Origin of the sequence: Modestobacter sp. VKM Ac-2985, from assembly GCF_026967925.1 — a bacterium.
In the GTDB taxonomy this organism is placed as follows: domain Bacteria; phylum Actinomycetota; class Actinomycetes; order Mycobacteriales; family Geodermatophilaceae; genus Modestobacter.
This window is the reverse complement of the sequence record NZ_JAPVBI010000001.1, coordinates 798027-912592: the sequence shown is the minus strand read 5'-3', so window position 1 is coordinate 912592 and position 114566 is coordinate 798027. Positions and strand designations below refer to the sequence as shown.

The 114566-nt window shown below is 73.7% G+C and carries 110 protein-coding genes and 3 pseudogenes (1 of these 113 only partly in view); 42 read left to right on the top strand and 71 right to left on the bottom strand.

The window, feature by feature from the left end; genetic code table 11:
- The 6 genes from O2V61_RS04240 to O2V61_RS04215 form a co-directional block, all read right to left on the bottom strand.
- Positions 1–537, bottom strand: partial view of an ABC transporter ATP-binding protein gene (locus O2V61_RS04240; RefSeq protein ID WP_269182078.1) — the 5' portion only. 390 nt of this gene lie to the left of the window's left edge; 537 of the gene's 927 nt are visible here — the first part of the coding sequence; the start codon lies at positions 535–537; its stop codon lies beyond the left edge, outside the window.
- A gap of 191 nt (positions 538–728) precedes the next feature.
- Positions 729–2177, bottom strand: a complete 1449-nt coding sequence (locus tag O2V61_RS04235) for a hypothetical protein (protein ID WP_269182077.1) — start codon at positions 2175–2177, stop codon at positions 729–731.
- 67 nt (positions 2178–2244) lie between these two features.
- Positions 2245–3717 (bottom strand): leucyl aminopeptidase family protein, encoded by a 1473-nt coding sequence (locus tag O2V61_RS04230; protein ID WP_269182076.1) that lies wholly within the window; start codon positions 3715–3717, stop codon positions 2245–2247.
- A 149-nt stretch (positions 3718–3866) separates the two neighbouring features.
- Positions 3867–4034 (bottom strand): DUF3117 domain-containing protein, encoded by a 168-nt coding sequence (locus O2V61_RS04225; RefSeq protein ID WP_064972432.1) that lies wholly within the window; start codon positions 4032–4034, stop codon positions 3867–3869.
- 116 nt (positions 4035–4150) lie between these two features.
- Entirely contained in the window at positions 4151–4744 is a 594-nt protein-coding gene (locus O2V61_RS04220; RefSeq protein WP_269182075.1) for a DNA-3-methyladenine glycosylase I, read from the bottom strand.
- A complete protein-coding gene (locus O2V61_RS04215) occupies positions 4741–5649 on the bottom strand; it encodes a DMT family transporter (protein WP_269182074.1) in 909 nt (302 codons plus the stop codon). Before O2V61_RS04215 ends, O2V61_RS04220 begins: the two co-directional genes overlap by 4 nt.
- Before the next feature lie 132 nt (positions 5650–5781).
- On the opposite strand from O2V61_RS04215, the gene O2V61_RS04210 reads away from it, so the two are divergent.
- Both O2V61_RS04210 and O2V61_RS04205 read left to right on the top strand, forming a co-directional pair.
- Positions 5782–6240, top strand: coding sequence for a DUF2243 domain-containing protein (locus O2V61_RS04210; protein WP_269182073.1), 459 nt, complete (start codon positions 5782–5784; stop codon positions 6238–6240).
- The gene (locus O2V61_RS04205) at positions 6237–6983 is read left to right on the top strand and encodes a cytochrome c oxidase assembly protein (protein ID WP_269182072.1); all 747 of its coding nucleotides are present in this window, start codon (positions 6237–6239) and stop codon (positions 6981–6983) included. The genes O2V61_RS04210 and O2V61_RS04205 overlap by 4 nt, the downstream gene beginning before the upstream one ends.
- Before the next feature lie 104 nt (positions 6984–7087).
- Here the strand turns inward: O2V61_RS04205 and O2V61_RS04200 are convergent, their stop codons facing one another.
- Genes O2V61_RS04200 through dapE form a run of 4 tightly spaced genes read right to left on the bottom strand, consistent with a single transcriptional unit; the run spans position 7088 to position 9894 of the window.
- Complete coding sequence (locus O2V61_RS04200) at positions 7088–7552, bottom strand: SRPBCC family protein (protein ID WP_269182071.1); 465 nt, start codon at positions 7550–7552, stop codon at positions 7088–7090.
- Positions 7545–7934 carry a DivIVA domain-containing protein gene (locus O2V61_RS04195; protein WP_269182070.1) on the bottom strand — a complete coding sequence of 130 codons (390 nt, stop codon included), beginning with the start codon at positions 7932–7934 and terminating at the stop codon, positions 7545–7547. Before O2V61_RS04195 ends, O2V61_RS04200 begins: the two co-directional genes overlap by 8 nt.
- Positions 7935–7936: 2 nt before the next feature.
- Positions 7937–8767: a TIGR00730 family Rossman fold protein gene (locus O2V61_RS04190; protein ID WP_269182069.1), complete on the bottom strand. Its 831-nt coding sequence runs from the start codon at positions 8765–8767 to the stop codon at positions 7937–7939.
- Positions 8764–9894, bottom strand: coding sequence for a succinyl-diaminopimelate desuccinylase (dapE, locus tag O2V61_RS04185; protein ID WP_269182068.1), 1131 nt, complete (start codon positions 9892–9894; stop codon positions 8764–8766). The genes O2V61_RS04190 and dapE overlap by 4 nt, the downstream gene beginning before the upstream one ends.
- A 111-nt stretch (positions 9895–10005) precedes the next feature.
- On the opposite strand from dapE, the gene dapD reads away from it, so the two are divergent.
- The gene (gene dapD / locus O2V61_RS04180) at positions 10006–10989 is read left to right on the top strand and encodes a 2,3,4,5-tetrahydropyridine-2,6-dicarboxylate N-succinyltransferase (protein ID WP_269182067.1); all 984 of its coding nucleotides are present in this window, start codon (positions 10006–10008) and stop codon (positions 10987–10989) included.
- Positions 10990–11258: 269 nt separating this feature from the next.
- Positions 11259–12035, top strand: a complete 777-nt coding sequence (locus O2V61_RS04175) for a hypothetical protein (protein WP_269182066.1) — start codon at positions 11259–11261, stop codon at positions 12033–12035.
- Positions 12036–12037: 2 nt separating this feature from the next.
- On the opposite strand, the gene O2V61_RS04170 is transcribed toward O2V61_RS04175, so the two are convergent.
- Both O2V61_RS04170 and O2V61_RS04165 read right to left on the bottom strand, forming a co-directional pair.
- Positions 12038–12508 carry an anthrone oxygenase family protein gene (locus O2V61_RS04170; protein WP_269182065.1) on the bottom strand — a complete coding sequence of 157 codons (471 nt, stop codon included), beginning with the start codon at positions 12506–12508 and terminating at the stop codon, positions 12038–12040.
- Positions 12505–13338: an NAD(P)H-binding protein gene (locus O2V61_RS04165; RefSeq protein ID WP_269182064.1), complete on the bottom strand. Its 834-nt coding sequence runs from the start codon at positions 13336–13338 to the stop codon at positions 12505–12507. The genes O2V61_RS04170 and O2V61_RS04165 overlap by 4 nt, the downstream gene beginning before the upstream one ends.
- An 81-nt stretch (positions 13339–13419) precedes the next feature.
- On the opposite strand from O2V61_RS04165, the gene O2V61_RS04160 reads away from it, so the two are divergent.
- Complete coding sequence (locus O2V61_RS04160; RefSeq protein WP_269182063.1) at positions 13420–14349, top strand: AraC family transcriptional regulator; 930 nt, start codon at positions 13420–13422, stop codon at positions 14347–14349.
- On the opposite strand, the gene dapC is transcribed toward O2V61_RS04160, so the two are convergent.
- Together dapC and fdxA are read right to left on the bottom strand one after the other, a co-directional pair.
- Positions 14346–15449 (bottom strand): succinyldiaminopimelate transaminase, encoded by a 1104-nt coding sequence (dapC, locus tag O2V61_RS04155; RefSeq protein ID WP_269182062.1) that lies wholly within the window; start codon positions 15447–15449, stop codon positions 14346–14348. The genes O2V61_RS04160 and dapC overlap by 4 nt on opposite strands.
- Positions 15446–15766, bottom strand: a complete 321-nt coding sequence (gene fdxA, locus O2V61_RS04150; RefSeq protein ID WP_014739194.1) for a ferredoxin — start codon at positions 15764–15766, stop codon at positions 15446–15448. Before fdxA ends, dapC begins: the two co-directional genes overlap by 4 nt.
- A 199-nt stretch (positions 15767–15965) precedes the next feature.
- Here fdxA and O2V61_RS04145 point away from each other — a divergent pair, with 199 nt between their 5' ends.
- Positions 15966–18815 (top strand): bifunctional diguanylate cyclase/phosphodiesterase, encoded by a 2850-nt coding sequence (locus O2V61_RS04145; RefSeq protein ID WP_269182061.1) that lies wholly within the window; start codon positions 15966–15968, stop codon positions 18813–18815.
- Positions 18816–18832: 17 nt separating this feature from the next.
- Positions 18833–19585, top strand: a complete 753-nt coding sequence (locus O2V61_RS04140) for a GNAT family N-acetyltransferase (protein WP_269182060.1) — start codon at positions 18833–18835, stop codon at positions 19583–19585.
- Here the strand turns inward: O2V61_RS04140 and O2V61_RS04135 are convergent.
- From O2V61_RS04135 to O2V61_RS04100, 8 genes are all read right to left on the bottom strand, one after another.
- On the bottom strand, positions 19542–19958 hold the full coding sequence (locus tag O2V61_RS04135) for a DUF6113 family protein (protein WP_269182059.1): 417 nt from the start codon (positions 19956–19958) through the stop codon (positions 19542–19544). The two genes, O2V61_RS04140 and O2V61_RS04135, sit on opposite strands and share 44 nt — an antisense overlap.
- Positions 19955–20860 carry an N-acetyl-1-D-myo-inositol-2-amino-2-deoxy-alpha-D-glucopyranoside deacetylase gene (mshB, locus tag O2V61_RS04130; protein ID WP_269182058.1) on the bottom strand — a complete coding sequence of 302 codons (906 nt, stop codon included), beginning with the start codon at positions 20858–20860 and terminating at the stop codon, positions 19955–19957. Before mshB ends, O2V61_RS04135 begins: the two co-directional genes overlap by 4 nt.
- Before the next feature lie 159 nt (positions 20861–21019).
- Positions 21020–22084 carry an ABC transporter ATP-binding protein gene (locus O2V61_RS04125; RefSeq protein ID WP_269182057.1) on the bottom strand — a complete coding sequence of 355 codons (1065 nt, stop codon included), beginning with the start codon at positions 22082–22084 and terminating at the stop codon, positions 21020–21022.
- On the bottom strand, positions 22081–23379 hold the full coding sequence (locus tag O2V61_RS04120) for an ABC transporter ATP-binding protein (protein WP_269182056.1): 1299 nt from the start codon (positions 23377–23379) through the stop codon (positions 22081–22083). Before O2V61_RS04120 ends, O2V61_RS04125 begins: the two co-directional genes overlap by 4 nt.
- Positions 23380–23387: 8 nt before the next feature.
- On the bottom strand, positions 23388–24344 hold the full coding sequence (locus tag O2V61_RS04115; RefSeq protein ID WP_269182055.1) for an ABC transporter permease: 957 nt from the start codon (positions 24342–24344) through the stop codon (positions 23388–23390).
- Between the two features lie 27 nt (positions 24345–24371).
- Positions 24372–25361, bottom strand: a complete 990-nt coding sequence (locus O2V61_RS04110; RefSeq protein ID WP_269182054.1) for an ABC transporter permease — start codon at positions 25359–25361, stop codon at positions 24372–24374.
- Positions 25362–25581: 220 nt separating this feature from the next.
- Positions 25582–27276 (bottom strand): ABC transporter family substrate-binding protein, encoded by a 1695-nt coding sequence (locus tag O2V61_RS04105; RefSeq protein WP_269182053.1) that lies wholly within the window; start codon positions 27274–27276, stop codon positions 25582–25584.
- A gap of 408 nt (positions 27277–27684) precedes the next feature.
- Positions 27685–28449 carry an NUDIX domain-containing protein gene (locus tag O2V61_RS04100; protein ID WP_269182052.1) on the bottom strand — a complete coding sequence of 255 codons (765 nt, stop codon included), beginning with the start codon at positions 28447–28449 and terminating at the stop codon, positions 27685–27687.
- Between the two features lie 26 nt (positions 28450–28475).
- On the opposite strand from O2V61_RS04100, the gene O2V61_RS04095 reads away from it, so the two are divergent.
- The 5 genes from O2V61_RS04095 (at position 28476) to O2V61_RS04080 (ending at position 32063) form a co-directional block, all read left to right on the top strand.
- Positions 28476–28958 carry an RrF2 family transcriptional regulator gene (locus O2V61_RS04095; RefSeq protein WP_442929162.1) on the top strand — a complete coding sequence of 161 codons (483 nt, stop codon included), beginning with the start codon at positions 28476–28478 and terminating at the stop codon, positions 28956–28958.
- Between the two features lie 34 nt (positions 28959–28992).
- Positions 28993–29097, top strand: coding sequence for a putative leader peptide (locus tag O2V61_RS22405; RefSeq protein WP_442928922.1), 105 nt, complete (start codon positions 28993–28995; stop codon positions 29095–29097).
- Between the two features lie 93 nt (positions 29098–29190).
- Entirely contained in the window at positions 29191–30870 is a 1680-nt protein-coding gene (locus O2V61_RS04090; protein ID WP_269182050.1) for a nitrite/sulfite reductase, read from the top strand.
- Positions 30871–31033: 163 nt separating this feature from the next.
- Entirely contained in the window at positions 31034–31747 is a 714-nt protein-coding gene (locus tag O2V61_RS04085) for a phosphoadenylyl-sulfate reductase (RefSeq protein ID WP_269182049.1), read from the top strand.
- Between the two features lie 22 nt (positions 31748–31769).
- Positions 31770–32063: a 4a-hydroxytetrahydrobiopterin dehydratase gene (locus O2V61_RS04080; RefSeq protein WP_269182048.1), complete on the top strand. Its 294-nt coding sequence runs from the start codon at positions 31770–31772 to the stop codon at positions 32061–32063.
- A gap of 48 nt (positions 32064–32111) precedes the next feature.
- Here the strand turns inward: O2V61_RS04080 and O2V61_RS04075 are convergent, their stop codons facing one another.
- From O2V61_RS04075 to O2V61_RS04060, 4 genes are all read right to left on the bottom strand, one after another.
- Entirely contained in the window at positions 32112–34343 is a 2232-nt protein-coding gene (locus O2V61_RS04075) for a PhoX family protein (protein WP_269182047.1), read from the bottom strand.
- 298 nt (positions 34344–34641) lie between these two features.
- Entirely contained in the window at positions 34642–36750 is a 2109-nt protein-coding gene (locus O2V61_RS04070) for a PhoX family protein (protein WP_269182046.1), read from the bottom strand.
- Between the two features lie 351 nt (positions 36751–37101).
- On the bottom strand, positions 37102–37497 hold the full coding sequence (locus tag O2V61_RS04065; protein WP_269182045.1) for a DUF3037 domain-containing protein: 396 nt from the start codon (positions 37495–37497) through the stop codon (positions 37102–37104).
- Positions 37494–38351, bottom strand: coding sequence for a HipA family kinase (locus O2V61_RS04060; RefSeq protein WP_269182044.1), 858 nt, complete (start codon positions 38349–38351; stop codon positions 37494–37496). The genes O2V61_RS04065 and O2V61_RS04060 overlap by 4 nt, the downstream gene beginning before the upstream one ends.
- A 52-nt stretch (positions 38352–38403) precedes the next feature.
- On the opposite strand from O2V61_RS04060, the gene O2V61_RS04055 reads away from it, so the two are divergent.
- Positions 38404–38952 (top strand): DUF1990 family protein, encoded by a 549-nt coding sequence (locus O2V61_RS04055; RefSeq protein ID WP_269182043.1) that lies wholly within the window; start codon positions 38404–38406, stop codon positions 38950–38952.
- A gap of 2 nt (positions 38953–38954) precedes the next feature.
- Here the strand turns inward: O2V61_RS04055 and O2V61_RS04050 are convergent, their stop codons facing one another.
- Positions 38955–39824: a formate/nitrite transporter family protein gene (locus tag O2V61_RS04050; protein WP_269182042.1), complete on the bottom strand. Its 870-nt coding sequence runs from the start codon at positions 39822–39824 to the stop codon at positions 38955–38957.
- A gap of 179 nt (positions 39825–40003) precedes the next feature.
- Between O2V61_RS04050 and O2V61_RS04045 the strand changes: the two genes are divergently transcribed.
- Positions 40004–42115: a catalase gene (locus tag O2V61_RS04045; RefSeq protein WP_269182041.1), complete on the top strand. Its 2112-nt coding sequence runs from the start codon at positions 40004–40006 to the stop codon at positions 42113–42115.
- Positions 42116–42184: 69 nt separating this feature from the next.
- Here the strand turns inward: O2V61_RS04045 and O2V61_RS04040 are convergent, their stop codons facing one another.
- From O2V61_RS04040 to O2V61_RS04030, 3 genes are all read right to left on the bottom strand, one after another.
- Entirely contained in the window at positions 42185–43201 is a 1017-nt protein-coding gene (locus O2V61_RS04040; protein ID WP_269182040.1) for an iron-siderophore ABC transporter substrate-binding protein, read from the bottom strand.
- A gap of 63 nt (positions 43202–43264) precedes the next feature.
- Positions 43265–44050 carry an FAD-binding oxidoreductase gene (locus tag O2V61_RS04035; protein WP_269182039.1) on the bottom strand — a complete coding sequence of 262 codons (786 nt, stop codon included), beginning with the start codon at positions 44048–44050 and terminating at the stop codon, positions 43265–43267.
- 4 nt (positions 44051–44054) lie between these two features.
- Positions 44055–44666 (bottom strand): sulfite oxidase-like oxidoreductase, encoded by a 612-nt coding sequence (locus tag O2V61_RS04030; protein ID WP_269182038.1) that lies wholly within the window; start codon positions 44664–44666, stop codon positions 44055–44057.
- Between the two features lie 217 nt (positions 44667–44883).
- Between O2V61_RS04030 and O2V61_RS04025 the strand changes: the two genes are divergently transcribed.
- The 3 genes from O2V61_RS04025 to O2V61_RS04015 are packed head-to-tail and all read left to right on the top strand — an operon-like array spanning position 44884 to position 48356.
- Positions 44884–45594: a succinate dehydrogenase cytochrome b subunit gene (locus tag O2V61_RS04025; RefSeq protein WP_269182037.1), complete on the top strand. Its 711-nt coding sequence runs from the start codon at positions 44884–44886 to the stop codon at positions 45592–45594.
- A gap of 19 nt (positions 45595–45613) precedes the next feature.
- Positions 45614–47560, top strand: coding sequence for a fumarate reductase/succinate dehydrogenase flavoprotein subunit (locus O2V61_RS04020; RefSeq protein ID WP_269182036.1), 1947 nt, complete (start codon positions 45614–45616; stop codon positions 47558–47560).
- Positions 47561–47576: 16 nt separating this feature from the next.
- Positions 47577–48356 (top strand): succinate dehydrogenase/fumarate reductase iron-sulfur subunit, encoded by a 780-nt coding sequence (locus tag O2V61_RS04015; RefSeq protein WP_269182035.1) that lies wholly within the window; start codon positions 47577–47579, stop codon positions 48354–48356.
- 256 nt (positions 48357–48612) lie between these two features.
- On the opposite strand, the gene O2V61_RS04010 is transcribed toward O2V61_RS04015, so the two are convergent.
- Both O2V61_RS04010 and O2V61_RS04005 read right to left on the bottom strand, forming a co-directional pair.
- Complete coding sequence (locus tag O2V61_RS04010) at positions 48613–49221, bottom strand: GDSL-type esterase/lipase family protein (RefSeq protein ID WP_269182034.1); 609 nt, start codon at positions 49219–49221, stop codon at positions 48613–48615.
- A 61-nt stretch (positions 49222–49282) separates the two neighbouring features.
- Positions 49283–49480: a hypothetical protein gene (locus tag O2V61_RS04005; protein ID WP_269182033.1), complete on the bottom strand. Its 198-nt coding sequence runs from the start codon at positions 49478–49480 to the stop codon at positions 49283–49285.
- A gap of 160 nt (positions 49481–49640) precedes the next feature.
- Here O2V61_RS04005 and O2V61_RS04000 point away from each other — a divergent pair, with 160 nt between their 5' ends.
- Positions 49641–50972, top strand: a complete 1332-nt coding sequence (locus O2V61_RS04000; protein WP_269182032.1) for a C40 family peptidase — start codon at positions 49641–49643, stop codon at positions 50970–50972.
- 5 nt (positions 50973–50977) lie between these two features.
- Here the strand turns inward: O2V61_RS04000 and O2V61_RS03995 are convergent, their stop codons facing one another.
- On the bottom strand, positions 50978–51967 hold the full coding sequence (locus O2V61_RS03995) for an LLM class flavin-dependent oxidoreductase (RefSeq protein ID WP_269182031.1): 990 nt from the start codon (positions 51965–51967) through the stop codon (positions 50978–50980).
- 123 nt (positions 51968–52090) lie between these two features.
- Between O2V61_RS03995 and O2V61_RS03990 the strand changes: the two genes are divergently transcribed.
- Together O2V61_RS03990 and O2V61_RS03985 are read left to right on the top strand one after the other, a co-directional pair.
- Complete coding sequence (locus tag O2V61_RS03990) at positions 52091–52429, top strand: hypothetical protein (RefSeq protein ID WP_269182030.1); 339 nt, start codon at positions 52091–52093, stop codon at positions 52427–52429.
- 101 nt (positions 52430–52530) lie between these two features.
- The gene (locus O2V61_RS03985; protein WP_269182029.1) at positions 52531–52935 is read left to right on the top strand and encodes a hypothetical protein; all 405 of its coding nucleotides are present in this window, start codon (positions 52531–52533) and stop codon (positions 52933–52935) included.
- A gap of 12 nt (positions 52936–52947) precedes the next feature.
- Here O2V61_RS03985 and O2V61_RS03980 read toward each other — a convergent pair whose 3' ends face one another.
- The 4 genes from O2V61_RS03980 to O2V61_RS03965 all read right to left on the bottom strand — a co-directional run bounded on the left by O2V61_RS03980 (position 52948) and on the right by O2V61_RS03965 (position 56935).
- Positions 52948–53565, bottom strand: a complete 618-nt coding sequence (locus O2V61_RS03980) for a hypothetical protein (protein ID WP_269182989.1) — start codon at positions 53563–53565, stop codon at positions 52948–52950.
- Between the two features lie 93 nt (positions 53566–53658).
- A complete protein-coding gene (locus tag O2V61_RS03975; protein WP_269182028.1) occupies positions 53659–55527 on the bottom strand; it encodes a carbohydrate-binding domain-containing protein in 1869 nt (622 codons plus the stop codon).
- Entirely contained in the window at positions 55524–56327 is an 804-nt protein-coding gene (locus O2V61_RS03970; protein WP_269182027.1) for a polyphosphate polymerase domain-containing protein, read from the bottom strand. The genes O2V61_RS03975 and O2V61_RS03970 overlap by 4 nt, the downstream gene beginning before the upstream one ends.
- A complete protein-coding gene (locus O2V61_RS03965) occupies positions 56324–56935 on the bottom strand; it encodes a DUF4956 domain-containing protein (protein WP_269182026.1) in 612 nt (203 codons plus the stop codon). Before O2V61_RS03965 ends, O2V61_RS03970 begins: the two co-directional genes overlap by 4 nt.
- A gap of 312 nt (positions 56936–57247) precedes the next feature.
- On the opposite strand from O2V61_RS03965, the gene O2V61_RS03960 reads away from it, so the two are divergent.
- Genes O2V61_RS03960 through O2V61_RS03950 form a run of 3 tightly spaced genes read left to right on the top strand, consistent with a single transcriptional unit; the run spans position 57248 to position 59354 of the window.
- Positions 57248–57994 carry a hypothetical protein gene (locus O2V61_RS03960; RefSeq protein ID WP_269182025.1) on the top strand — a complete coding sequence of 249 codons (747 nt, stop codon included), beginning with the start codon at positions 57248–57250 and terminating at the stop codon, positions 57992–57994.
- Positions 57925–58596 carry a reverse transcriptase domain-containing protein gene (locus tag O2V61_RS03955; RefSeq protein ID WP_269182024.1) on the top strand — a complete coding sequence of 224 codons (672 nt, stop codon included), beginning with the start codon at positions 57925–57927 and terminating at the stop codon, positions 58594–58596. Before O2V61_RS03960 ends, O2V61_RS03955 begins: the two co-directional genes overlap by 70 nt.
- A 26-nt stretch (positions 58597–58622) precedes the next feature.
- Positions 58623–59354: a spermidine synthase gene (locus tag O2V61_RS03950; RefSeq protein WP_269182023.1), complete on the top strand. Its 732-nt coding sequence runs from the start codon at positions 58623–58625 to the stop codon at positions 59352–59354.
- A gap of 9 nt (positions 59355–59363) precedes the next feature.
- On the opposite strand, the gene O2V61_RS03945 is transcribed toward O2V61_RS03950, so the two are convergent.
- The 3 genes from O2V61_RS03945 to O2V61_RS03935 form a co-directional block, all read right to left on the bottom strand.
- Positions 59364–60449, bottom strand: a complete 1086-nt coding sequence (locus O2V61_RS03945; RefSeq protein WP_269182022.1) for a glycosyltransferase family protein — start codon at positions 60447–60449, stop codon at positions 59364–59366.
- A 139-nt stretch (positions 60450–60588) separates the two neighbouring features.
- Entirely contained in the window at positions 60589–60822 is a 234-nt protein-coding gene (locus O2V61_RS03940; protein WP_269182021.1) for a hypothetical protein, read from the bottom strand.
- Positions 60823–60995: 173 nt separating this feature from the next.
- Complete coding sequence (locus O2V61_RS03935) at positions 60996–61550, bottom strand: hypothetical protein (protein WP_269182020.1); 555 nt, start codon at positions 61548–61550, stop codon at positions 60996–60998.
- A gap of 93 nt (positions 61551–61643) precedes the next feature.
- Here O2V61_RS03935 and O2V61_RS03930 point away from each other — a divergent pair, with 93 nt between their 5' ends.
- Positions 61644–64064 (top strand): MMPL family transporter, encoded by a 2421-nt coding sequence (locus O2V61_RS03930; RefSeq protein WP_269182019.1) that lies wholly within the window; start codon positions 61644–61646, stop codon positions 64062–64064.
- A gap of 119 nt (positions 64065–64183) precedes the next feature.
- Positions 64184–64861 carry an LmeA family phospholipid-binding protein gene (locus O2V61_RS03925; RefSeq protein ID WP_269182018.1) on the top strand — a complete coding sequence of 226 codons (678 nt, stop codon included), beginning with the start codon at positions 64184–64186 and terminating at the stop codon, positions 64859–64861.
- Positions 64862–64874: 13 nt separating this feature from the next.
- Here the strand turns inward: O2V61_RS03925 and O2V61_RS03920 are convergent, their stop codons facing one another.
- Positions 64875–65720 (bottom strand): mechanosensitive ion channel family protein, encoded by an 846-nt coding sequence (locus O2V61_RS03920; protein ID WP_269182017.1) that lies wholly within the window; start codon positions 65718–65720, stop codon positions 64875–64877.
- Positions 65721–65869: 149 nt separating this feature from the next.
- Here O2V61_RS03920 and O2V61_RS03915 point away from each other — a divergent pair, with 149 nt between their 5' ends.
- A complete protein-coding gene (locus tag O2V61_RS03915) occupies positions 65870–66343 on the top strand; it encodes a hypothetical protein (protein WP_269182016.1) in 474 nt (157 codons plus the stop codon).
- A gap of 56 nt (positions 66344–66399) precedes the next feature.
- Here O2V61_RS03915 and O2V61_RS03910 read toward each other — a convergent pair whose 3' ends face one another.
- The 9 genes and pseudogenes from O2V61_RS03910 to O2V61_RS03870 form a co-directional block, all read right to left on the bottom strand.
- Positions 66400–67359, bottom strand: a complete 960-nt coding sequence (locus O2V61_RS03910) for an NADP-dependent oxidoreductase (protein ID WP_269182015.1) — start codon at positions 67357–67359, stop codon at positions 66400–66402.
- A 113-nt stretch (positions 67360–67472) separates the two neighbouring features.
- A pseudogene (locus O2V61_RS03905) lies at positions 67473–67679 on the bottom strand (TOBE domain-containing protein); the annotation flags it as partial.
- Positions 67680–67869: 190 nt separating this feature from the next.
- Positions 67870–68067, bottom strand: a complete 198-nt coding sequence (locus O2V61_RS03900) for a hypothetical protein (RefSeq protein WP_269182014.1) — start codon at positions 68065–68067, stop codon at positions 67870–67872.
- A 284-nt stretch (positions 68068–68351) separates the two neighbouring features.
- A pseudogene (ychF, locus tag O2V61_RS03895) lies at positions 68352–69407 on the bottom strand (redox-regulated ATPase YchF); the annotation flags it as partial.
- A gap of 95 nt (positions 69408–69502) precedes the next feature.
- Positions 69503–70700, bottom strand: a pseudogene (locus O2V61_RS03890) (DUF222 domain-containing protein).
- 134 nt (positions 70701–70834) lie between these two features.
- Entirely contained in the window at positions 70835–71473 is a 639-nt protein-coding gene (locus O2V61_RS03885) for a response regulator (protein WP_269182012.1), read from the bottom strand.
- Complete coding sequence (locus O2V61_RS03880) at positions 71470–72720, bottom strand: sensor histidine kinase (protein WP_269182011.1); 1251 nt, start codon at positions 72718–72720, stop codon at positions 71470–71472. The genes O2V61_RS03885 and O2V61_RS03880 overlap by 4 nt, the downstream gene beginning before the upstream one ends.
- Positions 72717–73541: an ABC transporter permease gene (locus O2V61_RS03875; RefSeq protein ID WP_269182010.1), complete on the bottom strand. Its 825-nt coding sequence runs from the start codon at positions 73539–73541 to the stop codon at positions 72717–72719. Before O2V61_RS03875 ends, O2V61_RS03880 begins: the two co-directional genes overlap by 4 nt.
- Positions 73538–74443 (bottom strand): ABC transporter ATP-binding protein, encoded by a 906-nt coding sequence (locus tag O2V61_RS03870; protein ID WP_269182009.1) that lies wholly within the window; start codon positions 74441–74443, stop codon positions 73538–73540. The genes O2V61_RS03875 and O2V61_RS03870 overlap by 4 nt, the downstream gene beginning before the upstream one ends.
- A gap of 158 nt (positions 74444–74601) precedes the next feature.
- Between O2V61_RS03870 and O2V61_RS03865 the strand changes: the two genes are divergently transcribed.
- Positions 74602–75177, top strand: coding sequence for a hypothetical protein (locus tag O2V61_RS03865; RefSeq protein WP_269182008.1), 576 nt, complete (start codon positions 74602–74604; stop codon positions 75175–75177).
- 121 nt (positions 75178–75298) lie between these two features.
- Here O2V61_RS03865 and O2V61_RS03860 read toward each other — a convergent pair whose 3' ends face one another.
- The 6 genes from O2V61_RS03860 to O2V61_RS03835 all read right to left on the bottom strand — a co-directional run bounded on the left by O2V61_RS03860 (position 75299) and on the right by O2V61_RS03835 (position 83006).
- Positions 75299–76213, bottom strand: coding sequence for a sugar-transfer associated ATP-grasp domain-containing protein (locus O2V61_RS03860; protein WP_269182007.1), 915 nt, complete (start codon positions 76211–76213; stop codon positions 75299–75301).
- Complete coding sequence (locus tag O2V61_RS03855; protein ID WP_269182006.1) at positions 76210–77385, bottom strand: 7TM domain-containing protein; 1176 nt, start codon at positions 77383–77385, stop codon at positions 76210–76212. The genes O2V61_RS03860 and O2V61_RS03855 overlap by 4 nt, the downstream gene beginning before the upstream one ends.
- 137 nt (positions 77386–77522) lie before the next feature.
- Entirely contained in the window at positions 77523–78911 is a 1389-nt protein-coding gene (locus O2V61_RS03850) for a S8 family serine peptidase (RefSeq protein ID WP_269182005.1), read from the bottom strand.
- 61 nt (positions 78912–78972) lie between these two features.
- The gene (locus O2V61_RS03845; protein WP_269182004.1) at positions 78973–81714 is read right to left on the bottom strand and encodes a CHAT domain-containing protein; all 2742 of its coding nucleotides are present in this window, start codon (positions 81712–81714) and stop codon (positions 78973–78975) included.
- Positions 81715–81734: 20 nt separating this feature from the next.
- Complete coding sequence (locus tag O2V61_RS03840) at positions 81735–82328, bottom strand: hypothetical protein (protein ID WP_269182003.1); 594 nt, start codon at positions 82326–82328, stop codon at positions 81735–81737.
- A gap of 96 nt (positions 82329–82424) precedes the next feature.
- Positions 82425–83006, bottom strand: a complete 582-nt coding sequence (locus tag O2V61_RS03835; RefSeq protein ID WP_269182002.1) for an RNA polymerase sigma factor — start codon at positions 83004–83006, stop codon at positions 82425–82427.
- A gap of 229 nt (positions 83007–83235) precedes the next feature.
- On the opposite strand from O2V61_RS03835, the gene O2V61_RS03830 reads away from it, so the two are divergent.
- The 3 genes from O2V61_RS03830 to O2V61_RS03820 all read left to right on the top strand — a co-directional run bounded on the left by O2V61_RS03830 (position 83236) and on the right by O2V61_RS03820 (position 86453).
- Complete coding sequence (locus tag O2V61_RS03830; RefSeq protein ID WP_269182001.1) at positions 83236–84738, top strand: Ada metal-binding domain-containing protein; 1503 nt, start codon at positions 83236–83238, stop codon at positions 84736–84738.
- Complete coding sequence (locus tag O2V61_RS03825) at positions 84735–85274, top strand: methylated-DNA--[protein]-cysteine S-methyltransferase (RefSeq protein WP_269182000.1); 540 nt, start codon at positions 84735–84737, stop codon at positions 85272–85274. Before O2V61_RS03830 ends, O2V61_RS03825 begins: the two co-directional genes overlap by 4 nt.
- A 108-nt stretch (positions 85275–85382) precedes the next feature.
- A complete protein-coding gene (locus tag O2V61_RS03820; protein ID WP_269181999.1) occupies positions 85383–86453 on the top strand; it encodes a DNA recombination protein RmuC in 1071 nt (356 codons plus the stop codon).
- 19 nt (positions 86454–86472) lie between these two features.
- On the opposite strand, the gene O2V61_RS03815 is transcribed toward O2V61_RS03820, so the two are convergent.
- Positions 86473–87468: a YihY/virulence factor BrkB family protein gene (locus tag O2V61_RS03815; RefSeq protein ID WP_269181998.1), complete on the bottom strand. Its 996-nt coding sequence runs from the start codon at positions 87466–87468 to the stop codon at positions 86473–86475.
- 394 nt (positions 87469–87862) lie between these two features.
- On the opposite strand from O2V61_RS03815, the gene O2V61_RS03810 reads away from it, so the two are divergent.
- A complete protein-coding gene (locus tag O2V61_RS03810; protein ID WP_269181997.1) occupies positions 87863–88432 on the top strand; it encodes a DUF6542 domain-containing protein in 570 nt (189 codons plus the stop codon).
- Between the two features lie 87 nt (positions 88433–88519).
- Here O2V61_RS03810 and O2V61_RS03805 read toward each other — a convergent pair whose 3' ends face one another.
- Complete coding sequence (locus O2V61_RS03805; protein ID WP_269181996.1) at positions 88520–89491, bottom strand: 4-hydroxy-3-methylbut-2-enyl diphosphate reductase; 972 nt, start codon at positions 89489–89491, stop codon at positions 88520–88522.
- A 156-nt stretch (positions 89492–89647) separates the two neighbouring features.
- Here O2V61_RS03805 and O2V61_RS03800 point away from each other — a divergent pair, with 156 nt between their 5' ends.
- The 4 genes from O2V61_RS03800 to O2V61_RS03785 all read left to right on the top strand — a co-directional run bounded on the left by O2V61_RS03800 (position 89648) and on the right by O2V61_RS03785 (position 93228).
- Positions 89648–90805 (top strand): lipid droplet-associated protein, encoded by a 1158-nt coding sequence (locus O2V61_RS03800; RefSeq protein ID WP_269181995.1) that lies wholly within the window; start codon positions 89648–89650, stop codon positions 90803–90805.
- A 62-nt stretch (positions 90806–90867) separates the two neighbouring features.
- Positions 90868–91698 carry a M15 family metallopeptidase gene (locus O2V61_RS03795; RefSeq protein WP_269181994.1) on the top strand — a complete coding sequence of 277 codons (831 nt, stop codon included), beginning with the start codon at positions 90868–90870 and terminating at the stop codon, positions 91696–91698.
- A gap of 67 nt (positions 91699–91765) precedes the next feature.
- Positions 91766–93001, top strand: a complete 1236-nt coding sequence (gene xseA, locus O2V61_RS03790; RefSeq protein ID WP_269171935.1) for an exodeoxyribonuclease VII large subunit — start codon at positions 91766–91768, stop codon at positions 92999–93001.
- Positions 92998–93228, top strand: coding sequence for an exodeoxyribonuclease VII small subunit (locus tag O2V61_RS03785; protein WP_269171936.1), 231 nt, complete (start codon positions 92998–93000; stop codon positions 93226–93228). The genes xseA and O2V61_RS03785 overlap by 4 nt, the downstream gene beginning before the upstream one ends.
- Here the strand turns inward: O2V61_RS03785 and O2V61_RS03780 are convergent.
- Positions 93210–93878: a DUF4245 domain-containing protein gene (locus tag O2V61_RS03780; protein ID WP_269181993.1), complete on the bottom strand. Its 669-nt coding sequence runs from the start codon at positions 93876–93878 to the stop codon at positions 93210–93212. The genes O2V61_RS03785 and O2V61_RS03780 overlap by 19 nt on opposite strands.
- A 70-nt stretch (positions 93879–93948) precedes the next feature.
- Here O2V61_RS03780 and glpX point away from each other — a divergent pair, with 70 nt between their 5' ends.
- Positions 93949–95004 carry a class II fructose-bisphosphatase gene (gene glpX, locus O2V61_RS03775; RefSeq protein ID WP_269181992.1) on the top strand — a complete coding sequence of 352 codons (1056 nt, stop codon included), beginning with the start codon at positions 93949–93951 and terminating at the stop codon, positions 95002–95004.
- A gap of 23 nt (positions 95005–95027) precedes the next feature.
- Here the strand turns inward: glpX and O2V61_RS03770 are convergent, their stop codons facing one another.
- Entirely contained in the window at positions 95028–95687 is a 660-nt protein-coding gene (locus O2V61_RS03770) for a DUF1707 SHOCT-like domain-containing protein (protein WP_269181991.1), read from the bottom strand.
- Between the two features lie 10 nt (positions 95688–95697).
- Positions 95698–96837 carry a CatB-related O-acetyltransferase gene (locus O2V61_RS03765; RefSeq protein ID WP_269181990.1) on the bottom strand — a complete coding sequence of 380 codons (1140 nt, stop codon included), beginning with the start codon at positions 96835–96837 and terminating at the stop codon, positions 95698–95700.
- Between the two features lie 148 nt (positions 96838–96985).
- On the opposite strand from O2V61_RS03765, the gene O2V61_RS03760 reads away from it, so the two are divergent.
- Positions 96986–98389, top strand: a complete 1404-nt coding sequence (locus O2V61_RS03760; protein ID WP_269181989.1) for a class II fumarate hydratase — start codon at positions 96986–96988, stop codon at positions 98387–98389.
- Positions 98390–98419: 30 nt separating this feature from the next.
- Here O2V61_RS03760 and O2V61_RS03755 read toward each other — a convergent pair whose 3' ends face one another.
- Genes O2V61_RS03755 through O2V61_RS03710 form a run of 10 tightly spaced genes read right to left on the bottom strand, consistent with a single transcriptional unit; the run spans position 98420 to position 107268 of the window.
- On the bottom strand, positions 98420–99760 hold the full coding sequence (locus O2V61_RS03755) for a class I adenylate-forming enzyme family protein (protein WP_269181988.1): 1341 nt from the start codon (positions 99758–99760) through the stop codon (positions 98420–98422).
- A gap of 7 nt (positions 99761–99767) precedes the next feature.
- Positions 99768–100007, bottom strand: coding sequence for an acyl carrier protein (locus O2V61_RS03750; protein WP_331254203.1), 240 nt, complete (start codon positions 100005–100007; stop codon positions 99768–99770).
- Positions 100000–101793, bottom strand: coding sequence for an HAD-IIIC family phosphatase (locus O2V61_RS03745; RefSeq protein ID WP_269181987.1), 1794 nt, complete (start codon positions 101791–101793; stop codon positions 100000–100002). Before O2V61_RS03745 ends, O2V61_RS03750 begins: the two co-directional genes overlap by 8 nt.
- Entirely contained in the window at positions 101790–102983 is a 1194-nt protein-coding gene (locus O2V61_RS03740; RefSeq protein WP_269181986.1) for an SDR family oxidoreductase, read from the bottom strand. The genes O2V61_RS03745 and O2V61_RS03740 overlap by 4 nt, the downstream gene beginning before the upstream one ends.
- Positions 102984–102985: 2 nt before the next feature.
- Positions 102986–103999 (bottom strand): 3-oxoacyl-ACP synthase III family protein, encoded by a 1014-nt coding sequence (locus O2V61_RS03735; protein ID WP_269181985.1) that lies wholly within the window; start codon positions 103997–103999, stop codon positions 102986–102988.
- Entirely contained in the window at positions 103996–104670 is a 675-nt protein-coding gene (locus O2V61_RS03730) for an MBL fold metallo-hydrolase (RefSeq protein WP_269181984.1), read from the bottom strand. The genes O2V61_RS03735 and O2V61_RS03730 overlap by 4 nt, the downstream gene beginning before the upstream one ends.
- Position 104671: 1 nt before the next feature.
- Positions 104672–105388 (bottom strand): SDR family NAD(P)-dependent oxidoreductase, encoded by a 717-nt coding sequence (locus O2V61_RS03725; RefSeq protein WP_269181983.1) that lies wholly within the window; start codon positions 105386–105388, stop codon positions 104672–104674.
- Positions 105385–105726 (bottom strand): hypothetical protein, encoded by a 342-nt coding sequence (locus O2V61_RS03720; protein WP_269181982.1) that lies wholly within the window; start codon positions 105724–105726, stop codon positions 105385–105387. Before O2V61_RS03720 ends, O2V61_RS03725 begins: the two co-directional genes overlap by 4 nt.
- Positions 105723–106304 (bottom strand): GNAT family N-acetyltransferase, encoded by a 582-nt coding sequence (locus O2V61_RS03715; protein ID WP_269181981.1) that lies wholly within the window; start codon positions 106302–106304, stop codon positions 105723–105725. The genes O2V61_RS03720 and O2V61_RS03715 overlap by 4 nt, the downstream gene beginning before the upstream one ends.
- A 16-nt stretch (positions 106305–106320) precedes the next feature.
- Positions 106321–107268, bottom strand: coding sequence for a class I SAM-dependent methyltransferase (locus O2V61_RS03710; RefSeq protein ID WP_269181980.1), 948 nt, complete (start codon positions 107266–107268; stop codon positions 106321–106323).
- 204 nt (positions 107269–107472) lie between these two features.
- On the opposite strand from O2V61_RS03710, the gene O2V61_RS03705 reads away from it, so the two are divergent.
- The 5 genes from O2V61_RS03705 to O2V61_RS03685 all read left to right on the top strand — a co-directional run bounded on the left by O2V61_RS03705 (position 107473) and on the right by O2V61_RS03685 (position 114556).
- The gene (locus O2V61_RS03705; RefSeq protein WP_269181979.1) at positions 107473–107925 is read left to right on the top strand and encodes a sugar 3,4-ketoisomerase; all 453 of its coding nucleotides are present in this window, start codon (positions 107473–107475) and stop codon (positions 107923–107925) included.
- 11 nt (positions 107926–107936) lie between these two features.
- A complete protein-coding gene (locus tag O2V61_RS03700; protein ID WP_269181978.1) occupies positions 107937–109043 on the top strand; it encodes a DegT/DnrJ/EryC1/StrS family aminotransferase in 1107 nt (368 codons plus the stop codon).
- A 92-nt stretch (positions 109044–109135) separates the two neighbouring features.
- Positions 109136–111025 (top strand): hypothetical protein, encoded by a 1890-nt coding sequence (locus O2V61_RS03695; protein ID WP_269181977.1) that lies wholly within the window; start codon positions 109136–109138, stop codon positions 111023–111025.
- Positions 111026–111111: 86 nt separating this feature from the next.
- Entirely contained in the window at positions 111112–112413 is a 1302-nt protein-coding gene (locus O2V61_RS03690; RefSeq protein ID WP_269181976.1) for a citrate synthase, read from the top strand.
- Between the two features lie 271 nt (positions 112414–112684).
- A complete protein-coding gene (locus O2V61_RS03685; protein ID WP_269181975.1) occupies positions 112685–114556 on the top strand; it encodes an NlpC/P60 family protein in 1872 nt (623 codons plus the stop codon).
- Positions 114557–114566 lie beyond the last annotated feature (10 nt).

Genomic DNA, 114566 nt, shown 5'->3' with positions numbered 1-114566 from the left:
CGTGCGCCCCTGCGCGGCGAGCTCCCGGGCGAGGGAGCGCACCCAGCGGATGCCCTCCGGGTCCAGGCCGTTGACCGGCTCGTCCAGGACGACGACCGGCGGCTCGCCCAGCAGCGCCACGGCGATGCCCAGCCGCTGGCCCATGCCGAGGGAGAAGCGACCGACCCGTTGGTCGGCGACGGCCTCCAGGCCGACCAGGTCGAGCACCGCGTCGATCCGGGTGCGCGGGATGCCGTTGCTGGCGGCCAGCCAGCGCAGGTGGTCGCGGGCGCTGCGACCCGGGTGCAGGGCCCGCGCCTCCAGCAGCGCCCCGACCTCGCGCAGCGGCGCCGGCGAGGCGGCGTAGGACCGGCCGTTCACGGTGACGCTGCCGGACGTGGGGCGGTCCAGGCCCAGGATCATCCGCATCGTCGTGGACTTGCCGGCCCCGTTCGGGCCGAGGAAGCCGGTGACCCGGCCGGGCTCGACGGTGAAGCTGAGGTGGTCGACGGCGGTCTTGGGTCCGTAGGTCTTGGTGAGTCCCCGGGCGACGATCACAGCGTCCCTCCGAGGTGGGCGGAAGAGGTGGTGTCCATGCCGATGAGCCTGTCGGCGGAGCCGTCCCAGGAACATCGGGGAGCGCCCTGAACCGACCCTGACGCGCCCCTGACCTGCGTCCCTGAGCAGCCCCTGAGCGGAACCGCTGCGGACGCCGGGACCCACGGGCCGAGTTCACCCCACCGCGGGGGTCAGCTGCGCGCTGCGCCCAGGCCCAGCACCGCCGCCAGGCCCAGCGCGCTGCGCGGGGCGTACGGGGTGCGCCACAGGCCGCCGTGTGCCGCGGCGTGCGCCTCGTCCTGCCAGGGGTGTGGCTGCGCGGGGCCCCCGCCGGTGTGCAGGTCGTGCACCAGCAGCGCCGCCATCAGCACGTTCGACGTCGCCGGCTCGAACACCTCCACCCCGAAGCGGTGCGCACCGGCGTAGGCGGCGGCCAGCGCCCGGTTCTTGACCACCGAGCGGGTGCGGGTGGGCGGGGCCACGTTCATCGACACGGTGCTGCCCGCCTCCCGGGCCACCGCGGCGCGCCAGCGCTGCAGCCGCTTGGCCAGGGCGTAGTTCGGCCCCTGCTGCGGTACGAGGCTGTCGGCGATGCCCGGGTCGGTGCCCGGCACGTACGCCCGGCGCAGCAACCGTCCGGCCGACAGCGTGCGCAGCGGCCGGCCCACCAGCTTCGCCGTCCGTGGCCGGGAGGCGTAGGCGGCGACGGAGAAGTCGACGGCCTCGCCGGGCACCGCGAAGACGTCGGTCGGGGTGGCGAGGAAGGCGAGCGCCAGGTCGGGGCGGGCGCCGATCAGCCGCCGGGTGAGCGCGTCGACGGCCGTCGAGACGCGGACGTTGGTCGCGCCGTCGGCGTAGACGTAGTTGCCCAGCACCGGGGAACCCGGGAGGGCGGCGAGCCAGTCGGCGACCGCGGGCACCTCGGTGATCAGGTCGGCGCCCGGTGCGTCGTCCTCCCCGACCGGGGTGAGCAGCGTGCCCGCGCCGCGCCGGGCGGTCTCGTGAACCCGCTCCCACAGCGGCGGCCGCGGCAGGTCGACGGCGGCGACCCGGGCGCCCCAGCGCAGCAGCGCGGTCAGCGGCCCCATCTCCGCGCCGGCGCCCAGCACCGCGACCGTGTGGTCGGGCAGCGCCAGCCACTCGGGGTGGTCGGCGACGGTGCGCACCGCGTCGGCGCAGCTCGGCTCGATCACCCCGGCGTCGACCCAGGCGACCAGCCGGCGGTGCAGGTCGTCCCCGCGCAGCCGGCCACCGCGGTAGGGCAGCGACAGCTCGCGCTCGGGCTCGGCCTCCCCGGCCAGCTCCACGGTGCGCAGCGGGCGGGCCGGTGGCGCGGTCTGCAGCGCGCCGAGGTCGGTCTCGCCGTCCGGGCCGACCACCCGCATCCGGGCGTGCAGCGAGTCCAGTCCGGCACCGGCGATCTGCAGGGCTGCGGCCCGTGAGCTCAGCCCGGCCTCCACCGTGCGGCGCAGGTGCGTCAGGTAGCCGGCCCGCCAGTTGGTCTCCTGCTCAGCGGCCCGCGCCCCCGTCGGGTCGACCGGCCGCAGGGCGTCGGCGACGACCGCCCGGCCGAGCGTGGCGGTGCTGCGCCGGCCGTCGGGCCCGGCCGGGAAGACGACTCCGCGCTGGTCCTCGGTCACGGACCGATCCTGCCCGACCCGGCCCGCCGACGGCGGCTGAGGTCCGCAGCCCGGCGACCGCAACCGCTCAGTCGCGCACCACCGGTTCCGGCAGGTCGGCCGGTGCGCCCGCCTCCAGCCAGCGCAGCAGCGTGCGGACGGCGAACCCCGAGCCACCCTTGACCACCTCGGCGTCGTCGCTGCCGGCGCGGGCCGGGCCGGCGATGTCCAGGTGCGCCCACGGCAGGCCCCCGGCGAAGGGCTGCAGGAACAGCGCCGCGGTGGTCGAGCCCGGGTTGCCCGGGGCGTTGTTCGCATCGGCCACCTCGGACTCCAGCTGTACGCGCAGGTGCCCGACGTGCTCCTCGGTCAGCGGCATCCGCCAGAACGCCTCGCCGGCGTGGCCACCCGCGGTGAGCAGCGCGTCGGCCAGCCCGTCGGCGGTCGCGTACAGCCCGGCCGTGCGGGCACCCAGCGCCGTCTTCATCGCACCCGTCAGGGTCGCGACGTCGACCAGCACGGTGGCCCCCAGCACCAGCCGGGCGTGCGCCAGCGCATCGGCGAGCACCAGCCGGCCCTCGGCGTCGGTGTTGCGCACCTCGGTGGTCCGCCCGTCGACGTGCCGCACGACGTCGGCCGGCCGGTAGGCGGCACCGGAGACGGCGTTCTCGCACAGCGCGACGACGGCGCTGACGGCCCCGGGCAGCTCCAGCCGCGCCGCCGCATCGACGGCACCGAGGACCGCGGCGGCGCCGGCCATGTCGGTCTTCATCTCCCGCATGCCCGCGTTGGTCTTGATCGAGATGCCGCCGGTGTCGAAGGTGATGCCCTTGCCGACCAGCACCGGGTGGGCCGGGCCCGCCCCGTGCGGCCGGTAGGTGGCGACCACGACCTGGGGCGGGGAGGCCGATCCCCCGCCGACGGCGAGCACGCCACCGAAGCGCCCCGCCCGCAGCTCGTCGGGCCCCAACACGGTCACGGTCACCCCGGGGAGGGCACCCAACCGCCGCTGGGCCTGCTCGGCCAGCCAGGTCGGGTCCTTGGTGCTGCTGGGGGTGTTGACCAGGTCGCGGGCCCAGGCCACCGACTCCGCGGCGACCCGGCCGGCGAGCTCACCGGCGGCCACCGCCGGGTCGTCGGCGTCGGCGGCCACGACGAGCACCTCCGCGAGCCGGGGCGGGTGCGGGGCCGAGGTGTCCCGGAAGCGGTAGCCGGCCAGCAGCGCCGCCTCGACGGCGGTGCGCACCTCGTCGGCACCGGCCGGGGCGACCCCGGTGTCCAGCGGCAGCACGAGCCGGCGAGCGCCGGACTCGGCGAGCGTCTGCGCCCGCCGGACGGCGACCGACACGTAGGAGCGCAGGTGCGGCAGGGTGTCGTCGCCCACCCCGACGGCGACCACGCTGCGCGGGTGCCGGCCGGCCAGCGGCACGTTGGTGATCCCGCCGGGCTTGCCGCCGTTGCCGGTGTCGGCCAGCGCCGCGGCGAGGAACCCCGGGTCGACCGGCGGATGGTCCGCCGCGGTGAGCCAGTCCGGCAGGGCACCCTGGGCACCCACCGGCACGGCCAGGACGTCGTCGGGACCCAGGTCCGGCAGCGCCGGGACGACCTCGACCCGCGGGAACGGCGCGGCCCCGGTCGCCGGCGTGGTGCCGGCGGCCGGGGCCGCGTCGTCGGTCGCGGGGCTGCCCGGGGGCAGACTCGCGTCGGTGTTCAGCTGATCGCGCCCTTCAGGGCCTCGGAGAGGGCGCTCGCCTCGTCGGGGGACAGCTCGACGACCAGCCGGCCACCACCCTCCAGCGGGACGCGCATGACCAGGCCGCGGCCCTCCTTGGTGACCTCGAGGGGACCTTCACCCGTACGCGGCTTCATGGCCGCCATGCGTGCCTCCTTCACCGGCCACCCACGGCCCGGCTGGACCGTGGTGTGGCAACTGTTCCTGCAGAGCTGTGCGGTCCATGATCCCGTATCTGCGGCCATCGACCAACCCGGACCCCTCAGTCCGGGTACGTGACCCCCGCCCGGAAGCACGTAGCGACGTGGTCGTCGACCATCCCGGTGGCCTGCATCAGGGCGTAGGAGGTGGTCGGTCCGACGAAGGTGAACCCCCGCCGCTTCAGCTCCTTGGCCAGTGCAACCGACTCCGGGCTGGTGGCCGGGACGTCGGCGAGGGTCTCCGGCCGGGGACGCCCCGGGGGCGGTGCGAACGACCACAGCAGGGCCGACAGACCCTCCGGCAGGTCGAGTGCAGCCCGGGCGTTTCGCAGCGCGGCGGTCACCTTGGCGCGGTTGCGGACGATCGCCGCATCGGCCATCAGCCGCTCGACGTCGTCGTCGGTGAAGGCGGCCACCGCCGGGATCGAGAAGCCGGCGAACGCGGCCCGGAAGGCGGGGCGCTTGCGCAGGATCGTGATCCAGGACAGGCCCGACTGGAAGGCCTCCAGGGTGAGCCGCTCGAACAACGCGTCGTCGCCGTGCAGCGGAACCCCCCACTCCTCGTCGTGGTACCGGACGTACTCGGGCGCGCTCGTCGCCCAGCCACATCTGCCGACCACGGAGCGCTCCACCGGCGCCGGCGTCTGCGCGCTCACGGGACGGCCGTGTCGAGGTCGTCGAACTCCGACCGCGCGGTGCGGACGGGGCTGCGCCGGGTGGCCAGCACGCAGCCGGCCAGCACCAGCGGGAGCCCGAGCGTCAGCCCCAGGGTGAACGGCTCGTCGAGCACCAGGACCCCCAGCAGCACGGCGACCGCCGGGTTGACGAAGGTGATCACCAGCGCCCGCTGCGGCCCGGCCTCCCGGATGAGCGCGAAGAACAGCGCCAGGGCCAGCGCGGTGCAGACCGTGCCGAGCGCGAGGAGCGCGAGCCAGGCCCGGGTCGGTGCGTCGACGGCGGCACCGAGCTGGGGCACCGCGAACGGGGCGTAGACCAGCGCGGTGAACAGCAGCGCGAAGGACGCCGCCGTCACGCCCGGCACGTCGGGCAGCTTGTGGCTGATCACGATCGGGGCCACCGCGTAGCCCACCACCACGAGGGCGACCGCACCGATCGCGCTGAGCTGGGCCCCGCCGACGTCCAGCCCCAGCAGCGCGGCGATGCCCACCACCCCGATCACCATCCCGAGGACCCGCACCGGGGACAGCCGGTCCTCGTCGCCGGCGAGCAGAGCCGCCACCGCGGCCACGAACGGCACCGCCGCGACGAGCAGCCCGGTCAGCGAGCTGGACAGCGACTGCTCGGCGTACGGCAGCAGCAGCCAGGGGCCGGTCATCTCCAGCACGGTGAACAGCAGGAGTGCCCGCCAGTGCCGGCGCAGCGCGGTGCCCAGGTGCCCCCGGGCCAGGGTCCACGGCACGAGCAGCGCCGCACCGATCGCGCAGCGCAGGAAGACCACGACGACCGGGGAGAACTCCTCGACCGCCACCTTGATCAGCAGGTACGGCAGGCCCCAGATCAGCGACATCGCCACGAAGAGCGCCCAGCCCCGCCGGCTCACCCTCGCCTCCCTGCCGTCGTCACCGGCTCATCATGGCGGCCCGGTCCGACGGTCCTCCCTCGGTGGGCGTTTCTCCCGGTCGGCGGCCGGGCAGCGACCGGGCACCACCCGCAGCCGGACGACGGAGGCCCCGTGACCGCAGCCGCTCCCCCGCGGTCCGACCGGCGGCTGCTGGTCTCCGGGTTGCTGTTCGGCGTCGGTGCCGCCGGCGCGATCGACGAGATCGTGTTCCACCTGCTGCTGCGCTGGCACCACTTCTACGACCGGGCCGGTGGGGCCGCGGCCCTGGTCTCCGACGGGATCCTGCACGCCGCGACCTGGTCGGCGACCGTGGCCGGGCTGGCGCTGCTGGCCGACGTGCACCGGCGGCGCGCGTTCGCACCGAGCACCTGGTGGGGCGCGGTGCTGGTGGGCGCCGGGGCGTTCCAGGTGTGGGACGGCGTCGTCCACCACAAGCTGCTGCGGCTGCACCAGGTCCGCTACGGCGTCGACCTGCTGGGCTACGACCTGGCCTGGAACGCCGCCGGGGTGCTCCTGCTGCTCGCCGGTGCGGTGCTCCTCCGGCGCGCGCGACGCCGCACCGCGCCGTGAACCAGGCCGTCGGGACCCTCGTGCTGGTGCCGGTTGCGCTGTACCTGGCCGGGGTCGCCCGCACCCGCTCGCCGTGGCCACCGGGCCGGACGGCGGCCTGGCTGGCCGGGCTGGGCTGCCTGGCCGCAGCGCTCACCGGGCCGCTCGCCGCGGCGCACGGCGACCTGCGCGCGCACATGGCCGCGCACCTGCTGGTGGGGATGGTCGCCCCGGTGCTGCTGGTGCTCGCCCGCCCCACGACCCTGCTGCTGCGCGCCCTGCCGGTGCGCGCCGCCCGGCAGGTCAGCCGGGTGCTGCGCACAGCACCGGTGCGGGTGCTCACCGACCCGTTCGTCGCCACCGGGCTGAACGCCGCCGGGCTCTGGTTCCTCTACGGCACCGGCCTGCTGACGGCGATGGTGCACGCACCGGGGCTGCACCTGCTGGTCTCGGTGCACGTGCTGCTCACCGGCTGGCTGGCCACGGCCGCCGTCCTGGCCCTGGAGCCGATCGGGCACCGCCGCGGCGTGGTCGCCCGCGCCGTGGCGCTGGCCGCCGGGGCGGCCGCCCACGACGTGCTGGCCAAGGCGCTGTACGCGGCCCCGCCGGCCGGGGTCACCGAGGCGCAGGCCGGTGCCCAGCTGATGTACCACGGCGGCACCGTCGTGCACGTGCTGGTGGCCGCCCTGCTGTGGCGGCAGTGGTACCGCTCGCGCGCAACGGTCCGCGACGCCGACCGCGCCGCGCTGACCGCAGCGGCCTGACGGCCCGCCCCGTCCCCTGTGCACGCGTTCTGTCCGCTCTGCACGTGCTGCAGCACGTGCAGAGCGGACGAAGGGCGTGCAAAGCGGCTGCCGGAGCAGCCCGGTCAGGCGGGGTGGGCCTGCGCGTAGGCGGCGAAGCGGCGAAGTGACAGCCGCACGCCGGCGGCCATCACCGGGCGCACCAGCGGCCACCCGGCCCGGCCCAGAGCCCCCAGCGGCAGGTCCAGGCCCTCGGTCCAGACGAACGTCGACCCGCCGCCGTCCCGGGGCCGCACCTCGAAGGTGCCGGTGCCGCGCACCACCCGGCCGGTGTGCCGCACGTCGACCCGGCTCGGCGGCTCCCAGCCGGTGATCAGCATGGTGTCCAGCACGCCCACCCTGCGTCCGACCCCCGGCAGCCGGATGCCGGTGGTGGCCGCCAGTTCCCCGCCCACCCCCTGCCCGTCGCGGGCGCCGGCCCGCACGTCGGTGAGCAGCATCCACTCGCCCTGCCGGTCCCAGTCGACCAGCGCCGCCCAGACCTGCTCGGGTGGTGCGTCCACCTCGATCTGCTCCACCAGTTCAGGCACCGGTCCGCCTCTCGTCGTCAGGTCCAGCGTCCGCGGGGACGGGCACGCCCCCGGGATCAGTGTCGCGCTGGTCGTCCTCCCGGTGCACCGCCGGCAGCTGCGCACGCAGCGCCGCGATCTCGGCGTCCCGGTCGTCCAGCACCGAGGCCAGCTGGTCCAGCAGCCAGTCGACCTCGGTCATCCGGTACCCGCGCACGGACACCGAGATCCGCAGTGCCCGGACGTCGTCGGCGACCACCGCCCGGCCCTCGGGCAGCTGCACCGGGGACCGCTCGGGCTCCGCGGGCGGCTGCGTCTCGCCCCGGCCGAGCAGCAGCGAGGCGCCGAGGAACAGCAGCCCGCCGACCAGCAGCAGACCGATGACGAAGACGAGACCGGCCATGCTCAGTCGTCGACCGGGGCCGGGTCGGGCACCGCGTCCCCGGCCGGCGGCTCCGACTCCCGCTCGGCCCGGGTGGCGTCCGCGGCCTGGATGATCGCGACCGCCTCGGCCACGTCGTCGGTGACGTGCAGCAGCTCCAGGTCCGCCGGTCCGACCGTGCCCTGCGCGACCATCGTCTGCCGGATCCAGTCGACCAGCCCGGCCCAGTACTCGCTGCCGAACAGGATCACCGGGAAGCGGGTCACCTTGCCGGTCTGCACCAGGGTGAGCGCCTCGAACAGCTCGTCGAGGGTGCCGAAGCCGCCGGGCAGGATCACGAACGCCTGGGCGTACTTGACGAACATCGTCTTGCGCACGAAGAAGTAGCGGAACAGCACGCCGACGTCGACCCACTCGTTGAGCTCCTGCTCGAACGGCAGCTCGATGCCCAGCCCGACCGACGTGCCGCCCGCGTCGCAGGCGCCCTTGTTCGCCGCCTCCATCGCGCCCGGCCCGCCGCCGGTGATCACCGCGTAGCCGGCGTCGGCCAGCGCCGCGCCCAGCTGCTCCCCGGTGGCGTAGTACGCGGAGCCCCGCGGCGTGCGGGCACTGCCGAAGACGCTCACCGCCCGCGGCAGCTCGGCCAGCAACCCGAAGCCCTCGACGAACTCGGCCTGGATCCGCAGCACCCGCCACGGGTCGGTGTGCACCCAGTCGCTGTTGCCGCGCCGGTCCAGCAGACGCTGGTCGGTCGTCGTCCCGGCCATCTGCGGGTCGGGCTCGCCGCCGCGCAGCGTGATCGGCCCGCGGTGCCGGATCGGCCGCCGCCGCGCGCCGTCGTCGGTCTGGCTCATGCGTCACTCCCGCTCAGGTAGGCGATCAGGGCGTCCTCGGCCGGCTGCAACCGGTCGATCCGGACGTGCTCGTCGACCGTGTGGGCCAGGTTCGGGTCACCCGGGCCGTAGTTCACCGCCGGGATGCCGAAGGCGGCGAAGCGGGCCACGTCGGTCCAGCCCAGCTTCGCCCGGGCCGGCTGTCCGACCGCGGTGACGAACGCGGCCGCGGCCGGCTCCGACAGACCCGGCAGCGCGCCGCCGGAGCTGTCGGTGAGCTCGAGGGTGACCCCGGCAGCCAGCGCGTCGGCGAACACCTCACGCACGTGCGCCAGGGCCTGGTCCTCGTCCCGGTCGGGGGCGAACCGGAAGTTGACGGTCACCCGGCACTCGTCGGGGACGACGTTGCCGGCCACCCCGCCCTCGATCCGCACGGCGTTCAGCCCCTCGCGGTACAGCAGCCCGTCGATCTCCACCTCGCGGGACCGGTGGGCGGCCAGGGTGGCGAGGATGCCCGCGGCGCCGTGCACGGCGTTGACGCCCAGCCAGGAGCGGGCGCTGTGCGCGCGGGTGCCCGGCACGGTCAGGACGACGCGCAGCGTGCCCTGGCAGCCGCCCTCGACCACCCCGTCGGTGGGCTCCAGCAGCACCGCCAGGTCGCCGTACAGCCAGCCGCGGCGCTCGCGGGCCACCCGGCCCAGCCCGTTGCGGACCGCCTCGACCTCCTCGTTGTCGTAGAAGACGAACGTGAGGTCGCGGGCCGGCTGGGCCCCGGGAACGCCGAACATACCGGCGAGCCGGAGCATCACCGCGTCACCGGCCTTCATGTCGCTCGAGCCGCAGCCGTAGAGCCGCTCCTCACCGTCGACGACCTCGAGCCGGCTGGGCACGTTGTCCGCGATCGGCACGGTGTCCAGGTGCCCGGCGAGCACGATCCGGGTGTCCCGGTCCAGGTTGGTCCGGGCCAGCACCGAGTCGCCGATCCGCTCGACCTCCAGGCCGCCCAGCCCGCGCAGCGCCGCCTCGACGGCGTCGGCCAGCGCCCCCTCGCTGCCGGACACCGAGGGGGCATCGACCAGGGCCCGGGTCAGGGTGAGGACGTCGGCGCTCAGGTCGAGCGGGGGCAGCGGCTGCTCGGCGGGGCTCACGACCACCGAGCCTAGTGAGGGAGGACCCGGCTCCCCCCGCCCCTCGCCGACGCCCGCACCGGACCCCGGCAGCCACGCCTGGCCGCAGCGCCGTGGGTAGCCTGACTGCCCGTGACGACCGCTGCAGAGACCACCGGCGCGAACGGCGTCGGCATCGCCACCCTCACCACCGACGGGACGGTGCTGGACACCTGGTTCCCCTCGCCGGCGCTCAGCGGTGCCGACCAGGGCGAGAGCGGCACCCAGCAGATCGGGGTGCTGGAGCTGGAGGGGCTGCTCGGCCCGGACTTCTCCGGGCTGGTGCGCACCCACGAGGCCCGCGGTGTGCAGTCGGTCGCCGTCTCCACGACCATCGCCGACCTCTCCGCCCCGCCCGTCGACGCCCACGACGTCTACCTGCGCCTGCACCTGCTGTCCGCCCGGCTCGTGCGGCCGCACGAGGTCAACGTGGACGGCGTCTTCGGGCTGCTGGCCAACGTGGCCTGGACCAGCGCCGGCCCGGTGCTCGCCACCGAGCTCAACGCGGCGCGCGCCCGGCTGCGGTCGGAGGCCGGGCACCTGACCGTCTTCGGGGTCGACAAGTTCCCGCGGATGGTCGACTACGTCGTCCCCTCCGGTGTGCGGATCGCCGACGCCGACCGAGTCCGGCTGGGGGCCCACCTCGCCGAGGGCACCACGGTCATGCACGAGGGCTTCGTCAACTTCAACGCCGGCACGCTCGGCCCCTCGATGGTGGAGGGCCGGATCAGCGCCGGGGTCGTCGTGGACGCCGACTCCGACATCGGCGGCGGCGCCTCGATCATGGGCACGCTCTCCGGTGGCGGCAAGCAGGTCATCTCGATCGGCAAGGGCTGCCTGCTCGGCGCCAACGCCGGCATCGGCATCTCCCTCGGCGACGGCTGCGTGGTCGAGGCCGGCTGCTACGTGACCGCCGGGTCGAAGGTGCTGCTCCCCGACGGGACGTCGATCAAGGGCGGCGAGCTCTCCGGGCGCAGCGGCCTGCTGTTCCGCCGCAACTCCCTCAGCGGCGCGCTCGAGGCCCTGCCCCGCGACGGCGACTGGGGCGCGCTCAACGCCGCCCTGCACGCCAACTGACGCGGACGCGACCGGCTCATCGGGCTCGCCCTCCCCACCGGACACGACCGCCGCGCAGGCCACCGACGTCCAGCTGACTCCCAGCGCGGCGACCTACCATCGGCGCGATGGTCAGCAGCCCGGTCGCGAGCCGACGGCCCCCGGCCCGGGCGCCTCGCCCGGCGGGTCGTCCGTCGAGCCGGCCGCCGGCCCGAGCGGGCCGCCCGGCGGCTCGCCCCCCGGCCCGCAGGACCGCACGCAGGTCCCGTGCGGGAGGCCTGTGGCCGCTGGTGGTCGTCGCCGTCCTGATCGCCGCCATCGCCCTGGTCTGGCGCGAGGAGGAGGGCACGCCGTCGGGGGTCGCCGGGTGCACCGTGCCCGGTTCGGACGTCACCGTCACCACCGAGCAGGCCGCCAACGCCGCGACGATCGCCGCAGTGGCCCGTTCCCGTGGGCTGCCGCCGCGGGCCACCGTGATCGCGCTGGCGACCGCGCAGCAGGAGTCGCGGCTGCGCAACCTCGACTACGGCGACCGCGACTCCCTCGGCCTCTTCCAGCAGCGGCCCTCCCAGGGCTGGGGCAGCGAGGCCCAGGTGCAGGACCCGGTCTACTCGGCCGGCAAGTTCTTCGACGGCCTGGTGAAGGTGCCCGGCTGGGAGACCGGCCGGCTCACCGAGGTGGCTCAGGAAGTCCAGCGCAGCGGCTTCCCGGAGGCGTACCAGCAGTGGGAGCCGATGGCGACCGCGCTGACCGGCGCCCTGCTCGCGACCTCACCCTCCGCCCTGACCTGTGGCGCCGTGCCGGGCGTCGCGCCGGCCCCGGTCGCCGAGCGGACGGCGCTGGTCGCCGAGGCCGCCCGGCGGGAGGCCGGCGCGCCCACCGTCGAGACCGACGGCACCGTGACGATCGCCGGCGCCGGCTGGCCGGAGGCCACCTGGGCGGTGACGCACGCCGAGCGGTTCGGGCTCACCGAGGTGACGATGGACGGCTGGCGCTGGACCCCCGAGGTGGGCTGGGAGAGCACCCCGAGCACCTTCGAGCTGCCGCTCCAGCTGCAGCTGAGCTGAGCTCAGTCGGCCGGCACGAGGACGAACGCGGTCGCCGCACCCGTCGCGGCGAGCGCGCGGACGGTGTTCCACCGGCCCCAGCGGCCCGCGTTCTCCCGCCACGTCTCCGCTGCGCCCGGCGCGGTGGCGTCCAGCCGGGCCAGCGCGTCGTTGAGCGGCACGTTGGCCAGCACGGTCACCCCGACGACGCCGAACAGGTAGAGCGCGGCACCGGTGAGCACCGCGGGCCGGCGCTGCCCGGCCAGCTCGGCGCCGCCCAGCACCAGGCAGGCCAGCGCGGTGCCGAAGAGCAGCGTCATGAAGCCGGGTCGGACGGCGGCGCGGTTGACCGACTGCATCGCCGTGGCACCGGCGGCGCCGGGCAGGGCGGTCAGCGCCGGCAGCACCATCAGGCTGAAGACGGCGAAGGCCCCGGCGACCAGCCCCGACCCGACGGTCGCGACCACCAGCACGGGTGGACGCTCCCCGCTCACGCCCGGCTCCCGGCGAGCGCGCTGCGCCGCACCGCGTCGGTGAGGTCGGTGGCCGGGCGGCCCAGTGCCTGCTGCACCCCGGCGGCGGGGGCGGCGTTGCGGCCGTCCAGGACCTCGGTGAACAGGTGGACCATCAGCTCCACCACCTCCGGCGGCGCGCCCTCCTCGGCCAGGCCCGCGGTGAACTCCGCCAGCGGCACCGGCCGGAAGGCCACCGGACGGCCCGTCGCCGCAGCGATCTCGGCCACGGCCGCACCGAAGCCGAGCGCCCGCGGGCCGGTCAGCTCGTAGGTCCGCCCGGCGTGCCCGTCGTCCAGCAGTGCGGCGACGGCCACCTCGGCGATGTCGTCGGCGTCCACGAACGGCTCGACCACGTCGTCCACGGGCAGCGCGAGCTCACCGGCGCGCACCGCGCCGGCGAACTGGCCCTCGGTGAAGTTCTGCACGAACCAGCTGCACCGCACCACCGTCCACGCAAGCCCGGCGGTGGTGGCCGTCCGCTGCACCGCCTGCTCGGCCCGCTGCGCGGCGGGCTCACCCCGCCCGGACAGCAGCACCACCCGGCCGACCCCGGCGCGGGCGGCCTGCTCGGTGAACGCGGTCAGGACGTCGTCCGACCCGGGGACGGCGAGGTCCGGCGCGTACGCCAGGTACACCGCCGATGCCCCGGCCAGCGCGGCGTTCCAGGTGGTGCGGTCGGCCCAGTCGAGCCGGCAGGCGGAGCTCCGGGAGGCGACCCGGACGGGCACGTCCCGCGCACGCAGTCGGTGGGCGATGCGGCTGCCGGTCATCCCGGTGCCGCCGGTCACGAGGATCAGCTGTTCGGTCATGCCGTCAGTACAGCGCCGAGAGGCGAGACGATCCATGGTCCAGAGCCGCAGGAGCATGCTCCAGCGTCTACGCTCTCCCGCATGGACGCCGTTTCCGGCCTGCTCGACGGTCCGCACGCCCGCGGTGCGTTCCTGCTGCGCTCCCTGCTCAGCCCGCCCTGGTCGATGCGGATCGCCGACGAGGCGCCGTTGACCCTGGTCGCCGTCCTGCACGGCTCGGCGTGGGTGGTGCTCGCCGACGGCTGCACCGAGCGCATCGGCGCTGGCGACGTCGCCCTGGTCCGCGGCCCGCAGCACTACACGGTGGCCGACCAGCCGTCGACGGCGCCACAGGTGACCGTCGGCCCCGGGCAGCTGTGCACCCCGATCGGGCCGGTGGCGATGACCGAGCTGGGCACCCGCGCCTGGGGCAACGACGCCGGCGGGGGCACCGTCCTGCTCACCGGCACCTACCCCCAGCCGGGCGCGGTCGGTGAGCGGCTGGTGCGGGCGCTCCCGCCCCTGGTGGTCGTCCCCGCCGACCAGGGCACCGCCGCGGTGACCCGGCTGCTCGCCGCGGAGGTGGCCCGGGAGGCGCCCGGCCAGGAGGCCGTCCTCGACCGGCTGCTGGACGTCGCCCTCGTCTCCGCGCTGCGGGTCTGGGCCGCCCGGCCCGAGGCGCGCGCCCCCGGCTGGTACGTCGCCGCCGGCGACCCGGTCGTCGGGCCCGCGCTGACCCTGATCCACGACCGCCCGGCGGAGCCGTGGACCGTCGCCTCGCTCGCCGACGCGGTCGGGGTCGCCCGGGCCACGCTGGCGCGCCGGTTCACCGAGCTGGTCGGCGAGCCACCGATGGGCTACCTGACCAGCTGGCGGATCGCGCTCGCCACCGACCTGCTGCGCGACCGCACACTGACCCTGTCCGGCATCGCCCGCCGGGTCGGCTACGCCAGCCCCTTCGCGCTGAGCGCCGCCTTCAAGCGGGCCACCGGGGTCAGCCCGGCGGCCCACCGCGCCACGCTCGCGGGCTAGCCGGTGAGGCGCTCGACCGCGGCGTCGACCCGCTCGTCGGTGGCGGTGAGCGCCATCCGCACGTGCCGGTTCCCGGCCGGGCCGTAGAAGCTGCCGGGGGCGGCCACGATGCCGAGTCCGGCGAGCCAGTCGATCGTCACCCAGCAGTCCTCGTCCCGGGTCACCCAGAGGTACAGGCCGGCCGCGGAGTGGTCGATCCGGGCACCGGCGGCCTGCACGGCCGGAGCCAGCCGGTCGCGGCGGGACCGGTAGCGCGCCCGCTGGGCGTCCACGTGCCCGTCGTCGGCCAGCGCCGCGGCCATCGCCGCCTGCACCGGTGTCGGCACCAGCAGGCCGAGGTGCCGCCGCACCTCCCACACCCGGCGGACCAGCGCCGGGTCGCCGGACAGCAGCCCGGCGCGGTAGCCCGCCGCCGTCGACTGCTTGGACAGCGAGTGGACGGCCAGCAGCCCGGTGTGGTCCGGTCCGGCGACGTCGGGGTGCAGCAGGGACCGCGGGTGGACGTCGCCCCAGCCCAGCTCGATGTAGCACTCGTCGGCGACGACGGGCACGCCGTGCGCCCGGCCCCAGCTCACCCACGTGCGCAGCTCGTCGTCGGTGAGCACCCGGCCGTGCGGGTTGCCCGGCGAGTTCAGCCAGACCAGGGCGGCGTCGCCACGGACCGCCGGCGGGGTGTCGGTGCGCTGCACGGCGAGCCCGGCCACGACGGCGCCCACCTCGTAGGTCGGGTAGGCGACCTCCGGGATCAGCACCGTCCCGGCCCCGGACAGCCCCAGCAGCGTCGGCAGCAGCGCGACGAGCTCCTTCGAGCCGACCGTCGGGATCACCGACGGATCGGTCCCGAGGGGATCGGCGAGCTCGACGCCGAGCCGGCGGCCGAGCCAGCCGGCGGCGGCCCGCCGCACGTCCGCGGTGCCCAGCGCCGTCGGGTACCCGGGCGCGTTGCCGGCTGCGGCCAGCGCCTCCCCCAGCACGGGCGGGGTCGGGTCGACCGGCGTGCCGATCGACAGGTCGACCGCACCGCCGGGGTGCTCAGCGGCGCGAGCGCGCGCAGGACCCAGCGAGTCCCAGGGGAAGTCCGGCAGCCGAACCGTGCTCACTCGCCCTGGGGCGGGAGCGCGGCCACCAGCGGGTGGTCCTTGTTGATCTTGCCGGTCTTGGCGGCGCCACCAGGGCTGCCCAGGTCGGAGAAGAACTCCACGTTGGCGTTGTAGAAGTCCTTCCACTTGTCCGGGACGTCGTCCTCGTAGTAGATGGCCTCCACCGGGCAGACCGGCTCGCAGGCACCGCAGTCCACGCACTCGTCGGGGTGGATGTAGAGCATCCGGTCGCCCTCGTAGATGCAGTCCACCGGACACTCGTCGATGCACGCCTTGTCGAGGACGTCGACACAGGCCTGGGTGATGACGTAGGTCACGGGGTTCCTCCGGGACGTGCGGGGCGGTGAGCTCCCTGGCGGGCCAGGGACTGCGGATCGATCATCCCCAGTATCACCCGAAGCCCCCTCGCTCAGCGCGACGGGTGGGCCGCCGACACGACATCGGACCACGCCCCCCGATCGGGGGGTGACCTGCTGCACATCCTCAAGCGCCCTCCCGTTCCGCCGATGGAGCGGTGTGTCAGAGGTGTGGACGTCCGGTGCAGGTGCCCAGGCAGACCAGCGCCCACCCTCGCCCTACGACGCCGTCGCCGCCCTGGAGCAGCTGATGCTCCGGCTGCAGCGCAGCTCCGGGGCCAGCCGGGTGGCGGTCTGGGTGCACGAGGCGAGCACCGGCGTCGTGGTGCCCTTCCGGCAGGTCCGTGCCGGCGAGCCGGTCGGCGAGGTGCCGGCCTCCGACCGGGTGCCGCTGTCCGTGGACCGCTCCCCGGTGATGTCGGCCGTGATCGTCGAGCGCCGCACCCTGAACATGCACCAGGACGACGCCCCGCAGTCCCTCGCCGACGAGGCGGGCCGGTACGGCGTCCGCTCGGCCCACGGCGAGCCGCTGCTGGTGGGCGACGACGTCGTCGGTGCCCTCATCATCGAGCCGGCCGCGGCAGCCTCCGCGTCGCAGCTCCGGCACGCCAACCCGCGGCTGGCGCTCGCCCTGCGGGAGGCCTGGACCCGCCGGTCGGAGCAGCGCGGGCTCGCCCAGTCCGACGTGCTGCTCGGGCTGATCGAGAGCGCGGCCCTCGCCCGGTCGATGGACCAGCTGCTCGGCTCGGCGTGCGAGCAGCTGGCCGCCCTGGGCGAGGTGCACCGCGCCTGCGTGTTCCTGTTGGAGGACGGCGTCCTGGTGCCGCGGATGGCCAGCTACGCCGACGGCCGGCGCGACCCGGACTCCTGGACGCAGTTCCGCCATGCGCCGGAGCCGCTCCGGCTGGCCGACGAGGTGCTCCGCACCGGTCGGCCGCTCACCGCCGATCGCGACTCCGACCTGCTGACCGGCTGGTGGGTCGATGCGTTCGGCATCGCCTCCGGCCTCGCCGTCCCCCTGGGCCGCAGCCCGCAGCTGTCCGGCGTCCTGACCCTGGACAGCTCCTCGATCCAGCCCTTTCCCGAGGACGTCCGCAGGCTCGCCTCGGCCGCCGGGGCCCACCTGGGCGGGGTCATCGAACAGGCCCGTGCCACCGAGGCCCGTGCCGCATCGCTCAGCACCGCCCGCGCCGTCCGCCAGCTGCTCGTGGACGGGGCGTCGGCGACCGGGGTGGCCGAGGCCGCCGAGGTGCTGGCCACCGTCGTCCGGGGGCTGACCGGCGCCGAGCGCAGCGCCGCCTTCCTGGTCGACGACGTCGGCCGGCTGGCCGAGGTGCGCCACGTCGGCTGGTCCCCGGAGAACATCGAGGTGGTCCGCGACCGGCTGGTCGGCCGGGACGTCGGCGACGTCCGGCTGTGGCAGCTGACCGCCCGCGACCGGCGCCCGGTCTTCGTCCCCGACGCCGTCGCCAGCGACCTGCTGGACGCCGACCTGGTCCGGGCGCTGGACCTCACCGCCTACCTCACCGTGCCGCTGCTGTCCGGTGACCGGCTGCTCGGCATGGTCGTCACAGGCTCCTCCAACGGAACCGCCGAGTGGTCACCGGCGCTGCGCCAGGCGGTCCAGCAGGTGGCGCTCGAGGGCGCCCTGATCGTGCAGAACGCCGAGCTGCGGGCGGTGGAGCAGCTGCGCGTCCAGCAGCTGGCCCGCGAGGCGCACAACGACCCGCTCACCGGGCTGGCCAACCGGCGGCGGTTCACCGAGGAGCTGGAGCGGACCGTCTACGCGACGCCGGCCCGGTCCTGTGCGGTGCTGATGATCGACCTGGACCGCTTCAAGGAGGTCAACGACAGCTTCGGGCACAGCGTCGGCGACGAGCTGCTGCGCCTGGTCGGCCCCCGCCTCCAGCAGCCGCTGGCGCCGACGGACCTGCTGGCCCGGATGGGGGGTGACGAGTTCGCCGTCCTGCTGCCCGACGCCGACGCGGCCCGGGCACAGGAGGTCGCCGACCGGATCGGCGCTGCCCTGCGCGAGGCGTTCGTGCTCGACGGCATGTCGCTGCACGTCGACGCCAGCGTCGGGATCGCCGTGTGCCCCGACCACGGCCGGGACCGTTCGCTGCTGCTCGCCCGGGCCGACACCGCGATGTACTCGGCCAAGCGGGCCCGGGACGGCGCCCAGGTCTGGACCCCGGACGGCGAGGCGGACCCCCGGGACCGGCTGCAGACACTGGAGGAGCTGCGCGGTGCGCTCGACTCCGACCAGCTCGTCCCGTACTACCAGCCGCAGCTGGACCTGCACACCGGCCGAGTGTCCGGCGTGGAGGCGCTGGTGCGGTGGGTGCACCCCGAACGCGGCCTGCTCGCCCCGGACGCCTTCCTCGGCCTCGCCGAGCAGGCCGGTCTGATGCGCCGGCTGGCCTTGCGGGTGCTGGAGCGCTCGCTCCGCGACCTGCAGGGCTGGCGCGCCGCCGGCCACGACCTGTCGGTCGCGGTGAACCTGTCGGTGTCCAACCTCGCCGACGTCGCCCTGCCCGACCAGGTGGCGATGCTCCTGGAGGCGACCGGCGTGCCCGCCGCGGCGCTCACCCTGGAGATCACCGAGGACGTGCTGATGGCCGATGCGGCGCGCAGCTCCCAGGTGCTCGCCTGCCTGCGGGCGCTCGGCGTCCGGCTCTCCATCGACGACTACGGCACCGGCTACTCGTCCCTGACGTACCTGCGCGCGCTGCCGGTCCACGAGCTCAAGCTGGACCGCAGCTTCGTCGGCCAGCTCACCACCGACGTCCGGGCCGCGGCCATCGTGCGCAGCACGCTGCAGCTGGGCCGGGACCTCGGGATGACGATCGTGGTGGAGGGCGTCGAGGACGCCGCCGCGCTGGCGACCCTGCGGGAGTGGCGCTGCGACGTCGCCCAGGGCTACCACGTGGCCCGGCCGATGCCGGCCGAGCACGTCCTCGACTGGCTCGTCCAGCAGCTGCCGACCCCGGCGACGCCGCTGTCCGGCTGAGACCGCAGGATCGAGCCATGGGACAGAGGCGCTCACCCCTGGGGGTACCGGAGCTGGAACTGCTCGCTGCGCGTGGCTGGCAGGCCCTGGAGGAGGAGCGGCTGGGCGACTGGCTGCTGCGTGCCGGCGGCGGGTTCACCGGGCGGGCCAACTCGGCCCTGGTCGTCGGTGACCCCGGGGTGCCGCTGCCCGAGGCGCTCGCCGCCGTCGCCCGCTGGTACGACGACCGGGGGCTCCGGCCGGCCGCCCAGCTGCCCGGCGTCCAGTCCCGGCGCGCCGACGCCGCCTTCGACGCGGCCGGCTGGGCCCGGGACGAGGACGTGCTGGTGCTCACCGCACCGGTCGGCCGACCGGCCGAGCCCGCCGTCCCGGTCGACCTCTCCCCCACGCCGGACGACGCCTGGCTGGCCGGGTACCGGCACCGCGGGGCAGCGCTGCCGCCGGTCGCCCGCCAGGTGCTGACCTCCGCCGCGGACGTCGTCTTCGCGTCGGTGCGGCTGGAGCCGGCGCCGGCTCCGCTGGCGGCGGTCGGCCGCGGTGCGCTGACCGACGGCTGGCTGGGCGTCACCGCGGTGACCGTCACCGAGGGGCACCGACGCCGCGGGCTGGCGACCGCCGTGATGGCGGCGCTGGGCCGCTGGGGTGCCGAGCGCGGCGCGCACTCCACCTACCTGCAGGTCACCGCGGGGAACGCCGCAGCGCGGGCGCTCTACCGGCAGGCGGGGTTCATCGAGCACCACCGCTACCACTACCGGCACCGGCCGGCCTGACCGGCGGGGCGCCCAGCGCCCGGCCGACGGCGAACGCCGCGGCGACCACCCCGACCAGCAGGAACCCGAGGGTGGTCGCCTGGGTGACGGCGTTGCCGCCGGCCAGCAGGAGGTCGCCCTCCGGCCGCCGCGTCGCGCCGGCCAGCACGATGACCAGCCACACCACGGCCGGGAGGACGGCCACCAGCCGGGAGCCCGACAGCCGGCGGGCCGCGTCGACCAGCAGCAGGTTGCCGACCACGGCCACGAGCAGGGAGATCGGCACCGGGACCCCGCCGACCCGCCAGGGCAGCCAGAACACCTGGACCAGCGCGAGCCAGGCGGACACGACCACCGCCACGACCGACCAGCCCAGCAGCCGGAGCAGCCTCACCCGGGCAGCCCGGCGAACAGGTCGTCCTCCCAGCCCTGCGGGCCCGACCCGGCCGGGCCCCGCTCCCCGCGCACCAGCCGGTAGTGCTCGGTGGCCAGCACCTCCTGGCCCAGGTTGTTCGACAGCGCGAAGAACGGGCCGTCCACCGTCATCTGGGTCGGGTGGGCGCGCATCGCCGCCTCCTTGGCCCCGGCGTGGGCGCGGGCGTCGACCTCCGTGGTGACGACGTCGTCGGCGACGGCGAACGGCACCTCGTCCAGGTCGCCCAGCGCGGCGAACGGCGACTCCTCCCCCAGGGCGGCCATCGCGTCGATCCCCCGCTGCACGACCGAGCGGGGCACGGCGTTCCAGTAGACCTTCTCGACCTGCCAGGCCGGCCCGAGGTCGGCCCGGTGACCGGGGTCGGCGGCCGCCGCGACGGCGGCCATCGCGACCCGGTGTGCCTGGATGTGGTCCGGGTGGCCGTAGCCGCCGTCCTGGTCGTAGGTGACCAGCACCTGCGGGCGCACCTCACGGACGACGGCGACCGCGTGCGCGACCGCTTCGTCCAGGTCGGCCTGCCAGAAGGCGCGCGGGTGCTCGTTCGCTGTCGTCCCCACCATCCCGGAGTCGCGGTACCGGCCCGCCCCGCCGAGGAACCGCCAGTCGGTGACGCCGAGCGCCGCCATGGCCGCGGCCAGCTCACCGATCCGGTACCCACCGAGCTGGTCGGCCTGGTCGGCGGCGAGCTGGGCGAGCTCGGGCACCAGCACCTCGCCCTCCTCCCCCAGCGTGCAGGTGAGCAGGGTGACCTGCACCCCCTCCGCGACGTACCGGGCCATCGTGGCCCCGTTGTTGATCGTCTCGTCGTCGGGATGGGCGTGCACGAAGAGCACGCGGCGCGCGGCAGTCACAGGACCCATCTTCCTGGAGTCAGGAAGGCGGCCATCGCGCACCCACCGAGCCCGGAGGGCTGTCGGATCCGAGCACGGGCCCGGAGGGTCCTGCTCGGATCCGACGAAACGGCTCAGCGAGAGCGGGGACGGCACCTGGCCGCGCTGCGATCCGTCAGGATCGCCATGTCACAGCACCGACTTGACCTCGGCGTAGTGGCAGGCGTTGAGGTGGCCGGCGCCGCGGTCCTCGAGCTTGGGGTCGACGGTCAGGCACAGCTCGCGCCGGCCGTCGGTCAGCTCGTTGGCGAACTTCTGGCAGCGGGTGCGGAACCGGCAGCCCGAGGGCGGGTTGGCCGGGCTCGGGACGTCGCCGCTGATGATGATCCGCTGGCGGGCGCGCTCGCGGCGCGGGTCGGGCAGCGGGATCGCCGACAGCAGGGCCTGCGTGTAGGGGTGTGCCGGCCGGCTGAACAGCTCCTCCTGGTCGGCGATCTCGATGATCCGCCCCAGGTACATGACCGCGACCCGGTCGGAGATGTGCCGGACCACCGACAGGTCGTGGGCGATGAACAGGTAGCTGAGCCCGAGGTCGTTCTTCAGGTCCTCGAGCAGGTTGATGACGCCGGCCTGGATCGAGACGTCCAGCGCCGACACCGGCTCGTCGAGGACGAGCACCTTGGGCTGCAGGGCGAGCGCCCGGGCGATGCCGATGCGCTGCCGCTGCCCACCGGAGAACTCGGCCGGGTACCGGTTGGTGTGCTCGGGGTTCAGCCCGACGGTCTCCACCAGCTCCCGCACCCGTGCGCGCAGCTCGCCCTGGTCCTTGGTGAGCCCGTGGATGACCATCGGCTCGGCGACGATGTCGAAGACGGGCAGCCGCGGGTTCAGCGAGGCGTAGGGGTCCTGGAAGATCAGCTGGATGTCCCGGCGCAGCGGGCGCATCTGCTTGCGGTTGAGCCCGACGAGCTCCCGCCCCTGGAAGACCACCGAGCCGGCGGTGGCCGGCTGGAGGTTGAGGATGGCGCGCCCGGTCGTGGACTTGCCGCAGCCGGACTCCCCGACCAGACCGAGCACCTCACCGGGGTAGAGGTCGAGGTCGACGCCGTCGACCGCCTGCACGGCGCCGACGGTCCGCTTGACCAGGCCACCGCCCTTGATCGGGAAGTGCTTCTCCAGGCCACGCACCGACAGGATCGGCTCCCCGCGGTCGGGTGCGCCGCCGGCAGGCCGCTGGGTGGTGGGGGCGGTCATGCCCGGTCTCCGTTCGTGGGGCGTGGCGGGGAGCTCACGACGCTCTGCGTGCCGGCGTCAGCGAGCCCGGCCCGGGGCGAGGTCTGGTCGCCGGGCGGGACGGCGGGACCGTCGTCGTCCAGGTCGTCCTGGGCGAGGGCGACGCCCGCCGGGGTGCGGTCCGCCGACAGGTCTGCGTCGTCCGCGGACTCGCTGAAGATGTCGGCGGCCCGCCCGTGGGCGGCGGCGACCTGTTCGGTGCGGATGCAGGCGGCCGTGTGACCGGGCCCGACCTGGAACCGCTCGGGCTCCGCCTCGTCGCACTCGGCGATGTGCAGCGGGCAGCGCGGGGCGAAGGGGCAGCCGGGCGGCATGTTGACCACCGAGGGCGGCGCGCCCTTGATCGGGGTGAGCCGCTCGCGGCTGGTGGAGTCCAGCCGGGGCAGCGAGCCCAGCAGCCCCAGCGTGTAGGGCATCCGGGGCTCGTAGTAGATGTCCTCGACGCTGCCGATCTCCACCGGCCGGCCGGCGTACATGACCAGGACCCGGTCGGCGATCCCGGCGACGACGCCCAGGTCGTGGGTGATCATGACCATCGCGGCGCCGGTCTCCTGGAGGGCGGTCTGCAGCACCTCCAGGATCTGCGCCTGGACGGTGACGTCCAGGGCCGTCGTCGGCTCGTCGGCGATGATGACCTCGGGCTGGTTCGCCATCGCGATCGCGATGACCACCCGCTGGCGCATGCCGCCGGAGAACTCGTGCGGGTAGGCGTCCACGCGGTCGCCGGCGTTCGGGATGCCGACCAGCTCCAGCAGCTCGACGGCGCGCGCCCCCGCCGCCTTGGACGAGAGCGCCTTGTCGTGGATGCGCAGCGTCTCCTCGATCTGCGCCCCGACCTTGTAGACCGGGTCCAGCGACGTCATCGGGTCCTGGAAGATCATCGAGACGCCCTTGCCGCGGATCCGCGACATGCTCCGGTCGCTCTGCCCCAGCAGCTCCTGGCCGCGGTACCTGATCGATCCGGTGACCCGCGCCGAACCGGGCAGCAGGCCCATCACCGCCAGCGACGTCACCGACTTGCCGGAGCCGGACTCGCCGACGATGCCCAGCACCTCACCGGAGCGCAGGCTGTAGTCCACGCCGCGGACGGCGTGCACCAGGCCGTCCTCGGTGGGGAAGCGGACGTTGAGGTCGGTGACCTCCAGCAGCGGCGCACTGGGGTCGAAGCCGGGGAGGCTGGTGGTCCGGCCCTGGCTCATGGCCCCCGTGGAGGTGGCACCGGACATGGCGGGGCCCGTGGTCCCGATCGTGGACATGGAGCTCCTCAGGCCCGCACGCGGCGGTTGCTCGGGTCGAAGGCATCCCGGATCCCGTCGCCGATCAGGTTGATCGACAGCACGATGATCAGCAGGGTGATGCCGGGGAAGTAGAAGAGCCAGGGGCGGGTGCTCGCCGCCTGCACACCGTCGGACACCAGCCGCCCCAGCGAGGTCTGGTTGGCACCGTTGACGCCGAAGCCCAGGTAGGTCAGGGAGGCCTCGAGGATGATCGCGGTGGCGGCGGCCAGCGTCGTCCAGACGATCAGCGACCCCAGCGCGTTGGGGATCAGGTGCTTGAAGATGATCCGCCCGTTGGAGGCGCCCATCGCGTGCGCGGCCTCCACGTACTCCTTCTCCCGCAGGGAGAGGAACTGGCTGCGCACGATCCGCGCGAGGTCCAGCCAGCCGAAGAGGCCGAGGATGATGCCGACGCCCAGCGGGGTGCGCGAGCCCGGGAAGTTGCTGGCCACGACGATCAGCACGACCAGCAGCGGCACGGTGAGGATCAGGTCGACCAGCCGCATCAGGACGCTGTCGACCCACTTGCCGAAGTACCCGGCCAGCGCCCCGACCAGCAGGCCGAGCGGGAGCGCGATGGCGACGAAGAGCAGCACGATGAACAGCGAGCGCTGGACGCCGGTCATGATCCCGGCCATCAGGTCACGGCCGATCGCATCGCTGCCCAGCAGATAGCCCGCGGTGCCCGGGGGGACCGACTGGAAGCCGCTGTCCTGGTCGGCGTAGTCGACCCCGGTGACCAGCGGGCCCAGGAACCCGAACACCAACAGCAGCAGGAAGATGACCAGCCCGGTCATGCCCACCGGGTTGCGCAGGAAGCGGCCGAAGATCTGCTGGCGCTGGCTGCGCGCCTTGACGGTGAACTCGCGTTCGACGCCGCCGCCCTCGGGGGTGCCGGGTGTCGCGGGGACCACGGGTCCGGTGGTGGTCTGAGTGGTGGCCATGGGCTCGTTCCTTCTCGCGGGGCCGGGTCAGGACAGCCGGATGCGCGGGTCGAGCACCGCGTACAGGAGGTCGGCGACCAGGTTGAAGACGACGATGAACACGGCGCTGACCAGCAGCCAGCCCAGCACCACGTTGATGTCCTCCTGGCGGATGCCGTTGCTGATCAGGTACTCGCCCATGCCGTGCCAGACGAAGACCGTCTCGGTGATGACCGCGCCGCCGAACAGCGTGCCGATGCCCAGCGCGACCACCGTGGTCAGCGGGATCAGCGCGTTGCGCAGCCCGTGCTTGACCACGGTGCGGCGGTAGGTGAGCCCCTTGGCCCGGGCCAGTCGGATGTAGTCCGACCCCAGCACGTCCAGCATGGCCGCGCGCTGGAACCGGCTCCAGGCGGCGAAGGACAGCGCAGCCAGGCTGATCGTGGGCAGCACCAGGTGCCCGAGCCGGTCGGACCAGAGTTCCCAGCCGGAGGCGTACAGCGACAACCCCGGTGTCTCCTCACCCAGCGTGTAGAGCACCTGTTGCCCGAACAGGTCGTTGACCCCCCCGGCGACGTACTCCTTCAGCAGCGCGGCGAACCAGAAGGTCGGCAGGGCGATCAGGATGTAGGCGATGAACGTGAAGGTGTAGTCCGACGCCTTGTACTGCCGCACGGCACCGATGACCCCCACGATGATCGCCAGCAGGACGGCGATCACGATCGCGCCGATGATCATCCGCCCGGTGACCAGCATCCGGGGGAAGAGCTGGTCGACGACCGGCGTGCCGTTGATCGTCTCGCCGAAGTCGCCGGTGAGGACCCCGGAGAGCCAGCGCCAGTACCGGACGAAGAAGTTGTCGTTCAGGCCCAGCGTCTCGCGGAGGTTGTTGAAGAACGACTCCGGCGGCCGGGGGTTCTGCGTGTAGTACCGCTCCAGCGGGTCGAAGCTCGCCGCACACAACGCGAACACCAGGAACGAGCTGACCAGCAACACGAGGACCGACGCGAGCAGACGCCGGATCGTGAAGAAGAACATGTGGTGACCTTACGCCGAGAGCGGAAGCCGTCCGGTCGAACGACCAGTTCAGCGTGCCTTCGCCGGACCCGTGCAGGTCGTGCTGGGCCCGGACGCACCGCGACCCCCGGGAACGGTCTCCCGGGGGCCGCGGCAGCCGGTGGCCGGCGCCGCCGAGGGCGGCGCCGGTCCGGGTGGTGCGGTCGTGCTCAGGTGGTGCGGTCGAGCTCAGAGCTGGACGTCACTCGATCGTCCAGGTCTCCGAGTTCCACAGCGGACCGGCCTCGGTCGGGTTGTCCTGCACACCCTCGACGTTCGCCTGGTGCGCGATGAAGGTCGGCTTCTGGTAGAGCGGGATGGTGGCCATCTGCTCCCAGAGCAGGCCGTCGATCTGGTTGCCCAGCTCGGCCTGCCGCTCGCGGTCCGGCTCGGTGGCCAGCTCGGCGAAGAGCGCGTCGATCTCGGGGTTGCCGATCCGGCTGTAGTTCTGCTGGATGTTGTCACCCTGCGGCGTCTGGTAGATCGACTGCGAGGAGGTGATGAACGGGTTGCCCACCCAGGCGAAGAGCGCCGCCTGGAAGCCGCCACCCTCCAGCGAGGTCGGCGCCTCGGCACCGGCGAAGATGTCCGGGTTGGCGTTGAACGACGCGTTGATCCCGGCCTCGGCCAGCTGCGGGATCATCACCTCGATCGTGGTCTGCCGCAGCGGGTTGTTCTCCGTGGTGTCGATCTGGATGTCCAGCGGCCCACGCTCGGGGTGGGTGTAGAGGCCGTCCGGACCGGCGGTGTAGCCGGCCTGCTCCAGCAGCGCGCGGGCCTCCTCGACGTTCTGGCTCTTGACCTGCTCCGGCGCGGTGTCCTCGTACTCCGGCTGGGTGTTCAGCCAGATCCGGTTGTTCAGCACCTGGGCGTCGGAGGAGAACTGCCCGACGGTCTGGTCCACGATCTCCTGGCGGTCCAGGGCGTAGGCGAGGGCCTGGCGCACCAGCGGGTCCGCGAGGTGCGGGTCCTGGGTGTTGAGGTCGAGGTGCTCGAAGGTGAGACCGAAGTTGATCTCGCTCTCGACGTTCGGCTCCAGGGCCTGGATCTGCTCGACCAGGTCGAGCTGCGGCTGCGGGTAGATCACGTCCAGCTCACCGCTCTGCAGACCCTGCACGGCGGTCGTCGGGTCGTTGCCGATGTTCTGGATGATCAGCTGCTCGAGCTCCGGCCCGTCGCCCCACCACTCGGGGTTCGGCTCGAGCACGATGACCTGCGCGCCGGCGTCGATGTTGGACACCTGCCACGGGCCACCGGAGATGCCCTCCGGCAGCCCCTCCGCGATCGGCCACCCCTCGGTGATCGTCTCGCAGACCGCGGCCGGGTCGTCGGCGTCCATGAGGTGAGCCGGGAGCAGGTTCTCGAAGCTGCCCTGCCAGTCGGCGAAGGGCGTCTCGTAGGTCACGACGACGGTCTTCTCGTCCTCGCCGGGCTCCACCGAGGCGATCAGCTCGTAGCCGGTGGTCGACAGCACCGCGGGGCAGCCACCGTCGGCCGGGTCACCGCTGCGGTTGGCCCGCCAGGTGAACTCGAAGTCCTCCACGGTGATCGGGGTGCCGTCGCTCCACACCGCGTCCGGGTTGATCTCGTAGGTGTTCACCTGCTGGCCGTCGACCTCCTCGAGGGCCGGCTCGCCGGTGAAGAGGTCCGAGTTGAACTCGACGGTGAAGTCGGGCTGGACCTGGTAGGCCGAGGGCAGCACCTTGATCAGCACGTTGGCCACCGAGGTGGCGTTGCCCGCGGCGATGTTCGGGTAGAGGTTCTCCGGGAAGTCGGTCGACTCACCGAAGACCACGCGACCCGAGCCGCCACTGGCCTCGCCGCCGTCGCCGTCCTCGCTGCCACCCCCGCACGCCGAGAGCGCCATCGCGCCGGTGAGCCCGGTTGCGATGAGCATGGAAGTGCGCTTGCTCAACTTCACGTTCGCTTGCCTCCTCGACCCGCGAGTGCGGGGGGACGATCAGGTCTGACCGACCGGGATCGCCGGGCGGACTGGGCTCTTGCATGAACACGCGCTGTCATCCAGCTGTCGGATCGCTTTCCGACGAGCGCAACGGCCAGACCCTAGGCAGAGCCGGAAGAGGCCGTCCACGGCCGTCATCATTTTGTGACCTGTGCAAAGGACCACCGTGCGCAGGCCGGAAACACCCCGGCAATACACCGCCCTTGGCCGAAGACTTTCCGGCCGTGGGCGGCGGGCTCCGGACAACGTGATCATGGCACTGCTCTGCCCTGCTCACACAGCGTGCCCGCCACCGGTGCCGGTCGACGGGCATCGCCTGGCCGCCGATCCCCGGCCCGGAGGTCAGAGGCCGGCGAGGAGCGCGCGCACGGCGGGGAGGAGCGGGCGGTCGGCGGGGATCCAGGCGAGCTCCTCCAGCTCATCGGGTCCCAGCCAGCGCAGCTCGCTGTGCTCGTGGGCGACCAGCTCACCCGCGGCGATCCGGCCCCACCAGACGCGCAGGGTCGAGGTGCCGGGCACGCCACCGGCGACCACGCCGTCCAGTGGCACCTCCCCGAGGAACGAGCGAGGCGCGATCCCGACGCCGAGCTCCTCCCGGCACTCCCGGACCAGCGCCGACAGCTCGGGCTCTCCCCGTTCGACCTTCCCGCCGGGGAACTCCCACAGCCCGGCCAGCGGTCCCGAACCCCGCTGGGCCACCAGCACCCGCTGCCGGTCGTCGACCAACGCTGCCCCGACCACCTGGGTCACCTCCTGCGCCCGCTGCGCGGCCGCGGCCGCGTACGCGTCCAGGTGGGCCTGCATCGACCGGAGGACGCGACGCCGCAGCACCGCCCGGTCGGCCAGGACGCCCAACCAGCCCGGCAGCGCCGCCTCCGCGTCGACCTGATCGGTCACCAGCGTGCCGGCTGCGGTGGCGGTGAAGGAACGGGTGTGGACCAGGGTCCGCCAGCCGCTGCCCGGGGCCGCCACCTGGACGTCGCGCCAGGGCCGCTCGGCGACGACCTCCTGCAGCGGGGCCGGCCACGGCCGGCCCAGGGACCGGGCCACGTCGAAGGCAACGGTCAGGGGTGCCTCCACCAAGGTGGTGAACCGCAGCTGGAACACGGGGGCAGCGTCCCAGACACGGCAGGATGTCCCTCGTGCGCATCTCTGCCCGGGTCGACTACGCCGTCCGCGCCGCTGTGGAACTGGCCGCCGTGGCGCCCGACTCGCTCACCTCCGAGCGGATCGCCCAGGCGCAGGGGATCCCGGCCCGCTTCCTGCAGGCCATCCTCGGCGACCTGCAGCACGCCCGGCTGGTGACCAGCCAGCGCGGCCGGGAGGGCGGCTACCGCCTGGCGATGCCACCGTCGGAGATCTCCATCGCCCGGGTCATGCGGGTCGAGCAGGGGTTCCTCGCCGAGGTGCACGGGCAGCGCCCCGAGGACGTCGAATACCCGGGCGCGGCCGAGCCGCTCGCCTCGGTCTGGGTGGCGGCCCGGGAGGCCTACCGACGGGTGCTGGAGAACGTGACGCTCGCCGACGTCGTCGGCGGCACGATGCCGCCGTCGGTCGCCGAGATGATCGAGCTGGAGAGCGCTTGGCGCTCCTTCGGCGTCCCGGCCGCGGAGTGACCGCTGCCGCCGTTCCGGTCCACGAGTCGGCCGCGTGTGGCACGATCGAACCGTGACGGACTGCGGCGCCCTCCTCGTGGAGCGCCTGCACGTCGATCTGGCGCGGGTCTCCAGCGCCGCGTGTCGCGCCGCGCGCTGACCACGGCCACCGCTCCCCCGCAGCCTCCCTGCTGCACCCACACCCGGCCGCGTCGCGCACGCTCCCGTGCCGGCGCAGAGGAGAACGACTGACGTGTCGACCCCCACCCGCAGCAGCAACCGCCCCGTCCGTGGACAGGGGCAGTGGGCGCTGGGCTACCGCGAGCCGCTGAACCCGAACGAGCGGATGAAGAAGGACTCCGACGGGCTGGACGTCCGCCAGCGGATCCTGGACATCTACGCGCACACCGGCTTCGACGGCATCGACCCCGGAGACCTGCGCGGGCGGATGCGCTGGATGGGCCTGTACACCCAGCGGGCGCAGGGCATCCCCGGCGGCAAGACCGCCGTGCTGGAGCCCGAGGAGCTCGAGGACTCGTACTTCATGATGCGGATCCGCATCGACGGCGGGCAGCTGAGCACCGAGCAGCTCCGGGTCATCGGCGGCATCAGCACCGAGTTCGGCCGGGACGTCGCCGACGTCACCGACCGGCAGAACGTCCAGCTGCACTGGATCCGGATCGAGGACGTGCCGGAGATCTGGCGGCGGTTGGAGTCGATCGGGCTGTCCACCACCGAGGCCTGCGGCGACGTCCCCCGCGTGATGCTCAACTGCCCGCTGGCCGGCGTCCTCGAGGACGAGGTCGTCGACGCCTCCGACGTGCTGGCCGCGACGGTCGAGAAGTACCTGGGCGACCCGCAGTTCAGCAACCTCCCGCGCAAGTGGAAGACGTCGATGTCCGGCTGCGTCGACCGCTGCACCGAGCCCGAGATCGACGACGTCTCCCTCAACGGTGTGGTGAACTCCGCCGGCGAGGTGGGCTACGACCTGTGGGTCGGTGGCGGCCTGTCGACCAACCCGATGTTCGCCAAGCGGATCGGGGTGTTCGTCCGGCCCGACCAGGTGTCCGACGTCTGGGCGGCGTGCACCGCGGTCTTCCGCGACTACGGCTACCGCCGGTCGCGCAACCACGCCCGGATCAAGTTCCTGATGGCCGACTGGGGCCCGGAGAAGTTCCGCCAGGTGCTCGAGGACGAGTACCTGCACGCGAAGCTGCCCGACGGCCCGGCCGCCGCACCGCCGAAGCACGAGTCACGCGACCACGTCGGGGTCAGCAGGCAGAAGGACGGCGCCAACGCGCTGGGCTTCGCGCTTCGCACCGGCCGGATCAGCGGCACGCTGCTCACCCGCATCGCCGACCTCGCCGAGCACTACGGCACCCAGGGCGGCCGGATCCGGACGACGACCCAGCAGAAGCTGGTCATCCTGGACGTCCCGGACGCCCACGTCGAGGAGCTGGTGGACGCCCTCGCCGAGCACGACCTGCAGGTGCGCCCCAGCGCCTTCCGCCGCGGCACCATGGCCTGCACCGGCCTGGAGTTCTGCAAGCTCGCCATCGTCGAGACCAAGGCGCACGCCCAGGAGCTGTACGCCGAGCTCGAGCGCCGGCTGCCGGAGTTCGACGAGCCGATCGGGATCAACGTCAACGGCTGCCCGAACAGCTGCGCCCGGTTCCAGACCGCCGACATCGGCTTCAAGGGCATGATCGTCCGCAACGCCGAGGGCGAGAGCGTCGAGGGCTTCCAGGTCCACCTGGGCGGGCACCTCGGCGTCGATGCCTCGTTCGGCCGCAAGTTCCGGGGTCACAAGATCACCAAGGAGGAGACCGCGGACTACTGCGAGCGGGTGCTCCGCGGCTACCTGGACCGTCGCGAGCCCGGCGAGCGGTTCGCCGCCTACGTCGCCCGGGCGGAGGACGAGTGGCTGGTGTGACAGACAGCACGTCCGGAAGGACGCGGCAGCTGCCACCGTTCCACTGTCCGTACTGCGGCGAAGAGGACCTCACCCCGCACGGCGACGACTCGACCGGCTGGCACTGCGGTGCCTGCCTGCGGACCTTCACCGTGCGGCTGACCGGAACAGGGGTGCGGAACCCATGACGATCGCCATCACCACGCCGACGCTGGAGCTCGCGGCCGAGGCCGATGCGCGCTTCGAGGGCATCACCGACCCGGTCGAGCAGGCGCTGGCCGTGCTCGGCTGGGCCGGGGACACCTTCGGCGACTCCTTCGCCGTCACCTCCTCGATGGCCGACGGGCTGCTGGCGCACCTGGCCAGCCGCGCCGTCCCCGGGGTGAACGTGGTCTTCCTGGACACCGGCTACCACTTCGCCGAGACGATCGGCACCCGTGACTGGATCACCAGCGTCCTGCCGATCACCCTGCACAACGTCCAGCCGCCGCTCACCGTCGCCGAGCAGGACCTCGAGCACGGGCCGGCGCTGTACGAGCGCGACCCCGACCTGTGTTGCTCGATGCGCAAGGTCCAGCCGCTCGCGAAGGCGCTGGCCGGCTTCACCGCCTGGGGCTCCGGCGTCCGCCGCGACGAGTCGGCCACCCGGACGGGCACCCGGGTCGTCGACTGGGACGCCAAGCGCGGCATGGTGAAGGTCAACCCGCTGGCCGCCTGGACGCAGGACGACGTGGACGCCTACATCGCCGAGCACCAGGTGCCGGTCAACCCGCTGTCGGAGATCGGCTACGCCTCCATCGGCTGCGCGCCCTGCACCCGCCCGGTCGCCCCGGGCGAGGACCCGCGCGCCGGCCGCTGGGCCGGCAAGAACAAGGTCGAGTGCGGCCTGCACACCTGAGGTGAGCGAGCACGATGGGGAGATGCCCCGCCCGCCGCGCCTCTCCCCCGCCGATGTCGACGCCGCGCTGAGCGGCCTGCCGCTGTGGTCCGGCGGTCCGGACGGCATCGAACGCACGCTTCAGCTGCCCACCTTCCGCGCAGCCGTCGAGGCGATCAGCGCGATCGCCGACGTCGCCGAGCAGCTGGACCACCACCCGGACATGGACCTGCGCTGGACGGCGGTGCGGGTCGCCGTGGTCACCCACTCCGCCGGCGGGCTCACCGAGCTGGACCTCGAGCTCGCCCGCCGGGTGGACGTGCTCGTCCCCGGCTGAGAGCGGACCCCGGCCGCGCAGCGCGACCGGGGCCCGGTGCACCTCGGTTCAGCTGCCGATGCGACCACCGTCTGGCCGGAAGACGACCGCCACGCTGGGGCGCGGGTAGGGCCGCTCGGCCAGCTGGTCCGGCCAGGTGCTCGACGGCGTCTCACGCGTCGCCCCCGCGGTCTCCCCGGGGTGCTGTACCGCGACGAACACCGAGCGGGAGTCCGGGGTGATCAGCGGCCCGCTGCACTCCGCACCGAGCGGCACCGTCAGGAACGCCTTGAGGTGACCGCGCTCCGGTCCGGCCGTCGGAACGGCGAAGAGCCCGTCGTTGGTCCCGGCGTAGGTGCCGACCTCCCGGTTCCGGGTGGAGAGCACGTTCCCGTCGGTGGAGATCCACAGGTTCCCGGACAGGTCGAACTCCAGGTTGTCCGGGCAGGACAGGGCGCTGACCTGGCTCTTGTCGTAGCCGGCGAAGTACGTCCCGGGCGTCTCCGGGTCACCGGCCACGATGAACACCCGCCAGTAGAAGTCGTCCCCGGCGATCCCGTCGGTCTCCAGCCACTCCAGGACGTGCCCGTTGCGGTTGCCGGCCCGCTCCTCGTAGGTGCCGTCCTCGATGTCGAAGGCGAAGGACCGGGACACCGGGTTCGGCTCGTCGGCGACCTCACGCTGCGAGTTGTTCGTCAGGGCCGCGTAGACCCGGCCGTTGACCGGGTTCACCTGGATGTCCTCGGGCCGGTCCATCCGGGTGGGCAGCTGGGACGGGTCGAGGACCACCGGGGCGGCCGGGTCGGGGAAGTCGCCGTTGGCGTCCAGCTGCTTGCCCAGCCGGTCGGCGGCCAGCCGGGTGAAGGTCAGCACCCAGGGCACCGACTTCCCCGGGATCATCGACTGCCCGTCCTTCACCAGCGGGATCCACTGGCCGGTGCCGTCGAACTCCCCGTCGGCCGGCAGGCTCGCCAGGCCGTCGATCTGCTCCGGCGGCGAGTCGCCGGTGAAGCGCGCGACGTAGAGGTCGCCCTCCTCCAGCAGGGTCATGTTGTGCGCCCGCGACGCACGGTCGATACCGGGCCGGTAGCGCGCCTTGGAGACGAACTTGTAGATGTAGTCGAACCGCTCGTCGTCACCGGAGTACGCGACCACCCGGCCGTCCTCGGCGATCTGGACGTTGGCCCCCTCGTGCTTGAACCGACCGAGGGCGGTGCGCTTCTTCGGGGTGGACGTGGGGTCGTACGGGTCGAGCTCCACGACGTAGCCGAAGCGGTTCGGCTCGTTGGGCTCCCGGGTGAGGTCGAAGCGAGGGTCGATCTCGTCCCACCGGCGGCCGGGGAGCTCCTCGGTGGAGATGCCGTAGCGGGACAACCGGGGCTCCCGTGGGTCCTCCGTGATGACCGTCGACGTCCCGAAGTACTGGTTGAAGTTCTCCTCACCGTGCAGGGTCGTGCCCCACGGGGTCACGCCGCCGGCACAGTTGTTCAGCGTGCCGAGCACGTGGCGGCCCGCCGGGTCGGCACTGGTCTGCACGTACTCGGAGCCGGCCACCGGCCCGGTCAGCTCGAGGGTGGTCATCGCGGTGACCCGGCGGTTTCGCTTCCCCCGCCGGTCGGGCAGCCAGTTGCCCGAGCTCCCGTCCCGGGCCAGCTCGACCACCGAGATGCCGTGCGCCATCATCGCGATGCGCTTCTGCACCTCGGTGGTGGGCGCGTCCTCGTCGGCCACGCCGGCGAACATCAGCTGCTCGTTCGTGTACTCGTGGTTGACGACCATCAGCGCCCGCCGACCCTTCCGGTCCAGCGGCAGCAGCCCGATGTAGTCACAGTTGTAGCCGAACTGCATGGCCTGGGCCTCCGGCGTCTGGGCGTCGACGTCGAAGGCCGGGGCGTCCGGCAGCACCGGGTCGCCCCAGCGCATCACCACGCCGTAGGTGTAACCGGCGGCGGTGACCAGCTCGTCGAGGAGGTTCTGCTCGACCGGCTCGAAGGTGAGGGGTGCGTCGGGCGCCGGCCGCCAGTTCAACAGGTCCGTGTCATCGGCCCGCGCCGGGGTGGCCTGCAGCGGACCGGCCGCCACGACCAGGGCTCCGGCGCCCGCGGCCTTCAGCATGGTCCGTCGGCTGAACGCGCCCTCGACGACCGCACCGATGGTGGGGTTGCCCGTGGTGTTCGGCACGGGGGTGTCGCAGGCGTTGCCGCACTTGTAGTGACACGTCGCGTGGCTGCGGCTGCCGTGCCGGACGGAGCTCAGCAGCGGGAGCAGCAGGCGACGGCGGGCGGGGACGATGTCCGTCATGGGAGGAGTCCTCTGGTCGGGTGGACGGTCCGACCCGGACGCTAGGAAGGGCTGCCCACCCAGCCGGTGAACGGCAGCAGAAACGAGGGTGACCGGTGGGGTCCCTGGGGACGACCGGGCGTGTCGCGCCGAGGCACTCCCGCCGGCGACCCGGGGTGGCCGCCGATCAGCGCGTCGGACCACAGCGACCGTCCGGCCGGCTCCGGGTCGACGTGGGCCGCAGCGGCCTGGGAGCCCAGCTGCCAGAGCGCAGCAGGAGCCCGGCCGCCGTGTGCGGCCGGGCCCCTGCGTCACCGGGTCAGCTGCCGATCCGACCGCCGTCGGGCCGGAAGACGACCGCCACGCTGGGCCGCGGGAACGGCCGCTCTGCCAGCCGGTCCGGCCAGGTGCTCGACGGTGCCTCGCGGGTCGACCCGGGGGTCTCGCCGGGGTGCTGGACCGCGACGAAGACCGAGCGGACGTCCGGGGTGATCAGCGGCCCACTGCACTCCGCACCGACGGGCACCGTCAGGAACGCCTTGAGGTGGCCACGCTCCGGCCCCGCCGTCGGCACGGCGAAGAGCCCGTCGTTGGTCCCGGCGTAGGTGCCGACCTCGCGGTTCCTCGTCGAGAGCACGGTCCCGTCGGTCGAGATCCACAGGTTGCCGGCGGGGTCGAACTCGAGGTTGTCCGGGCACGAGAGGGCGCTGACCTGGGTCTTGTCGTAGCCGGCGAAGTAGGTCCCCGGCGTCTCCGGGTCACCGGCCACGATGAACACCCGCCAGTAGAAGTCGTCCCCGGCGATCCCGTCGGTCTCCAGCCACTCCAGCACGTGCCCGTTCCGGTTGCCCGACCGCTCCTCGTAGGTGCCGTCCTCGAGGTCGAAGGCGAAGGACCGGGACACCGGGTTGGGCTCGTCGGCCACCTCCCGCTGCGAGTTGTTGGTCAGCGCGGCGTAGACCCGGCCGTTGACCGGGTTGACCTGGATGTCCTCGGGCCGGTCCATCCGGGTGGGCAGCTGCGAGGGGTCGACGACCACGGGTGCGGCCGGGTCGGGGAAGTCGCCGTTGGCGTCCAGCTGCCTGCCCAGCCGGTCCGCGGCCAGCCGGGTGAAGGTCAACACCCAGGGCACCGACTTGCCCGGGATCATCGACTGCCCGTCCTTGACCAGGGGCAGCCAGTGGCCGGTGCCGTCGAACTCACCGTCGGCGGGCAGCGTCGCGAGACCGTCGATCTGCTCGGGGGGCGAGTCGCCGGTGAAGCGGCCGACGTAGAGGTCGCCCTCCTCCAGCAGGGTCATGTTGTGCGCACGCGTCGCGCGGTCGTGACCGGGGCGGTAGCGCTCCTTCGACACGAACTTGTAGATGTAGTCGAAGCGCTCGTCGTCGCCCGAGTAGGCGACGACGCGTCCGTCCTCGGCGATCTGGACGTTCGCCCCCTCGTGCTTGAAGCGCCCGAGCGCGGTCCGCTTCTTCGGCGTGGAGGTGGGGTCGTACGGGTCGAGTTCGACGATGTACCCGAAGCGGTTGGGCTCGTTGGGCTCCTGGGTGACGTCGAACCGGGGATCGACCTGGTCCCACCGGCGGCCACCGGGCTCCTCGGTGGAGATGCCGTAGCGGGACCACCGCGGCTCCCTCGAGTCCTCCACGAAAGGCGTCGTCGCCCCGAAGTACTGGTTGAAGTTCTCCTCCCCGTGCAGCGTGGTGCCCCACGGCGTCATGCCCCCGGCACAGTTGTTCAGCGTCCCGAGGACGAGGCGGCCCGCGGGGTCGGCGCTGGTCTGCACGTACTCCGAGCCGGCCACCGGTCCGGTGAGCTCGAAGGGCGTCATCGGCGTCAGCCGACGGTTGCGCTTCCCCATCCGGTCCGGTCGCCAGTTGCCCGAGGCCCCCTCCCGGTGCAGCTCCACGACCGAGAGGCCGTGGGCCATCATCGCGATGCGCTTCTGCTGGTCGGTGGTGGGCGCGTCCTCGTCCGCCACCCCAACGAACATGAGCTGTTCGTTGGTGTACTCGTGGTTGACCACGATCAGTGCCCGGTGTCCGCTGTGGTCCAGGGGCAGCACGCCGATGTAGTCGCAGTTGTAGCCGAACTGCTTCGCCTGGGCCTCCGGCGTCTGGGCGTCGACGTCGAACTCCGGGGCGTCCGGCAGCACCGGGTCGCCCCAGCGCAGGACGACGGCGTACTGGTAGCCGGTGGCGGTGACGAGTTCGTCCAGGAGGTTCTGCTCGACCGGCTCGAAGGTGAGTGGCGCATCCGGGTGCGGCTGCCGACCTCCGCCCGGCCCGGTGGCCAGCGCGGGCGTGGAGCGCAAGGGGCCCACTGCCACGACCAGCGCACCGGCGCCGGCGGCCTTGAGCAGGGTCCGCCGGCTGAAGGCGCTCTCGACGACCTCGCCGATGGTCGGGTTGTCCGACTTGTTCGGCACGGGGGCATCGCAGGCGTTGCCGCACTTGTAGTGGCACGTCGTGTGCGTGCGACTGCCATGTCGGAAGGAGTCCAGGAGAGGGAGGAGCAGGCGACGGCGGGTGGGCGCGATGTCCGTCATGGGAGGTCCTCTGGTCAGGTCGGCGCTGAGGACCGGGACGCTAAGTGACGTACATCACTATCTCGGCGGGCGCGGCACGAGTGCTGGGTGACCTGCGGGATCCCGACGGGGCGTCTGAGCGCGGCGTGTCCAGCCGTAGACAGTGAGTAGCCACCGACCGGGACGGGTGCGGCGCCGGGGTCGCGGACACGCCACCGGAGGGGCCAGGACCGCGGTCCTCGGACTGGGAGGTCAGGCCTGGACGGGGAGGACCAGCAGCCGCAGCAGCCGGTCGGCCTCGGCGTCCGGGTCGGCGGTGAGCCCGGTGTGCACGGCGCTGGGCTGCACGACGGTGCTGCGCGGGGCGGTCAGCCAGCGGAACCGCGACCCCAGCGCCTCGCGCCCGGCCGCACCTGCCGCGACCGCGGCCGAGCAGACGTCCGCGGCGGCCTGGAGTGCGGCGGTGATCGCGGCGGGGTCCGCCGTGGGGTCGAGGGCGTGCAGCCGGTCGACGTCCAGGTGCACGCGCGAGCCCAGGTAGTCCCGCTGCCGGCAGTAGACGAGCACCCCGGCGTTGAGCGACTCCCCGCGCTCGACCCGCGGCACCACCCGCAGGACGGCGTACTCGAAGGTGTCCAGACCGGTCACCGCTGGCTCACGCCCTCCGGCGGCGGCGGGCCGAGCCACGACGGACGGTTCTGCCCGCGGGGGGCGGTGCGCCGACCGGCTCCGCCCGCGGCGGCCGCCGCGACGAGCGCGGGCAGCCAGACGTCGCGGGCCGCCAACCGCTGCAGCAGCTGGCCGACGTAGCGGGCGCGGACCTCCTCGGCGGTCTCCTCCGGCGTCGCCCCCTCCAGCCACGCGTCGGGCACCTGGGCCAGCACATCGGTGAGCAGCGAGCCGGTGACCCGCGGCCCCAGCGCGGCGTCGGCGGCCACGACGTCGGGGTCGCACTCCACCAGCGCGTGCTGCGCCGCGTCGTACGGGCGGGGCACGGCGGCGGGCGCGCCCGGCCAGTGGTGGTGGAAGGTGAGCGCGGCACCGTGGTCGATCAGGTGCAGTCGCCCGTGCCAGAAGAGCATGTTCGGGTTGCGCCACGACCGGTCGACGTTGCCGATCAGCGCGTCGAACCACAGCACCCGCCCGGCCAGCTCCGGGTCGACCTGGGCGGCGCCGGCCTCGAAGTCCAGCGCGCCGGGCAGGTAGTCCATCCCGAGGTTCGTCCCGGCGGACCGGCGCAGCAGCTCCTGGACCTCCTGGTCCGGCTCCCCCACCGCCAGCTCCGGGACGACGTCCACGGTCACGAGCGCAGGGACCGGCAGGGCCAGCCGGCGGGCCAGCTCCCCGCAGACCACCTCCGCGGCGAGCACCTTCACGCCCTGCCCGGCGGCCCGCCACTTGACCACGTAGGTGCCCAGGTCGTCGGCCTCCATGAGCCCCGGCAGCGAGCCACCCTCGCGCAGCGGGGTGACGTACCGGGTGGCGGAGACAGCGGGGAGCACAGTGCTGGGCAGCCTACCGGCGGACCCTGCCCCGGCCGGGGAGACTGACGGCGTGGGACTCCTCCGCCGCGTGACGCTGCCGCAGCTGGTCGACGCACCGTTCACCTACCCCGAGGTCGGGGCCACGCAGGACGCGACCCTGCCGGCCGGCCACCACCACGTCGAGCGGTCCGCCGTCGTGGGCTCGGGCCGGGCGGAGTTCGAGCGGGCCGCGGCCGCGGTGTTCGACTGGGCCGCTCAGCGTGGCGCGGGGCTGCGGGTCCGGGCTGACGGACCGGCCAGCACCCCCGGCACGGTGGTGCTGATGACGGCGGGGTTCGGACGGCTGGGGATGGACATCCCCTGCCGGGTGGTCTGGGTGGTCGACGAGCCCCGGCGACGCGGGTTCGGGTACGGCACGCTGCCCGGGCACCCGGAGAGCGGCGAGGAGTCCTTCGTCGTCACGCTGGAGCCAGCGGGCGACGTGGTCTACACGCTGCGGGCGTTCTCCCGGCTGGCGACGCCGCTGTCCCGGCTGGGCGGCCCGGTCAGCCGGCGGGTGCAGGGGCTGGCACTGGACCGCTACGTGACCACGATCCGCCGCGCCGCGCGGGCCGGCTGACGTCACCGGCCGGCTTCTGCCCGCTCCTCCTTGATCATGTCCTTGCTGCGGACGAGCCGCAGCAGGGTGACCACGAACAGCCCACCGGCCATGTTCAGCAGGACGGTGTACCAGAGCCAGGCGAGCCAGTCGCCGTAGCCGAACGGGGCCCCCGCGTGCAGGGCCGCGAAGATGATCAGCGAGTCCAGGATCGAGTGGAACAGCTGCAGCCCGGCCAGCACGAAGGCGCCGGCGATCGCCGCGACGATCTTGGCCGGGTCGGACTCGGTGCCGTGCTGCATCCGGGTCATCAACGTGATCGCGATGCCGGCCAGGAAGGCCAGCGACGCCGACTGCAGGTCCAGCGGTGAGTCGACGAAGTGGACCGCGCTCTCGATCGCGGTGGCCCGCAGGTCCGGGAAGGCCCGCACCGCCAGCCACATGAACAGCCAGCCGCCCAGCAGGTTGGCCACCAGGGTGCCGCCCCACAGCTTCCCCAGCTGGGCGAAGCTCGCCCGGCCGGCGGCCACGGCGGTCACCGGGACGAGGAAGCCCTCCGTGAAGAGCTCGCTGCGGGCCAGCAGGAGGGCGATGAAGCCGACCGAGAAGGCCAGCCCGGCCAGCAGGTGGCTGCCGGTCTCGGCGTAGACGGCGAACAGCAGGAGCACCCCGGTGGCGACCTCCAGGCCCCCGGCGAACCCGGTGGTGAGCACCTCGCGCCAGTTGCGGTGCAGCCGCTGGGCACCGTCGCTGACGATGGCGTCGAAGGCCTGCTGGAGCTCGTCCTCGGTGGGGCCGTCGGTCTCCCCCAGCTCTTCGCGGGCCGGATCGGGGTCGCCGAAGCCCTCGTGTGCCGGGTCGGTCCCGCTGAGGTCTTCACGGGTGGTGCCCACGGTGTCTCCTGCCCAGACGGCCGGGCAGTCGGGGCGCCGCGGTCCGGGCGCGAACTACCCCGCGCAGGCAGGCCCACACCCGGGGCCGACAACGTCACACGTCGCCGGCCACCGTTTCCCCCGCGCCGACGACCGGGTAGTCGACGCCGAACCCCTCCTCCGAGCACAGGAGCTCCCGCATGCCTCCGCAGCGCAAGCCCGACCAGTCCGCACCGAAGACCGTCAGCGCCACCGGCGTCGGCTACGAGGGCCCGGAGGACGGCCGTGACCCTCGCGCCCAGGCCGGCGAGTTCGTGACGTCACCGATGGGCGTCCGCCTCCCGGACACCGACCACTCGCTCAAGGCCGGCCGGCGCGGGCCGACGCTGCTGGAGGACTTCCACCTCCGCGAGAAGATCAACGCCTTCGACCACGAGCGCATCCCGGAGCGCGTGGTGCACGCCCGCGGCGCGGCCGCGCACGGCGTCTTCACCGCCTACGGCACCGCGGCGAACATCACCCGCGCCGCCGTCCTGGCGGAGAAGGACCTGGAGACCCCGGTCTTCGTGCGGTTCTCCACGGTGCTGGGATCACGCGGCTCGGCCGACACCGCCCGGGACACCCGCGGGTTCGCGGTGAAGTTCTACTCCACGGAGGGGAACTGGGACCTGGTCGGCAACAACATGCCGGTCTTCTTCATCCAGGACGCGATCAAGTTCCCGGACATCATCCACGCCGGGAAGCCGAGCCCGAGCCGGGAGATCCCGCAGGCCCAGTCGGCGCACGACTCCTTCTGGGACTTCGTCACCCTGCACACCGAGGCCACCCACCACACGATCTGGAACATGAGCGACCGGGGCATCCCGCGCTCCTTCCGGATGATGGAGGGCTTCGGCGTCCACTCCTTCCGGCTGGTCAACGAGGCGCGGGAGACCGTGCTGGTGCAGTTCAAGTGGACCCCGAAGCTGGGCGTGCACTCCCTCACCTGGGAGGAGGCGCAGCTGGCGATGGGCACCGACCCGGACTTCCACCGCCGCGACCTCGCCGACGCGATCGAGGCCGGCGCGTTCCCGGAGTGGGAGCTCGGCGTCCAGGTGTTCCCGGACAACGACGAGCAGATGTTCTCCGGCATCGACCTGCTCGACCCGACCAAGATCGTCCCCGAGGAGATGGTTCCGGTCCAGCCGATCGGGAAGCTCGTGCTGAACGCCAACCCGACGAACTACTTCGCCGAGACCGAGCAGGTGGCCTTCAACACCGGCCACGTCGTCCCCGGCATCGAGTTCACCAACGACCCGCTGCTGCAGGGCCGCAACTTCTCCTACCTGGACACCCAGCTCACCCGGCTCGGTGGGCCGAACTGGCGGCAGATCCCGATCAACCGCCCGCACGCCCCGGTGAACGACAACCACCGCGACGGCTTCATGCAGCAGGGCATCCCCACCGGCGACGCCCCCTACCTGCCGAACACGGTGGACGGTGGCGAGCCGGAGCCCGCGGACTGGGAGCACGGCGGCTACGTCAACGTGCCACGGCACGTCGAGGGCGACGTCGTCCGGGAGAGCCAGTCCTCCTTCGAGGACCACTTCTCCCAGCCGGCGATGTTCTACGCGAGCCTGTCGCACCCCGAGCAGGTGCACGTCACCGAGGCGTACACCTTCGAGCTGGGCAAGGTGTACGAGCGCGAGATCAAGGAGCGGGCGCTCGGCGTCCTCGCCAAGATCGACACCGAGCTGTGCGAGGCGGTGGCCGCCGGGCTCGGGCTGCCGGCGCCGAAGCCCGACCTGGTCGAGCACCTGCCCGCCTCGCCGGCGCTCGCGCAGGTGACGGGTGAGGCGTACCCCATCGACGGTCGGCAGGTCGCCGTCATCGCCGGGCCGGACGCCGACCTGGCCGGCATCGCCGCGTTCCGCGAGGCGATCGAGGCCGCCGGTGCCCAAGTGAAGGTGCTCGCCCCGGTCGGCGGCGAGCTCGGCTCCGGCGCGAGCACGCAGGTCGTGGAGCGCACCTACGTGACCGCCCGGTCGATCGAGTTCGACGCGGTCGTCGTCGCCGACGGCGCCCCGAAGGAGAAGGACATCAAGGCCGTCGTGCTGCTGCACGAGGCGTTCCGTCAGCTGAAGGCGTTCGGCACGTGGGGCGACGGCGCCGAGGTGCTCACCGCGGCCGGCATCGACACGTCGGGCCCGGGTGTGCTCAGCGCAGACAGCGGCGCAGGCCTGGCCGCGGACCTCCTCGCGGCGATGGGCCAGCACAAGGTCTGGGCGCGGGCCGAGCTGGTCACCTCCAGCGCGGTGCCGCCGGCCGCCTGAGCCACCGCCCCACCCCGGGGCCGACCACGGCAGGCCCGGTGCGCACCCGCGTACCGGGCCTGTCGTGCGTCAGGCAGCCGGCTGCTCGACCGGGGTGGCCGGGTCGCCGTCCGCGGCGTCGGCCAGCGCCGGCACGACCTCGTCCAGCAGGTACGGCAGTGACAGCGGGCTGCCGTACCCCAGCGCGGCGGACACCGGACCGTCGTAGCCGCCCAGCAGGACCGTGCGGTCGGAGGTGACCACGTCCAGCGCGGAGAACAGCGTGTCCGCGGCGGCGTCCTCCTGGGTGTACCCGTTCACCGCCAGCACGTCGGCCTCCAGCAGGTCCAGCCGCTCCTGGCTGACGTCGGTGCTCGTCTCGGGGACGGTGAAGCCGAGGTCGGTGAAGAACTGGGTGCGCAGGTCGTCCTGGCCGAGCAGGTAGTGGCCCGAGCCGACGCCGGTCAGGTCGACGGCGAGGGACGTGCCGGCGAACTCCGGGTTCTCGCTGATCGCCTCCTCGAACTGCCCCTCGACGTCCGCGACCAGCTCCTGGGCCTCCTCCTCGAGGCCGAGCGCCTCACCGGTGAGCAGGGTCTGCTCCTGCCAGGGGGTGGCGCCGTCGGCGTGGTCGTCGGTCTGCGCGAGGGTCGGCGCGATGCCGGACAGCTGGTCGTACACCGCCTGGTCCATGTAGGAGTAGACGCCGACGATCAGGTCGGGGTCCAGTGCGGCGACGGCCTCGACGTCGATCTCCGCACCACCGATGGTCGGCAGCTCCGCGCCGTCGAGCTGCTCCTGCGCCCACGGCCGCTGGGTGGCGTCGTACTCGCCGAGGTTCTCCCGGACGCCGACCGGGGTGACGCCCAGGGCGAGCACGAAGTCCTGGTCGTTGAAGCCGACGGTGACCACCCGCTCGGGCTGCTCCGGGATCTCCGTGGTGCCGAACTTGTTCTCGATGCTGACCGGGAAGGCATCCGACGCCGGTGAGGAACCGGCAGCAGCCGCGGTGCCCTCGTCGTCGGAGCCACCGCAGGCGGCGAGCCCGAGGACGGTGGTGAAGGTCGCGGTCGCGATGACGGCGCGGGCGAAGGGACGGCGGGGCACAGGCACTCCTCGATCAGGTCGGAGAGGTGAGGATAGCCTCACCTCTCCGACCGGGAGGCCGGCTCAGCGCTTCGGCAGCTCCAGCGCCGACGGCCCGAACCGCTCCACCCGCACCGACGCCGGCGGCAGACCCAGCCCGACCAACAGCTGGCTGGCGGACTCGGCGAAGCCCGCGGACCCGCAGACGTAGGCGGTCTGCCCGGGCTCCCACAGCGGGAGCAGGTCCATCGCGGTCAGCCGGGCCGCCGGGCGGACGCCGTGGACCTCGCGGGTCAGCGCGATCAACGCCCCCGCCTCCACCAGCTCGTCGGCGTAGGGCAGCTCGGCCAGCGTGCGGGCCGAGACCGCGACCCGGAGCAGGTCCAGCCGCCCGAGTGCCCGGGCGTGCCGGACCATCGCGACCAGCGGGACGACGCCGCTGCCGCCACCGACCAGCAGTGCCGGGGTGGCGCCGTCCCAGACGAACCAGCCACCGATCGGACCGCGGACCTCCAGCTCGTCGCCGGGCTCCACGACGTCGGCGAGGTAGGTGGAGACCTCACCGTCGTCCAGCCGCTCGACGAACAGCTCCACCAGCGGGTCGTCCGGCGCCGAGGCCACCGAGTACGAGCGCTGCGCGGTGTAGCCGTCCTCGGCGGTCAGCCGGACGACGTAGTGCTGGCCGGGCAGGTGGTCGACGCGGTCGTGGACGTCCAGCCGCAGCTCCACCGAGCGCACGATCGGCCGGCGGAGCCCGGCGACGGTCGCCGTCCGCCAGCCGCCGGCGGGTGCGGCGCCTCCCGCAGGCGGACCGCCGGCGGTGACGGAGGTGCTGCCGGAGTCCGGCCCGGGGTCCTGTAGGTCGTCCACCGGCTCAGTCGCCCTGGTACCGCTGCTGCTTCCACGGGTCGCCGCGGTCGTGGTAGCCGTTCTGCTCCCAGAAACCGGGCTGGTCCCGCTTCAGCACGGTGATCCGGCTGATCCACTTGGCGCTCTTCCAGAAGTACAGGTGCGGCACCAGCATCCGGACCGGCCCGCCGTGCTCGGCGGTCAGCGGCTTGCCGTCGAACTCCCACACCAGCCAGGCCTTGCCGCCGGTGACGTCCTCGATCGGCAGGTTCGTGGTGTAGCCCGTCTTGGACGTGGCCATCACGAACCGGCCCTCGGCGGTGGGCTGCGCGACGTCCAGGAGCGAATCCACGCTGATGCCACCGAACCGGGTGTCGAACTTGGACCAGGTCGTGACGCAGTGGATGTCGCCGCGGTACTCGGCCGAGGGCAGTGCGTGCGCCTCGTCCCAGGTCCAGGTGGTCGGCGTGGCCACCTCGCCGTCGACGGTGATGCTCCACGTCTCCGGGGTGATCCGGGGCGTGGGCTCGGCGGTGAGCACCGGCCAGTCACTGCCGGCGTCGTACTGGCCGGGTGGGAGCCGGGGGTCTCCGGCCGCGCGGCGGCGGCCGAGGAAGCCGCGGGTGGGTCCTGGCACGTCGTCGTCCTCTCGGGGCACCGGACTGGGTCGCAGCCGATCTTCCTCCACCCCCGGCGCCGCCGTCTCCCCTGGGTGACGGGTGGTGTCCGCCCGCTCCCGGCAACGTGCCGAGGGTCTGGTTGGGCCGCTCAACCGGTGAGGCTTCCCTTACATGAGCTGTGTCACGGTGCGTTCACCTGGGTGTCACGTGGGCACTGGGCTTACCTTTGGCCTTGTGGCGACAGTGACGACGCAGCCGGCCCAGCGCAGGGCCCCCAAGACCGGCCGGTTCGACAGCTCGGTCGTGAAGAAGACCGTCATGGCGGTCAGCGGGATCATCATGATCCTCTACTTGCTCGCCCACATGGTCGGCAACCTGAAGGCCTTCTCCGGCGCCGAGGCGTTCAACAGCTATTCCGGGTGGATCCGCACCATCGGTGAGCCGGCGCTCCCGGCCCAGACGGCGCTCTGGATCATCCGGATCGTGCTGCTCGCCGCGGTGGTGCTGCACTTCTGGGCGGCCATCTCGCTGTGGCGCCAGGCCCGGCGCGCCCGTCCGGTGCCCTACGTGACCAAGAAGCGGGTGCAGCAGAGCTTCGCCTCGCGCACCGTCCGCTGGGGCGGGCTCATCCTGGCGCTCTTCATCATCTGGCACATCCTGGACCTCACGCTCGGCGCGGTGAACCCGGTCGGCTACGACTCCACGCCCTACGACCGCCTGATCGCCAGCTTCTCCAACATCCCGATCACGCTCTTCTACGTGGTCTCGATGGTGCTGCTCGGCCTGCACCTGCGGCACGGCATCTTCGCCGCCACCCAGACCCTCGGCCAGACGAACAAGCGCCGCGAGCGCGCCGTCAACGGCCTCGCCTACGTCGTCGCCGGGGTCATCACCGTGGGCTTCCTGCTCGTCCCGCTGTCCGTCGTCTTCGGCTTGATCGACTGAGAGAGAAGGACACACCGCCATGCCTCTCGAGCTCTTCACCGTGGGCGAGCCGATCGCCGACACGACCGCCCCTCGCGACGTCCCGCTCCCCGACCGCTGGAACGAGCGCAAGTTCCGCGCCCGGCTGGTCAACCCGGCCAACCGCCGCCGGCTGTCGATCATCGTGGTCGGCACCGGCCTGGCCGGTGGCTCGGCGGCGGCGTCGCTGGCCGAGATGGGCTACCGGGTCAAGAACTTCTGGTTCCAGGACAGCCCCCGGCGCGCGCACAGCGTCGCAGCCCAGGGCGGCATCAACGCCGCCAAGAACTACCGCAACGACGGCGACAGCGTGCACCGGCTGTTCTACGACACCGTCAAGGGCGGTGACTTCCGCTCCCGCGAGGACAACTCCTACCGGCTGGCCGAGGTCAGCGCCGCGATCATCGACCAGGCCGTGGCCCAGGGCGTGCCGTTCGCCCGCGAGTACGGCGGCCTGCTGGACAACCGCTCCTTCGGTGGCGCCCAGGTGGCGCGCACCTTCTACGCCCGCGGCCAGACCGGCCAGCAGCTGCTCTACGGCGCGTACCAGGCCCTGGAGCGGCAGATCGGCCTCGGCAACGTCGAGCAGCACCCGCGCACCGAGATGCTCGACCTGGTCGTCGTCGACGGGAAGGCCCGGGGCATCGTCGTCCGGAACCTGATCACCGGCGAGATCACCAGCCACTTCGCCGACGCCGTCGTGCTGGCCTCCGGTGGCTACAGCAACGTCTTCTACCTCTCCACCAACGCCAAGGGCTCCAACGTCACGGCGGCCTGGCGGGCACACAAGCGCGGCGCCCTGTTCGCCAACCCGTGCTACACGCAGATCCACCCGACCTGCATCCCGGTGAGCGGCGACTACCAGTCGAAGCTGACGCTGATGAGCGAGTCGCTGCGCAACGACGGCCGGGTCTGGGTGCCCAAGGAGCGCGGTGACGACCGCAACCCCAAGGACATCCCGGAGGACGAGCGCGACTACTACCTCGAGCGCAAGTACCCCGCGTTCGGGAACCTCGTGCCCCGCGACATCGCCTCGCGCCAGTCCAAGAACGTCTGCGACGAGGGCCGCGGCGTCGGGCCGAACGGGCTGGGCGTGTACCTGGACTTCAGCGACGCCATCGCCCGGCTGGGCCAGCCGGCGATCGAGGCGAAGTACGGCAACCTCTTCGACATGTACAACCGGATCACCGGCGAGAACGCCTACGAGACCGGGATGCGGATCTACCCGGCCGTCCACTACACGATGGGCGGGCTGTGGGTCGACTACGACCTGTCGTCCAACATCCCGGGCCTGTTCGTCATCGGTGAGGCCAACTTCTCCGACCAGGGCGCCAACCGGCTGGGTGCCAGCGCACTGATGCAGGGCCTGGCCGACGGCTACTTCGTGCTCCCCAGCACGATCAGCAACTACCTCGCCGACGGCCCGTTCCCCGCGGTCGACGCCACCCACCCGGCGGCGGTCGAGGCCGAGCAGTCGGTCCGCAGCCAGACCGAGCGGCTGCTGTCGATCAACGGCACCCGGACGGTCGCCTCCTTCCATCGCGAGCTCGGCCGACTGATGTGGGACCTGTGCGGCATGGAGCGCTCGGAAGAGGGCCTGCGCAAGGCACTGGACCGGATCCCGGAGATCCGGCACGAGTTCTGGACCAACGTGAAGGTCTCCGGTGAGCAGGGCATCTTCAACCAGAACCTGGAGCACGCCGGCCGGGTCGCCGACTTCATCGAGCTCGCCGAGCTGATGTGCGTCGACGCGCTCCACCGCAACGAGAGCTGCGGTGGGCACTTCCGGGTCGAGAGCCAGACGCCGGAGGGTGAGGCGCTGCGCGACGACGAGGAGTACGCCTACGTCGCCGCGTGGGAGTACACCCCGGAGGGCGAACCGCCGGTGCTGCACCGCGAGGCCCTCGAGTACGAGTACGTCCACCTCGCACAGCGGAGCTACAAGTGACACAGCGGAGCTGCAAGTGACCAGCACAGAGACACCGATGATGAGCCTGACGCTGCGCATCTGGCGTCAGCGCGACCGGACCAAGAAGGGCAAGATGGTGACGTACCACGTCACCGACGTCTCGCCCGACATGTCGTTCCTCGAGATGCTCGACGTGCTGAACGAGAAGCTGATCCTCGACGGCGACGACCCGGTGGCCTTCGACCACGACTGCCGCGAGGGCATCTGCGGTTCCTGCGGTCTGATGATCAACGGCATCGCGCACGGCCCCGAGCAGGCCACCGTCTGCCAGCTGCACATGCGGTCGTTCTCCGACGGCGACGTGCTGGACATCGAGCCGTGGCGCGCCGGCGGTTTCCCGGTGGTCAAGGACCTCGCCGTGGACCGGTCGGCGTTCGACCGGATCATCTCCGCCGGCGGGTTCATCAGCGCCCCGACCGGCACGGCCCCCGAGGCGCACTCCACCCCGGTGCCGAAGAAGAACTCCGACGCCGCCTTCGACGCCGCGACCTGCATCGGCTGCGGTGCCTGCGTGGCGGCCTGCCCGAACGGCTCGGCGATGCTGTTCACCGCGGCGAAGGTCTCCCACCTCGGGCTCATGCCGCAGGGCCAGCCCGAGCGCGACGCCCGGGTGCTGAAGATGGTGGCCCAGCAGGACGCCGAGGACTTCGGTGGCTGCAGCAACATCGGCGAGTGCTCCGCCGTGTGCCCCAAGGGCATCTCGATGGAGACCATCTCCCGGCTCAACCACGACCTGCTCGGTGCGCTGCGCGCCGGCGCCGTCCCGATGAGCTGATCGCCGGCACCTCCCCGGTGGCCGAACGGGCCGGCACCCCACCTGGGGTGCCGGCCCGTTCGGCGTCCTGGGGTCGTCGACCTGGTGGCGCTCGGGTGAGCGCCAAGCAGGCGCCGACGGAGGTGCTGTGGCGCGACCGCGGACGGCGCGGTGGTCGCCTCGTGCGGCCACCGACTGGTTGCCGGCACCGGCGCCGGCTCCTCGACGGGACGGCGGCCTGCCGACTGCCGGCTGCCCCTGCGCGAGCCCGGCTGGGTCAGGCCGCGGCGTCGGTGCGTTCGGCGGCCAGCCGGAGCAGCGCCGGGGCCAGGGCCTCGGCCACCAGCGCGTAACCGGCCGAGGACGGGTGGAACCGGTCGGCGGAGAACAGCGTGGGGTCGGCGGCGAACCGCCGGGACAGCTCCGGGGCCACCGGTGCGACGACGGCGCCGGCCTGCTCGGCGGCGACGGTCTGCCGGCTGCGCAGCTGGTCGCAGAGGCCGGCGACGACCGCGCGGAAGGCCGGGGGCACCCAGGCCACCGACGACAGGTCGGGCGTCGGGACCACCAGCACCGCGGCGCCGGCCCCGCGCAGCTCCTGCACGGCCGAGCCCAGCGCCGCGGCCGCCCGGACCGGTGACACCTGGCGGGTCAGGTCGTTGGCACCGACGACCAGCAGCGCGACGTCCACGGGCCCGGTCACCCGGCCGACCTGGGCGCCGAGGTCCAGGGAGGTGGCCCCGGGCACGGCGACCACCTGCAGGTGCACGTCGTGCCCGGCGTCCACCAGCGCACGGGTCAGCCGCGGACCGACGGTGTCCTGCACCGTCGCGGCACCGGTGCCGAAGGCGAGGGAGTCACCGAGGACGAGCAGGCGGAGCGTCACACCCTGCTCAACAGCCCGGTGCCGCCGGGTGTGCCGTGATCCAGGCCTCGTGGCGGCGTCGTCAGCCGCCCTGGGCGAAGAGCGCAGCGGCCTGGGCGTCGTCCACGAACGGGTACTTGACCGTGAACTGGGCCAGCGCGTCCGGCACCGAGAGCACGTGCGTCTCCCGCTCCCCCGCAGCGTCGATGGTCTGCACGGTCACCATGTCGCCGTTGATCGGGACCCAGTGCGTCTCGGCGTAGTCGGTGAAGACGTTCATGCCCCCATGCTCCCCCGAGCGCCGCGCCGGACCCCGAACCGGGCGACGTCGTTGTCACCAACTCATGGTGTCGAGGCGCTCAAGGACCACCTGGGAACGTCCGACTTCTCTGCCAGGTCACCTGATCGGGTGAACGACGGCAGTGGAGGGACGCGAGGACATGGGCACCGAGGCTTCGATCCAGCGACGCACCGGCACACGTCCGGTGCGCCGGATGGCCGGCGTGGTCGTCGTGGCGGCCCTCTGCCTGGTCGCGGTCCCCGGCATCGCCGCGGCCACCCCGACCAACCCCTCCGACGAGCAGATCAGCGCGGCTCGGCAGCAGCAGGACGCCGCCGCGCAGCAGGTCGGCTCCCTCTCCGCCGAGCTGGCCACCGCGCAGGCCGAGGTGGACGCCGCCCGGGCGCAGTCGGCGATCGCCCTGGACGCCTTCCAGGCCCAGCAGGCCGAGTACGAGGTGGCCCAGGCCGCCGCCGACGCCGCAGCGGCCTCCGCCGACCGGGCCGCCGCCGAGCTGGCCACCGCCCGCACGGACATCGCCACGTTCGCCCGGCAGAGCTACCAGCAGGGCAGCACCTCCCCGACCCTGGAGGCGCTGACCACCGCCGATGGCCCGGCGCAGATGCTCGAGCGCGCCGCCCTCCTCGAGGCCGCCGGCGCCCACCAGGGCGACGTCGTCGTCGCGGTGACGGCCGCCGAGGAGCAGGCTCGCGCCGCCGAGTCAGCCGCGCAGGCGAGCCTGACCGCGGCCGCGACGCTGAAGCAGGAGGCCGAGGACGCGCTGGCCACCGCCGAGGAGCTGGAGGCCGGCGCCCGGGCCCAGGCAGCCGGGCTCGCCGCCCGCCAGGCCACGCTGGAGCAGGAGCTCGCCCGGGCCCAGCAGGAGCTCCTCGGCCTGCAGGGCGCCCGCGTCGCCGCCGAGCAGCACGCCGCCCAGCAGGCCGCCGCCGAGCGCGCCGCCGCCGAGCGCGCTGCTGCGGAGCGGGCTTCCGCCGAACGAGCGGCTGCCCAGCGGGCGTCGGCACCCACCCGCTCCGTCGTCTCGAAGCCGCAGGCCGGCACCCCGGCCGGGATCAGCGACTCCTCCGCGGTCGAGACCGCCATCTCCGCCGCGCGCCGCCACCTGGGCACGATCTACTCCTGGGGCGGCGGCTCCCTCCGCGGGCCCAGCGTCGGCTGGGGCATCGACGCCGGGATCGTCGGCTTCGACTGCTCCGGGCTCACCCGCTACGCCTACGCCCAGGCCGGCGTCTCGATCCCGCGCAACAGCAGGGCCCAGTACTCGGCCCTGCCCACGGTCCCCCGGTCGGACCTGCAGCGCGGTGACCTGGTCTTCTGGGCCACCGACACCAGCCGCCCCTCGACCATCCACCACGTGGCCATCTACCTCGGCGGCGGCCAGATCCTGGAGGCCCCGCAGAGCGGCTCGGTCATCCGGGTCACGTCGATGCGGTGGAGCGGCTTCATCGGCGGCGTCCGCCCCACCGCCTGACGCAGCTACGCGCTGACGGACTCCATGGCCTCCGCGGTCAGGGTCACCGAGCGGAGCCGGCCCTCGGTGGTCGGAGCCTGGTGGGCGACGATCAGCTCGTCGGCGTCGGCCTGCTTGCGGAACCCCTCGAGGTAGTCGCCGATCTCCCGCGGGGTGCCGATCGCGGCGTAGGTGAACATCGAGCTGACGTGCTGCCCGGCCCCCTGCTCGAGCAGCAGGTCGGCCTCCTCGTCGGTGAAGCTGCGTCCCCGCCCGAACAGGCCCACCGCCATGTTCCGGCGCACTGCCTGCAGGTTCTCCTCCGCCTGGCGCACGGTGTCGGCGGCGACGACGTTGACCCCGGCGATGACGTGGGGCTCCGCCAGCTGGTCGGAGGGCTGGAACTCCCGTCGGTAGGTGGCGACGGCGGCCTCCAGGGCCTGGGGCGCGAAGTGGCTGGCGAAGGCGTAGGGCAGGCCGAGCGCAGCGGCCAGGTGGGCGCCGAACAGCGAGGAGCCGAGCACGTAGAGCGGGACGTCCGAGCCCTTGCCGGGGATGGCGTCGACGCCGGGCACCCGGGTCCGGCCGGCCAGGTACCCCTGCAGCTCCAGCACGTCCTGCGGGAAGGTGTCCGCGGAGTTCGGGTCACGGCGCAGCGCGTACATCGTGTTCTGGTCCGAGCCCGGCGCGCGGCCCAGGCCGAGGTCGATCCGGCCGGGGTACATCGCGTCGAGGGTGCCGAACTGCTCGGCGATGGTGAGCGGCGCGTGGTTGGGCAGCATGACGCCACCGGCACCGAGCCGGATCCGGCTGGTCTGCGCGCCGACGTGGGCGATGAGCACGCTGGTGGCCGAGGAGGCGATGCTCGGCATGTTGTGGTGCTCGGCGTACCAGACCCGCTGGTAGCCGTGCTCCTCCGCGCGCTGAGCCAGGGCGACGCTGGCCGCGATGCTGCTGCTGACGGTCTCCCCGCGGGCGATCGGGGCGAGGTCGAGGACGGACAGCGGGATGCGCATGAGGGAGGTGCCTTTCGCGTTGGTTGTCCGGGTCAACGCACCGCACCCCGGCGCGCTTCCCGAGCGGGCCACCGCACGCGCGCCTGCCGATCTGTGATCGAACGCGCACCTACAGTCGCCGCCGTGCAGGAGATGACGACGCTGCTGGGTGAGCCGTTGCCGGTGGAGTTCCTGCTGGACGGGAACTGGCGGCCCGCGGTCCTGCTCGGCTGGCGGCACGCACCCGACGGCACCTGCCGGGTGCACGTCCAAGCCGTCGTCTCCGGGCTCCGCCGGACCAGCTGGATGCAGCTGGCCGACCTCCGCCTGCCCCAGACCGCCTCACTGGTCCCCGCCCCGCTCGAGCCGCGCACCCGGCCGGACCTGCTGCTCCCCGGCGCGGAGCGCGCCCGGCGGACCCCGACACCGCTGCCCCCGCTGCCGGTCCCCCGCAGCCTGCAGCCCGACACCAGCCGGACCTGACCGGCGGGTCCGCCACGCGGACCGGTTCCGGACGGCCGCGCGCGGTGTCACCCTGGAGGGGCCGGTCGGAGCGCAGCGTCGCGATCCGGGGAGGAGCAGCCGTGTTGTGTCAGAGCACCTACGCACTGGACTACATCGACGGACGGCGCGCGGCGGTCGACGCCCGCGTCGCCGCCTACCGGGAGCTGGCCGCCGCCACCGAGCCGGCCGCGCTGCGTGCGTTCGAGCCCGTCTTCTTCAACGACCTGGTCGTGGTGCTGGAGAACTGGTTCGTACACCGCGGCCGGGGCATCGAGGGCTCGGACGGCAACGCGCTCAACGAGGTACGGCTGATCGCCGAGTCGCTGGTGCACGGCGGCACGATGGTCGCCGACAAGCACATCCGGCTGGACCCGGCGCGCACCGTGCTCAAGTACCGGGTGGGCGACGAGATCGCCGTCCGCGAGGCCGACTTCACCGCGTTGGCGAAGGCCTTCTTCGCAGAGCTGGAGAGCCGGTACCTCTAGCGCCGGCCCCGGTCAGCGGCTCTGCAGCGCGTCCAGGGCGACGGCCATCGCTGCGGCGACCCGGAAGTCCAGCCGCGGGTCGGGCACCGTGACGGTGTAGCGGTCCCGGATGGCCTTCTTCCGCTCGCTGATCAGCACCGGCGCCCCGGTCGCGGTGTCGACGAAGTCGAAGTGGAAGACGAAGGGCACCGGGACGTCGCCGACGACGGGGAGCGCGGTCCAGACCCGGCGCACGACCGCGAGGGCCGGTCGGCGCTCGCGGCCGACCGCCTCGATGCCCGGGGCCGACAGGGTCCAGGTCGAGCGGAGCAGGCTGGCCCCGAACTGCTTGCTGAACATGCCCAGCGGTGCACCGTGTTCGTCGAAGACGTCGTGCTGGGCCGAGACGTCCAGCCGCTGGCGGGCCTTGAAGGAGAAGACCGCGCGGCTCTTCGACTCGTCGGCGTAGAAGACCACCTCCTCCTTCAGCTTCATCCGCTTCTGCTCGGCCAGCGCGAGCAGGTGGCCCTCGGAGCCGTCCGGCTGGACGGCCCGGATCTCGTAGCGGTTGACCATCATGGTGACCCGCTGCGAGACGAAGAAGGCCGGGACGACCATCGGGGCCGGCGGCTGGCCGGGGTGCGGAGGCATCACGGGCCCCATCCTGGCGCACGACGGGGTGCGCTGTCCCGGGTCCGCCCACCCGGTCGGCGTCGGGGCACCGGCCGGGCGGACGGAGCGTCGTCAGTCGGCCGTCCCTCCGGAGGACGGCTGGCCGCCGGGGCGCTGGGCCCCGGCTGGGGGCTGGCCGCCGAAGCCGCCACCGGGGGCACCGCCACCAGCGCCCGCGGCCTGTTCCCCGGCCGTCACGGTGACCAGTTGCGTCGCGCCGGTGGCGTCGCCGGTGGCGGACAGGCCGCCCACGTCCTCGCCGGACGCCGTCCCGCCCGCCGAGACGACGTGTGCGGCGCCGCTCTCGACCTCGGCGGAGGAGAAGACCAACGACTGGAAGGACTTCGCCGCGGTGTAGGTGGCGAGCACCTCGCCGTCGGCGGAGGTCACCTGCACCGTCGTCCCGGCCGGCTGCACCGAGTCGAGGGTGGCCGACAGCCAGCCCTGCGCCGAACTGGTGGCCGGGCCGACCGCCATGCCCGCGCTCCCGGCGGCCAGCAGGACCCCTCCGTCGACGTCGAAGGAGCCGTTGACGTCGATCGCGCCGTTCATCGACTCGGTCGGCCCGTTCACCACCACCGTGCCGCCGGTCATCGTCGCGTAGCCGTTGGAGTCCAGTCCGTCGCCGCCGGCGTCGACCACCGTGGTGCCGCCGCTGATGGTCAGCTGGAACTCGTCGGAGGCAGCGAACGCGTCCCCTCCCCCACCCGGACCGGCCGCGGCCGACTCGTCGTTGCCGCCGGCCACGTTGACCCCGTCGTCGCTCGCGGTCAGGTCGACCGTCCCGCCGGCGATCGTGACCGCCGCGCTCTCCAGCCCCTCGTAGGAGTCGGTGACGGTGACGGTCCCGCCGGTGATCGTCACGTCGGTGTCGGCGTGCACGCCGTCGTCGGCGCTGGCCATGGTGAGGACGCCGTCGGTGACGCTGACCGCACCGTTGCTGTGCACGGCGTCGTCCGCGGCGTCCACCTGGACCGTGCCGCCACCGACCACCACGCTCACCGCACCCTTGAGCCCCTTCGCCGAGTCGTCCTCGGCCACGGTGGCCGAGCTGCCACCGCCGGCCTCGACGACCAGCTCGCCCCCGCTGACGACGACGTCGGTCTCGGCCTGCACCCCGTCGCCGCCGGAGGTCACCGCGACCGTGCCGCCGGCCAGGTGCACGTAGCCGGCGGTCGCGTCCTCGGTGTCGTCGGACTTCAGCCCGTCGCCACCGGCGGTCACCGTGATCGTGCCGCCCGCCACGACCAGGGAGTCCTTGCCGCGGACCCCGTCGTCGACCGCGTCCACGGTGATCGTCCCGGACTCGACGACCAGGCCGTCCTTGCCTGCGATGCCGTCGTTGGCGTTGCCCTCGACGGTGAGCTCACCGGTGCCGGTCAGGACCAGGTCCGCCGAGCTGTACAGGGCCGCGTTGGGCTCCTCGTCGGCCGAGGCGTGCTCCGCGGCGTCGGCCAGGTGGTTGGTCGAGCCGTCGGCCAGCACGACGACGGCCTGCTCGGCGTCCATCACGGCGATCGCCGCCGTGGTCGAGGAGGTGATGTCGGCGCCGTCCAGGACCAGCCGGACGACGCCGTCCCCGGCGCTGTCGACGACGACCTGGCCGTCCTCGAGCGTGCCCGACAGCAGGTAGGTGCCGGCGGCGGTGATCGTGAGGGTGCCGTCGTCGACGGTCACCCCGGTCGACGACACCGGGTCGTCGAGGTCGACCGCCACGACGTCGGCCTCGTCGTACTCGGCTGCGCCGGTGGTGTCGACGGCGGCCGCGTTCGCCGCCAGCGCCTCCGCGACGGTGGCACCGGTGCTGGCCGACACGTCGCTGGACACGACCGTGTCCGCGGCCGCCGCGGCGGTGGCCGTCCCGCCGGCGGACGAGCAGCCGGCCAGCAGGGCGGCGATCGCGACGGCGGAGAGGGTGGTGCGGAGCCGGGTGGTCCTCATGCGGGGTTCCTCGCTTCGGGGTGGCGGGTGGGCTGGGTCGGGAAGTGCCGGCTGAGCACCGGGTGCCACCGGTTGGCCGGCAGCCCGGGGCGCAGAGCGGCCAGGCCGGTGCCGTACTTGGAGATCCGGCAGGGGCGGTGGCCGTGCCGCCACAGGTGCCGGTCGGCCGCCGACGCCGCGGCCCCGGACTTCGTCTCGACGATCGCCATCCCGGGCAGGGCGACCGCCCGCCCGCCCGGCAGCGACCAGGTGAGGCCGGTGTCGACGGTGATCCGGCTCTCGGTGGCCGGCAGCAGCAGCGTGGTGCGCAGGTAGCCGGTGCAGAGCGTGGGCCGCAGCGCGGCCGCGGGCACCTGCTCGATGCCGGCCCGCTGCAGGACGTCGTCGACGAAGACGTCGTCGCCCCCGGTCCACGGGGTCCGCTCCTTCACCGTCTGGCCGCGACTGCCGCGGGTCTTGACCTCCAGGAAGGAGTCCCCGGAGTCGAGGTAGGTGCGCACCCGCACCTTGAAGCGGCGGCGGCGGCCCCGCGCGGCGAGGTGGAAGCCGGTCAGCTCGGGGGTGTCGAGGTACTGCGACGCGTAGCAGAAGGCCCGCTGCTCCCCCTCGGCCAGCACGCGGAGCTGCTCCGCCTCGGCCAGCCCGGCGACTACCGCCTCGGCCGCGGTCACGGTCAGCAGGTACTTGCGGTCCACCCGGGTCTGCAGGGCGGCCCGGTCGACCAGCTCGGCCAGGCCGACCGTCGTCAGGTCCGCGACCGACCGGAGCACGGCGTCCGGAGCCGTCCTCAGGGCCGTCACCGGAGCACCGCCGGCCGGCGCACCGGGTGCCCGGTGGCACCGTCGCCCGGGACGCGCGCCGGCACCTTCACCACCTCGTAGCGGACATCGACCAGCGTGGTGTCGTCGACCAGGTCGACCCGCTGCACCTCCACCTGGTGCACGCGGGCACCGAGCAGCCCTTCGAGGTGGGCGACGAGCGCGGCCTCGTCCGTGAACGCCGTGTCCAGCCGCACCACCTGCTGGCGGTGCCGGCGCAGCACCCGCGGGTGGTCGGCGACGAAGAGGACGGCGACGATCATCACCATCAGGACCACCGGGAGCACCGTGCCCCCGGCGCCCAGCCCGCCGAGCAGCCCCAGTGCGAGGGCGGAGAAGTAGTAGGCGACCTCCGTCTGGGCCAGCTCGGTGGAGCGGAGACGGATGATCGACAGCACGCCGAACAGGCCCAGCCCGAGGCCGGCGCCGACCCCGCTGGTGGCCAGGGCGGCGGAGACGGCGAGCACGCCGACGTTGACGCCCAGGTAGGCGACCACCAGGTCACGGCGGTGGTGGCGGGGGAAGTAGACGCCGAGGGTGAGGACGACGATCGCGACCAGGTCGGCGGAGTAGAGCAGCGTGGAGGTCATCCGGCTTTCCGTGGGGTAGACGACGGGACAACAGGAGGTTGCGGGCCGGAGCTGCACCGCCACCCTGTGTCGCCCATGTGCCCGCTGTGGACGTCGCCGGATCCGCACGGCGAGGTCCCGCACCACTACGGTGGCCGCGTGCACGACGGGGCGGTCAGGACGATCGGCAGCAGCCGATCACCCCGGGGCAACCCCGGGGCATCGTGAGCAGGTCGGGCATCGCGTCATGAGCCGCGCTGTGCGCTCCGCGCACCAGGCGGCGCCTCCAGCGAGGAGCGGCTGGCCGCCCCGCCGTGCACCCGGGCGGTCGCGGTGACCGCCGAACGGCAGGCCGCGGCCACCGCCGCCGCGATCGCCACCGCCCTGCTGGCCGGCCCGTGGCGCCGGCCGGAGATGGTCCGCCGGGTGGCGGTGGCGCTGGGCCAGGCCCGCGCCCACACCTGGGTGGGCACGCTGGTCGGGGAGGTGCAGACGGTCTACCCCGCCGCCCCGGTCGACCGACCGCGGGAGCTGGCCCGCGTCGTCCGGACGACGCGGGGGTGGGAGCGCGGGCAGTCCCGGCGCCCGCTCCCCCGGCCCGTGCGGTGGCAGCCGGTGCCGACCGCGCTGGCCCGGCGGCGGCGGCCGGTCGCCGACCTCCCGGACCAGGCCGCGGTCGCCCGGCTGCTCGACGTCGACGCCGGCGAACTGGCGTGGCTCGCCGACGCCCGCCGGCTGGAGCGCACCGCCGGCGAGGCGCTGCGGCACTACCGCTGGCGGGTGGTCCAGCGCCCGTCCGGGGTGCGGCTGCTCGCCGCGCCGAAGCCCCGGCTCAAGGAGGCGCAGCGGCGGGTGCTGCGGCACGTGCTCGACCGCATCCCGGTGCACGACGCCGCGCACGGCTGCGTGCCCGGACGTTCGGTGCGCACCGCGGTCGCCCCGCACGCGGGGTCCGCGTTCGTGCTGCGGATGGACCTGGAGGCGTTCTTCGCAGCGTCGCCGCCGGGCGGGTGCACGGCCTGCTGCTGGGCGTCGCCGGTCTGCCCGAGCCGGTGGCGCACGTGCTCACCGGCCTGGTGACGACGGTGCTGCCCACCGAGGTGTGGCGGCACGTCCCTGCTCCGGAGGGGATCGAGGCGCGGGAACGGCACGGGCGGCTGGGTCAGCGGCTGGCGGTGCCGCACCTGCCGCAGGGGGCGCCGACGTCCCCGGCGCTGGCCAACCTGGTCTGCCACCGCCTCGACCGCCGGCTGACCGGACTCGCCACGGCCGCCGGTGCCACCTACACCCGCTACGTCGACGACCTGACCTTCAGCGGGGACCGGCGGATCACCCGCGACCGCTTCGCCGCCCTGGTCACCGCCGTGGTCGAGGAGGAGGGCTTCCGGGTGAACGCGGCGAAGACCTCGGCCACCAGCGCGGCCCGCCGGCAGTCGGTGCTGGGCACGGTGGTCAACGACCACCCCACCCTGCCGCGGCCGGAGCGGGACGCGCTGCGGGCGCTGCTGCACAACTGCGCCGTCCACGGCTGGACGACCCAGACCCGCGGCCACGACCCGGCCACCTTCCGCGACCACGTGCTGGGCCGGGTGTCCTGGGCCGCCTCGGTCGACCCGGCGTTCGGCGCCCGGCTGCACGGCCTGGCCGACCGGATCGACTGGTCGGCGCCCTCGCCCTCGTAGGCTCGGCCGATGATCGAGGTCACCGGATGAGCGCCCGGATCGAGGAGCTGGACTGGAGCCCCACGCCGATCGGTGAGGTGAGCCTGCGCCGGCGGCGGGACCCGGTGACCGGACTCGACGTCTTCGAGGTGAAGCTCGGCGAGGAGTTCCTGATGTCCACCCAGTTCACCGTGGCCGAGGTGGCGGTGGCCCGGCTCGCCCTGGCACGGCTCGGCGGGCCCGCCCCCGGTGCGCCCGGCCTGGACGTCGCGGTGGGCGGGCTCGGGCTCGGCTACACCGCGGAGGCGGTCCTGGCCGACCCGCGGGTGCGGGAGCTGGTGGTCGTCGACCTGCTCGAGCCGGTGATCGGCTGGCACCAGCGCGGGCTGGTGCCGGTCGGCCCCACGCTCACCGCCGACCCCCGTTGCCGGTTCGTGCACGGGGACTTCTTCGCGATGACCGAGGGCACCGGCTTCGACCCCGCGACGCCCGGCCGGGTCTTCGACGCCGTCGTCGTCGACATCGACCACTCACCGCAGCACCTGCTCGCCGACGGCAGCGCCGGCTTCTACGGGGTCGCCGGCACCCGGCGGCTGGCCGGGCACCTGCGGCCGGGAGGGGTGTTCTCGCTGTGGTCGAACGACCCGCCCGAGGACGGCTACCTGTCCGTGCTGGCCGAGGTCTTCACCGACGTCGCCGCCGAGGTCGTCAGCTTCCCCAACCCCCTGCAGGACCGGCCGGCCACGAACACGGTCTACCTCGGCACGAAGCCGCGCTGACCGGGCCCGCTATGCCTGCGCGAGCACGCCCCGGCGCATGCTGCGGGCCCGGTGGTCCAGGGCCAGCCGCCAGGCGGCCACCCAGCGTTCGACGGTGTGCTCCATCAGGTGGCCGGCCAGCACCTGCTCCCGCGCGGCTGCGGCCCTCTCCCGACGACGGTCGGCGTCGGTGACCCCGGCGGCGACCCACTTCGCCCAGTCCTTCGGCGCGCGGGCCGGCATCCCGAGGCCGAGCCGCTCGTACTCCTCGGTGCGCGCCCGCACGCAGTAGACGCCGCGGGCGGAGTACTCCAGCGGCTTCAGCCAGCTCTTGCAGGTGTTGAACCGGTCGATGCGGAGCGGGGCGATGCCCACGTCGAACAGCTCCCCGATGGCCCGGCTGTAGTCGTCGACGTCCGGGATCCACGGGACCTCGGCCGGCTCCTCGGGCAGCCGCAACCGCTCCCGGGCGTCCCACTTCTGCCCCAGCACCACGAACTCGCTGCGCCCACGGGTCCGGTCCAGCGCCTGCTGCAGCCCCGACCCCATCTCCTGCAGGTCGTAGGGGTGGCCGGCGACGTTCCCGGTCCAGCCGATGCGCACCACCTCGGGGTCACGCTCGTAGGCCGGGGGCAGCTCGGCGATCCGGCGCGGGACGGCGTTGGGCACGACGACGCCGCGCCCGTGCGATGCGTACTCCTGCTGCAGCGCCGGGGTGGACGTGGTGACCAGGTCGGCCTCCTTGGCGCACTCCAGCGCGATCTTCGCGCGCCCGCCCCGGACCAGCCCCTTGTGCCCCATGTGGCCGAAGGGGACGGCGGAGAGCAGGTCGTCGAACTCCACGACCACGGCGACCCCCTGGGCCTGCAGGACCCGGATGCACTGCAGCATCTCCTTGGTCTTGGGCGCCTGGAGCACCACCACGTCGGCTCCCTTGGCGTCGACGTCGACGACCTCGGGCTCGCCGCCCTCGACGACCGGGCGCATGGTGGTCGCCAGGCCCCGGTCCACCGTGACGGCGACGCCCAGCCCCGCCTCCTGCACGGCGCGGGCCGGCTCCTTGACGCGGTAGTGGTCGGGGCCGATGTGGCCCTGGTTCATCAGCAGCACGTGCATGGTCGACGTAGGCCTTTCGCGACTGCGGCACCGCGGGTCCGGCGCCGTCCGGGAGCCCCGACCGACGGGACGGCAGGACGTCTCCTCCCTCCATCGGCAGTCCGCAGCGAGGACGTGCCCGCCCGAGGTGACCGCTGGGTCAGTCCCGGAGCGGGGCGATGCAGCAGCCGTCGCAGGGATGGACGCCCGAGACGCCGCCGACCGACTGGAGGAACACGACGTCGTCGGGGTCCGGGTGACCGACGCCGTGCGGGCAGGTGCGGCCGTAGTGCCCGCGCTGCGGGTCCCAGACCAGCGGCCACTCCCGCATGTGGTGCCGGCTGGCCTCGGGGAACGGGAAGTCCCGCCGCGGCGGTGCGGCACCGTCGTCCATGTCCGGCGCCCTCCCGACTGGTGCGCTCGCATCGGTGCCGGGTGAGGTCCGCAGTGGCATGCCGCCAGCCTCACCGGGCTCGTCGGCACGCCACTGTGCTCGAGATGTGCCCTGCCTGTGGGTGCCAGGCCGGTCGGTCGGCCGTCCGGACGTCGCGGTGTCAGTGTCCCGGATCAGCTGGGTGGTGCGACAGCGGTGGGCGACGGCGGCACCGGCTCACCCGGCGGCGTCCCGGCAGGCGTCCCGGCAGGCGTCCCGGTGGGCGTCGCGGGAGGTGTCGCCTCCTGCACCTCGCTGACGACCTGACAGCCGGCGATGTCGGCGCTCAGCCGCCCCTGCAGGGGCTGCAGCCGCCGGACCACCTCGTCCAGCCGGGCGGCGTTGAACTCGCTGACCGCCTCACCCAGGTCGTCGATGACGGCGACGACGTCCTGTGCCCCGTTGACCGCCCGCAGGCAGGCGGCGTTGACGACCACCTCGGCGGTCTCCCCCGTCGCCGGGGCCTCCGGCAGCGGGACGGCGCCGTCGGTACCGGGCGCGTCCTGGGCTGCGACCGGGACCGGCGCCGACCCCTCGCTCAGCAGGCCGACGAGGAGCCCCCCGACGAAGAGCCCGGCCACGAACGTGGCCGCGGCCAGCCACCAGCGCACCGCACGACCGGTGCCCGTCCTGGAGGCCGGGGGCCCGCCTTCGGGGTCGACGTCGGGATCGGTCTCGGGATCGGCCATGGTCGTCCTCTCACCGTCGAGCGCAGGCGCACAACCGCCGGTAGCCTACGGCTGCTCAGCTCACTCGGTAGGACCGCGAGGCTGGAGGCCCCGGTGCCAGCCACGGCCGTCACGCGTCGCCTCGCCGGGCTGGCCCGTGCGGCCCGGTGGGCGACCCGACCGGCCCGGTACGCGACCCGACGGGCCGCCCGTGGCTACCGGGACGCCGTCGTCAAGGCCCGCTGGTTCGTCGTTGCGGGCTGGCTCCTGCTGACCGTGGTGGTGTCGATGTTCCTCCCCACGGCCGGTGGGGGCGGCGGGGCCGACATCGGCAACCTGCTGCCGGAGGACAGCCCGGCGGCCGCCGTCCAGGACCGGTCCCTGGAGCTCTTCGACGTGCCGGTGCTCTCCCAGGTCTCCGTGGTGGTGCACGACCCCGACGGCCTCAGCATCCTCACCCAGGCCGACGTGGCGCTCTGGGCAGCCACCCACACCCAGGCCTACCTGGACGGCAACGTGCCACCCGGGCGCGGGCAGATCGTCGCCGCCGTCCCGCTGCCCACGTCGACGCCGGAGACCGCGGTCACCTACCTGTACGTCTCCGGCTACACGTCGCTGGAGCGGACCAGGGACCTGGCCCGCGAGTACGCCTCGCACTTCCACAACCAGAGCTCGGTGCAGACCTACGTGACCGGGGTGGTCCCGGCCCAGGTCGCCCAGGCCGACTACCTCGAGGCCCGGTTGCACCTGTTCGAGGTCGCGACGCTGGTGCTGATCGCCACCGTCGTCGGGCTGACGTTCCGCTCGGTCGTGGCGCCCTTCGTCGTGCTGCTGGCCGCCGGGCTGGGGTACCTGGTCGCGATCCGCAGCCTCGGGGTGCTCGCCGCCGCCCTGGGCTTCGCGCTCCCCGACCAGTTGCAGCCGCTGATCGCCGCGCTGCTGATCGGGGTGGTCACCGACTACTGCGTGTTGTTCTTCGCCGGTCTGCGCCAGCAGCTGGACCGGGGGCTGCCGCGCCTGGAGGCGACCCGGCGGGCGGTGCGCACCAACGCGCCGATCATCGCCGTCGCCGGGATCACGGTCGCGGCCGGCACCGCGGCCCTGCTGGCCGCGGACTTCCAGCTGTTCCAGGCGTTCGGGCCGGCGCTGTCGCTGACCGTCGTCATCGGGGTGCTGGTGTCGCTGACCCTGGTGCCGGCGCTGATGGCGATCCTGGGCGAGCGGCTCTTCGGGCTGGGGACCCTGCACCCCTCACGCCGCCCCCCGAGTCGCCGGGGGAACCGCTGGCTGCTCCGGATCGTCGTCGACCGGCGCGGCGCGACGGTGGCGACGCTGCTGGCCACCGGCGTGCTCGTGCTCGCCGCGGCGCCGCTGCTGCAGATGCGCCTGGACCTGTCCTTCACCTCCGGCCTGCCGTCCGACGACCCGGTGAGCCGGGGCGCGGCGGTGCTCGAGGACTCCGGGATCCGGGGCGTCATCGCCCCCACCGAGGTGATCGTCGAGGGCGACGCGGTCATCGCGCAGCGGCCGGCGCTGGAACGGCTGCAGGCGGCCATCGAGGCCCAGCCCGGGGTGGCCGAGGTGCTCGGCCCGGCCCAGAACCCGCTCCCCGAGGGCTACGGCGTCGTCTTCTCACCCGAGGGCGACGCCGCGCGCTTCGTCGTGATCCTGGACAGCGACCCACTGGCCGCACCGGCGATCAGCGACCTGCGCGGGCTCACCGCCCAGCTGGACACCTTGGCCGCGGAGGCCGGACTGCAGGACGCCGAGGTGGCGGTGACCGGGCAGACCGCGATCGCCGGTGAGCTCGCCGCGATCACCCGGGAGAACCTCCGGATCACGCTGACCGCGGTGCTGCTGGTGGAGCTGCTGATCCTGATCGTGTACCTGCGCGCGCTCTGCGCGCCGCTGGTGCTGATGGCGTGCAGCGCGCTGGGCGTCGCGGCGGCGCTCGGGCTGAGCGTCCTGCTCTTCCAGGTGGTGCTCGGCGACCCCGGGCTGGCCTTCTACGTCCCGTTCGCGACCGCCGTGCTGCTGCTGGCGCTGGGGTCGGACTACAACGTGTTCGCCGTCGGCTCCATCTGGGAGGCGGCCGCCCGACATCCGCTGAGCAAGGCGATCATGCTGGCGATGCCGAGCACGTCCCGGGCGATCAGCGCCGCCGGGCTGATCCTCGCCGCCACCTTCGGGATGGTGGCGATCATCCCGCTGCAGACGTTCCGGCAGGTGGCGTTCACCATGGCCGCCGGCCTGCTCATCGACACGTTCCTGATCCGTCCGGTGCTCACCCCGGCCGTGCTGACCCTGCTGGGGCGGGCAGCCAGCTGGCCCAGCCGGCGGGTGCGCACCGAGTCCGTCCCGGTCGACGAGCTGCGCCGGACGGGCGCCGCGGGAGCACGGAGCGGAGGCCCGGAGGTGGTGCGCGACGAGTCGTTGGAGAACGAGATCCGGGAGGACGCGGCACGGGACGAGGAGGCGCGGGAGAGCAGTTCCCGGGAGGGCCAGCCGGCCGGGTCGGAGGTGGGCGGGCGGTGACCGGTGGTGGCGAACCCGCCCACGACGGGTGGGCGGGATCGGACGCCGACGGGGCGACTGCCCGCCGGGCTGCCCGGCCGCGACCGGCGCGGCGGACCGTGGTCCTGGGGATCTCCGTGGTGCTGGGCACGCTTCTGTTGCTGTGGGGGTCCGACCGGCTGGCCCGGTGGGGGGCCGAGTCCCTGCTGGCGCGCGACATCCAGCAGGCGACCGGCGTCTCCACGCGCCCGTCGGTGCAGGTGAACGGCGTGTTCTTCCTCCTGCAGGCGGTGCAGGGGCGCTACGACGACGTGGCGGTCGCCGTCCGCGAGGTGACGTCGGGGCCGATGTCGGTCGACCGGGTGGAGGCCCGGCTCAGCGGCGTGCACGTCTCCTTCCACGACCTCCTCGTCCAGGACCCGGCGGCGGTGTGGATCGAACGGTCGGTCGGGGAGGCGTTCCTGGGCTACGACGACCTCAACCGCTACCTGGAGGTCACCGGGCGCCCGCTCACGGTCGGCGCGGCGCCCGGCGAGGAGGTCCGGCTGACCGGGACGGTCGACCTCCTCGGCCAGTCCGTCTCTGCCTCTGCCCTGGCGCAGCTGTCCCCCGAGGACGGGGCGCTGTCCATCGCCCCCACCGCGCTGGACACCGAGACGGACCTCGAGGAGGCCAGCCGGCTGCTCCTCGGGCAGCGCTTCTCGCTGCGGGTGCCGCTGGACCCGTTGCCCTTCGGCCAGGAGCTGACCGCGATCGAGGGCGTCGACGACGGTCTGGTGCTGCGCGCCCGGGGCACGGACGTCGTCATCCGGCCCTGACGCAGGACGGCGGTCAGTCCTGCTCTCCCGACCAGAGGACCCGCTGGGGGAACGGGATGGTCATACCTGCCTGGTCCAGCGCGGACTTCACGGAGATGGCGACGCCGCTGCGCACCCGCCAGCGGCTGGCGATGTCCGCGGGGTGCCAGTACCGCACCGCCAGGTTGATCGAGGAGTCGCCGAACGTCTCCACCCAGACCTCCGGGGCGGGGGTGTCCGCGACGCCGTCGGCGACCGCGCACGCCTGCAGCAGCACCTCCCGGGCCCGGGTCAGATCGGTGTCGTAGGCCAGCCCGACCGTGAGCGACGTCCGGCTCAACGGGGTGCGGGTGTAGTTGATGATCGGGTTCTTCAGCACCTCGGCGTTGGGCAGGAAGACGATCAGGCCGTCGTAGGTCTGCAGCACCGTCGTCCGGAGGTTGACGTCGATGACGACGCCCTCGAAGTCGCCGCTGGCCACCTGGTCACCCAGCCGCAGCGGACGCCGGATCTGCAACATCACCCCGGCGATCAGGTTCTGCAGCATGTCCTGGGCCGCGAACGCGATGGCGATGCCGCCCACGCCGAGCGCACCGAGCAGCGGGCCGATCTGCACACCGAGCAGGTCCAGGGCGTAGACGACGCCGAGACCGACTGCGAGCAACCCGAGGAACCGGCCGGCGACCAGCCCGACGTGCCGGTCGGCGTCCCGGTCGAGAGCCCGGACCAGCAGGCGCCGCAGCAGCACCGCGAGCAGGATGGAGGCGAGGAAGACCGCCACCGCCTGGAGGGCCTCGCCGACCGCGATGTCGTCCTCGACGACGACGTCGACGTCCTCGACCGCGGCCAGGACGTCGGTGAGGTGCAGAGCGACCGGCATGCCGGGATGATGCTCCAGGGGGCCGCGCATCAGTGAGCCGCGCTGCCGGATGCCCTCGGGCCGGGCCGCAGGTGGCCGGCAGGTCACGCGCACGTGACACTTTCCCGACACCGAGCGCAGAGTGACGTGGATCACATTACGCTCCTGGCATGGCCACTTCTCCGACACGCACCCGCCGCCTGGCGTCCGGCCTCGCCGCCGCCGGCCTGCTGCTCGTCCCGCTCTCCGCCTGCTCCGACGAGCCAGTGGACGATGCCACCAGCGCACTGGACACCGCGATCGAGACCCCCGCCGAGGAGGAGACCAGCGAGCCGACGATGACGGAGGACTCCGCCACCGAGACCGATGCGATGGCGACCGAGACCGACGCCATGGCCATGGAGTCCGGGGTGGAGTGCTCCGGCAGCTCCTGCGTGGTCACGCTCTCCGGTGACGGCACCGAGGTCGAGGTCCTCGGCCAGACGGTCACCCTCGGTCAGGTGGAGAACGGTGAGGCCACCGTCGGCATCGCCGGCCAGGAGGTCTCCTGCAGCGAGGGCGAGACCGTGTCGGCCGGGCCGCTCAGCCTCGAGTGCACGACCGTCACGCCCGAGAACGTCGTCATGACCGCGACCCTGGGCTGACCGCACCCCACAGCGGCGACCCCGCCGACCGACAGTTTCGAGCGACTGGGCTGCGGTCAGGTCGCGCTGATGTCGAGGACGACCTTCCCGGTGGCCGGCCCCTCGGCGTGGCGGTGGGCGTCGGCGACGTCGGCCATCGGGTAGCTGCGGTCCACGTTCGGGCGGAGCTCCTCTCGGACGACGAGGTCGCCCAGGTGCGCCAGGTCCGACGGCCGGGCACCGGTGATCACGGGCGCCCATCTCCGCGTGCGCCGCCGCAGCCGAGCGGGCACCGCACGGAGGGCATCGGTGCCCAGCGGCCTGGTCGTCACGAAGACGCCGTCGGGCGTGAGCAGGTGCTGGAGATCGCGGAGACCGAAACGGGCGGGGCTGTCGAGGATCACGTGGAAGTGTCCGGCGGTCCCGGCCACGTCATCGCGGTGCCGATCGATGACCTCATCGGCGCCGAGGCCGGCCACGAACGTCACCTTCGAACCGCTGGACACCCCGGTCACGTGCGCGCCGGCCAGTTTCGCCAGTTGCACCGCGAAGGAGCCGATGCCGCCCGAGGCACCGATGACCAGGACGCGGGCGCCGGCACCGTAGGAGCCCAGGCGCCCGTGCCGGTGGAGTGCCTGCAACGCGGTCAGGCCGGCCAGGGGGATGGCTGCCGCGTCGATCCACGAGCAGCCGCGCGGGATGAGCGCAGCCCTCCGCTGCCGCAGCAGCACCCGGTCTGCCTGGCCACCACCCTTGTGGCCGAGCAGTGCCATGACCCGGTCCCCCGGGCTGAAGGCGGTCACCCGGGGTCCGCAGCCGACGACGGTCCCGGCGACGTCGAACCCGGGGGTGAAGGGCATCTGTCCCCACGTGGCGATCTTGGCGTCCCCGCGGCGGAGCCCGAGGTCGGTGCCGTTGATGCTCGAGGCGGCGACCTGCACCAGCACCTCGTCACCCTGCGGTGGGCCGGGGTCGGGCCGGTCGGCGACGTGCAGGACCGATGGGTCCCCGAACTGGCTGAACTGGACAGCGCGCACCGTGTTCCCCCGTCATCAGGTCCTCTCGCACCAGGGTGACAGCTGCACCGGCTCGTCGCGCCCGCGTCCCGGGCCTCTCCTGCTGCTGCCTGCCTGCGGTGCGGCGGCCCGGCTCAGCTCTCCTCGTCCGGCGCGAACGCCAGCACTCGTTCCGTGCAGCGCAGCGCGACGTCCGACCCGACGTCCGGCACCGGGCCTCGCACCCGGGACAGCACGACCTCCCCACCGGGCAGCTCGAGTCGGACGAGCGCGTCGTGGCCGCAGAACTGGGCATCCACCACCCGGGCGGCGACACCCGCGCCGGGCGGCAGCAGCTCGAGCTGCTCGGGACGCCTGCAGCGAGGGCGAGACCGTGTCGGCCGGGCTGCTCAGCCTCGAGTGCACGACCGTCACGCCGGAGAACGTCGTCATGACCGCGACCCTGGGCTGACCGCACCCTCGCGCAGCAGCGACCCCGTCGGAGGCGTCCGGGGGCCGACCTCAGGCCGGCCCCGTCCGGCACAGGGTCGCTCAGGCCACGGTGATGCCGGTCGGGTCGGCGAGCTCGGCGACCGACACGGCGACCCCCTCCCCGGCGAACAACTCCAGCTCGGCGATCAGGCCGGCCACGACGTGCAGGACGACGTGCACGTCCGGGTGCGCCGGGGTCCTGGTCCAGGCGTCGACGTGGACATGGTCGGACCGGTCGACCTCTGAGAGCTGGAGCATGCGGGCCTCCGCCACGGGCGGCCCTTCGCTGGTCATCCGGACCGACGAGCACCCGCAGCGGCAACTCGCCGTGACGGCGGCAGTGTCCACCTGGCGCTGCAGCACCGGATCACCGACGGCGCCGACCAGCGTCTCCAGCAGCCGACGCTCCGCTGCCGACGGGTCGCGCGGACTCGGGAGGTCCTCCCACACCGGCTCACCCACGTCCACCGGCAGAGCATCGCGCGTGGAGGCCGGCCAGTCACCCGATCTCACGTCTCGCGGACCTGCGGGCCCACGCGAGATCAGACGTTGAAGCGGAACTCCACGACGTCGCCGTCGGCCATGACGTAGTCCTTGCCCTCGATCCGCACCCAGCCCTTGGACTTGGCTTCGGCCATCGAGCCGGCCTCCATCAGCTGGTCGAAGCCGACGACCTCGGCCTTGATGAAGCCGCGCTGGAAGTCGGTGTGGATGACGCCGGCCGCCTCGGGGGCGGTGGCGCCGACCGGGATCGTCCAGGCCCGCGACTCCTTGGGCCCGGCGGTCAGGTAGGTCTGCAGACCCAGCGTGCGGAACCCGACGGAGGCCAGCTGGTCCAGACCGGGCTCGTCCTGGCCGATGGAGGCCAGCAGCTCGGCGGCCTCCTCGTCGGGCAGCTCGATCAGCTCCGACTCGGTCTGCGCGTCGAGGAAGATCGCCTCGGCCGGGGCGACCAGCGCGCGCAGCTCGTCGAGCACCTCGGTGTTCGCGAGCTCGTCGGCGTCGACGTTGAAGACGTAGAGGAACGGCTTGGTCGTCAGCAGGGTCAGCTCGCGCAGCGGCTCCGGGTCGACACCGGCGGCGAACAGCGTCTTGCCGCTGTCGAGCACCTCCTGCGCGGCGACGGCGGCGTCGTGCAGGACCTTGCGGTCCTTGTCCTTGCGCGACTCCTTCTCCAGCCGCGGGACAGCCTTCTCCAGCGTCTGCATGTCGGCGAGGATCAGCTCGGTGTTGATCGTCTCGATGTCGTCGGACGGGGAGACCTTGCCCTCGACGTGCACCACGTCGGGGTCGGTGAAGACCCGGATCACCTGGCAGATGGCGTCGCTCTCGCGGATGTTGGCCAGGAACTTGTTGCCCAGGCCCTGCCCCTCGCTGGCGCCGCGCACGATGCCGGCGATGTCCACGAAGGACACCGTGGCCGGGATGATCTTCTGCGAGCCGAAGACCTCGGCCAGCCTCGCCAGCCGCGGGTCGGGCACGCCCACCACGCCGACGTTCGGCTCGATCGTCGCGAACGGGTAGTTCGCGGCGAGCACGTCGTTCTTGGTCAGGGCGTTGAAGAGGGTCGACTTGCCGACGTTGGGCAGGCCGACGATCCCGATGGTGAGACTCACGGGAGACCAGCTTACGGGCCGTCGGCGCACTTCCAGCGAGCTGACCGCCGAACGCAGGGTCGTCTGAGCGCAGGCCGCTACAGCGGTGGTCCGATGAGGATCTGGGTGTGGTCGGGGCGGTAGGTGCGCCATCGCCCGCCGGGATCTCGTTCGACCCGGAAGCCGTGGTGGACCTTGGTGTGGTGCCGTTCGCACAACAACGCTGAGTTCTGCAGTGAGGTCTCGCCGCCGTGCAGCCAGTGGATCTGGTGGTGGACGTCGCACCACCAGCTCGGGGCGCCGCAGCCGGCGAACACACGACTTGTCGCGGCGCTCGACTGCCTTGCGCAGGCCCGGGGTGACCACCCGGTGGTCCCTGCCGAGATCGAGCGGGACGCCGTCGGGGCCCATCACGATCCGGGAGATGCTGCCGTCACACGCCAGGTAGCGGGCCCGCGCCGCGGAGATCGTCGCCCCGAAGCCCATCTCCCCCGCACCAGCACCGGTCGCCGGGTCGACCAGACCGTCCATGTCGATGCCCACCACCACGTGCGGCTTCACCGTCCGCAGGATCGGCAGGTTCCCCGACGCCAACTGGTTGTCGCAGAGCTGCACGAGGGCGTCGGCGTTCTGCTGGGCGCGGGTCCGCTCATCACCCTTCGGGCGGTCGGCCTGCACGATCGACTCGATCGCCGCCTGCACCTTCTCTCCACCCACCGCGTCCAGGTCGAAGCGACCGGTGACGGTGCCATCGGCGTGCTTGGCGATCGTCAACCGACGACCCTCGGTCGGGTCCGGCTCCGGGCCGTCGGGATCCAACGCGTCCTCGAAGGCCTGTACCGCCGCGACCAGCGACTGGTGCGGCGACTCGGCCGCCACCCGGGTCCACACCTGGTCAAAGGCCCCCAGGTCGACGTCCTGCTCCTCGGCCCGGGCCACCTCACCCACCCCGACCTTCTCCGCCACCACGTTCACCTGCGCTGCGGAGATCTGACCGTCGGCGAACCCGGCCGCCAAGGCCGGGAAGTGCTCCAGCACCCGCCCCGACCGCACGATCCGCGACGCCTCCGTCTGCGACAACCGCGCGTGCCCGATCAGCCACGACCGCATCGACTTCAACCCGTCGTACTCCGCCGCCTGCGTGGTCTCCGCGTGCCGCACCGTGCGGGTCAACTCCGCCGCGACCCGATTGCCGACCTGCACCAGCATCGCCGTCCGGTCCAACACAGCCCCGTCGCTCGCCCCGTGCAGATCCTCAGCCGCCAGGGCGTCCAGAGCCGACTGCAACTCGCTCACAGACACCTCCCGACTGATTCGAACGCGTGTACGAACAGTACCGCCAGAGGGGTGTCACCACAACGCGAATCCGCAGGTCAGAAGCTTGTCAACAGATTGCGCTCGCCCCTTGACAGAGCGATCGAGAGCCTCGGTCAGCCAGCCGATCCGGGCCCCGGCAGCAGGCCGCGCTCGACGGCCACCAGGACCGCCCGGGTGCGGTCGTCGACCCCGAGCTTGGCGAAGACCCGCAGCAGGTGGGTCTTCACCGTCGCCTCGCCGATGAACAGCTCCCGGCCGATCTCGGCGTTGGTCAGCCCACGCGCCACCCCGGACAGCACCTCCAGCTCCCGGGCCGTCGGCGCCTCGACCGCCGGCGCCCGCAGCCGGGACACCAACCGGGCCGCGACCGGCGGCGCCAGCACCGTCTCTCCCCGTGCGGCCGCCCGGACCGCGTCGGCCAGCTGCGGCAGCGGGGTGTCCTTGAGCAGGTAGCCGGTCGCCCCGGCCTCGACCGCCCGCACGATGTCGGCGTCGGTGTCGTAGGTGGTCAGCACCAGCACCCGCACGCCCGGGTGCGCGGCGAGGATCCGGCCGGTGGCCGTCACGCCGTCCATCCGCGGCATCCGCAGGTCCATCAGGACGACGTCCGGCTGGTGCTCGGCAACCGCCGCCAGGGCCTCCAGCCCGTCGCCGGCCTCGCCGACGACGTCGATGTCCGGCTGCGCCGCCAGCCAGCCCACCACTCCCCCACGCACCACCGGGTGGTCGTCGACCACGAGCACGCGGGTCATCGAGCCGGCACCCGCACCGTGACGCGGGTGCCCGCACCCGGCGCCGAGACGACGTCGACGGCGCCGCCCACCTGCTCGGCCCGGTCACGCAACCCGGCCAGCCCCACGCCGTCCGCCACAGCCGGGTCGAAGCCCACCCCGTCGTCCTCGACGTGCACCGACACGTGCGCCGCCTCCCCCGTCTCCACGCGGCTCACCCGCAGGACGACCGCGCGAGCCGCGGCGTGCCGGCGCACGTTGGCGAGCGCCTCCTGGGCTCCCCGCAGCAGCACGATCTCCTCCACGCGCGTCAGGCCGGCGTCGCCGGCCAGCGCGGCGGTGTCCAGCCGGGTGGCCAGGCCGGTCTCCCGGCCGAACCGCTCGGCGAGCCGCCCCAGCGCGTCGACCAGCGTCGAGGAGTCCAGTGCCACCGGCGCGAAGGCGGCGACCATCGCGCGGGCCTCGGCCAGGTTCTCCCGGGCGACCTCCTCGATCAGGGCCACCCGCTCCGCGGCCGCACCCGGGTCGCCGGGCAGCTGCGCCGCGACGGTCTGGGCCAGGACGACGATGCTGGTGTACCCCTGCGCGAGCGTGTCGTGCACCTCGCGGGCCCACCGCTCGCGCTCGGCCGCGACGCCCTGCTCGCGGTGCGCGTCGGCCAGCTCGGCGCGGGTCGACTCCAGCTCCTCGATCAACGCAGCCCGCTGCTCGCTCTTGGCCAGCAGCCCGTTGACCCACAAGCCCATGGCGAGGCTGAAGGCCAGCCCCACCAGCGTCTGCCCGGGCCCCCACAGCGGCTCGTCACCGCGGGTCCAGGCGAGCAGGGGCCCGACCGTGCTCGCCGCCGCCGCCGCGACCGTCCACCGCACCCCGGCCGGGACGGACTCCGTCAGGAACCACACCTGCGTGTAGACCAGGAACATCAGGAAGAGCAGCGAGGGCTCGACCCAGCCGACGACGCCGATCGCCGTGACCATGACCGCGAGGTAGGCGTTCGCGCGACGTTCGTGCCGGCTGACGAGTGCATGAGCACCCAGCAGCGCGTACGCCGCGGCCCACACCACCAGCGCACCGACCAGCAGTGCGCGCGGCCCGCCGTCCGCGTCGACGACGGCGACCGCTCGCACCAACGCCGTCCCCAGCATCGCCGCGACGGCGACGTGCCAGGCCAGCACGGTGGCCCGCCACCCCGCCTCGGACACCGGCGCGCCGTCCTCCCCGCGCCAGGCGGGGAGGACGGCGGACCGGAGCCGGGAGCCGACGGTCATCCGTCGGCCCGGCGCCACCGGAACGTGCGCACGCACACCATGACGCCGATGATCACCCATGCCACCAGCACCAGGGCCGTCCGGCCGTGCTCCCATCCGCCGGCGACCTCGAAGGCCGCGGCCTGCTCGGGCAGGAACGCCGAGCGCATCCCCTGGGTCAGCCACTTCAGCGGGAACACCGCCGCGACCTGCTGCATCCAGCCCGGCAGCCCCGGGAAGGCGAAGAACACCCCGGAGAAGAACTGCAGCACGATCGCGAACGCCGAGATCGAGGTGGTCAGCGAGCTGGCGCTGCCCGGCAGCGCCGAGACCCCGATGCCGAGCACCGTGCCGGCCAGCGCACCCAGCGCCGCGACCCACAGGAACGTCAGCCAGTGGGCGAGGTCGGCCGGCAGCGGCACGTCGTAGCCGTACCGGGCGACCGGCAACAGCAACGCCAGCTGCGCCGCGGTGGTGACCAGCACCTGCCCGGCCTTGCCGGCGAAGTAGGCCGCCGGCGGGGTGCCCAGCAGCTGCAGCCGCTCCAGCTGGCCGGCCTCGCGCTCGGCGGCGATCGCCGTCCCGACGGCCTGGAAGCTGGTCAGCATGATGCCGGTGGCCGCGATCCCGGCCAGGAAGTACTGCGGGAACGGCACCCCGCCCGGCAGCACGTCACCGCCGAGCACCGAGCCGAAGACGACCATCATCACGACCGGGTAGGCGAAGGAGAACACCACCTGCTGGCGTTCCCGGGCGAAGAGCCGCAGCTCCACGCCGACCCGGGCCAGCGCGATGCGGGCGGTCGAGGGCGGGGCCGGGCGGGTGGTGGTCAGGGCGGTCATCGGGGCTCTCCTCCAGCGACGGTGCCGACGAGGGCGAGGTAGAGGTCCTCCAGGTCGGGGCGGGTGACGGTGAGGCCGGGGACCTCGCCGTGCGGGGTGGCGGCGAGCAGGTCGCGCAGGACGGCGGCGGGGGTCTCGGTGGGCACTGCGCGCCAGCCGCCGTCCTCCCGCCAGCGCACCGTGGCCTGCCGGCGCAGCGGCGCACCGAGCTCGGCCGGCGGGGCGACCTCGACCAGCCGGCCGCCGGCGATGACGCCGACCCGGTCGGCCAGCTCGGCGGCCTCGTCCAGGTAGTGGGTGGTCAGCAGCACCGTCGTCCCGCCGGACCGCAGGTCGCGGACGAGCTGCCAGAACTGCCGCCGGGCCGCCGGGTCCATCCCGGTGGTCGGCTCGTCGAGGAAGACCAGCTCCGGCCGGCCCTGCACCCCCAGCGCCACGGCGAGCCGGCGTCGCTGGCCGCCGGAGAGGCGAGCCACCCGGGTCTCGGCCTTCTCCGCCAGGCCGACCGCCGCGAGCAGCTCGTCGGTGGGCCGCGGCGTGGACGTGTAGTGCGCGAAGTGGTCGAGGGTCTCCCGCACGCTGAGCGCCTGGCCGGCGCCCTCGCCCTGGCTGACCACCCCGATCCGGGCGCGCCAGGAGCGGCCGGCGGTGGCCGGGTCCTCCCCCAGCACCGTCACCTCACCGGCGTCGCGGCGACGGACCCCCTCGAGCACCTCGATCGTCGTGGTCTTGCCCGCGCCGTTGGGCCCGAGCAGCGCGAAGCACTCGCCGCGTCGCACCTCGAGGTCGAGCCCGTCGAGGACGGCCTTCCCTCCGTAGCTCTTCCGCAGCCCGCGGACTCCGACGGCGGGGGTGTCCCCGCCGGTCGTGGTCGGCAGGGGTGCTGCCTCCGTCGTCGTCATGCACCGAGCCTGTCGCCGCGCCGGAGCCCTCGGGACCACCGGAGCGTGGGCCCGCCGTCCACCGATCGGTGGACGGCGGGGTATCAGGCCCCCGGCCCCACGGCACGTACTGAGCGTCCCGGGAACACCCGGGACGTCCCCGCACCGTGGAGGTCACCATGCGCAAGCAGTTCCTCGCCCTCGCCACCACCGCCGGAGCCGTCGCACTGACCGGCCTGACGGCCACCCCCGCCCTCGCCGCCGACGACGTCGTCTGCACCGGCCCGATCGGGGCGATCGAGGTCACGAGCGTCCTGGTCCCGGAGGAGGCCGACTGCTCGCTGGAGGGCACCCGCGTGCTGGGCGACGTCCGGGTGCTCGAGGACGCCTCGTTGGACGCCGACGGGATCAGCGTCCGGGGCAGCGTCCAGGCGCAGCGCGCGGAGTCGGTGGACATCTCCGACTCCTTCGTCCGAAGCCTCGTCCAGGTGCAGGAGGGCGGTTCCCTCACGCTGACCGGCTCCGAGGTCGGCGCCGACGTGCAGGCCACCAAGAACGACGGCGCCGTCCGCGTCACCGGCACCTCGGTCGGCAACAGCCTGCAGGCCTCGGAGAACACCGGCGGCGTGGAGGTCACCGGCAACACGATCCGGGTCAACCTCACCGGCCAGGACAACCGACCCGCACCGGTCGGTGGCGGGAACGTCGTGGGCGGCGACGACCAGAAGCAGTTCGAGGGCTTCGCCGTCAGCTGACCCTCCCTCAGGACGAAGGGCCGGGCAGCGCCGCTGCCCGGCCCTTCGCACGTCCGTGCCCGGTACGCCCGGACCCGACAGCACCCCCGGTCCGCTGGACCGGGGGTGCTGTCGGGTGGGCTCAGGCAGCGGGCTCGATCAGGCCACGCAAGCCGTTGCCCGTCACGTTCTGGATCTGCAGGCCGGGGCGGGCGTTCACCTCGAGCACCAGCGGCCCGGCAGCCCGGTCGACGACGACGTCGGCGCCGACGTAGCGCAGCCCGGTGGCCGGCCCGCAGCGTGAGGCCGCGTCGAGCACCCCCGCCCAGTCGGGCACGCGCGCACCGATCAGCTCGACCCCGGTGTCGGGGTGGTGGGTCATCGGCCGGCGGCCGCTCCAGGCACCGGTGACCTCACCGCTGGCGAGGTCGACGGCGGCGCCCACCGCGCCCTGGTGCAGGTTGGCGCGGCCGCCGCTCCCGGCCGTCGGCAACCGCATCATCGCCAGCACCGGCCGGTCGTCCAGGCAGAGCACCCGCACGTCGGGCAGCCCCTGGTAGGAGAGGCGCTCCAGATCGGGGTGGGTGCGGATCAGCGGCTCGAACAGCGCCGCGTCCCGCGGGCGGCCGGAGTACTCGCCGTCGAGGACGAAGCGTGCGTGGTCCACGACGTCGGCCCGGGTGATCCGCCGCCCGGAGCCGGTGCGCCAGGCGCCACCCGGTTCGGCATCGGTGTCGGCCTCGGTCGCCAGCAGGATGCCCCCGCCGCCCAGGCCCTGGTTCGGCTTGAGCGCCCACGAGGAGCCCAGCCCGGCCCAGTCCAGTGCCAGGAGGTCGCGGCGGGACCGGACCAGCGCGAGCGTCGGGGCCGTGGGGGCGCCGACTGCGAGCAGGGCGGTCTTGGTGGCGTGCTTGTCGTTGACCAGCTGCACGGACCGGAACGGGTTGTCCCGGGCGATCCGGTCGTTGCGCCCGTTCATGCCGAGCACCTCGTCGAAGCGGCGGAGGCGGGACAGCAGCCCGGGTCGGGCGTCGGTGGGCAGGGGCTGGACGGTCATCGGAAGGCCTCCGTACGGCTGAACGAGGAGAAACGGACGAGCTCGACGAGCCGGAGCCCGCGATACGTGCCGGCCCAGCCCGCTGCGAGGACGCAGGCGAGGGTGAAGGGCAGCGGAGCGGTCTCGGCGAGCAGCCGGGTCGCCGGGGCGAGGACGAGCAGCGTGACCAGGACGGCGACGGCGAGGGTGACGGCCGCGTCGGTGACGGCGGAGCGTGGCCCGTCGAGGTCCCAGACCTCCCACAGCCGCTCGATGATCACCGCGGTGACGACGACGGGGAGCGCGGCCCCCCACGAGTCGGCGGCCCCGGAGAGCCCGGTGGCGTGCTGGGCGATCAGCAACAACAGCGTCACCAGGCCGATCAGCACCGACAGCCGGGCCACCCGGGGCAGCCGGAAGCGGCGCAGCAGCGGCTGCGCCGCCAGGCCCAGGGCGAGCATCGCGAGGGTGAGGACGAGCCCCAGGGTGAGGCCGGCCTGGGTGTAGCCGAAGGCGAGCAGCACCGGGGAGAAGGTGCCCAGCGTGCTGACCCCGACGACCACCCGCAGCAGCACCATGACCAGCGCGGCGAGCGGGAGCACGGCCAGCAGCGACTGCGGCCCCAGCGCCGGCCCCTCCGACAGGAGCGTGCGCACGGCCGACGGTGCGGTCTCCGCCCCGGGGGTGGTCAGCATCCGCTGGCCCACCACGACCTGCACGCCACGGAGGTCGGCCCGGCCGATCAGCGCCTCGGTGCTGCGCTCGGACCGGTCGGTCACGGTGAAGCGGGCCGGGTCGGTGCCGCCGGCGAGCTGCAGGCCGCCGCGGACCACCGGCCGCTCCTCCCGCCCCAGCGAGGAGGCCACGGTCACCGTCTCGGCGTCGTCGAGGTCGAAGCCGAGGTCCTCGGCGATGTCGTCGTCGATCGAGGAGCTGCTGGCCCCGGTGTCGATCCGCGCCATGACCTCGACCGAACCGTCCGGGCCGCTGATCCGCACGAGCTCCTGGGTGCCGATCACGGCGTCCGGGTCGCGCGACACGTCGGTCCGGGGCGAGAAGACGAAGGCGGCCAGCAAGAGGGCGAAGGCTGCCACGGCGACGACCACCCGCCCCGCGGCGGAGAGGCGTCGGGGGGACGCCCGGTCCGGCAGCTCGCCGCCGGCGTCGGTCGACTGTGCGGTTGTGCGTGACATGCCCGGTACGTGCCGGGCACGAGGTCCCCTGATACGTCCCGCGCCGGGGTGACCGGCCGCACACGCCGACGCGCCCCCTGCCCGGATGGCAGGAGGCGCGTCGGCGGTGCTCGTCGCCCGTCGGCGACGCGGTCGGGTCAGTCCCCGGGCGTCGGGGCGAGGACGCCGGCAGCGACGTCGATCCGGCCGGCACCGAGCTCCGGGGCACCCGGCACGGCGGTGGAGGTGATGACGTCCACCGCGGCCTCGGCGGCGTCCTCCCCACCCCGGGCGACCAGCAGCGCCGCCTGGCCGGCGACGAACGGCGCCGCCATCGAGGTGCCCGCCCAGGCCGCGTACCCGCCGCCCGGGAAGGTGCTCACGATCGCCTCGCCCGGGGCGGCGACGTCCGCGGTGCCGAAGGAGCTGAACACCGACAGCTGGTCCTGCGCGTCGACGCTGGCGACCGAGACGACGCCGCTGGTCGCGGCGGGGTACTGGGTGCTGCGCGTCCCGGTGTTGCCCGCGGAGGCGACCACAACGACGTCCTCGGAGACCTCCTCGAGCACCTCGTCGACGAGCTCGGAGTCCTCGGTGGTGCCCAGGCTGATGTTGAGCACGTCGGCGCCGTCGGCCAGGGCGAGCCGGATGCCCTCGGCGAGGGCGAACACCGAGCCGCGGCCGTCGCTGTCCAGCACCCGGACCGGCATGATCGTCGCGTCCGGGGCGACGGCCAGCACGATCCCGGAGACGTGTGTCCCGTGGCCGGCGGCCTCGTCCACCCGGCCGTCCGCGTCGTCGTCCAGCCCGTTGGCGACGTCGTCGGGTGCGCCGTCACCGTCGAGGACGTCGTGACCGGCGGTCAGCCGCCCGGCGAACGAGGGGTGCCCGGCCTCGATGCCAGTGTCGATCACGGCCACCGTGACGCCGGTGCCGGTGCTCGTGGCCTGCGCCTCGGCGACGCCCAGCCGGGTGAGCGCCTCCTGCCCGAGCCACGCCGCGGGGTCGGTGCCGGCCGGCTGCGGCCCGGCATCGGTCCCCCAGCCGTAGGTGGGGTTGGCCTCGGGGGCACCGGTCAGGTAGTCCGGCTCCGCGAAGCGGGCGCGCGGGTCCGCGGCCACCCGCTCGGCGACCGCGACGACGTCGCTGCCAGCGGGTGTCCGCAGCAGCAGGACGTCGGGCGAGCCCTGCAGGGTGTCGACCGGGGTGAGGCCGTACTCGGCAGCCAGGGCGGCGCCGTCGGCACCGGGCTGCAGAGCGACCACGACGTCGGTGACGCCGGCGACGGCCGCGGCGGTCGCCGCGTCGTCCTCGCCGTCACCCTCGTCCTCGTCGCCGTCCTCGTCCTCGTCGCCGTCCTCGTCCTCGTCGCCGTCCTCGTCCTCGTCGCCGTCCTCGTCCTCGTCGGCCAGCTGGACCGCCTGTGGGGCGTCCTCGTCGGCCTGGGCGGGTGCGACGGCAAGACCGCCGAGGGCGACGCCGACGGCTGCGGTGAGCACGGTGATCGAACGGGCGGCGGGACGTCGGGCCAGGGACGTGCGGGACATCGTGACCTCCGGGTGTGGGTGGTGGGTGGGATCCGGTCCGCCAGGGGCTCCAGCGGAGGGGTCAGGGCGCTCCGACGAGCACGAAGGGCGCCCAGTACCAGGGGTGGTCGCCGGCCAGCGCACGCGCGCACTGGGCGGTGCGCAGCGCCGCCGCGGGCGTGGCGCCCGTGCTGAGCTCCGCGTACATCCGGGACATCAGCGCGGCCGCGGCGGCGTCGTCGACCAGCCACAGGCTGACCACGACGGCGGCAGCACCTGCACCGAGAGCGGCGCGGGCGAGCCCGACCGTCTCGTCACCGGCGCCCTCGGCGTTGGTGCGGCCGGTCTCGCAGGCCGACAGCGTCACCAGGGAGCCGGTCAGGTCGATCTCGAGCAGCTGGGCGGCGGTGATCCAGCCGTCGGAGAGCCGCAGAGCGGAGAACATCGGGTTCTCCGGCCGGAACAGCCCGTGGCACGCCACGTGGACGACCGCGCTGCCCGGCGCCTCCCGGCGCAGCGTCAGCACGTCAGCCTCGCTGCCCATGTGCACGCGGGCACCGGGGAGCGCAGCGGCGACGGCGACGGCCTCGGCCTGCACCTGGGACGCCGCGGCGTCGGGCAGCGCCATCACGAGGGCCGGGCCACCGGCGGGGACGACGTCCATCGTGGACAGCAGCACGCTCATGCTCGGTGCGACGGTGACCTGGTACCGCTCGAGCAACCACTGCCCACCGTCGTGCAGGGCGTGGAAGGGCACCTCGTGCAGCGGTCCGTGCGGGACGACGACCAGGCGCGGCAGGTCCGGCAGGTCCAGCGGGGCGACGAGCTCGGCGTAGAGGTCCTGGAGCACCTGACGCGCGGCGGCGGCCAGCCGCGCGCCGTGCCGGGCGACGAACGCCCCGCCCATCCGCGGGCGCTGCCACTGCGCGTCGAGCTGACGGATCAGCGGGCGCACCCGGCCGCAGTCGCTGACGTGCTCGGCAGAGCGCACCTCGCCACCGGCGACGACGAAGGCGAGCACCCGGTCATCGACGATCTGGTAGAGGAGCACCGCGAGGTCGGCGGGCAACCGGGCTGCGAGGTCGCGGGCGCTCACCGGCGCGCCGATGGGGTCGGCATCGGCGACGGGAGCCTGCAGCCGCTCCGCTCGCAGGGCCACCTCCGTGGCGGTGGCGCGTGACCGCAGCGCGGCGCGGCGGCGGGCCCGCGCCTCGGGAGCGAGGTCCGGGTCCTCGCGGAGCATCTCGTTGTAGGTGGCCATCAGCTCCTCGTGCAGCGCCGAGGTCCGCGCCGCCTCCCCCGTGGCGTCGTCCCTCCGGTGCACCCGGGCGAGGAGGTCCGACAGCGCCCGGGACTTGGACCGCTCCGCGGCATCCAGGGCGGCCAACACGTCGCCGCTGTCCAGCTCGAGGGCGACCTGGTCGGCGTAGGGCGCCGCGGCGTCCCGCAGGAACGAGGCGCGCATGGCCTCGGTGGGCAGCGTGGCCCGGAGCGTCTCCACCGCGCCGGTGGCGGCCCGGAGGGCGGAACGAGCGGCGGCGACGTCACCCTGCAGACGCCGGAGCCGGCCCGTCCTGGCGTCCACCCGGTACTGCAGCGGCGGCAGCCCGAGCGGCTGGGTGAGCCGGGCCGCCGCCGCGAGGTGCGCCTCGGCAGTGGTGAGGTCGGCGGAGCCGGCCATCCGGAGGTCGGCGGCCCGCAGGTGGGCGTAGATGAGCTGCGTCGTCCACTCCTGACCGGCGAGCAGCGTCACCGCCTCGTCGGCCAGCTCCAGCGCCCCGGTCAGGTCGTCACGCTGATGCCGCACGTCGGCGAGCTCGACGAGTGCCTCGGCCAGCAACGGGACGTTCCCACGGCTGCGGTGCAGCCGGGTCGCCTCGGTCAGCGCCTCCTCTGCATCGGCCAGGCGCCCCAGGCGGGTCATGGCGACGCCGGCCCCGGTCAGCACCTGGGCCAGGTAGTGGGTCTGCCCGGCCCTGCGCAGCGACTCCTCGGCCTCCTGGTACGCCACGAGCGCCTCGTCGTGCAGCCCGAGCCCCAGCCACGCCTCGGCCGACCGGAGCAGCAGCTGGTCCAGGTCGGCACGCACGTCGAGTCGCTCGAGCTGGTCGCGGGCGGCATCGAAGGCCGACAGCCCGTCGGTCCAGCGCCCCACCTGGACGCTGGCCCGGCCCAGGTCGACCAGGCAGCGGGCCTCCAGCAGCGTCGTGCCCGCCTCCCGGAAGGCGCCCGCCGCCTCGGTGAAGGCCTCGACCGCCTCGTGCACGCGCCCCAGGTCCAGCAGCTGCTCACCGCTGTTCTGCCGCAGCACGGCGACGTCCTCCTGCATCCCGGCGCGCAGGTACGCCCGCTCCGCGGCACGGCCCTGCTCCAGGGCGAGGGTGTGGCGGCCGGCGAACGTCTGGCACACCGACAGGTTGCGGTGGACCGTGCCGCGCAGCCACCAGGCCCGGTCGGCGTCGCCCGCGACCTCCGGGGAGCGGTCGAGCACTTCGAGCACCGCCAGCCCGCGGCTGATGGCCTCGTCGTGCCGGCCCTGCTCGTTGAGCACGTGCATCATGCCGAGCTCGGTGCGCAGCTCCTCGAACGCGGCCCCGGCCGAGCGGAAGCCGTCCCGGGCCCGGGTGACCAGGCCGAGCGCGGTGTCCAGGCTGCCCTCGATGGCGTGCACCTGGGCCTGCACGTAGTCGGCCCGGGCCAGCAGGAAGGCCGACGTGGTCCGGGGCAGCACGCTGACGGCGAGGCGGCGGGCCGCTACCGGGTCCTGGTGGACCAGCGTCGTCGCCTCGTCCAGCACCGCCGCCACCTCCTCGTCGCCGTCCACGTCCGCTCCCGTCCGCCGGCTCAGGCCTGCAGCAGCAGGTCGACCTCGACCAGCACGCCGGCCACGGCAGCGGAGAAGAGCACCTCACCCGGCGGCACCGGGGGGAGGGCGAACCGGCCGTTCTCGTCGGAGGAGGCGGTGGCGAGCTCGCTGTCCGCGGCGATCAGCCGGATGGTGCCCAGCCCGGGGACGTCGGGGTCGCCCGGCAGCACCTGACCCTCCACCCGCACGGTCCGGTCCTCGGGGTAGAGGTCCAGCGCGATGTCGACGACCGGGGACTCGACGACCAGGTGCCGCACCGTCCCGGTGTCCGCGGCCCGGACACCGAGGGCCAGCTGCGCGGTGGCGCTGTCGAAGGAGATCACCGCACGCACCCGCTCCAGCAGGCCGGGCGGCGGTGGGCGGTAGGCGGCGAAGCGCTTCATCAGCGTGTCCCGCACCCGCTCCGGCGGCGCGGACAGCGGCATCCGCTGCGCCTGGGCGCGGAAGGCCCGGAACCAGTCGGCGGCTGCACGCAGCCCGGGATCGGTCTCCACGGCCGCCTGGACCCGGGCCGCAGCCGGCCCGTCGAGCTTCCCGTCCACCCAGTCCACGACGTCTGCGAACGCCACCATGTGGGCCGTCCCTCCTGTGCTGGTCCTGCGCCCCCGTCAGGGAGCACGTGCCGCGACCGCGGCCGGCTGATACAGCGTCGCGAGGAGTTCTCGCGCTCAGTTCTCCTGCTCGTCGCCGAGCAGCTCGTGCAGCCGCTTCAAGCAGCGGGCGCGGGTCGGGCCGATGCTGCCGATCGGGCGCCCGAGCCGGGCCGCGACATCGGCGTAGGCGGTCGACTCCTCGCTCAGGTACAGGGCGATGAGGAGCTCGCGACACCGCGTGTCCAGCGAGAGCAGGCCCTCGTAGAGCCACTCGTCCCGGGTCCAGGCCTCGGCCGGGTCGGCGTCGGCCCTGTCGGGCACCTCCTCGACGGCGGTCTCCCGCTTCCGTCGCTCCAACAGCCGCCAGCTCTGCCGGCGCGCGACGGTGGCCAGCCAGCCGACCAGTCGCGCGTCGTCCGTCATCGAGTCGAGGCTCTGCAGCAGCTCGGTGAACGTGAGCTGGGCGATGTCGGCGGCGTCGTCATGGCTGAGGCCGTAGCGCAGCGGGATGGAGAACACCAGCCGCTCGTGGTCCTCCAGCAGGGCCCGCCAGGCCGAGCTGTCACCCCGGCGGCAGCCGGCCAGCAGTGCGCGGTCCCGCTCGGCACGCGCACGCCGGGCCTGCTCCCTGGCGTCGGCGTGCCAGGCCACCGCCATGGTCCTCCTCGTGCGCACCGGCTCGTCGAGCCGCCGGACTGGAGACGTGGCCGCCGACGGCGCCGGTGAGCACGCTAGGGCCGCCGGGACTGCAGGGCAAACCGGTTGCACGCCACCGGACGACGGCCGGGCCCGACGACCGCGGGCGGCTCCGAACGCCCGGGACGACCTCCACCGCCGTGTCCGAAAGCCGCCAGTCACCCGGGCCGGGCGGTGCCATGCTCGTGCCATGACCGAGGTGCTGGAACGGGGCCGGCTCGACGCGGAGCACTGCTATCGCGCCGTCACCAGCCGCGACCCGCGCTTCGACGGGTGGTTCGTCACCGCAGTGCACACGACCGGCATCTACTGCCGCCCGTCGTGCCCGGCGCGCACGCCACTGGAGCGCAACGTCTCCTTCCACACCACCGCGGCCTCGGCCCAGGCGGCCGGCTTCCGCGCCTGCCGCCGCTGCCGCCCGGACGCCGTCCCCGGGTCGCCGGAGTGGGACGTGCGCGCCGACGTCGTCGCCCGGGCGATGCGGCTGATCGCCGACGGTGAGGTCGAGCGCGGCGGGGTCGGCGGGCTGGCCGCGCGGCTGGGCTACTCCGAGCGCCAGCTGCACCGGCTGCTCACCACCGAGCTCGGGGTGGGCCCGCTGGCGCTGGCCCGCGCCCAGCGCGCGCAGACCGCCCGGCTGCTGATCGAGACCACCCTGCTGCCGATGGCCGACGTCGCGTTCGCGGCCGGGTTCGCCAGCATCCGGCAGTTCAACGACACGGTGCGGTCGGTGTTCGCGACGACGCCCTCCGCGCTGCGCCCGGCCACCCCGCGCAGCGACGGCGGCACCCCCGGCTGGCTGACCCTGCGGCTGGCCGCCCGCGCGCCGTTCGCCGCCGACGAGGTGCTGCTCTTCCTCGGGGCACACGCCACCCCGGGTCTGGAGGAGTGGGACGGGACGACGTTCTCCCGGGTGCTCGACCTGCCGCACGGCCCCGCCGTCGTCCGGCTCTCCCCGGCCCCCGACGGCGGACCGGCGGTGCTCGCCCGGCTGCGGCTGACCGAGCTGCGGGACCTCGGCGTGGCCGTCTCCCGGTGCCGGCGGCTGCTGGACCTGGACGCCGACCCGGCCGCCGTGGACGCGCTGCTCGGCGCCGACCCGGCGCTCGCCCCGCTGGTGACCGGCGCCCCCGGGCGGCGGGTGCCGGCCGCCCCCGACGCGGAGGAGCTGGCGGTGCGCGCGGTGCTGGGGCAGCAGGTGTCGGTGGCCGGCGCCCGGACGCTCACCGCCCGGGTGGTCACCGCGGCGGGCCGGCCGCTCGCCGAACCGGTCGGCACCCTGACCCACGCGTTCCCGCGCGCCGACGCCCTCGTGGACGCCGACCTCTCCGCGGTCGGGCTGACCGGTGCCCGCCGGCGCACCGTGCACACCCTGGCCGCGGCGCTCGCCGCGGGCAGCGTCCCCCTCGATCCCGGCGCCGACCGGGACGAGGCCCGCCGCCAGCTGCTGGCCCTGCCCGGCATCGGCCCGTGGACGGCGGCGCTCGTCGGGCTGCGCGGGCTGGCCGACCCGGACGTCTGGCTGCCCGGCGACCTGGCGCTGCGGCGCAGCCTGACCGCCCTGGGCAGCTCCGACGCCGACGCCGCGGCCCGCTGGCGGCCGTGGCGCTCCTACGCCGTCATGCACCTGTGGGCGCTGGCCGTCCCCTCCCTGTTCACCCGCGGCACCACTCCTGAACGGAGCCCGTCATGACCACCGCAGCTGCCCGCTACGCGACCACGGACACCCCGCCCGGACCGTTCACCGTGCTCGTCACCACCGACCCCGACGGCACGGACGTCGTGCTGGCCAGCGGCTGGACCGACGACGTCGGCGAGCTCCTGCCCGTCGTGCACCGCTCACTGCGGCCGACCTGGGTCGAGCGTGCCGACGGCCTGCCGGTGCTCGACGTCGTCGCCGCCTTCACCGCCGGCGACGTGACCGCGATCGACGCGGTGCCGGTGCGCCAGCGCTCGGGCCCCTTCCTCACCGACGCCTGGGAGGTGCTGCGCACCGTGCCCGCCGGGCAGCCCGACACCTACGCCGCCTTCGCCGAGCGCTGCGGCCGCCCGTCCGCCGTCCGTGCGGCGGCAGGTGCCTGCGCGCGCAACGCCGCGGCGCTGTTCGTCCCCTGCCACCGGGTGCTGTCCACCGGCGGCGGCCTGGGCGGCTTCCGCTGGGGCACGCCGGTGAAGCGCTGGCTGCTCGACCACGAGGCCGCGCACGCCCCCGTCCCCACCCGGGCATAGGAAGCTCTTCACCCGGTTCCGAGCCACAGACCGGGTGAAGAGCTTCCTATGCCTGACGCCTGGGGCGCCTCACCGGAAGTGTCGGACCCGTCGGGCAGCCTGACCGGCATGGACGCCGCCTCCCTGCTCGTCGGGCTCCTCATCGGTGCGCTCCTGGCCGCCGCCGTCACCCTCGGGCTGGTGGCCGTCCGCGGGCGGGCCGGTGCGGCGCCGGAGGCCCTCGAGCCGGTGCACGAGTCGCTGGACCACCTGCACCGACTGCTGGCCGGCATCGAGCGCGACCGGGCCACCGCCCACGGTGAGCTGCGGGAACAGGTGGGCACCATCGGCCAGACCTCGGCCCTGCTCCGCCAGGAGACCGCCGCCCTGGTCACCGCGCTGCGCACCCCGCACGTGCGCGGCCGGTGGGGCGAGCTGCAGCTGCGCCGGGTCGTGGAGGTGGCCGGGCTGCTGGAGCACTGCGACTTCGTCGAGCAGCCGTCCGGCACCACCGACCAGGGCTCGGGCGTGCGCCCCGACCTGGTCGTCACCCTGGCCGACGGACGGCAGGTGGTCGTCGACGCGAAGGTGCCGTTCACCGGGTACATCGAGGCGGTCCAGGCCACCGACCCGGCGGTGCGCGCCCAGCGGGTCGCCGACCACGCCCGGCAGCTCCGGGCCCACGTCGACGTCCTCGCCGCGCGCCGTTACCCGAGCGCGTTCGGCAGCGCGGCGCCGTTCACCGTGCTCTTCGTCCCCGCCGACGGCTTCCTCACCACGGCCCTGGAGGCGGAGCCGGCACTGCTGGAGCACGGCTTCGGCCGCGACGTCATCATCGCCACCCCGAGCACGCTGCTGGCCCTGCTCCGCACGGTCGCCTACTCCTGGCGGCAGGAACGGCTGGCCCACGACGCCGCCGCCGTGCTCGAGGCCGGCCGCACGGTGCACGCCCGGTTGAGCACCCTGTCCGGTCACCTGACCCGGTTGGGTTCCGCACTGGGCTCGGCGCTGACCCGGTACAACGAGACGGTCGGGTCCTACGAGCGCTCGGTGCTGGTGGCCACCCGGCGGTTCGACGACCTCGGCGTCGCCGCGGCGCCGGTACCGACCCCGGCGCCGGTCGAGGGCACGGTGCGTGCCCTGCGGCCACCGACGCAGGAGCTGCCCGAGATCGGTGAGCGCGACGGCACCACAGGCTGACCAGCGACAGCTCGGCCGGTCAGGTCGCTGAGCCCGCTCTCGACGACCCCGTCGACCAGGAGCGGTCGGTGGCCGCTGCGCCGGCCTGCGCCATGCGTCCATCCGCCACCCGGATCGCCGCCAACTCCAGTTCTGCCGAGACGGCGAAGGCCAGGAAGATGGCCCCGGACGTCAGCTGCGCCCAGAACAGCAGGGCGATCACCCCGGTCAGCGGTCCGTACGCCGAGCCGAGGTAGCTGAGCAGGTCGAGCACGCCGGCCAGCAGCAGGGTGAGTCCGGTCCACAGCCCCAGGGCCAGCACGCTCCCCAGCACCAGCAGCGACCAGCCGGGCTGCCGGCGGTACGGAGCCCGCCGCAGCATCAGGGTGATCGCGGCGAGCAGCAGTCCCACGGCGACCACGCCGACGATGAGCACGACGAGGTCGTCGTCGACGTCGTAGACGTCCTCCACCGCCGCGGCCGCGGCGACGAGCGTGGTCACCAGCAGCGAGCCCACCAGCAGCGGCACCCCGGCGAGGCCGGCCAGCACCAGGGCGCGGCGGTACTTCTCCACGGTGGGCCGGTCCCGCTGGATGCCGTAGATGCGGTTGGCCCCGCGCTCCAGCTGCCCCATGGCGGTCGCCATCGCGAATACCGCCGCGGCGAGCCCCAGCGCCGTGGCGAGCGGGATCCCGTCCGGCTCACCACTCCACGGCGACAGCACCCGCTGGACCATCTCGTCCGAGGCGCTGGGCGAGAGCTGCAGCACCGTCCTGTCGACCAGCAAGCGCAGGGACGGCCGCTCCAACAGGGTGCTCAGCCCGATCGAGGCGATCAACAGCGGCACCGCGGCCAGCGACAGCTGGAGGCCCAGCGCCCGCGCGTGGGAGAAGCCGTCGCCGTAGCGGAACCGGGACCAGGAGGCACGCCACAGATCGCCGACCCGACAGCTGCGCAGAGTCACCCAAGCATCGCGGGCAGTCAACCGCTCGCCGTCCCGCGCTGCGATCTCCGGCACCCGGCTCACCGAGCTCATGCAGGCAGTTCCTCCTGGATTCCGGTCGTCGACGGCGCAGCCGGCAGCGCCAGCAGTCGACCCGTCCCTCGCCGTGTTCCCCCGAGTGCTGCTCGACCATGCGCCAGCGTCCGGATCGTCACCGAACCGCCACAGACGGTCCGCAGCTCGCCGACGGCCGGCTGGTGGGGACCGTGGGACGGCTGGGGCGCCCGTGCGCACAATGCGCCACCCCGGCGGTGCGACACCGGCGAGTTCTGGCCCGCCACTCCCGGCCGGGTCCGGCGTTCACTCAGGTCGGGCCGATACCGTGGCCCGACCGGTGGGGTGCCCTGGGCCCTCGCTGCCGACGAGGAGGTGCACCATCGCTCCGGTCACTGTCGATGCCCGAGTTCGAGACAGGCGGGAGGGCGCCGTGCGTGCAGAACGCAGCGACGCCGGCCGGGCCGCAGGACGCGGCTACCCGTCGCCACGGGCCGCCGGGGGTGCCGTCTCCGGCCGTCCCCCCGAGCGTGGCCCGCGCCCGCCCGAGCGTCGAGCGCCCGACCCCCGCGGCACCGGTCACCGGCCGGCCGACGCCCCCGGCGACGGGCGGCGGCGTGGGTCCTCGGCGAGCGGCGCGCGTACCGCGAGCACCGGGATCCGGGGGGCTCTCGCGATCGCCGGCGTCTTCCTGGTCACCCTGGTCGCCGCGGCGGCCGACTCCTACATCGGTCTGGGCCTCGGCACGATCACGCTGGTGGCGCTCACCGCCGGGACCATCGGCGCCGCCCTGGTCACCCGGCGAGGTGACCTGCTGAGCATCCTGGTCGCCCCGCCCCTGGTGTTCGTCGCGGTGGCCCTGCTGAACATCGGCCTGGCGCCGTCGGCCAGCCTGAACCTCCCCACGCTGGCGACGCTGCTCGTGCGCGGCTTCCCGGCGATGGGCCTGGCCACCGGCGCCGCGCTGGTGATCACCCTGGGCCGGCTGGCCGCCCGCCGCTGACCGACCTCGGACGCAGGACGGGCCGGCACCCCCGCGGGGGTGCCGGCCCGTCCTGTGTCCCGGCCGCTCTCGGCGTGCGGGTAGCTGCTACTCGGCCTCGACCGCGAGCGCCTCGCGGCGCGGCTTCAGCTCGTGCGGCAGCGCGAACACCAGCCGCTCCTCCGCGGCCTTGACCGTCTCGACGTCGGCGTACCCGCGGGTCGCCAGCCAGTCGAGCACCTCGCTGACCAGGATCTCCGGCACCGAGGCGCCACTGGTCACGCCGACCGTGCCGACGCCGGACAGCCAGGACTCGTCGATCTCGGAGGCGAAGTCGACCAGGTGCGAGTCGCGGGCACCGGCCTCCAGGGCCACCTCGACCAGCCGCACGGAGTTCGAGGAGTTGGTGGAGCCGACGACCAGCACCAGGTCGCACTCGGCGGCCATCTGCTTGACCGCCTGCTGCCGGTTCTGCGTGGCGTAGCAGATGTCGTCGCTGGGCGGGCTCTGCAGACCGGGGAACCGGGTCTTCAGCGAGTCGACCGTGGCCAGCGTCTCGTCGACCGAGAGCGTGGTCTGGGAGAGCCAGACGACCTTCTCCGGGTCGCGCACCTGGACGTTGGCGATGTCCTCGGCGCCGTCCACGAGCTGGGTGTTCGACGGGGCCTCGCCCATCGTGCCCTCGACCTCTTCGTGCCCGCGGTGACCGATCAGCAGGATGTCGTAGTCGTCCTTGGCGAAGCGCTTGGCCTCCATGTGCACCTTGCTCACCAGCGGGCAGGTGGCGTCGATGGTCCGCAGCGACCGCTCCTGCGCCTCCGCCTTCACCGCCGGGGAGACCCCGTGGGCGCTGAAGACGACGACCGCGCCCTCGGGCACCTCGTCGGTCTCCTCCACGAAGACCGCGCCCCGGCGCTCCAGCGTCGCCACGACGTGCTTGTTGTGGACGATCTGCTTCCGGACGTAGACGGGGGCGCCGTGGATCTCCAGCGCCCGTTCGACGGCGATGACCGCCCGGTCCACGCCGGCGCAGTACCCCCGGGGATCGGCCAGCAGGACGCGTCCGCGCGGTTCAGCCATTCCCCCATGGTAGGTGGGTCCGCTGCGCCGGACCGGCCCCCGCAGGCCGGAACGGGTGGCGCTGGACACGCCGGGACGGCGCGCGGTCCGCCCGGACGGGGGACGGCGCGCGTGGTCGGGCTGCCGGTGATCGCCACGTGCGGCACCCTGTGCCCCATGGCTCGAGAGATCCCCGAGGTCGTCCGCGCGGCAGCAGGACTGGCCGCCACCGTGCTCGACGAGGCACGCAAGCTCCCCACGACGCTGCCGGGGCTCCCGGTCCGGCTGATCGGTCAGGCCCTGCAGACCTCGCTGCACCTGCAGCAGCAGTACTCCGGGCTCGTGGCCCGCGGCGACGAGGTGCTCACCAGCCTGCGCGGCGACGCCGGGCCGGGGATGGCGACCTTCGACGACGACGTGGACGAGGCGCCGACCGCACGCCCGGCCCGGCCGGCCTCGGCCGGGCGCGGCTCGGCCTTCGACCGGGTCGTCGACCTCGACGACGACCTCGGTGACGAGCCCCCGGCCGAGGAGCTCGCGGACGCGCTGGCCGACGACCTCGCCGCTGCCGACCTGCCGGTGGCCGACCCCGACGACCTCACCGAGGAGGTGGCGGCGGTGCTGGCGGCCAGCGCCGACGACACCGTCGCCGACCTGACCCCTGCCGAGGTCGCCGCACTGCCCGACGACCCGGCCGCCGACGCCGTGACCGCGGTCGTCGACGAGCTGGCCGCCGAGGTCGCCGACGAGGTCGCGGCCGAGGTGCCCGACGCCGTCCCGGACGAGGTGCTCGAGGAGCTCACCGCCGACACCGTCTCCGACGTCGCCGAGGACGAGGCCGAGATCGAGGAGGCGGTCGCCGACGAGCTCGTCGCCGAGCCCGCGGTGCCCGGCACCCCGCCGGCGGAGGTCCTCGCCGGCGCGGTGTCGACGCTGGACGACGTCACTCCCGAGCAGGTGCCCGGGCAGACCCAGCTCGTCGACGACGCGGTGCCCGACGTGCCCGCGCTCGACGACGCGGCCGAGGAGCTGGTCGACCTGGGCGGCCCGGAGGCAGCGGAGAGCGTCGCCCCCGGCAGCGACGTCACCGACAGCGCCGCCAGCGACCCGCTGGTGCCCTCCGACGGGACCGAGCCGGCCGACGACGGGGCTCCGGTCAGCCCGGTCGAGGGCTACGACGCCTTCAGCATCCCCGCGCTGCGGGGCCACCTGCGGGCCTACCCGACCGAGACCGTGGCCGACCTGCTCGACTACGAGCGGGCCACCCGCGCCCGGGCGCCCTACGTGACCCTGCTGCAGAACCGGCTGGAGAAGCTCAGCGCCGACCGCGGCTGAGCGGGCAGCAGGGACGGAGACGGGCAGGGGCAGGGACGACGCAGGCAGGCGAGCAGGAGACGGTGGACGAGCAGGGCACGGCAGGACCGGCGGCGCCGGCACGGCACCGCCGACGCCGCTGGCTCCTGCTGCTGCTCGCCCTGGTGACCGTGCTCGCCGTCGGCGGTGCGCTCTGGCTGCAGGACGGCGGGGAGGAGCGCATCCCGACCGCCGAGGGCGGCCCCGCCACCTTCGCCCCCACCACGACCACCCCGACGCCCCCGCCTCCGCCGCCAGCACCAGCGCCCACGAGCCCGCCGGCCTTCGACCGCGCCCAGCTGTCGATCACCGACCCGGCCAGCAGCTGGGTGGTCGTCAACAAGGCCCGCCCGCTCAGCCCGATCGACGTCGGACCGGCCGACCTGGTCCCGGTCGGGGACGGGTACCAGCTGCGGGCGGAGGCGGCGCAGGCGATGGACGCGCTGATCAGCGCCGCCGCGGCCCAGGGACTGGACCTGAGTGTGCTGAGCGCCTACCGGCCCTACGAGTACCAGGTGGGGCTCTTCAGCGCCCAGGTCAGCCGCTTCGGCGAGGAGCGGGCCGAGGTCCAGGTGGCCCGGCCCGGCCACAGCGAGCACCAGACCGGGCTCGCGGCGGACGTCGGCGGGGGCGGCTGCGACATCGAGAGCTGCTTCGCCACCACGGCCGAGGGCCAGTGGGTGGCCGCGCACGCCCACGAGTTCGGCTGGCTCGTGCGCTATCCCGACGGCCGGCAGGACGTGACCGGCTTCAAGTACGAGCCCTGGCACCTCCGGTACGTGGGCGTCCCGCTGGCCACCGAGATGCAGCGCACCGGGGTCCTGACCATGGAGGAGTTCTTCGGGCTCCCCGCCGCCCCGGGCTACCCCGGCTGAGCCGGTCCCGGCCCGGGCCCGCGAGGGCCGCGGAGGAGGGCGCCCGCCGTCTGGCAGGCTCGGGCGGGTGACCAGTCCGTCGTCCCCCGAGTCGCCCTGGCCGGTGCGCACCGTGGCCCGGAAGGTGGCCGAGTGGATCGGCCGGCTCGGCGAGGTGTGGGTCGAGGGGCAGGTGGCCCAGCTGTCCCGGCGCGGCAACGCGGCGACGGTCTTCCTCACCCTGCGCGACCCGGCCGCGGACCTCTCGGTGCCGGTCACCTGCCACCGGGACGTCGCCGACCGGCCCGGCCTGGAGCTGACCGAGGGCTCCCGGGTGATCGTCCGCGCCCGCCCCGACTACTACGTCGCCCGCGGGTCCTTCTCGCTGCGCGCCACCGAGATCCGGGCGGTGGGCCTGGGTGAGCTGCTGGCCCGGATCGAGCGGATCCGCCGGCTGCTGGCCGCCGAGGGCCTGTTCGACGTCGTCCGCAAGCGCCCGCTGCCCTTCGCCCCCGCCGTCGTCGGCGTCATCACCGGGCGGGACAGCGCGGCCGAACGCGACGTGCTGGTGACCGCCCGGCGACGCTGGCCCGCGGTGCGCTTCGCGATGCACAACTGCGCCGTGCAGGGCCCGACGGCGGCCGAGTCGGTGATCGCCGGGCTCCAGCGGCTGGACGCCGACCCGACGGTGGAGGTGATCGTGATCGCCCGCGGCGGCGGGTCGGTCGAGGACCTGCTGCCCTTCTCCGACGAGGGCCTGGTCCGGGCGATCGCCGCCAGCCGCACCCCCGTCGTCACCGCGGTCGGGCACGAGACCGACACCACGCTGGTCGACCACGTGGCCGACGTCCGGGCAGCCACCCCCACCGACGCCGCCCACCGGGTCGTCCCGGAGATCGGCGAGCAGACCCGGCTGGTCGAGGGGCTGCGCGCCCGTGCCCGGCACCTGCTGGGCAGCCGGCTGGAGCAGCAGGAACGCTGGCTGGAGTCGGTCCGCAGCCGCCCGGTGCTCGCCGACCCGCAGCGGCTGCTGGCCGGCCGGGCCGACGACGTCACCGCGCTGCGCGCCCGGGCCACCCGCACGCTGAGCCACCGGGTGGAGGGCGCCGAGCGAGACCTCGTGCACGCCCGAGCGCGGGTCGCGGCGCTCTCCCCCGCGGCGACGCTGGAGCGCGGCTACGCGGTGGTCCAGCGGGCCGACGGCGAGCTGGTCCGCGACCCGGCCGGGGTGGCCGACGGCGAGCGGCTGCGGGTCCGGGTGGCCGGTGGCCGGCTCCCGGTGCGGGTCGACCGCACGACCGCCGGGGAGGATGGGGAACCGTGACCGAACAGCCCGAGCAGGCCGTTGAGCCGACCCAGACCTACGAGCAGGCCCGCGAGGAGCTCGCCGACGTGGTGCGCCGGCTGGAGTCCGGCGGCCTCACCCTCGAGGAGTCGCTGGCGCTCTGGGAGCGCGGTGAGCAGCTGGCCGAGCTGTGCCAGCACTGGCTGGACCGGGCCCGGGAACGCCTGGCCGCCGCCGCTCCCCCCGCTCAGGACCCGGGGGCGTAGGGCTCCAGCGAGCCGGCCAGCGTGGTCAGCTCGTCCTCCGTCGCCGAACCGGTCACCACCAGCGTGGCACCGTCGGCGACCCGGGTCAGCACCGTCTCCCCGCGCTGGGTCTCCAGCCGCTCCCAGGTCTGCCCGTCGACCTGTTCGGTGCCGTCGGCGACCGCCCCGTCGAGGACCTCGGCGACCGCGGGGGCGCCCGGGTCGTCGCTGATGACGTAGGCGGCGTACTCCTCGCCGGGGGTGAACCAGCCGATCTCCAGGGTGACCGGGTCACCGGCCTGGACCGACCCGGCGTCCGTCCGCACGCTCGTCGACCGCCACCCCTCGGGCAGGTCGGTCGGCACCAGCAGCTCGTAGCCGGCCAGCTCGGCGACCGACCGCTGCGCACTGGTGGAGTCGACGTCGCGAACCGGGTCCTCCGGGTTCTGCCGCAGGGCGGTGACCCCCACGATCACCAGGCTGAGGACCACCAGGGGCAGCAACGACCGGATCATGTTGGCCGGGGTGAAGCGCAGCATCCGGTCGCTGGCCGGGGACGCGGCGGGGGCGGGACCGCCGGCGTCGGGCGACGCGCCGGTCGCGGCATCGGTCACGGTGGCGGAGGGCTGGGCGGGCCGGGGCTGCTCGCCGTCCTGGCCGGTGTCGGGCATGCCCCTAGGATCGCAGCACCGCTCCACCACCCCGCTGGGCAGCGTCGCCCGACGGCTCTCAGGAGGTCCCGTGTCCCTTCCCATGCCCGACGGCCCGCTGAACGCACGGCGGGCCTCGACGCTGCGCGCCGACCGCCCGGCGCCGGACCGCAACCTGGCCCTGGAGCTCGTCCGGGTCACCGAGGCCGCCGCCCTGGCCGCCGGCCGGTGGGTCGGTCGCGGTGACAAGAACGGTGGGGACGGCGCCGCGGTCGACGCCATGCGCGCCCTCATCGGCACGGTGCACATGCGTGGCGTCGTCGTCATCGGGGAGGGCGAGAAGGACGAGGCCCCGATGCTCTACAACGGCGAGCACGTCGGCGACGGCTGGGGCAACGACTACGACGTCGCGGTCGACCCGATCGACGGCACGACGCTGATGGCCAAGGGCATGCCCAACGCGATCGCGGTGATGGCGGTGGCCGACCGGGGCGCGATGTACGACCCGTCCGCCGTCTTCTACATGGACAAGATCGCCACGGGGCCGGCCGCCGCCGACGTCGTCGACATCACCGCACCGGTGGCGGACAACATCCGCAAGGTGGCGAAGGCCAAGAGCAGCTCGGTGGGCGACGTGACGGTCTGCATCCTGGACCGGCCGCGGCACGAGACCCTGGTCCGGGAGGTCCGCGAGGCCGGCGCCCGGATCAAGTTCATCACCGACGGCGACGTCGCGGGGGCGATCGCCGCCGCCCAGGAGGGCACCGGCGTCGACCTGTTGATGGGCATCGGCGGCACGCCGGAGGGGATCATCACCGCCTGCGCCCTGAAGTGCATGGGCGGTGCGCTGCAGGGCCGACTGTGGCCCAAGGACGACGCGGAACGGCAGCGCGCCCTGGACGCCGGCCACGACCTGGACCGGGTGCTCCTGATCGACGACCTGGTGGGCGGCGACGTCTTCTTCGTGGCCACCGGCATCACCGACGGCGAGCTGCTGCGGGGGGTGCGGTACCGCGCCGGCGGGGCGACCACCCAGTCGCTGGTGATGCGCTCGCGCTCGGGCACGATCCGCTCGATCGAGAGCCTGCACTCGCTGGAGAAGCTCAACCAGTACTCGGCCGTCCCCTTCGGCGACGACGAGGCCTGAACCGCCGGCCCGCGCCGCCCGGCTCAGCCGGCGGGCGGCGGGGCCGACCGGCGTTCGGCCAGCCGGTCCAGGACGGCCCGCCAGCGGCTGGGCGACTCCCCCGGCGCCAGGCTGCGGAGCTTCAGGTCACCGAAGACCGTCCAGCCCCGGACGACGACCCGCGGGGTCCCCGGGAGCCGCGGCACCGGCGCCAGCTGCGTCTTGCGGTCACCGAAGACCGTCCAGCCCTCGATCTCGGCGGCCACGCCCTCGCTGACGATCACCTCGACGTCACCGAAGACCGTGCCCAGCTGCAGCGCCACGACCTCCTCGGAGGTGCGCAGCCCCCGCAGGTCGATGCGGACGTCACCGAAGACGGTGCTGGCCCGCTCCGGCACGCTGGTGGTGGCGGTCAGCTTCACGTCGCCGAAGACGGTGGCGATGGTGCCCGTCGTCCGCTCACCGACGACCTCCCCGAACGCCGGGACGGCGGACGTCGGCGCGGGCAGGTCGGTGAGCAGCTCCTCGAGGTCGGCCGTCGTCACCGCGGCGTAGGCGACGTCGGCCCGCTGGGTGAACTCGTCCACGTTGATCCGCCCCTCGCCGAGGGCGGTCTGCAGCCGGGTGACGACCGCATCGCGCTCGGCGTCGGACGCGCGGACCACGGGCACCCGGTCGGGGTCCCCGTCCTGTTGCTGGCTCATGCTGCGGACCCTAGCCGCGGCGGGCGTCCGCATCGATCGACCCCGGGTCGAAGTGGTCCAGGAACTCGGCCACCGGCCTGCCGAACCAGCGGTGGGCACCCTTGACGACCTCGGGCGACCAGTCCCACCAGCCGACGCGGAGCAACCGCGCGGCAACGTCGTCGGGGAACCGCGTGCGGATCACCCGGGCGGGCACCCCGCCCACCACGGAGTACGGCGGGACGTCGGACACCACCAGCGCCCGGGCGCCCACGACGGAGCCGGTGCCGACGGTGACCGCTCCGAGCACCGCGGCCCCGTGACCGATCCACACGTCGTCCCCGATGACCAGCCGCTCACCGGTGGCGCCGGGCGGTGGCTCGTCGTACGGCTCGTCCGGCACCAGGATGCCGATCGGGAAGGTGGACGCCGTCTGCTCGCGGTGCAGGCCGCGCAGGCCCAGGCCCAGCTCGGTGCCGTCCTCGTCGTACAGGCGTCCCCCCGGCAGCACGACCCGGACGTCATCGGCGATCGAGCAGTACGCGCCGATCTCGATCTGGTCCCGTGCCGAGTAGGACGAGAAGCTCGTCGAGGCGCCGGCGTAGGTGCCCGGGCCCATGGAGGTGTTCGGGGCAGCGGGACGGCGGATGGGCTGCTTGAGGACGCCGGCCTCTGCGCACCCGATGACGGGCACGCCTGCGGCTCCGGCCCGGCGGACGAGCTCGGGCACCGGATCGGTGCCGGCGGCGTCCGACGCCGTCCAGAGTCGGCGGATCAGGTGTGCCGGGCCGGCGAGGTGGGGCGCCGGGTCCTCCGGGCGGGCGAGCACCAGCGCACCGTCCCGATCCGCTGCAGCCGCCATGCGGGCGATCGCCGTGGGGACCGGGCAGCCATCGGACCCACCGATCCAGAGGATCCCGGCGTCGGGGACCTCATCGAGTGCACGGGTCAGCGCCCTCGACCGATCGACCTTGCCCGTGCGCACCCGCCGGGCGCCGTCCACCGTCCGCAGGAAGTCCGCGACGTCCTGCCGCCCGGAGCTGTCGACCACCAGGACGTCGACGTCCCCGCCGGCTGACTCGGCCGCGTCCACGGCAGGGACGAGAGCGTGCACCGAGGCTTGGACCGCACTGACCCGGGTGTCGGCCACGAAGACGACGCACAGCTGCATGCCGGCGACGCTAACCGGGAAGCGGGGTGCCCTCCGGGAGCGCGGCCGTGGCGTGGCGCCACCCCCACCCGGGCGAGCCCGGGTGGGGGTGCTGTCTAGGGTCCTAGCCGCGAGACCCTTCCCCTTCCCCCACCTCCGGGAGCGCAGCGTGGCCACCGACACCGACGGCGCGGAGTACCGCATCGAGCACGACTCCATGGGGGAGGTCCGCGTCCCCTCGTGGGCGAAGTGGCGCGCGCAGACCCAGCGGGCCGTGGAGAACTTCCCGATCTCCGGCACGCCCATCGAGCGCGAGCTGATCGGCGCGCTGGCGGCGATCAAGGGCGCGGCCGCCGGGGTGAACGCCTCCCTCGGCGTGCTGCCGCAGGACGTCGCCGACGCCGTCACCGAGGCGGCGGCGACCGTCGCCCGGGGGGACTGGGACGCCCACTTCCCGATCGACGTCTTCCAGACCGGGTCGGGCACCTCGAGCAACATGAACACCAACGAGGTCATCGCCACCCTGGCCACCGAGGCCCTCGGCTCGCCGGTGCACCCGAACGACCACGTCAACGCCTCGCAGTCGTCCAACGACGTCTTCCCCTCGGCCATCCACGTCGCCGCGACCGGTGCCATCGTGCGCGACCTGGTGCCCGCACTGGAGCACCTGGCCGGCTCGCTGGAGCGCAAGGCCACCGAGTTCGCCCAGGTCGTCAAGAGCGGCCGCACCCACCTGATGGACGCCACCCCGGTGACCCTGGGACAGGAGTTCGGCGGCTACGCGGCCGCCGTCCGCTACGGCATCGAGCGGCTGCACGCCTCGCTCCCCCGGATCGGTGAGCTGCCGCTGGGCGGGACCGCCGTCGGCACCGGCATCAACACCCCGCCCGGTTTCGCCGCGGCCATCATCGAGCGGCTGGCCGGCGAGCTGGACCTGCCGCTGTCGGAGGCGCGCGACCACTTCGAGGCGCAGAGCTCCCGGGACGCCCTGGTCGAGGGCTCCGGCCAGCTCAAGACGATCGCCGTCGGACTGATCAAGATCGCCAACGACCTGCGGTGGATGGGCTCGGGCCCGCGCACCGGCCTGGGCGAGATCGCCCTGCCGGACCTGCAGCCGGGCAGCTCGATCATGCCGGGCAAGGTGAACCCGGTGATCCCCGAGGCGGTGATCCAGGTCGGCGCGCAGGTGATCGGCAACGACGCCGCCGTCACCTACGCCGGCACCACCGGCGTCTTCGAGCTCAACGTGACGCTGCCGCTGATGGCCCGCAACGTGCTGGAGTCGATCCGGCTGCTGGCCAACGTCAGCCGGCTGCTGGCCGACCGCTGCGTCGACGGCGTCACCGCCAACGTCGAGCAGTGCCGCACCTACGCCGAGTCCTCCCCCTCGATCGTCACGCCGCTGAACAAGTACATCGGCTACGAGGAGGCCGCCAAGGTCGCCAAGCAGTCGCTGGCGGAGCAGAAGACGATCCGCCAGGTCGTGGTCGAGCGCGGCTACGTGGAGCAGGGGAAGCTCACCGAGGAGCAGCTGGACGCCGCCCTGGACGTGCTGTCGATGACCCACCCCTGACCCCCGCCCAGCAGCAGGAGGTCCGGCGCGTCAGCCGCGCCGGACCTTCTTGTGCCGGGAGCTGTGCAGTGGTCCACCCGACAGCACCACCTTGACCGGCACCTTGAACCCGGCCAGCTGACCGGCGCAGACCTGACGCATCCGTCTCTTGACCTGCTCCACCGGCTCGGGCCGCTCCAGCACCACGGTGGCCACGACGATCTGGCCCAGCAATCCGTGCTCCTCGCCGTGGACGGCGACGTCCTGCACGTTCTCCACGCCCAGGACCACGCCCTCCACCTCAGCCGGGTAGACCTTCTGGCCCCCGACGTTGATCAGGTCGGTCACCCGGCCCAGGACGCGGAACCAGTCGCCGTCGACCTCCACCTCGTCCTGGGTGTTGAACCAGCCCTCGTCGTCGAACTCCGAGGGTGCGTTGAGGTAGCCCACCATGGCGTAGTCCGACCTGATCCACAGGACGCCGTCCACGACGCGGGTCTGGAAGCCCTCTCCCCCGATGCGCATCCACAGCGATCCGTCGTCGCGCGACTCCGACCGCAGCACCCCCACCTCGGACAGACCGTAGGTCTGCTGCAGGACGACCCCGGGGAAGGCGGCGCGCACCCGGTCCAGGGTGGCCTGCGGCATGACCTCGGTGCCGTACGTGATCCGGGTCAGCGACGAGAGGTCGTGCTCCCGGTGCGCGTTCGACGCCATCAGCAGGGTCAGGAACGACGGGGTCGCCGGCAGCAGCTGCACCCGCTCGCGAGCGATCGCCGCACAGATCGACGCCACGGACCGGTCTGCCACCGTGACGACCCTGCCCAGGCTGGACGTGATGGCCAGCAGCGTGTTGATCCCGCCGAAGTGGTCCATCATCAGGAACGGGATGGCCACCACCGGGGCCCGCTGCCGGCGGAACTTCTCAGCGACGCGTGCGAAGTCGTGCAGCATGCCCTTCGGGCGCCCGGAGGTCCCGGACGAGAACAGCACCAGCCCCGGCGACCGCCGGGCCCGGAACTCCGTGAGCAGGGCGCTCTCCGCAGCCAGTCCGCGGTGCTCGATGGCGGCCAGCGCCCCCTCGTCGTCGAAGCGGACGTACCAGTCGCACCCGGACACCCCGAGGGCCACCGACTCCTCGACGACCGAGGCCGGCGTGAGCGGGACGACGGTGCACCGCCGCTGGACCAGTGCCAGGAGCATGCAGAAGACCTCGGGCGAGTAGTCCCCCACGACGGCCACGGTGTCGCCGGGACCGACCTCGCGCTCCTCCAGCCGCGCGCCGAGCTCGGCCACGGTCGCGACGACCTCGCCATAGCTGACCGACCGCCCCTCGTGGACGAACGCGGTCCGGTCGGGAGCGGTCCGGAACCGCTCGATCAGCCACTCCACGACGAGCTCAGGCCCTGGCCTCGACGAGCTCGCTCAGCACCAGCTTGATCAGCGGGTAGGAGGTGATGGAGCCGGCCTCCTCGTCCGGGATCTGGATGCCGAACTCCTCCTCGAGGGCCAGCACGAGGGTCAGGTGCCGCAACGAGTCCCAGCCGGGGACCGTGTCCATGCTGCTGCCGGGACCGATCTCCTCGGCCGGCACGCGGAGCACGGTGGCCATGACGTCAGACAGCTGCTGCTCATCCAAGGGAACTCATCTCGATCCATGCTGGGGGTGGGGTGTGGAAGTCGTGTGCGTCGATGCGGTACGAGCGGGAGCCGTCGTCCGCCTCGGTGGCGACGTGCAGTCCCAGGCGGTCGTAGAAGTCGGCCACCTGGGTGTTCTTGGCGCTCGGGACGAAGTCGGCGTGGAGTTCGTGGCAGCCCCGCTCGATCGCATCCACCACGATCTGCGGCCAGACGGAGGTCTCCACGCCGCGGCCGATGACCCGGCAGCTGAGGAAGAAGGCCTCGACGTACGCCCGGTCACCGTCGTACCGGAGCACCGCTGCGCCGGTCAGGCCGGCAGAGCCGAACGTGTCACCCACGACCAGCGAGTACACGGCGTGCTCCGGGCTGGCGACCAGCCGTTCCACCTCGGCGGTGCTGTAGCGACGCGTCGTCAGGTTGAACTGGTTCGACTTCTGGGACAGCTCGCTGACCCGTGCCGCGTCGCCCGGGAGGTCGCGCCGCAGCTCCACGGTCAGCTGCAGCGACGCCAGGTAGGTCTCCTGGTCCACCGACCGGGCCTGCAGCTGCTGGGCCTGGGCCCGCCTGCGGTACTGCTCGGTCTTGTCCCGGCTGTCCGTCGTCGTCCCCCCGGCCAGGAACAGCTCCGCCACCCGGTGGACGACGCGCGGGTACTCCGAGAGCGTCCGGGGCACCTGGACGGTGGTCACCATGGGCAACTGCTGTCGCACCGCCTCGCACTCGAACGGCGAGTCGTCGAGGAAGACCATGCTGTCCAGGCCCACGCCCAGCTCGGTGGCGAGTGCCCGCAGGTTCGCCGGCTTGTCGTCCCAGTTGATCCGGGTCGCGACGAAGTCCTCGGCGCGCAGCACCATGTCCGGGTGCCGGTCCAGCACCTCGTCCACGTCGTCCGGGTTGTTCTTCGTGCACAGCGCCAGGAGCACGCCCTCGTGCCGGAGCGCGGCGATCTGGTGCTGCACCCGCCAGTAGACGCTGCCCGGGTGGTCGTGCGGGCTCAGGCCGACACCGGTCGGGGAGTCCTCGCCCACCACGCCACCCCACAGGGTGTTGTCGCAGTCCAGGACCAGGACCTTGTGGAAGTGGGCACCGAAGCCGCGCGCACCGGCTGTGATCCGCCGTGCCAGCTCGTCGAGGAACGCACCGGTGTAGGGAGCTCTGCTCCGGAGGTGGAAGCGGTGGTCGAAGGCCGCCCTGCGGCCGACCGTGCTCACGACGTCCTGGGTGTCGACCACCCGGGTGTTGGAGAAGCCGGCCGCCTCCTCCCGGAGGGCGGCATCGAACCGGTGCAGCACCGTGGCGACGACGTCCCGGCCGCCGAGGTCCACCGGGCTCCCGAGGCGGTGGAAGGAACCGACGAAGACCGAGTCCATCTCCCGGGCCGCTTCGAACGCCAGCCGGTACCGCGAGCGCAGGCTCTCCTCGAGGACGTCGACCGCCCCTGGCTCCAGGTTCGGCAGCTGGGCCTCGAACGACGGCAGCAGACCGTCGAAGAAGGGCAGCAGGACGACGTGCCGCACCCCCGCGGCCCGGAATCGCTCGACGTCCCCGATCGGGTCGTCGAAGTTGCCGGGCACGATCTCGACTCCCGTGCCTGCCAGCAGCCCGTGCCGGCGCAGGTACACGCCGAGCAGGTCCACGGTCGCCGACGCGGACACCCCCACCCGGACCGTCCGCTCCTGCGGCTGCTGCTCCAGGGTCTCGATGGCCCGGAGCAGCTGGGTCAGGGTGCTGGTGTCCGCGGCGAGCACGGCCAGGGCCTCGTCGGGATCGGTCCTGGTGCTCACCGCATCACCGACCCACCGTTGACGGCGACGGTGTCTCCGGTGATGAAGGCGGCGTCGTCGGACACCAGGTACGCCACGGCCGCGGCCACGTCGGCCGGCCGGGCGAGCCGTCGCAACGGCGTCTGCCGCGCGGCCATCAGCTGCACCTTCTCGGGCACGTCCCCGATCAGGGGCGTCTCGGTCATGCCCGGGGCGACGCAGTTGACGGTGATCCCCTGCGGGCCCAGCTCGGCCGCCATGTACCGGGAGAAGACGGCGAGCGCTCCCTTGGCCATCGCGTAGCCGGTCCAGGTCGACGACGGCGGGCCGTCCAGGACCTGGGAGGTGACGTTCACGATGCGGCCCCAGCCTCGTTCGCCCATGCCGGGGGCCACGGCGCGGGTCATCGCCAGCGCGCCCTTGACCGAGACGTCGAGCTGCGCCTGCACGTCCGCCCACCCGAGGGTGGCCAGGGGCTTGGGGTTGATCCGCGGAGAGGCGTTGTTGACCAGCACGTCCACGGCACCGAACTCCCGGACAGCGGCCCGGAAGAGGGCCTCGGCGCCGGCATCGGTGGAGATGTCGGCGCCGACCGCGAGGGCACGGGACCCGCCGCCGGCGTTGATCTCGGCGGTGACGTCGGCTGCCCGGTCGGCCCGCTGGTGGTAGTTCACGACGACGTGGAGGCCGTCCGCGGCCAGGCGCCGGCAGACGGCCCTGCCGATGCCGCCGGCGCCGCCGGTCACGATGGCCACCCGCGGCCGTTCCCGCGGCGCGTCCTCGACGGCAGGTGCCGACGGGGTGAGCACCTTGACCCGGCCCTGCCCGCTCAGCACGAGCTGCTGGTTCTGGTTCACGATCCGGGTGTCGAGGTCCAGCAGGCGGTCGCGCTCGTGCTTGCCGACCACGGTGGCGCTGACCGTGAGCTCGTCGCCCAACCGCACCGGCAGCAGGAACTCCATGTTCTGGGAGAGCCACAGAGCCCCGGTACCGGGCAGCTGGGTGCCGATCACGGTGGAGAGGAACGACGCCCCGAGCATGCCGTGCACCACGACGTCCTTGAACGCCGTCGTCTCGGCGAAGGCGGGGTCGACGTGCAGCGGGTTGTCGTCACCGGTCATGTCCACGAAGCGACGGACGTCCTCGGCCGTGATGGTCCGGACGAGTGAACGGCTGTCGCCGACGGTGATGGCCGCGAAGTCGGCGAACACGATCAGCTCCTCTCCGCGGCCGGCAGCTGCCAGCGCCACACGGACGCACCGAAGGTGAACCCGGCGCCGACGGCCGCCAGCACGACCAGGTCCCCGTTCTTCACCAGGCCGCGCTGGACGGCCTCGCTCATCGCGATCGCCAGGGACGCCGAGCCGGTGTTGCCGATGCGCTCCACGTTCGTGTACGTCCGGGACAGGTCGAAGCCCAGCTTCCGCACGAGGTACTCGATGAGGCGCAGGTTGGCCTGGTGGAAGATCAGGAAGTCGACCGTCGAGAGCTCGATGCCGCTCTTCTCGCACGCGCGGCGGACCACCTTCGGGAGATGGGTGATCGCCTGCTTCCAGGTGGCGATGCCGTTCATCTCCATCAGGTCGACCGCCGGGTCGAAGGTCCGCCCCTGCAGCGGGAAGGAGGAGCCGCCGCCGCGCATCCGGACCGACTCGAAGTTGGAGCTGTCGGTGTGGAACGCCGAGGACCGGATCCCGTCCTCCGGGTCGGCGGCACGGCTCAGCACTGCCGCACCGGCCCCGTCGGCGAGGTAGATCGCCGTGTTGACGTCCCGCCGGTCGATGTAGCGCGAGAGGAACTCGACGCCGATGACCAGGGCGTGCCGCACGGCCGGATCGGCCTTCATCCGGTCCGCAGCGATGGTCAGCCCGGTGACGAAGCCGGTGCAGTTGGCCTGCACGTCGAAGACGTGCGCGTTCGTCGCCCGCAGGTCCCGCTGCACCCTGGCCGACAGCGGCGGGAACACGTAGTCACCCGAGAAGGTGCAGGCGATGATCAGGTCGACCTCGTCCGCGTCGACGCCGGCCATGGCCAGCGCCCGACGCCCGGCCTCGACGGCGTAGTCGGCCGCCGACTCCTCGGGCTCGGCGATGTGCCGCTGGGTGATGCCGGTCTTCTCGACGATCCACTCCGGCGACACGTCCAGGCCCTGGCACAGCGTCGCGTTGTCCTCGACCCGGACGGGCAGGTGGTGCCCCACACCGGAGATGGTGACGGCGGCGGTCATGCGTCCACCGTGCCGAGGAAGGCGGTCAGGGCGTGGTTCCCGGTCCGGACCGTCTCCCCGTCGGCCGGGTCGCCGTGCCCGGGGTAGACCATGCGCTCGGCTGTGAGCCGCGGCCACAGGCCGCGGATCGTCGTCCGCAGTGCGTCGCGGTCCTCACCGGGCAGCGAGTTCAGTCCCACGCCGCGGGAGTAGAGCGTGTCTCCGGTGAACCACGCACTGCCCAGCTCCAGCACGCACGAACCGGGCGTGTGCCCGGGCGCTGGGAGGAACCGCAGCCGCCGCCCGGCGATGTCGGTGCAGAAGTCGTCGTCCACCCACGTGACATCGGCAGCCTGCACCCGATGCGGGATCTGCAGGGCCATCAGCAGGAAGTTCGAGGACCGCATCGTCCGGCTGTCCGCCCGGTGCAGGAAGACCTCGCAGTCGTACCGCTCCCGGAACCAGGCGGCACCGCCGGTGTGGTCGAAGTGCCCATGGGTGCAGAACACCTGGTGCGGCCGCAGGCCGAGCGCGCTCAGCTCGGCGTCGATGGCCTGGCTGTCCAGGCCCGGGTCGACGAGGATGCCGCCGCCGGGGACGTCTGCCTCGCAGAAGTAGGCGTTCGACGGGAACACGCCGCTGGTGACCCGCCACACGGCTCCGGCGCCCCAGTCACCGACGCGCGTCGCCACGTCAGTTCGCCCCGCCCAGGTAGATGGTCTGCGCGGTGACGTAGGAGCTCCGTTCGGCAGCCAGGAAGTCCAGCACGTTGAAGACGTCGTCCGGTTCGGCGAGACGTGGCAGCGGCAGCCCGGCCACGACCTGGGCGACCTTCTCCTGCGGCAACTGGGCGAGCATGTCGGTCGCGATGGCGCTCACCGCGAGGGTGTTGCAGGTGATGTTCAGCGGTGCGAGCTCCCGGGCCATCACGTTCGTCATCGTGGTGAGGCCCGCCTTGGTGGCGGCGTACATCGAGTCACCGATCGGCTCGAGGCTCACTGCCATGGAGCTGATGCTGATGATCCGGCCCCATCTCGCCCGTCGCATCAACTTGGACGCCTCCCGGGAGACCAGGAAGGCACCGAGCAGGTTCGTGTCCAGCATGGCCCGCGCTGCGGACGGGGCCATGATCATCGAGTACTGCGAGGTCAGCACCGCGGCGTTGTTGACCACGATCTGCAGGGAGTCGGTGACCTTCCTCAACTCTGCGAACCCGGCCACCACGGACGCGGGATCACCGACGTCGACCCGGAAGTGCACGTAGTCCGGGTGGTCGATGGTCGACTCCCCCCGGGCGAAACCGGCGACGCGGCCACCGTTGCGCAGGACGTGCTCCGCCATGAGCCGGCCGAGGCCCCGGCGGCTGCCCGTGACCAGGACCCACTTGCCCTCGTACCCGGAGGCGGTCACGCCGGTTCGGAGAGCAGCTCCACCACGTAGGCGGTCAGCGACTCGACGTCGGTGTAGGGCGAGGTCTCCTGGCTCATGGCACGGTCGTCGGTGAGGCTGATCGTGCGGCCGGATGCCGCGGAGACTGCCTCCTCCACGTCGACGATGACCGAGACGAGGGCGAGCGAGTCGAGCTCGGCGTCGGCGCCGAAGAGCCGTGTCCGCGGGCCGACGACGAGCTCGTCGTCCGCGCCACGTTCGTCGTTGAGGGTCTCGAGGGCGTGCAGGACCATGCCCTGCACGGCATCGTGGTCCAAGCGGTGGTCCAGCATGGGGAGTTCCTCCGGGGAGTAGGTCATCGGCTGCGGGCAGCGGCGATGAGTGCGTTCATGCGCGGCAGGGTCGTCGTGCGGTAGTCCTCCACCAGCAGGCCGAGGAGGACGGCGTCCTGGAACCGGCCGTCCAGGAGGAGGTGGTCGCGCAGCCGGCCCTCTTCCCGCATGCCGAGGAACTTCTGCCACTTGAGCATCAGCTTGTTCTCGGCGGCCACGGTGCCGCACACGCGGACCAGGTCGAGGTCGTCGAACGCCAGCCGGTAGAGCAGTTTCATGGCCTCCACGGCGGCCGGGACACCGTGGACGGCGACCTCGTCACCGATCAGGAACCGCCCGGGTTCACCGCGGCGGTCCACCCGGTCGATGTCGGTCAGCGACACCATGCCGACCGGGCGTGCGTCGGCGAGCTCGATGATGAAGTTGTGCTCGGCGACCGGGCGAGCAGCGATCCAGTCGGCCTGCTCCTCGACGGTCCGGGCCCCCGCGTTGAGGAACCGTGCCCTGTCGGCACTGCGCCAGCGGAAGGTCAGCTCGGCATCCGCGACCCTCAGCGGGCGCAGGTTGACGAACTCCCCTCGGAGCACCCTGTCGTCGATGGCCATGGAGTTCGACACCCGCTCAGCAGACGACGAACGCGGCGGCCAGCGGGACCGGCACCCCGGGCGCCGAAGGTCGGTAGGCCGCGCCGACGAACGACTGTTCCAGGGTGAAGCCGGCCTCGACCAGCTGGGCCAGCACGTCGTCGGGAGCCCGGTAGAGATGGATGTGGTCAGCGTGCGCGGCGTTGAGCGCAGCCGTGATGAACGCCTTGCCGCCCGGGGCCATCGTCGCGCGCAGGCCGCGGAGGAAGGCGACCGGGTCCTCCAGGTGCTCGAGCACCTCGACGCAGACCAGCCAGTCGGCCCGGGGGTCGATGGGCTCGACGGTGACGTCGCGCAACTCGACCTCGTACCGGTCCCCGACTCCCAGTGCATCGAGATGCGCCTCGGTGAACTGCTTCGAGAACGGGCTGATGTCGAAACCGGTCCCCCGTACGTCCGGGAGCCGGCGGAGCAGGAAGCCAGAGTACAACCCCGTGCCGATGCCGACCTCGACGAAGGAGGACGCGCCGGCCACCCGCATGGCGTCCACGAAGGCGCTGTCGAAGAACTGGAGCTGCCGGTAGTGGTGCGGCCAGAGGAAGTGCGACAACAGCAGGCCCGGCAGGTACTCCTGCATCATGTGCTGCTCGTTGAAGTAGACCTCGCTGGCCGCCTCGTCGTAGGTCTTGGGCCGGTACTGCCCCTCGACCTCGAAGGCAGCCTGCAACCGCATCGACTGCATGGCGAACGCCGCGTATCCCCTCACGGCCCCGGCGACCGCATCAGCCGTGGGGAACAGGGCGCCGACGACGGACTCGAACTCATCGGCCCAGCGAGTCCCGAACAGAGCGACACTGCGGTCGACGATGTCGGCAGCGAACCGGTGCCTCACCCGCAGCGCCTCGTTCATGCACACCAGTGCGGGGTGCGCCTGGCGGTCGAGGCGGGCCACGGCCGGCCTGTCCGCCGTCTTCGTGTCGGGCATGGCACCCACCATGGACGACGTCGTCCGCGGACACGGGGAGGCGAGAGGTTGCGCCGCCCCATGCACCCGGGGAGTCTCACCATCCCCATCAGGGTGTTCCCGGTCTCGGACGTAGGGGCCGCTGCCGATGACCGAGGGGTGACCAATGCAGCCCGTCGTTCACTCATCCCGGGCCGTCGTGCAACGGACTGGACCGCCGGTCCTGTGGGCGACGGAGCCGGCTGCCGGATCATCGACCTGCCCCGGGTCACCGACCCGCGGGGGAACCTCACCTTCGTCGAGGGCAAGGCGGAGGTGCCGTTCGACATCAAGCGCGTCTACTACCTGTACGACGTGCCGGGCGGGGAGTCCCGGGGCGGGCACGCCCACCGCGGACTCCAGCAGTTGATCGTGGCCGCGGCCGGCAGCTTCGACGTCGTCGTCGGCGACGGCACCACGACCGCCAGGTTCCACCTCAACCGCTCGTACTACGGGCTGTACCTGCCGCCGTTCACCTGGCGGGAGCTGGGCAACTTCTCCTCGGGGAGCGTGTGCCTGGTGCTGGCCTCCCAGGTCTACTCCGAAGACGACTACTTCCGCGACTACGACGAGTTCCTGTCGGCCCGGCACGAGGCCGAGGTCGCGGGCATCGCTCCCCTGCCGGCAACCGCCCGATGAGCCACACCGCGGTGCGCACCCCCATCCCGTTCCTGGACCTCGTGGGGCTGCACGAGGAGATCCAGGACGAGCTCGAGGAGGCTGCCCTCCGGGTCGTCCGCAGCGGGCGGCTCCTCCTCGGCCCCGAGTTGCACCGGTTCGAGGAAGAGTGGGCGGTTGCCGTGGGCGCACGCGCCGCGATCGGCGTCGGCAGCGGTCTGGACGCCTTGTCACTGGGGCTGCGGGCGCTGGGCGTCGACCCCGGCAGCGAGGTCCTGGTGCCATCGCACACCTTCATCGCCACCTGGTTGGCCGTCGTCCACGTCGGCGCCGTACCCGTGCCGGTGGACGTCCTCCCCGGCACCGCCGGCTGGGACGTCGACGCCCTGGCGGCCGCGGTCACCTCGCGGACCCGGGCCGTCCTGCCCGTGCACCTGTACGGCCATCCCGTGGACCTGGACCCCGTGCTGCGCCTCGCCGCGCGCCACGACCTGGTGGTCCTGGACGACGCGGCCCAGGCCCACGGCGCCCGCCTCCTCGACCGGCCGATCGGCGGCCTCACCCACGCCACGGCGTGGAGCTTCTACCCGGGGAAGAACCTGGGGGCGCTCGGCGACGGCGGCGCGGTGACCACGTCGGACCCCGAGACCGAGCGTCGGCTGCGCTCACTGCGGAACTACGGGTCGACGACGAAGTACCAGCACGACGAGGTCGGCTGGAACAGCCGGCTGGACGAGGTCCAGGCAGCCCTGCTGTCGGTGAAGCTGCGCCGACTCGACGAGCACAACGCGCGCCGGGCGGCAGTGGCCCGCCGGTACGACGAGGGCCTGGCCGACCTCGACCTGGTGCTCCCCGAGGTGGCCCCGGGAGCGACGTCCGCCTGGCACCTCTACGTGGTGCGCACGCCGCACCGGGACCGGCTGCAGGAGCACCTGAGCGGCTGCGGCGTGGAGACCGGCGTGCACTACCCCGTCCCACCGCACCGCCAGGCCGCCTTCGCCGGCACACCGGTCGCGCTGGCGCACCTGCCGGTGGCCGACACGCTCTCCCGCGAGGTGCTCAGCCTGCCGATGGGTCCCACCCTCAGCCCTGCCGACCAGGAGTTCGTGATCGACGCCGTCCGGTCCTTCCGCCCCTGACCCAGACCGGTCACGGTCCGGGCCCGGGGTGCCGATGACAGGGCCCGGAGCCAGGTGGAGGAACTCCCCTCGCCTGCGACCTGGAGGCCCCCGTGTACCGACCCCCGGCCGACACCCTCCGGGTGCTCAGCGAGAACCGTCTGCACTACAGCCGGTTGCTGGACCTGGTGCGCCACCACGCAGCTGCGGGCGACGTGGAGCGCGTGCTGCGCAGCGCGACGGTGGCGGCCCGCCATGCCTGGCACGCCCCGAACGGACTCCTCAGCGACCCGGCTCTCGAGCGGCTCGTGGTGTCGTCGGTGCAGGGCACCGGGCGGACGACCGTGGACGGCACCCGGTCGGCCGGGCGTGTCCTGCACGTGCTGTCCGAGGCCTACTCGGTCGGCGGCCACACCCGACTCGCCTGGCGGTGGATCTCACGGGACCACCGCCGCAGCGACATCGCTCTCACCAACCACTCGGGTCCGGTGCCGGAGCAGATCGAGGCGGCGGCGACCGCATCGGGCGGACAGGTGACCGACCTCCGCTCGGCCTGCGGCACCCTCCTGGAGCGGGCCACGGCGCTGCGCGGCCTGATCGACCAGGCCGACCTCGTCGTCCTGCACGTGCACCCCTACGACGCCGTGGCGCTGGCCGCCGTCAGCCTGCCGGGCGTGCGACCCCCGGTCGTGCTCGAGGACCACGCGGACCACGCGTTCTGGCTGGGCACCGCGGCGGCCGACGTCGTCAGCAGCTTCCGCCCCTTCGGTCAGCGACTGGCAGCCGAGCTGCGGGGCGTGCCGGCCGAGCGGTCCGTGCTGCTCCCGCTGCCGGTCGATCCGGCCGAGGCCGGACTGCCGCGGGATGAGGTCCGTCGCGTCCTGGGCCTGCCGGAGGACGCCGTCGTGGGTCTCACCGTGGCCGCTCACAACAAGCTGGCCCCGCTGTGGGGCCGGGGCATGGACCACCTGCTGGACCGGGCGCTCACCTGGTGCCCGCAGCTGGTCGTCCTCCTCGTCGGCGCGCCGCCCGCCGGGCCCTGGGCACGGCTCGCTGCGCGCCACCCCGGCCGGCTGCGCGCCCTTGGCCCGGTGCCGGATGCAACGCCCTACTACACCGCCGCCGACATCTACCTGGAGTCCTACCCGACCCGCGCCGGCACCTCGGTGCTGGAGGCCGCACTCCTCGGGCTGCCCGTGCTGACCCTCACGGATCTCCCCCCCGACGACCTGATCAACGTCTACCAGGCCGACATGCCGGGGATGGTCGGTCAGCCACGCGCCACGACCCCTGAGCAGTACGTCCACCAGCTGCGCGCACTCGTTGCCGATCCTGAGCTCAGGGCGAGCCGTGGGGCGGCCGTGCGGTCGTCCGTGGCCGCAGTGCACTGCGGTCCCGGGTGGGTGGCTGCGCTCGAGGCGCTGTACGCCCAGGCGCGCAGCAGCTCCGCCGTCGACGCGGCGGACCTCGGGCCCGCCGTGGAGGACCAGCGGTACGGGGCCATGCTCGTGACGTTCACCGCGGGGGCCGGCGCCGTGAGCCCCGACCCACAGCTCGCCCTCCAGCCGGTGGAGCACCTCGGCGACGAGCGGCTGCAGGCGGACCTCTTCGCACTGGCCCACCGTGATCGGGGGGGCTCGCTCACGGTTCGCTGCGCACCGGGCTGGCACGACCAGCCGGACTGGACGTCGCGCCTCCTCGTGCTCGCGTCGGACCACCCTCGTCTCTCGGTCAGCCTCCCCTTCGCGGCCGACGACGACGTGGCCGGGTCCCGGAGCACGGCTGTCCTGGTCGACCTGCTCCGTCGTCTCGGCCAGACCCCCGAGGACTGCGGGGACATCGACGTCTCCTCGTCCGACCCCCGCGACGCCGTGCCCCGCGTGACCGGCGAGCTCCCCCTCACGGCCGAGGCCCTCGACTGGCTCGAGCACCTGCTCGCCTCACCCGGGTGGGGTCCCGGACCGGAACCGGTTCGGGCGACGACCGTGCTCGCCACCGCCTGATCGCCGCGCGCGAACCGACACGACGGACCGGGACGGGGACCCTGCGCGCTGCTCCTGGCCCCGGGAAGCAGTAGCGTCCAGCACTGATGAGCGAGACAGCGAGCACCCCAGACGTAGCCCTGCGCTGGCCCGGCGGCGAACTGCCGCTCCGGGTCGTCCCCGCGACCGAGGGGTCCGAGGGAATCGACACCAGCAAGCTGCTGGCCACCACCGGCCAGGTCGCCCTGGACATCGGGTTCGTGAACACCGCGTCCTGCACCTCGGCGATCACCTACATCGACGGCGACCAGGGCATCCTGCGGTACCGCGGTTACCCGATCGACCAGCTGGCCGGCAAGGCGAGCTTCCTCGAGGTCTCCTACCTGCTGATCTACGGCGAGCTGCCGACGGCCGACCAGCTGGGGGAGTTCGACCAGCGGATCCGCCGGCACACCCTGCTGCACGAGGACCTCAAGGGGTTCTTCAACGGCTTCCCGCGCGACGCGCACCCGATGCCGGTGCTCTCCTCGGCGGTCAGCGCGCTGTCGACCTTCTACCAGGACTCGCTCGACCCCTTCAACCAGCAGCAGGTCGAGCTGTCGACCGTGCGCCTGCTGGCCAAGCTGCCGACCATCGCCGCCTACGCCTACAAGAAGTCGATCGGGCAGCCGTTCCTCTACCCGGACAACTCCCTGGGCCTGGTGGAGAACTTCCTGCGGATGACCTTCGGCTTCCCGGCCGAGCCGTACGAGGCCGACCCGGAGCTGGTCAAGGCGCTGGACATGCTCTTCGTGCTGCACGCCGACCACGAGCAGAACTGCTCCACCTCCACGGTCCGGCTGGTCGGCAGCTCGCAGGCCAACATGTTCGCCTCCGTCTCGGCCGGCATCAACGCGCTGTTCGGCCCGCTGCACGGCGGGGCGAACCAGTCGGTGCTGGAGATGCTCGAGGCGATCAAGGCCGACGGCGGCGACATCAACCGCTTCGTCGCGCGGGTGAAGGACAAGGAGCCCGGCGTCAAGCTGATGGGCTTCGGGCACCGGGTCTACAAGAACTACGACCCGCGCGCGGCCCTGGTGAAGGCGACCGCCGACACGGTGCTGGACAAGCTGGGCGGCAACAACGAGCTGCTCGACCTGGCCCGGCAGCTGGAGGAGATCGCGCTCTCCGACGACTACTTCGTCGAGCGCAAGCTCTACCCGAACGTCGACTTCTACACCGGCCTCATCTACCGGGCGATGGGCTTCCCGACCCGGATGTTCACCGTGCTGTTCGCGATCGGCCGGCTGCCCGGCTGGATCGCCCAGTGGCGGGAGATGATCGAGGACCCGGCCACGAAGATCGGTCGCCCGCGGCAGGTCTACACCGGCCCGGCCGAGCGCTCCTTCGTGGAGCTCGACAACCGGTAGCCGCCGGATCGCACCACCCGAGGCCCCGCCGTCCTGTTGGACGGCGGGGCCTCGTCGTCTCCCCCCGAAGGGGTGAGCTGCACCCCCCGAACCGGTGAGGGACCTCCACCGGCCCGGCTGGCACGTCGATGGGATCAGGACAACGGACGCCACCTGGCGACCGGGCCGATCCGACGCAGCTGGGGGGACGACGGTGTCTGCAGCACGCGCGCAGGCTCCTGCGCCGCGGCCCCGTGCCCGCTCCACCGGCCAGCCCCCCCGGACGGCCCCGGTGCGGAAGGCCCCCGCACGGAAGGCCCCCGCCCAGCAGGTCCCCGCCCGGAAGACGCCCGCGAGGAAGCCCGCGGTCGGCACTCCCCAGGCCCGCCAGACGACGGGGCGGAAGACCGTCCCCGCCGGCCGCCGGCCGGCTCCGGCCACCCGCCGACCCGCGCGCGGCCGCACCCCCGGTGATCCCCGGCGCTGGTGGCACCGCCTGGCCGTCGTCGGCGGTGCGACGCTGGCCCTGATCGGCGTCCTGGCCGTCAGCGCCCAGCCGCCCACCGAGGCCGGCCAGGTGCCCGCACCAGCCGCCGCCGGTGAGGTGGCAGCCATCGCCGCCACCCTCGCGGACGCGGCCGCGCGCCACCGGGCCGCGCTGGCCGAGGCGGATGCGCTCGACGACCAGGCACAGCAGGCCCGCGACACCGGCGCGGCCGCCCTGGCCAGGGTCACCGCCGACCGGGCTGCCGTCGGTGCGCACGCGGCCACCGCGTACCGACGCAACCCGGAGGAGCGCTGGCCGCTGGCACAGCTCTCCCTGCACCAGCCCGGGTCGACCTCCGACGTCCTGCACGTGCAGGGCCTGGCCGAGCAGCTGGCCGAGCGGCAGGACCGCTCGGTCGCCCGCGCCGCCCTGGCTGCCGTGCAGGCGGCGCAGCACACCGACACCGCCGCAGCGGCCGAGGCGGCCGCGGCGCAGGCGCGCGGCCGGGCCGCCGACGTGCTCGCCGAGGTCCGCACGATCGTCGCCGACCTCGACCCGACCGTGAGCGCCCAGTGGGCCGCGCTGTCGACCAGCGCCGCCGCGGCCGACCAGCAGGCGCGCAACACCGCCGCGCTGGCCGGCTGGCAGGACCACCTGGGACGGCTGGCTGCCGCCGGGGTCACCCCGCCCCCCGCCGCGGACCTGACCGACCCCGGTGCGCTGCCGACCGGCCTCGCCGCGCTGCGCGACGCCACGGGCGCGCCGGTGCCCGGCACCGCCACCACCTACGCGGCCGGGGGCACGCTGACCGTGCTCTCCGCCGAGACCGTCGCTGCGGTCAGCGCCGGCTTCGCCCAGCTCGGCAAGCCCTACCTGGTCGGGCAGCAGGGACCCGACGGCTACGGCTGTGGTGGGTTCGCCGCGACCGCGTGGGCGCAGGGCGGCATCGGGCTGCCCGCCGACCTGCCCGGGCAGTGGGCGTCGGGCACCCCGGTCCCGGCCGGCCAGCTGCAGGTGGGCGACCTGGTGTTCAGCACCGACCCGCGCAGCGGGCTGGACGACGTCGGCCTGTACCTGGGCGGCACCAGCGTGCTCTCCGCCTCCTCGGACCAGGGGCAGGTGGCGGTGCGCGAGCTGTCCGACCTGAGCACCGCCGTCCGCGTGACGGTGCCGCCGGCCACGCCCGCGCAGGTCCCGGTCACCGGCCCGGTCTCGGCGACGTGCAGTGCGCCGCTGCCGGCACCGGGGAGCACTCCGGGTCCGGTGACCGGCGCCTGGGGCGGTTGGGCCAACGGACAGATCCCGGCCGACCAGCTCTGCTCGATCGGCGGGGGGCACCGGCTGCGCTGTGACGCGGCGGCCGCCTACCGGGCGATGTCCGCGGCCTACGCGCAGGCCTTCGGCGCCCCGCTGTGCATCACCGACTCCTACCGGTCCCTCGACGCACAGGTCGACGTCCACCACCGGAAGCCGCGGATCACCGCGGTGCCGGGGACCTCCAACCACGGCTGGGCCCTGGCGGTCGACCTGTGCGGGGGGATCAACGCGTTCGGCACCGCGCAGACGGCGTGGATGCAGCTCACCGCGGGACACTTCGGCTGGCTGCAGCCGGACTGGGCACGCTCGGGCGGGCAGAACCCGGAGCCGTGGCACTGGGAGTACGGCGACCTGGGCTGAGGAGCCGAGG

Coding starts and splice junctions, on each gene's coding strand:
- O2V61_RS04120 (WP_269182056.1), bottom strand. CDS start 23,379: ATGTCCACGATCGGGACCACGGGCCCCGCCATGTCCGGTGCCACCTCC.
- O2V61_RS03715 (WP_269181981.1), bottom strand. CDS start 106,304: ATGGCCATCGACGACAGGGTGCTCCGAGGGGAGTTCGTCAACCTGCGC.
- O2V61_RS03805 (WP_269181996.1), bottom strand. CDS start 89,491: ATGGCTGAACCGCGCGGACGCGTCCTGCTGGCCGATCCCCGGGGGTAC.
- O2V61_RS04075 (WP_269182047.1), bottom strand. CDS start 34,343: ATGACGGACATCGTCCCCGCCCGCCGTCGCCTGCTGCTCCCGCTGCTG.
- O2V61_RS03935 (WP_269182020.1), bottom strand. CDS start 61,550: ATGGCCGATCCCGAGACCGATCCCGACGTCGACCCCGAAGGCGGGCCC.
- O2V61_RS03865 (WP_269182008.1), top strand. CDS start 74,602: ATGCGCAAGCAGTTCCTCGCCCTCGCCACCACCGCCGGAGCCGTCGCA.
- O2V61_RS04115 (WP_269182055.1), bottom strand. CDS start 24,344: ATGGCCACCACTCAGACCACCACCGGACCCGTGGTCCCCGCGACACCC.
- O2V61_RS03940 (WP_269182021.1), bottom strand. CDS start 60,822: ATGGACGACGGTGCCGCACCGCCGCGGCGGGACTTCCCGTTCCCCGAG.
- O2V61_RS03945 (WP_269182022.1), bottom strand. CDS start 60,449: ATGCACGTGCTGCTGATGAACCAGGGCCACATCGGCCCCGACCACTAC.
- O2V61_RS03850 (WP_269182005.1), bottom strand. CDS start 78,911: ATGTCCCGCACGTCCCTGGCCCGACGTCCCGCCGCCCGTTCGATCACC.
- O2V61_RS04195 (WP_269182070.1), bottom strand. CDS start 7,934: ATGGCCGGTCTCGTCTTCGTCATCGGTCTGCTGCTGGTCGGCGGGCTG.
- O2V61_RS04160 (WP_269182063.1), top strand. CDS start 13,420: ATGGACGCCGTTTCCGGCCTGCTCGACGGTCCGCACGCCCGCGGTGCG.
- O2V61_RS04045 (WP_269182041.1), top strand. CDS start 40,004: ATGCCTCCGCAGCGCAAGCCCGACCAGTCCGCACCGAAGACCGTCAGC.
- O2V61_RS03875 (WP_269182010.1), bottom strand. CDS start 73,541: ATGACCGCCCTGACCACCACCCGCCCGGCCCCGCCCTCGACCGCCCGC.
- O2V61_RS03915 (WP_269182016.1), top strand. CDS start 65,870: ATGGCCACTTCTCCGACACGCACCCGCCGCCTGGCGTCCGGCCTCGCC.
- O2V61_RS03830 (WP_269182001.1), top strand. CDS start 83,236: ATGACCGAGGTGCTGGAACGGGGCCGGCTCGACGCGGAGCACTGCTAT.
- O2V61_RS03800 (WP_269181995.1), top strand. CDS start 89,648: ATGGCTCGAGAGATCCCCGAGGTCGTCCGCGCGGCAGCAGGACTGGCC.
- O2V61_RS03820 (WP_269181999.1), top strand. CDS start 85,383: ATGGACGCCGCCTCCCTGCTCGTCGGGCTCCTCATCGGTGCGCTCCTG.
- O2V61_RS03840 (WP_269182003.1), bottom strand. CDS start 82,328: ATGGTGGCGTTCGCAGACGTCGTGGACTGGGTGGACGGGAAGCTCGAC.
- O2V61_RS04080 (WP_269182048.1), top strand. CDS start 31,770: ATGCCCCGCCCGCCGCGCCTCTCCCCCGCCGATGTCGACGCCGCGCTG.
- O2V61_RS04140 (WP_269182060.1), top strand. CDS start 18,833: ATGGGACAGAGGCGCTCACCCCTGGGGGTACCGGAGCTGGAACTGCTC.
- O2V61_RS04000 (WP_269182032.1), top strand. CDS start 49,641: ATGGGCACCGAGGCTTCGATCCAGCGACGCACCGGCACACGTCCGGTG.
- O2V61_RS04085 (WP_269182049.1), top strand. CDS start 31,034: ATGACGATCGCCATCACCACGCCGACGCTGGAGCTCGCGGCCGAGGCC.
- O2V61_RS03710 (WP_269181980.1), bottom strand. CDS start 107,268: ATGCCCGACACGAAGACGGCGGACAGGCCGGCCGTGGCCCGCCTCGAC.
- O2V61_RS04165 (WP_269182064.1), bottom strand. CDS start 13,338: ATGACCGAACAGCTGATCCTCGTGACCGGCGGCACCGGGATGACCGGC.
- O2V61_RS04020 (WP_269182036.1), top strand. CDS start 45,614: ATGCCTCTCGAGCTCTTCACCGTGGGCGAGCCGATCGCCGACACGACC.
- O2V61_RS03870 (WP_269182009.1), bottom strand. CDS start 74,443: ATGACGACGACGGAGGCAGCACCCCTGCCGACCACGACCGGCGGGGAC.
- O2V61_RS04005 (WP_269182033.1), bottom strand. CDS start 49,480: ATGAACGTCTTCACCGACTACGCCGAGACGCACTGGGTCCCGATCAAC.
- O2V61_RS03855 (WP_269182006.1), bottom strand. CDS start 77,385: ATGTCACGCACAACCGCACAGTCGACCGACGCCGGCGGCGAGCTGCCG.
- O2V61_RS03975 (WP_269182028.1), bottom strand. CDS start 55,527: ATGAGGACCACCCGGCTCCGCACCACCCTCTCCGCCGTCGCGATCGCC.
- O2V61_RS04225 (WP_064972432.1), bottom strand. CDS start 4,034: ATGGCGGCCATGAAGCCGCGTACGGGTGAAGGTCCCCTCGAGGTCACC.
- O2V61_RS04095 (WP_442929162.1), top strand. CDS start 28,476: ATGTCCCTCGTGCGCATCTCTGCCCGGGTCGACTACGCCGTCCGCGCC.
- O2V61_RS03920 (WP_269182017.1), bottom strand. CDS start 65,720: ATGCCGGTCGCTCTGCACCTCACCGACGTCCTGGCCGCGGTCGAGGAC.
- O2V61_RS04110 (WP_269182054.1), bottom strand. CDS start 25,361: ATGTTCTTCTTCACGATCCGGCGTCTGCTCGCGTCGGTCCTCGTGTTG.
- O2V61_RS03770 (WP_269181991.1), bottom strand. CDS start 95,687: ATGAGCCAGCAACAGGACGGGGACCCCGACCGGGTGCCCGTGGTCCGC.
- O2V61_RS03995 (WP_269182031.1), bottom strand. CDS start 51,967: ATGCGCATCCCGCTGTCCGTCCTCGACCTCGCCCCGATCGCCCGCGGG.
- O2V61_RS03950 (WP_269182023.1), top strand. CDS start 58,623: ATGAGCGCCCGGATCGAGGAGCTGGACTGGAGCCCCACGCCGATCGGT.
- O2V61_RS03720 (WP_269181982.1), bottom strand. CDS start 105,726: ATGACCTACTCCCCGGAGGAACTCCCCATGCTGGACCACCGCTTGGAC.
- O2V61_RS03815 (WP_269181998.1), bottom strand. CDS start 87,468: ATGAGCTCGGTGAGCCGGGTGCCGGAGATCGCAGCGCGGGACGGCGAG.
- O2V61_RS03835 (WP_269182002.1), bottom strand. CDS start 83,006: ATGGCGGTGGCCTGGCACGCCGACGCCAGGGAGCAGGCCCGGCGTGCG.
- O2V61_RS03690 (WP_269181976.1), top strand. CDS start 111,112: ATGAGCGAGACAGCGAGCACCCCAGACGTAGCCCTGCGCTGGCCCGGC.
- O2V61_RS03765 (WP_269181990.1), bottom strand. CDS start 96,837: ATGCAGCTGTGCGTCGTCTTCGTGGCCGACACCCGGGTCAGTGCGGTC.
- O2V61_RS03965 (WP_269182026.1), bottom strand. CDS start 56,935: ATGACCTCCACGCTGCTCTACTCCGCCGACCTGGTCGCGATCGTCGTC.
- O2V61_RS03885 (WP_269182012.1), bottom strand. CDS start 71,473: ATGACCCGCGTGCTCGTGGTCGACGACCACCCGGTGGTGCGTGGGGGA.
- O2V61_RS04105 (WP_269182053.1), bottom strand. CDS start 27,276: ATGCTCATCGCAACCGGGCTCACCGGCGCGATGGCGCTCTCGGCGTGC.
- O2V61_RS03735 (WP_269181985.1), bottom strand. CDS start 103,999: ATGACCGCCGCCGTCACCATCTCCGGTGTGGGGCACCACCTGCCCGTC.
- O2V61_RS03860 (WP_269182007.1), bottom strand. CDS start 76,213: ATGACCGTCCAGCCCCTGCCCACCGACGCCCGACCCGGGCTGCTGTCC.
- O2V61_RS04125 (WP_269182057.1), bottom strand. CDS start 22,084: ATGACCGCCCCCACCACCCAGCGGCCTGCCGGCGGCGCACCCGACCGC.
- mshB (WP_269182058.1), bottom strand. CDS start 20,860: ATGGGTCCTGTGACTGCCGCGCGCCGCGTGCTCTTCGTGCACGCCCAT.
- O2V61_RS03980 (WP_269182989.1), bottom strand. CDS start 53,565: ATGCCTCCGCACCCCGGCCAGCCGCCGGCCCCGATGGTCGTCCCGGCC.
- O2V61_RS03780 (WP_269181993.1), bottom strand. CDS start 93,878: ATGCCCGACACCGGCCAGGACGGCGAGCAGCCCCGGCCCGCCCAGCCC.
- O2V61_RS04190 (WP_269182069.1), bottom strand. CDS start 8,767: ATGAGCCAGACCGACGACGGCGCGCGGCGGCGGCCGATCCGGCACCGC.
- O2V61_RS03825 (WP_269182000.1), top strand. CDS start 84,735: ATGACCACCGCAGCTGCCCGCTACGCGACCACGGACACCCCGCCCGGA.
- O2V61_RS03900 (WP_269182014.1), bottom strand. CDS start 68,067: ATGCTCCAGCTCTCAGAGGTCGACCGGTCCGACCATGTCCACGTCGAC.
- O2V61_RS03880 (WP_269182011.1), bottom strand. CDS start 72,720: ATGACCGTCGGCTCCCGGCTCCGGTCCGCCGTCCTCCCCGCCTGGCGC.